104 protein-coding genes, 1 pseudogene, 5 riboswitches and 1 other annotated feature (2 of these 111 only partly in view) are annotated in these 115,343 nt (G+C 54.8%); of the genes and pseudogenes, 90 read left to right on the forward strand and 15 right to left on the reverse strand.

Going from position 1 to position 115,343, the window contains the following annotated elements; genetic code table 11:
* The 10 genes from NNL35_RS14300 to argS all read left to right on the forward strand — a co-directional run.
* A protein-coding gene (locus tag NNL35_RS14300) for a CehA/McbA family metallohydrolase (RefSeq protein WP_006676358.1) crosses the window boundary here: on the forward strand, window positions 1-450 show its 3' end. It extends 450 nt beyond the left edge of the window; 450 of the gene's 900 nt are visible here — the last part of the coding sequence; its start codon lies off the left edge, out of view; it ends in the stop codon at window positions 448-450.
* A 43-nt stretch (window positions 451-493) separates the two neighbouring features.
* Window positions 494-1,501 carry a LacI family DNA-binding transcriptional regulator gene (locus NNL35_RS14305; protein WP_006676359.1) on the forward strand — a complete coding sequence of 336 codons (1,008 nt, stop codon included), beginning with the start codon at window positions 494-496 and terminating at the stop codon, window positions 1,499-1,501.
* A gap of 80 nt (window positions 1,502-1,581) precedes the next feature.
* Window positions 1,582-2,514, forward strand: coding sequence for a carbohydrate kinase family protein (locus NNL35_RS14310; RefSeq protein ID WP_006676360.1), 933 nt, complete (start codon window positions 1,582-1,584; stop codon window positions 2,512-2,514).
* A gap of 24 nt (window positions 2,515-2,538) precedes the next feature.
* Window positions 2,539-3,909: a family 4 glycosyl hydrolase gene (locus NNL35_RS14315; protein ID WP_006676361.1), complete on the forward strand. Its 1,371-nt coding sequence runs from the start codon at window positions 2,539-2,541 to the stop codon at window positions 3,907-3,909.
* Entirely contained in the window at window positions 3,906-6,758 is a 2,853-nt protein-coding gene (locus tag NNL35_RS14320) for an alpha-mannosidase (RefSeq protein WP_006676362.1), read from the forward strand. The genes NNL35_RS14315 and NNL35_RS14320 overlap by 4 nt, the downstream gene beginning before the upstream one ends.
* Window positions 6,759-6,762: 4 nt before the next feature.
* A complete protein-coding gene (locus tag NNL35_RS14325) occupies window positions 6,763-7,665 on the forward strand; it encodes a metallophosphoesterase family protein (protein WP_006676363.1) in 903 nt (300 codons plus the stop codon).
* Window positions 7,662-9,092, forward strand: coding sequence for a leucyl aminopeptidase family protein (locus NNL35_RS14330; protein ID WP_006676364.1), 1,431 nt, complete (start codon window positions 7,662-7,664; stop codon window positions 9,090-9,092). The genes NNL35_RS14325 and NNL35_RS14330 overlap by 4 nt, the downstream gene beginning before the upstream one ends.
* Window positions 9,093-9,209: 117 nt before the next feature.
* The gene (locus NNL35_RS14335) at window positions 9,210-9,872 is read left to right on the forward strand and encodes an HAD family hydrolase (protein ID WP_006676365.1); all 663 of its coding nucleotides are present in this window, start codon (window positions 9,210-9,212) and stop codon (window positions 9,870-9,872) included.
* Window positions 9,873-9,887: 15 nt separating this feature from the next.
* Entirely contained in the window at window positions 9,888-10,613 is a 726-nt protein-coding gene (locus tag NNL35_RS14340; RefSeq protein WP_006676366.1) for a glycerophosphodiester phosphodiesterase, read from the forward strand.
* A gap of 93 nt (window positions 10,614-10,706) precedes the next feature.
* Window positions 10,707-10,962: a binding site (T-box leader), on the forward strand.
* 50 nt (window positions 10,963-11,012) lie between these two features.
* A complete protein-coding gene (gene argS / locus NNL35_RS14345) occupies window positions 11,013-12,725 on the forward strand; it encodes an arginine--tRNA ligase (RefSeq protein WP_006676367.1) in 1,713 nt (570 codons plus the stop codon).
* 71 nt (window positions 12,726-12,796) lie between these two features.
* On the opposite strand, the gene NNL35_RS14350 is transcribed toward argS, so the two are convergent.
* Window positions 12,797-13,129: a hypothetical protein gene (locus NNL35_RS14350; protein ID WP_006676368.1), complete on the reverse strand. Its 333-nt coding sequence runs from the start codon at window positions 13,127-13,129 to the stop codon at window positions 12,797-12,799.
* Window positions 13,130-13,349: 220 nt separating this feature from the next.
* Here NNL35_RS14350 and NNL35_RS14355 point away from each other — a divergent pair, with 220 nt between their 5' ends.
* From NNL35_RS14355 to NNL35_RS14465, 23 genes are all read left to right on the forward strand, one after another.
* On the forward strand, window positions 13,350-14,345 hold the full coding sequence (locus NNL35_RS14355; protein ID WP_006676369.1) for a Gfo/Idh/MocA family protein: 996 nt from the start codon (window positions 13,350-13,352) through the stop codon (window positions 14,343-14,345).
* A 22-nt stretch (window positions 14,346-14,367) separates the two neighbouring features.
* Window positions 14,368-15,300: an aldo/keto reductase gene (locus NNL35_RS14360; protein WP_006676370.1), complete on the forward strand. Its 933-nt coding sequence runs from the start codon at window positions 14,368-14,370 to the stop codon at window positions 15,298-15,300.
* A 257-nt stretch (window positions 15,301-15,557) separates the two neighbouring features.
* Complete coding sequence (locus NNL35_RS14365; protein WP_006676371.1) at window positions 15,558-16,136, forward strand: TetR/AcrR family transcriptional regulator; 579 nt, start codon at window positions 15,558-15,560, stop codon at window positions 16,134-16,136.
* A gap of 60 nt (window positions 16,137-16,196) precedes the next feature.
* A complete protein-coding gene (locus NNL35_RS14370; protein WP_006676372.1) occupies window positions 16,197-16,538 on the forward strand; it encodes a DMT family transporter in 342 nt (113 codons plus the stop codon).
* Complete coding sequence (locus NNL35_RS14375; RefSeq protein ID WP_006676373.1) at window positions 16,539-16,853, forward strand: DMT family transporter; 315 nt, start codon at window positions 16,539-16,541, stop codon at window positions 16,851-16,853.
* Window positions 16,854-17,737: 884 nt separating this feature from the next.
* Window positions 17,738-18,484, forward strand: a complete 747-nt coding sequence (locus NNL35_RS14380) for a hypothetical protein (protein WP_006676374.1) — start codon at window positions 17,738-17,740, stop codon at window positions 18,482-18,484.
* 416 nt (window positions 18,485-18,900) lie between these two features.
* On the forward strand, window positions 18,901-19,353 hold the full coding sequence (locus tag NNL35_RS14385) for a hypothetical protein (protein WP_006676375.1): 453 nt from the start codon (window positions 18,901-18,903) through the stop codon (window positions 19,351-19,353).
* 111 nt (window positions 19,354-19,464) lie between these two features.
* Window positions 19,465-19,992 (forward strand): sigma-70 family RNA polymerase sigma factor, encoded by a 528-nt coding sequence (locus NNL35_RS14390; protein ID WP_006676376.1) that lies wholly within the window; start codon window positions 19,465-19,467, stop codon window positions 19,990-19,992.
* A complete protein-coding gene (locus NNL35_RS14395; protein WP_006676377.1) occupies window positions 19,992-22,550 on the forward strand; it encodes a DUF4179 domain-containing protein in 2,559 nt (852 codons plus the stop codon). Before NNL35_RS14390 ends, NNL35_RS14395 begins: the two co-directional genes overlap by 1 nt.
* Before the next feature lie 186 nt (window positions 22,551-22,736).
* A complete protein-coding gene (locus NNL35_RS14400; protein ID WP_006676378.1) occupies window positions 22,737-22,904 on the forward strand; it encodes a hypothetical protein in 168 nt (55 codons plus the stop codon).
* 272 nt (window positions 22,905-23,176) lie between these two features.
* Window positions 23,177-24,217, forward strand: coding sequence for a permease (locus NNL35_RS14405; RefSeq protein WP_006676379.1), 1,041 nt, complete (start codon window positions 23,177-23,179; stop codon window positions 24,215-24,217).
* Window positions 24,218-24,282: 65 nt separating this feature from the next.
* Window positions 24,283-25,341, forward strand: coding sequence for a TIGR03943 family putative permease subunit (locus NNL35_RS14410; RefSeq protein ID WP_006676380.1), 1,059 nt, complete (start codon window positions 24,283-24,285; stop codon window positions 25,339-25,341).
* Between the two features lie 105 nt (window positions 25,342-25,446).
* Window positions 25,447-25,779 (forward strand): rhodanese-like domain-containing protein, encoded by a 333-nt coding sequence (locus tag NNL35_RS14415; RefSeq protein ID WP_006676381.1) that lies wholly within the window; start codon window positions 25,447-25,449, stop codon window positions 25,777-25,779.
* 55 nt (window positions 25,780-25,834) lie between these two features.
* The gene (locus NNL35_RS14420) at window positions 25,835-27,514 is read left to right on the forward strand and encodes a CoA-disulfide reductase (RefSeq protein ID WP_006676382.1); all 1,680 of its coding nucleotides are present in this window, start codon (window positions 25,835-25,837) and stop codon (window positions 27,512-27,514) included.
* A 149-nt stretch (window positions 27,515-27,663) separates the two neighbouring features.
* A complete protein-coding gene (locus NNL35_RS14425; protein WP_006676383.1) occupies window positions 27,664-28,572 on the forward strand; it encodes an SMP-30/gluconolactonase/LRE family protein in 909 nt (302 codons plus the stop codon).
* Between the two features lie 352 nt (window positions 28,573-28,924).
* Window positions 28,925-29,854 carry a dihydrodipicolinate synthase family protein gene (locus tag NNL35_RS14430; RefSeq protein ID WP_254553507.1) on the forward strand — a complete coding sequence of 310 codons (930 nt, stop codon included), beginning with the start codon at window positions 28,925-28,927 and terminating at the stop codon, window positions 29,852-29,854.
* Window positions 29,855-30,160: 306 nt separating this feature from the next.
* Window positions 30,161-31,378 carry a sensor histidine kinase gene (locus tag NNL35_RS14435; RefSeq protein WP_254553508.1) on the forward strand — a complete coding sequence of 406 codons (1,218 nt, stop codon included), beginning with the start codon at window positions 30,161-30,163 and terminating at the stop codon, window positions 31,376-31,378.
* A 99-nt stretch (window positions 31,379-31,477) separates the two neighbouring features.
* Complete coding sequence (locus NNL35_RS14440; protein WP_006676386.1) at window positions 31,478-32,563, forward strand: mechanosensitive ion channel family protein; 1,086 nt, start codon at window positions 31,478-31,480, stop codon at window positions 32,561-32,563.
* Between the two features lie 135 nt (window positions 32,564-32,698).
* Window positions 32,699-33,223, forward strand: coding sequence for a GrpB family protein (locus NNL35_RS14445; protein ID WP_254553509.1), 525 nt, complete (start codon window positions 32,699-32,701; stop codon window positions 33,221-33,223).
* Window positions 33,224-33,501: 278 nt separating this feature from the next.
* Window positions 33,502-33,654, forward strand: coding sequence for a hypothetical protein (locus NNL35_RS14450; RefSeq protein ID WP_254553510.1), 153 nt, complete (start codon window positions 33,502-33,504; stop codon window positions 33,652-33,654).
* A 40-nt stretch (window positions 33,655-33,694) separates the two neighbouring features.
* Complete coding sequence (locus tag NNL35_RS14455) at window positions 33,695-34,831, forward strand: response regulator (protein WP_006676388.1); 1,137 nt, start codon at window positions 33,695-33,697, stop codon at window positions 34,829-34,831.
* Between the two features lie 188 nt (window positions 34,832-35,019).
* A complete protein-coding gene (locus NNL35_RS14460; protein WP_254553511.1) occupies window positions 35,020-35,676 on the forward strand; it encodes a GGDEF domain-containing protein in 657 nt (218 codons plus the stop codon).
* Window positions 35,677-35,689: 13 nt separating this feature from the next.
* Window positions 35,690-38,803 carry a hybrid sensor histidine kinase/response regulator gene (locus NNL35_RS14465; RefSeq protein WP_254553512.1) on the forward strand — a complete coding sequence of 1,038 codons (3,114 nt, stop codon included), beginning with the start codon at window positions 35,690-35,692 and terminating at the stop codon, window positions 38,801-38,803.
* Between the two features lie 54 nt (window positions 38,804-38,857).
* Here NNL35_RS14465 and NNL35_RS14470 read toward each other — a convergent pair whose 3' ends face one another.
* A complete protein-coding gene (locus tag NNL35_RS14470; protein ID WP_254553513.1) occupies window positions 38,858-39,025 on the reverse strand; it encodes a hypothetical protein in 168 nt (55 codons plus the stop codon).
* A 383-nt stretch (window positions 39,026-39,408) separates the two neighbouring features.
* On the opposite strand from NNL35_RS14470, the gene NNL35_RS14475 reads away from it, so the two are divergent.
* Window positions 39,409-42,228, forward strand: a complete 2,820-nt coding sequence (locus NNL35_RS14475; protein WP_254553514.1) for an endo-beta-N-acetylglucosaminidase — start codon at window positions 39,409-39,411, stop codon at window positions 42,226-42,228.
* 678 nt (window positions 42,229-42,906) lie between these two features.
* Here the strand turns inward: NNL35_RS14475 and NNL35_RS14480 are convergent.
* Window positions 42,907-43,824 carry a transposase gene (locus tag NNL35_RS14480; RefSeq protein WP_254553515.1) on the reverse strand — a complete coding sequence of 306 codons (918 nt, stop codon included), beginning with the start codon at window positions 43,822-43,824 and terminating at the stop codon, window positions 42,907-42,909.
* Between the two features lie 1,331 nt (window positions 43,825-45,155).
* Here NNL35_RS14480 and NNL35_RS14485 point away from each other — a divergent pair.
* From NNL35_RS14485 to NNL35_RS14615, 27 genes and pseudogenes are all read left to right on the forward strand, one after another.
* Window positions 45,156-45,458: an urease subunit gamma gene (locus NNL35_RS14485; RefSeq protein ID WP_006679602.1), complete on the forward strand. Its 303-nt coding sequence runs from the start codon at window positions 45,156-45,158 to the stop codon at window positions 45,456-45,458.
* A 106-nt stretch (window positions 45,459-45,564) separates the two neighbouring features.
* Window positions 45,565-45,951 carry an urease subunit beta gene (locus tag NNL35_RS14490; RefSeq protein WP_006679603.1) on the forward strand — a complete coding sequence of 129 codons (387 nt, stop codon included), beginning with the start codon at window positions 45,565-45,567 and terminating at the stop codon, window positions 45,949-45,951.
* Window positions 45,948-47,663 (forward strand): urease subunit alpha, encoded by a 1,716-nt coding sequence (gene ureC / locus NNL35_RS14495; protein ID WP_006679604.1) that lies wholly within the window; start codon window positions 45,948-45,950, stop codon window positions 47,661-47,663. Before NNL35_RS14490 ends, ureC begins: the two co-directional genes overlap by 4 nt.
* 26 nt (window positions 47,664-47,689) lie before the next feature.
* Entirely contained in the window at window positions 47,690-48,142 is a 453-nt protein-coding gene (gene ureE, locus NNL35_RS14500) for an urease accessory protein UreE (protein WP_006679605.1), read from the forward strand.
* On the forward strand, window positions 48,123-48,821 hold the full coding sequence (locus tag NNL35_RS14505; RefSeq protein ID WP_006679606.1) for an urease accessory protein UreF: 699 nt from the start codon (window positions 48,123-48,125) through the stop codon (window positions 48,819-48,821). Before ureE ends, NNL35_RS14505 begins: the two co-directional genes overlap by 20 nt.
* Window positions 48,822-48,867: 46 nt before the next feature.
* Window positions 48,868-49,479: an urease accessory protein UreG gene (ureG, locus tag NNL35_RS14510; protein WP_006679607.1), complete on the forward strand. Its 612-nt coding sequence runs from the start codon at window positions 48,868-48,870 to the stop codon at window positions 49,477-49,479.
* Window position 49,480: 1 nt separating this feature from the next.
* Window positions 49,481-50,305, forward strand: a complete 825-nt coding sequence (locus NNL35_RS14515) for an urease accessory protein UreD (RefSeq protein WP_006679608.1) — start codon at window positions 49,481-49,483, stop codon at window positions 50,303-50,305.
* A gap of 127 nt (window positions 50,306-50,432) precedes the next feature.
* Window positions 50,433-50,696, forward strand: a complete 264-nt coding sequence (locus NNL35_RS14520; protein WP_133380768.1) for a hypothetical protein — start codon at window positions 50,433-50,435, stop codon at window positions 50,694-50,696.
* A 318-nt stretch (window positions 50,697-51,014) separates the two neighbouring features.
* Window positions 51,015-51,734, forward strand: a complete 720-nt coding sequence (locus NNL35_RS14525; protein WP_040734271.1) for an SDR family NAD(P)-dependent oxidoreductase — start codon at window positions 51,015-51,017, stop codon at window positions 51,732-51,734.
* 63 nt (window positions 51,735-51,797) lie between these two features.
* Window positions 51,798-52,094, forward strand: coding sequence for an antibiotic biosynthesis monooxygenase family protein (locus tag NNL35_RS14530; protein WP_006679610.1), 297 nt, complete (start codon window positions 51,798-51,800; stop codon window positions 52,092-52,094).
* Between the two features lie 469 nt (window positions 52,095-52,563).
* The gene (locus tag NNL35_RS14535) at window positions 52,564-53,961 is read left to right on the forward strand and encodes a family 8 glycosyl hydrolase (protein WP_040734273.1); all 1,398 of its coding nucleotides are present in this window, start codon (window positions 52,564-52,566) and stop codon (window positions 53,959-53,961) included.
* 242 nt (window positions 53,962-54,203) lie between these two features.
* Window positions 54,204-55,898, forward strand: a complete 1,695-nt coding sequence (locus NNL35_RS14540) for a M3 family oligoendopeptidase (protein ID WP_006679612.1) — start codon at window positions 54,204-54,206, stop codon at window positions 55,896-55,898.
* A 178-nt stretch (window positions 55,899-56,076) separates the two neighbouring features.
* A complete protein-coding gene (tsaA, locus tag NNL35_RS14545; protein ID WP_006679613.1) occupies window positions 56,077-56,526 on the forward strand; it encodes a tRNA (N6-threonylcarbamoyladenosine(37)-N6)-methyltransferase TrmO in 450 nt (149 codons plus the stop codon).
* A 41-nt stretch (window positions 56,527-56,567) separates the two neighbouring features.
* Window positions 56,568-57,371 carry a lipid II flippase Amj family protein gene (locus tag NNL35_RS14550; RefSeq protein ID WP_006679614.1) on the forward strand — a complete coding sequence of 268 codons (804 nt, stop codon included), beginning with the start codon at window positions 56,568-56,570 and terminating at the stop codon, window positions 57,369-57,371.
* A 137-nt stretch (window positions 57,372-57,508) separates the two neighbouring features.
* The gene (locus NNL35_RS14555; RefSeq protein ID WP_254553516.1) at window positions 57,509-58,435 is read left to right on the forward strand and encodes a ChbG/HpnK family deacetylase; all 927 of its coding nucleotides are present in this window, start codon (window positions 57,509-57,511) and stop codon (window positions 58,433-58,435) included.
* Between the two features lie 107 nt (window positions 58,436-58,542).
* On the forward strand, window positions 58,543-58,803 hold the full coding sequence (locus NNL35_RS14560; RefSeq protein WP_254553517.1) for a hypothetical protein: 261 nt from the start codon (window positions 58,543-58,545) through the stop codon (window positions 58,801-58,803).
* Window positions 58,804-59,274 (forward strand): DUF6199 family natural product biosynthesis protein, encoded by a 471-nt coding sequence (locus tag NNL35_RS14565; RefSeq protein ID WP_254553518.1) that lies wholly within the window; start codon window positions 58,804-58,806, stop codon window positions 59,272-59,274. It abuts the gene before it with no gap.
* A gap of 64 nt (window positions 59,275-59,338) precedes the next feature.
* Window positions 59,339-60,208, forward strand: coding sequence for an NAD-dependent epimerase/dehydratase family protein (locus NNL35_RS14570; protein WP_254553519.1), 870 nt, complete (start codon window positions 59,339-59,341; stop codon window positions 60,206-60,208).
* Between the two features lie 25 nt (window positions 60,209-60,233).
* Window positions 60,234-60,662: a GNAT family N-acetyltransferase gene (locus NNL35_RS14575; protein ID WP_254553520.1), complete on the forward strand. Its 429-nt coding sequence runs from the start codon at window positions 60,234-60,236 to the stop codon at window positions 60,660-60,662.
* Between the two features lie 437 nt (window positions 60,663-61,099).
* A complete protein-coding gene (locus NNL35_RS14580; protein ID WP_254553989.1) occupies window positions 61,100-62,014 on the forward strand; it encodes a hypothetical protein in 915 nt (304 codons plus the stop codon).
* A 135-nt stretch (window positions 62,015-62,149) separates the two neighbouring features.
* Window positions 62,150-63,172 (forward strand): GNAT family N-acetyltransferase, encoded by a 1,023-nt coding sequence (locus NNL35_RS14585; RefSeq protein ID WP_254553521.1) that lies wholly within the window; start codon window positions 62,150-62,152, stop codon window positions 63,170-63,172.
* A gap of 130 nt (window positions 63,173-63,302) precedes the next feature.
* Window positions 63,303-64,115 carry an inositol monophosphatase family protein gene (locus NNL35_RS14590; RefSeq protein ID WP_254553522.1) on the forward strand — a complete coding sequence of 271 codons (813 nt, stop codon included), beginning with the start codon at window positions 63,303-63,305 and terminating at the stop codon, window positions 64,113-64,115.
* 66 nt (window positions 64,116-64,181) lie between these two features.
* Window positions 64,182-64,951: pseudogene (locus NNL35_RS14595) on the forward strand (class I SAM-dependent methyltransferase).
* 23 nt (window positions 64,952-64,974) lie between these two features.
* Entirely contained in the window at window positions 64,975-65,514 is a 540-nt protein-coding gene (locus NNL35_RS14600) for a hypothetical protein (RefSeq protein WP_254553990.1), read from the forward strand.
* A 19-nt stretch (window positions 65,515-65,533) separates the two neighbouring features.
* Window positions 65,534-65,956: a metallothiol transferase FosB gene (fosB, locus tag NNL35_RS14605; RefSeq protein ID WP_254553524.1), complete on the forward strand. Its 423-nt coding sequence runs from the start codon at window positions 65,534-65,536 to the stop codon at window positions 65,954-65,956.
* Between the two features lie 6 nt (window positions 65,957-65,962).
* On the forward strand, window positions 65,963-66,400 hold the full coding sequence (locus tag NNL35_RS14610; protein WP_254553525.1) for a hypothetical protein: 438 nt from the start codon (window positions 65,963-65,965) through the stop codon (window positions 66,398-66,400).
* 46 nt (window positions 66,401-66,446) lie between these two features.
* A complete protein-coding gene (locus NNL35_RS14615) occupies window positions 66,447-67,085 on the forward strand; it encodes a histidine phosphatase family protein (protein ID WP_254553526.1) in 639 nt (212 codons plus the stop codon).
* A gap of 32 nt (window positions 67,086-67,117) precedes the next feature.
* On the opposite strand, the gene NNL35_RS14620 is transcribed toward NNL35_RS14615, so the two are convergent.
* Window positions 67,118-67,393 carry a hypothetical protein gene (locus NNL35_RS14620; protein WP_254553527.1) on the reverse strand — a complete coding sequence of 92 codons (276 nt, stop codon included), beginning with the start codon at window positions 67,391-67,393 and terminating at the stop codon, window positions 67,118-67,120.
* A 291-nt stretch (window positions 67,394-67,684) separates the two neighbouring features.
* A riboswitch (cyclic di-AMP (ydaO/yuaA leader) is annotated at window positions 67,685-67,816 on the forward strand.
* Between the two features lie 5 nt (window positions 67,817-67,821).
* On the opposite strand from NNL35_RS14620, the gene NNL35_RS14625 reads away from it, so the two are divergent.
* The 10 genes from NNL35_RS14625 (at window position 67,822) to NNL35_RS14670 (ending at window position 79,962) form a co-directional block, all read left to right on the forward strand.
* The gene (locus NNL35_RS14625) at window positions 67,822-68,580 is read left to right on the forward strand and encodes a CAP domain-containing protein (protein WP_254553528.1); all 759 of its coding nucleotides are present in this window, start codon (window positions 67,822-67,824) and stop codon (window positions 68,578-68,580) included.
* A 156-nt stretch (window positions 68,581-68,736) separates the two neighbouring features.
* Window positions 68,737-69,654, forward strand: a complete 918-nt coding sequence (locus NNL35_RS14630; RefSeq protein WP_254553529.1) for a BsuPI-related putative proteinase inhibitor — start codon at window positions 68,737-68,739, stop codon at window positions 69,652-69,654.
* A 203-nt stretch (window positions 69,655-69,857) separates the two neighbouring features.
* A complete protein-coding gene (locus tag NNL35_RS14635) occupies window positions 69,858-70,901 on the forward strand; it encodes an FUSC family protein (RefSeq protein ID WP_006679629.1) in 1,044 nt (347 codons plus the stop codon).
* A 241-nt stretch (window positions 70,902-71,142) separates the two neighbouring features.
* Window positions 71,143-72,363: an MFS transporter gene (locus NNL35_RS14640; RefSeq protein ID WP_254553530.1), complete on the forward strand. Its 1,221-nt coding sequence runs from the start codon at window positions 71,143-71,145 to the stop codon at window positions 72,361-72,363.
* An 88-nt stretch (window positions 72,364-72,451) separates the two neighbouring features.
* Window positions 72,452-73,354 (forward strand): TetR/AcrR family transcriptional regulator, encoded by a 903-nt coding sequence (locus NNL35_RS14645; RefSeq protein WP_254553531.1) that lies wholly within the window; start codon window positions 72,452-72,454, stop codon window positions 73,352-73,354.
* Window positions 73,355-73,403: 49 nt separating this feature from the next.
* Window positions 73,404-74,288, forward strand: a complete 885-nt coding sequence (locus NNL35_RS14650; RefSeq protein ID WP_254553532.1) for an alpha/beta fold hydrolase — start codon at window positions 73,404-73,406, stop codon at window positions 74,286-74,288.
* Between the two features lie 176 nt (window positions 74,289-74,464).
* The gene (locus NNL35_RS14655; RefSeq protein ID WP_254553533.1) at window positions 74,465-75,052 is read left to right on the forward strand and encodes a histidine phosphatase family protein; all 588 of its coding nucleotides are present in this window, start codon (window positions 74,465-74,467) and stop codon (window positions 75,050-75,052) included.
* Between the two features lie 75 nt (window positions 75,053-75,127).
* A complete protein-coding gene (locus NNL35_RS14660) occupies window positions 75,128-75,550 on the forward strand; it encodes a 3-hydroxyacyl-ACP dehydratase FabZ family protein (protein WP_254553534.1) in 423 nt (140 codons plus the stop codon).
* 297 nt (window positions 75,551-75,847) lie between these two features.
* Window positions 75,848-77,620: an ABC transporter substrate-binding protein gene (locus NNL35_RS14665; protein WP_254553535.1), complete on the forward strand. Its 1,773-nt coding sequence runs from the start codon at window positions 75,848-75,850 to the stop codon at window positions 77,618-77,620.
* A gap of 1,889 nt (window positions 77,621-79,509) precedes the next feature.
* A complete protein-coding gene (locus tag NNL35_RS14670; protein ID WP_254553536.1) occupies window positions 79,510-79,962 on the forward strand; it encodes a group II intron maturase-specific domain-containing protein in 453 nt (150 codons plus the stop codon).
* Between the two features lie 226 nt (window positions 79,963-80,188).
* Here the strand turns inward: NNL35_RS14670 and NNL35_RS14675 are convergent, their stop codons facing one another.
* The gene (locus NNL35_RS14675; protein WP_254553537.1) at window positions 80,189-80,665 is read right to left on the reverse strand and encodes a hypothetical protein; all 477 of its coding nucleotides are present in this window, start codon (window positions 80,663-80,665) and stop codon (window positions 80,189-80,191) included.
* A 554-nt stretch (window positions 80,666-81,219) separates the two neighbouring features.
* On the opposite strand from NNL35_RS14675, the gene NNL35_RS14680 reads away from it, so the two are divergent.
* The 6 genes from NNL35_RS14680 (at window position 81,220) to NNL35_RS14705 (ending at window position 88,036) form a co-directional block, all read left to right on the forward strand.
* Window positions 81,220-81,543: a hypothetical protein gene (locus NNL35_RS14680; RefSeq protein WP_254553538.1), complete on the forward strand. Its 324-nt coding sequence runs from the start codon at window positions 81,220-81,222 to the stop codon at window positions 81,541-81,543.
* A 906-nt stretch (window positions 81,544-82,449) separates the two neighbouring features.
* Window positions 82,450-84,225, forward strand: coding sequence for an ABC transporter substrate-binding protein (locus NNL35_RS14685; RefSeq protein ID WP_254553539.1), 1,776 nt, complete (start codon window positions 82,450-82,452; stop codon window positions 84,223-84,225).
* Window positions 84,226-84,353: 128 nt separating this feature from the next.
* On the forward strand, window positions 84,354-84,872 hold the full coding sequence (locus tag NNL35_RS14690) for a GNAT family N-acetyltransferase (RefSeq protein WP_254553540.1): 519 nt from the start codon (window positions 84,354-84,356) through the stop codon (window positions 84,870-84,872).
* A 13-nt stretch (window positions 84,873-84,885) separates the two neighbouring features.
* A complete protein-coding gene (gene arcC, locus NNL35_RS14695) occupies window positions 84,886-85,848 on the forward strand; it encodes a carbamate kinase (protein ID WP_276540152.1) in 963 nt (320 codons plus the stop codon).
* Window positions 85,849-85,914: 66 nt separating this feature from the next.
* A complete protein-coding gene (locus NNL35_RS14700) occupies window positions 85,915-86,076 on the forward strand; it encodes a hypothetical protein (protein ID WP_006677881.1) in 162 nt (53 codons plus the stop codon).
* Between the two features lie 340 nt (window positions 86,077-86,416).
* Window positions 86,417-88,036 carry a PASTA domain-containing protein gene (locus NNL35_RS14705; RefSeq protein ID WP_254553542.1) on the forward strand — a complete coding sequence of 540 codons (1,620 nt, stop codon included), beginning with the start codon at window positions 86,417-86,419 and terminating at the stop codon, window positions 88,034-88,036.
* A gap of 122 nt (window positions 88,037-88,158) precedes the next feature.
* Here the strand turns inward: NNL35_RS14705 and gcvPB are convergent, their stop codons facing one another.
* The 3 genes from gcvPB to gcvT are packed head-to-tail and all read right to left on the reverse strand — an operon-like array spanning window position 88,159 to window position 92,092.
* Window positions 88,159-89,616, reverse strand: coding sequence for an aminomethyl-transferring glycine dehydrogenase subunit GcvPB (gcvPB, locus tag NNL35_RS14710; protein WP_254553543.1), 1,458 nt, complete (start codon window positions 89,614-89,616; stop codon window positions 88,159-88,161).
* The gene (gene gcvPA, locus NNL35_RS14715; protein ID WP_254553544.1) at window positions 89,613-90,971 is read right to left on the reverse strand and encodes an aminomethyl-transferring glycine dehydrogenase subunit GcvPA; all 1,359 of its coding nucleotides are present in this window, start codon (window positions 90,969-90,971) and stop codon (window positions 89,613-89,615) included. The genes gcvPB and gcvPA overlap by 4 nt, the downstream gene beginning before the upstream one ends.
* Window positions 90,968-92,092, reverse strand: coding sequence for a glycine cleavage system aminomethyltransferase GcvT (gcvT, locus tag NNL35_RS14720; RefSeq protein WP_254553545.1), 1,125 nt, complete (start codon window positions 92,090-92,092; stop codon window positions 90,968-90,970). Before gcvT ends, gcvPA begins: the two co-directional genes overlap by 4 nt.
* Before the next feature lie 89 nt (window positions 92,093-92,181).
* A riboswitch (glycine riboswitch) is annotated at window positions 92,182-92,292 on the reverse strand.
* A 3-nt stretch (window positions 92,293-92,295) separates the two neighbouring features.
* Window positions 92,296-92,391, reverse strand: a riboswitch (glycine riboswitch).
* 159 nt (window positions 92,392-92,550) lie between these two features.
* Window positions 92,551-92,658, forward strand: a riboswitch (glycine riboswitch).
* A gap of 4 nt (window positions 92,659-92,662) precedes the next feature.
* Window positions 92,663-92,746, forward strand: a riboswitch (glycine riboswitch).
* Window positions 92,747-92,827: 81 nt separating this feature from the next.
* Here gcvT and gcvH point away from each other — a divergent pair.
* Entirely contained in the window at window positions 92,828-93,217 is a 390-nt protein-coding gene (gene gcvH, locus NNL35_RS14725; protein ID WP_040732094.1) for a glycine cleavage system protein GcvH, read from the forward strand.
* Between the two features lie 138 nt (window positions 93,218-93,355).
* The gene (locus NNL35_RS14730; RefSeq protein WP_254553546.1) at window positions 93,356-93,526 is read left to right on the forward strand and encodes a hypothetical protein; all 171 of its coding nucleotides are present in this window, start codon (window positions 93,356-93,358) and stop codon (window positions 93,524-93,526) included.
* Between the two features lie 52 nt (window positions 93,527-93,578).
* On the opposite strand, the gene NNL35_RS14735 is transcribed toward NNL35_RS14730, so the two are convergent.
* Window positions 93,579-94,403 carry a DUF2935 domain-containing protein gene (locus NNL35_RS14735; RefSeq protein ID WP_111154414.1) on the reverse strand — a complete coding sequence of 275 codons (825 nt, stop codon included), beginning with the start codon at window positions 94,401-94,403 and terminating at the stop codon, window positions 93,579-93,581.
* A gap of 160 nt (window positions 94,404-94,563) precedes the next feature.
* Window positions 94,564-99,111, reverse strand: a complete 4,548-nt coding sequence (locus tag NNL35_RS30390; protein ID WP_276540134.1) for a S8 family serine peptidase — start codon at window positions 99,109-99,111, stop codon at window positions 94,564-94,566.
* 533 nt (window positions 99,112-99,644) lie between these two features.
* Here NNL35_RS30390 and NNL35_RS14755 point away from each other — a divergent pair.
* Window positions 99,645-100,463, forward strand: coding sequence for an MBL fold metallo-hydrolase (locus NNL35_RS14755; RefSeq protein ID WP_254553547.1), 819 nt, complete (start codon window positions 99,645-99,647; stop codon window positions 100,461-100,463).
* A 73-nt stretch (window positions 100,464-100,536) separates the two neighbouring features.
* Here NNL35_RS14755 and NNL35_RS14760 read toward each other — a convergent pair whose 3' ends face one another.
* Window positions 100,537-101,508, reverse strand: a complete 972-nt coding sequence (locus NNL35_RS14760; protein WP_254553548.1) for an aldo/keto reductase — start codon at window positions 101,506-101,508, stop codon at window positions 100,537-100,539.
* A 212-nt stretch (window positions 101,509-101,720) separates the two neighbouring features.
* Between NNL35_RS14760 and NNL35_RS14765 the strand changes: the two genes are divergently transcribed.
* Window positions 101,721-102,572: an SDR family oxidoreductase gene (locus NNL35_RS14765; RefSeq protein WP_254553549.1), complete on the forward strand. Its 852-nt coding sequence runs from the start codon at window positions 101,721-101,723 to the stop codon at window positions 102,570-102,572.
* 2 nt (window positions 102,573-102,574) lie between these two features.
* Here NNL35_RS14765 and ytaF read toward each other — a convergent pair whose 3' ends face one another.
* Window positions 102,575-103,207 (reverse strand): sporulation membrane protein YtaF, encoded by a 633-nt coding sequence (gene ytaF / locus NNL35_RS14770; RefSeq protein WP_254553550.1) that lies wholly within the window; start codon window positions 103,205-103,207, stop codon window positions 102,575-102,577.
* Window positions 103,208-103,367: 160 nt separating this feature from the next.
* Between ytaF and NNL35_RS14775 the strand changes: the two genes are divergently transcribed.
* On the forward strand, window positions 103,368-104,081 hold the full coding sequence (locus tag NNL35_RS14775) for a DUF1232 domain-containing protein (RefSeq protein ID WP_254553551.1): 714 nt from the start codon (window positions 103,368-103,370) through the stop codon (window positions 104,079-104,081).
* Window positions 104,082-104,169: 88 nt separating this feature from the next.
* On the opposite strand, the gene NNL35_RS14780 is transcribed toward NNL35_RS14775, so the two are convergent.
* Genes NNL35_RS14780 through NNL35_RS14790 form a run of 3 tightly spaced genes read right to left on the reverse strand, consistent with a single transcriptional unit; the run spans window position 104,170 to window position 106,539 of the window.
* Window positions 104,170-105,579: a nucleoside recognition domain-containing protein gene (locus NNL35_RS14780; RefSeq protein WP_254553552.1), complete on the reverse strand. Its 1,410-nt coding sequence runs from the start codon at window positions 105,577-105,579 to the stop codon at window positions 104,170-104,172.
* Window positions 105,557-106,288, reverse strand: a complete 732-nt coding sequence (locus NNL35_RS14785) for a FeoB small GTPase domain-containing protein (protein ID WP_254553553.1) — start codon at window positions 106,286-106,288, stop codon at window positions 105,557-105,559. The genes NNL35_RS14780 and NNL35_RS14785 overlap by 23 nt, the downstream gene beginning before the upstream one ends.
* The gene (locus NNL35_RS14790; RefSeq protein ID WP_254553554.1) at window positions 106,285-106,539 is read right to left on the reverse strand and encodes a FeoA family protein; all 255 of its coding nucleotides are present in this window, start codon (window positions 106,537-106,539) and stop codon (window positions 106,285-106,287) included. Before NNL35_RS14790 ends, NNL35_RS14785 begins: the two co-directional genes overlap by 4 nt.
* Window positions 106,540-106,929: 390 nt before the next feature.
* Between NNL35_RS14790 and NNL35_RS14795 the strand changes: the two genes are divergently transcribed.
* The 8 genes from NNL35_RS14795 to pepF form a co-directional block, all read left to right on the forward strand.
* Window positions 106,930-107,730 carry a GNAT family N-acetyltransferase gene (locus tag NNL35_RS14795; RefSeq protein ID WP_254553555.1) on the forward strand — a complete coding sequence of 267 codons (801 nt, stop codon included), beginning with the start codon at window positions 106,930-106,932 and terminating at the stop codon, window positions 107,728-107,730.
* Between the two features lie 185 nt (window positions 107,731-107,915).
* A complete protein-coding gene (locus NNL35_RS14800; RefSeq protein WP_254553556.1) occupies window positions 107,916-108,617 on the forward strand; it encodes a DsbA family protein in 702 nt (233 codons plus the stop codon).
* Window positions 108,618-108,841: 224 nt separating this feature from the next.
* The gene (locus NNL35_RS14805) at window positions 108,842-109,975 is read left to right on the forward strand and encodes an FtsW/RodA/SpoVE family cell cycle protein (protein WP_111154424.1); all 1,134 of its coding nucleotides are present in this window, start codon (window positions 108,842-108,844) and stop codon (window positions 109,973-109,975) included.
* A gap of 388 nt (window positions 109,976-110,363) precedes the next feature.
* Window positions 110,364-111,596, forward strand: a complete 1,233-nt coding sequence (locus tag NNL35_RS14810; protein ID WP_254553557.1) for a GTP-binding protein — start codon at window positions 110,364-110,366, stop codon at window positions 111,594-111,596.
* Window positions 111,597-111,928: 332 nt separating this feature from the next.
* The gene (locus tag NNL35_RS14815) at window positions 111,929-113,173 is read left to right on the forward strand and encodes a glycosyltransferase family 4 protein (protein WP_254553558.1); all 1,245 of its coding nucleotides are present in this window, start codon (window positions 111,929-111,931) and stop codon (window positions 113,171-113,173) included.
* A gap of 35 nt (window positions 113,174-113,208) precedes the next feature.
* Window positions 113,209-113,787 (forward strand): hypothetical protein, encoded by a 579-nt coding sequence (locus NNL35_RS30395; RefSeq protein ID WP_276540135.1) that lies wholly within the window; start codon window positions 113,209-113,211, stop codon window positions 113,785-113,787.
* Window positions 113,788-113,805: 18 nt separating this feature from the next.
* Window positions 113,806-114,507, forward strand: coding sequence for a PIG-L deacetylase family protein (locus NNL35_RS14825; protein ID WP_254553559.1), 702 nt, complete (start codon window positions 113,806-113,808; stop codon window positions 114,505-114,507).
* Between the two features lie 167 nt (window positions 114,508-114,674).
* A protein-coding gene (gene pepF / locus NNL35_RS14830; RefSeq protein WP_254553560.1) for an oligoendopeptidase F crosses the window boundary here: on the forward strand, window positions 114,675-115,343 show its 5' portion. Its footprint extends 1,131 nt past the window's final position; 669 of the gene's 1,800 nt are visible here — the first part of the coding sequence; its start codon is at window positions 114,675-114,677; the stop codon falls past the right edge of the window.

Below are 115,343 nucleotides of genomic sequence, written 5' to 3' on the forward strand. Positions count from 1 at the left end.
CCGGAGTATGACGTGGCCTTCGACAAGTGGGATCAGCTGCTGACGGCGGGCCGCACCGTATGGGGCTTCGGCAATGATGACTTCCATGTGTACGGTCAGGAGAAGCGCGCCTGGAATATGGTGCTCGCGGAGCGGAATACGAACGATAGCATTTTGGAAGCCGTCAAGGCGGGCAGCTTCTATGTATCTACCGGGTTCGATTTCGCCGGGATCCATGCCGAGGACGGTCTGATTACCGTTGATCTGCCTGCGAACGAGAGATTGAATCGAATATATAAATATGTTACGCTGATTGGAAAAGAAGGCCAAGTATTACATGAAGAAACAGGCCGCCTGAACCGCGTCCAGTACCAATGCAGCGGGGAAGAAGGCTATGTTCGAATCGCGGCATATCTCGAAGGAGGCTATGGAGCGTTCTCCCAACCTTTATTCGTAGAACAACATGCCTAGCAGGAACAATATATATCGTATGGGGTAAAGGAATCGGTGGACTATGGCAGTGCGAATTAAAGACGTGGCCCGGAAAGCGGGCGTATCGGTTACGACCGTATCGCGAGTGTTGAACAATGAGAAGTATGTAACGGATGAATTGAAGCAAAAAGTGCTGGCAGCCATTGAGGAGCTCGATTACAGTCCGAATCATATCGCCAGAAGCCTGGTGCGCCAGAAGACGAACTTAATCGGGGTGATCGTGCCCGATCTCGCGTCCAGCTTCTACTCGACCATTTTGAGCAGCGTGGAGGAAGAGGCGAGCGAGAACGGCTACAATCTGCTTGTCTGCAATATTATCGAAGATATCGACAAGGAATTGAAATACTTAAACGTGTTTCAGGAGATGCGGGTCGAAGGCATCATTATTATGCATGAGAAGATCAATAACGAAATCAAGCAATTTTTAGATAAATCGAATATTCCTGTCATCTTTTCGAGCGTGAAGCCGGTGAACCGGAAGTTCCATTCCGTAATTATCGACGATTACGAGGCTGCCTATGAAGCGACGGAATATTTAATCTCGCTCGGCCACACACGGATTGGGTTCATCGGGGGTGACATGAGGGATATTACGTCCGGTCAAAATCGATACGCCGCGTACCGCAATGCGTTATCCACCTATGAGATTCCGATTGTATATGAATATATCAAATTCGGCGATTACAAGCTTCAGAGCGGATATGCCTTGATGGAGGAGCTGCTGCAATGCGATCCGATGCCGACGGCGGTGTTCGCCGTCAGCGATGACATGGCGCTGGGCGCGATGAACTGCATCAGTGACCACCAGCTGAAGGTGCCGGAGCATATCTCGATTATCGGGTTCGACGGAAGCCCGTTCACGGAGATCATTCGTCCGCGGCTCACTTCGATGGAGCAGCCGATCCAGCGGATGGGCACGGAATCGGTCAAGGCTTTGCTCCGCCTGATCGCGGAACCGTCCAGTCTGAATCAGGATATCATTTTACCGCATGAGCTTGTCATCCGGGACAGCACCCGAAAGATAAAATAATTTTTTTTATTCCGTTCTGGTAACGATACCATATCCAACATGACAACATTCGAAGAGAGGCAGAGATGAGGGGAAGGCTATTGAAAAAATATGACGCAGTCGTCATTGGAGACGCGAATATCGATCTGGTCGTGGTCGGCTGTCACGAGCTGCCGGCTCCAGGAGAGGAAGTATTCGCCGATCAAATGCAGGTCCATGTAGGCGGAGGAGCAGCGCTGTTCACCTTGTCCCTGGCGAAGCTGGGATTGAAGCTGGCCTTCAATGGCGTATTGGGAAAAGACGGCGACGGGCGGTATATTTTGAACGAGTTCCAGAAGCATGGCGTGGATACGCAATATATCCAACTGAGCGAACGGAATCACACCGGCATATCGATTGCGTTGAATTCGGACAAAGACCGCTCGTTCATTACGTATATGGGGACGAACCAAGAACTTGATCTGCGGCAGCTTGATCTGAGAAGCGTCGAGCTGGCAAGGCATGTGCATTTGACCGGATACCGCGGACGCAGCAATCATGACGATTATATGCAGATGGCAGCCAAGCTGAAAGCGATGGGCGTGACGTTGTCCTGCGATGTCGGCTGGGACGATACGGGCGAGTGGTATGAAGGCATCTATGAATTGATGAAGACGGTGGACATCTTTTTCATGAACGAAGCGGAAGCGATGCACTATACCCGCTGTGCTCGCGAAGCGGACAGCATCGCGAAGCTAAGGCAGCATTCCTCGCATTTTGTCATCAAGATGAGCTCCAAAGGAGCGATCGCCTGCATTGACGGCCAGGTGACGCGCCGCGCGGGCTTTCAGGTGAATTCCGTGGACACGACCGGTGCCGGCGACGCTTTCAATGCCGGTTATATGTTCGGTTATTTGGCGGGCAAGCCGGTGAAGGACTGCTTGCTGTACGGCAATGCGTGCGGCGCTTGCTCCGTTACGAATTATGGAGGAAGCACAGGCATTACGAATATCGATACGCTGGAGCAATTCATCGCGGCCGCATCGGCCGGGTAATCCATAGGGCGGGAGGATTTATCTATGAAACTAGCATTAATAGGAGGAGGCGGCGTCCGGGCCGTCTTGTTCACGAAAAGTCTCACCTTAAAGGCACAGCAGACCGGGATTACGCAGCTGGTGCTCCATGACACCGACGAGGAGCAGCTGGCGATTATCGGCAAGCTGTGCCGCATCGTCATCGAGCAGAGCGGCATCGAGCTTCGGCTCGACACGACGATGGATGCCCGCGCGGCGCTGCAAGGAGCGGATTATATCGTCACGACGATCCGCGTCGGGAAGGAGCAATCGCGGTACATCGATGAGAAGATTGCGCTCGATCGCGGACTGCTCGGGCAGGAGACGACCGGACCGGCCGGCTTCTCCATGGCGCTGCGAACGATTCCGGTATTGCGGGATTATTGCGAATTAGCGAAGGAGGTTGCGCCGAACGCGTGGATCTTCAACTTCTCGAATCCTTCCGGTCTGGTGACGCAAGCGTTGAGAAGCTATGGCTATGACCGCGTCGTCGGGATATGCGATACGCCGAGCCATACGAAGCTGCGCATTGCGGAGGCGCTGGGCCTCGATGAACGGAACCTGCGCACCGAAGTGTTCGGCCTGAATCATCTGTCCTGGATCAGCAAGCTGATGGTTGAGGGCAAGGATCTGCTGCCCGAATTGAAGAACGATTCGGCCTTCGGAAACTCGGTCGAGGAATTGAAAATGTTCGATCCCGATTTGCTGCGGGAGCTGCCTTATTTGCCGAATGAGTATTTATATTATTACTACCATCGCGAAAAATCGCTCGCGAACATTCAGCAGGCAGCGATGACGCGCGGACAAATGATTGCGCTGAACAATCAGGCGATGCTGGACGAGCTGAAGCGGATGGATATCGACAGCAATCCGGAGCTGGCCATTCAAACGTATCTGTACTACACGCAAAAGCGGGAAGCGTCCTATATGGCGGCGGAAACGAATTCCGAGGTGAAGGAGATGCTGCCGATGGAGGAGTTGACGCTTCCCGAGACGCTCGGCTATGCGGGCGTCATGCTTGATTTCGTGGAATCGCTGCAGACCGGATGTGAGAACAATATCGTGCTGTCGGTACCGAACGAGGGGGCAATCGCCGGCTTCGCGGATGACGATGTTGTCGAGGTGTCGTGCACGATTGACAAGGACGGGGCTCATCCGGTCCGGATCGGCGCCGTTCCCGAAGATATGCATCTGTTGATGAAATCGGTGAAGCTGTTCGAACGGCTGACGGTGGAGGCGGTCGCGAAGAAATCGCGAAGTCTGGCCGTGAAAGCGCTATCGGTTCACCCGCTGGTGAATTCCTATTCTCTGGCGAAGGAGCTTGTAGACGATTACTTGGAAGCTTATCGCGATACGTTAGGAGAATGGAACCAATGAATACGAACGAACTTCATGGCAAGCTGACGGCATTGAAGGAGAGAACTCCCTCGGGTTACTGGGGACAACGAATCGTATCGCAACTGGAGTATATGAACCGCGTCTCCCTCGTTCAGGATCGCCAGTGGGACTCGGCCCTGCTCCCTGTCGTTGAATGGCTCCATGCCCGCCTCGATGACGAGGGCGTCATCGCGGAGCGGACCGCGCGCGAGGCGGAGAGCATGCTGGCCGCCTGCGGGCCGGCTGCCAAGAGCTATACGCTGCATTGCGCCGCCCATGCGCATCTCGACATGAACTTCCTGTGGGGCTGGGCGGAGACGGTATCCGCGACGCTGAACACGTTCCGCACGATGCTCGATCTGCTGGAAGAGTATCCGGACTACATCTTCTCTCATTCGCAGGCGGCCGCTTATCAGATCGTGGAGCAATACGATCCCGAGATGCTGGAGGAGATTAAGGCCCGGGTCAAGGAGGGGCGGTGGGAGGTCACCGCTTCCACCTGGGTCGAAGCGGACAAGAACATGCCGAACGGCGAGAGTATGGCCAGACAACTGCTGTATGCCAAAACGTATCTGTCCGGCCTGTTCGGTCTCGATCCGGACAGCCTGCAGATCGATTTCGAGCCGGACACGTTCGGGCACAGCATCCATGTTCCGGAAGCGCTGCATCATGCCGGCGTGAAGTATTACTATTATTGCCGGGGCCACAACGATAACGGCCACCCGCTGTTCCGGTGGGAGTCTCCCTCGGGCCGGTCCGTCATCGCCTACAAAGAGCCGCATTGGTATGATTCCCGCATCGAGCCGGAGATGGCGCTCACGGTGCCGGAGTTCTGCGCGAAGACGAAGATGACGACGATGCTGAAGGTGTACGGCGTCGGCGATCATGGCGGCGGACCGACGCGCCGCGACATCGAACGGATATTGGATATGCAGACCTGGCCGATTTTCCCGAAGATCGAGTTTGGAACATACCGCGACTTTTTTGCTTTGACGGAGCTGGTAGCGGACAGCTTGCCGGTCATTCGCGATGAGCTGAATTTTATATTTACCGGGTGCTATAGCTCGGAATCGAGAATCAAGCTGGCGAACCGGGTGTCGGAACGGCTGCTCGGCGAAGCGGAACTGTTCGGCAGCATCGCTTCTTTATATGCACGGGCCCGCTATTTCGGAGAGGAACTCGGGGAGGCCTGGAAGCAAGCCTGCTTCAATCAATTTCATGATATTTTGCCGGGCTCATGTGTGGTGGAGACGAGAGAACATGCGATGGCTTCGTTCCAGGAGATTATGGCGACGGCCGGGAGCAAGAAAAGCTACGCTATCCGCAAGCTTGCCGAGCTCATCGATACGTCGGCGCATATTGTCGCCGATGAAGATGTGCGCGAGAGCATGTCCGAAGGAGCCGGTCCCGGGGTTGGCGTCCATTTGTTCCGGATGGGGGCGAGCGAGCGCGGCCGCGGAAAGACGCGCATCTTCCATCTGTTCAATTCCTCCGTCCGCGATCGCGAAGAGCTGACGGACATTGTGATCTGGGATTGGAACGGCCATGTGGACAGCATTCAGTTCCATGACAGCGAAGGGCGGAGCGTTCCGTTTCAATATATTGACAGAGGCTTCATCGAGCATTGGGGCCATTACTTTTTGCGGGTGCTGCTGAAGGTGAACGTACCCGCCATCGGCTACAGCACGTACGTCATGACCGAGAAGGACGGCGATATGAAGCGGTTGTCCGCCAATGATTTTTATTTGGCCGGGCAGAATCTGCCGCCGAATGAGAAGTACGAATTCGTGCTGGAGAACGAACATATTGCCGTCCGGTTCGATCCGCGGCAATTCACGATCGCTTCGCTGATCGACAAGCGCACGAACCGCGAATATGCCGATCCAGCGGAACCGGCGGGAGTGTTCCGCTTCGTGGAGGAGGATACGTTCAACGGGGGCGGGAATGCCTGGCTCGTCGGCAGATACCGCCATGTGGAGCCGCTGGTGAAGTGGACGCTGGACAGTTGCGAGCTTGGCGACCATTTGCTTCGCCAGTCGATTACATTCCGGACGAGCTTCCGGGATTCGACGCTGAAGGCCACCGTGTCGCTGGATCGCGGCAGCCAGGCCTTGGTGTATAACGTCGAATGCGACTGGCATGAGATCGGAAGCAAGGATGGCTTTACGCCCCAACTGAACTTCTATCTGCCGGTGCAATATGACTGCAGGTCTTATCAATATGACGTTCCCTTCGGCACGCTGGAGAGAGAGGGCATCGATTTGGACGTGCCGGCCAACAGCTTCGCCGCGGCCGTTCCGGCGGACAGCGGCATCGATCGCGCGGTCATGCTGCTCGCCGATGCGAAGCATGGCTTCCGGAGCGGCAGCCGCTCGCTGGCGGTCACCCTGCTGCGCGGCTCCTACAGCCCGGATCCGTACCCGGAGATCGGCAAGCATCAGTTCCGGTTCGCCGTCGGGCTGACCGATTATCACGATACGCAGCAGATGCTGGAGCAGTCGTATCATTTTCAGCATCCGCTCGAAGCCGTATCCGTCCGCGCCCGCAAGGGGACGCTGCCGCAGACGGGCAGCTTCGTCACGCTGGAGCGGGGACAGGTGGCGCTGTCTGCGATTAAGATGGCGGAGGGTACCACGGCGAACCGTTGGATCGTGCGCCTGTATGAGACGGACGGCGAACGGACGAGCGTCACGCTTGCGTTCGGGCAGCCGGTGAGAAAAGCTTATTTTGTATCGATCGTCGAGCAGCCGAGCGATGGACCGGACATTGCCGTCCACGGCAGCAAAATTACATTCGATGTCGGCGCAGCCGCGATGGCGACCGTATGCGTTGAATTCGAGGGGAGATAAGGGCATGGCGAACCATTTATCATTTCAGGAAGACGGCACGTTCAAAATATTGCAATTCACCGACGTTCATATCGGCGATGGCACGGATGGAGCGGAGCAAGATCGGCAGTCCATCGTCTTGATGGAGCGGCTAATCGAGCAGGAGCAGCCCGATCTTATCGTGTACACGGGAGATCTGTGCTGGAGCCACGGCGTGGACGATCCGAGAAAAGGCCTGCGCCTAGCTATTTCACCCGCCGTGCGCTCCGGCCTTCCATGGGCTGCCGTGTTCGGCAATCATGACGCGGAAGGAAGCGTAACCCGCGAGCAGTTAATGGACGTGATGCGGGAGAGCGCCACATGCCTGGCCGAGCCGGGACCGGCCGAACTAAGCGGGGTCGGCAATTACGCGCTGCCTGTTCACGGTTCAACCGGGGGTAAGGAGGCGGCGATGCTGTATTTTCTCGATTCCGGCGGCGAAGCGCCGGAGCATATCGGCGGGTATGAATGGATTCACAGCGATCAGGTGGAATGGTACGCGCAGGTATCGAGAGAGACGACGAAGCGCAGCGGAGCGCCGCTGCCATCCTTGGCCTTCTTCCATATTCCGCTGCCGGAATATGACGAGGTGTGGCGCGCCGGGAATATCAGCGGCAATAAATTTGAACGGGTATGCGCGCCCAAATTAAACTCCGGCCTGTTCGCGAAAATGGTGGAGATGGGCGATGTGATGGCTGCATTTGTGGGACATGATCACGATAACGATTATGTCGGAGAACTTCATGGCATCTCGCTCTGCTTTGGCCGCACGACGGGCTATAACTGCTACGGCCGCTTGCAGCGGGGCGCGCGGGTCATTGAATTGACGGAAGGCAAGCGCGACTTCCGTACCTGGCTCCGGCTAGACGATGGCACGGTGCAGTCATGAAGTTCACTATAGGCAGCACAGAAGCGGCGCAAGTCATTATCTATCCTATTTTCCTGGAAACGGCGGCCGCGCCCTTTCAATCGCTTCCGCTCCATCATCATATGGGCGAGCGCGGGGCCGTCACCTGGTATTACGACAAGGAGGATGAGCAGCACCTGCTGCTCGCCGGGCTCGGAAGCCGGCAGTCGTTCGAACCGGAGCGTCTGCGCGAGGCTGCCGGGACTGCGGCGCGCGCCGCGGAACAGCACAAGCTGCGCACCGCCGCGGTATGCCTGGACGGGTGCGAGGGCATCGGCGGCATGCGGGAGGCAGTGGCCGCCTGGGTCGAAGGCTGGCTGCTGGGAACGTATGCCTTCGATAAGTATAAATCGCAGCAAGCGGTCCGCTATATGGAGACCGTCCGCTTCGATCTCGAGCCTCAGGCTGGCTGGGAGGAGGCGATTGCCCTTGGGGAGGCGCGCGCCGCGGGCATCGCGTTTGCGCGTGATATCGGCAATGAGCCGGCCAATCAGATGCGGCCGAAGACGCTCGCGGAGCGCGTGGCGGCACGGTTCGCCGCCAGCGGCGTGCAGGTGGCATGCTACGAAGGCGAGGAGCTGGCCGCGCGGCAGATGTGCGGGTTGATCGGCGTCGGTCAAGGAAGCCCCCATCCGCCCGTCCTGATCGAAATGCGCTATTGCACCGATCCGTCCAAGGAGCTTATTGCGCTGGTAGGGAAAGGAATAACCTTCGATACGGGCGGAATCAGCTTGAAGCGGGATCATGATATTAGCGATATGAGAATCGATATGGGCGGGGCGGCCGCCGTCATCGGCGCGATCGAGATTATCCGCCGCAGCGGAGTGCGGGCCAATGTGGCCGCGATCATCCCTGCCGCCGAAAATATGCCGGACGGCAACGCACTGCTGCCGGGAGACGTCTTGACGTATCCGAACGGCGTCTCGGTTCAGGTCGGCAATACCGATTCGGAAGGCCGGCTCGTGTTGGCCGACGCGTTGATACATGCGCATGCGATCGGAGCGAAGGAAGTGGTCGATATGGCGACGCTGACGTATTCCTGCCAGGGCGCGCTCGGCTCGAAGTATGCGGGGATCTGGGGAGACGAGCCGACCGTGTCGACGCTCCGGAGCCTGGGCCGGCTCACGGGGGAGAAGGTATGGGAGCTTCCCCTCGCGGAGGAATATGCGGGCTATTTGGCAAGCGATTATGCGGATATATGCAATATCAGTCGGGTTGGCGAGGCCGGAGCGATTACGGCGGCGTTGTTCCTGCGCCGCTTCGTGGATCCTTCCATGAGATGGGCGCATATTGATATGGCGGCGATGAAGGAGGCCGCGTCCACGGCCGGATATGTCGTTGCCGGCGCCACAGGCTACGGGGCCCGCTTGCTGGCCGAATTTGTGGCGGAGCGTTCGCGCTCGTCGTAAAGCTTGTTCACAGCAACGCACGTCATAGCACAAACACGTCACAGGGAAACACGTTCACAGCAAAGCTCGTTATACTAAAGCTCGTTCACGAGAAGGAGAGACAGGTGGGGAGAAGCGGTGATTAAAGCGATCTTGTTTGATTTTGACGGGCTCATCCTGGATACGGAAACAACCGAATTTATCGCTTTTCAAGAAATATGCAGACAGTATGATTATGAGATGCCCTTGGACGTATGGAGCCAATGGACGGGAGCGACCGATTCGGTGCAGCGCGCTTGTCGCCATCTGGAGCAGGCGATCGGTGCTCCGCTCGATCACGATGTTATTCGGTCCCGTCACGGGGAAGTCTTTCGCGGCATGATCGCTACGGCAGACTTATTGCCGGGCGTCGTCGAGAAGCTGGAGGAGGGCAAGCGGCGCGGGCTCCGGATCGGATTGGCGACCAGCGCCCATTATGATTGGGCCGTCGGCTATGTGAAGAAGTACGGGCTGCTGGATTATTTCGATTGTATTCGCACGAAGGAAGACGTGATCCGCTCCAAGCCGGATCCCCAAATCTATCGCGAGGCCCTGGCCGGGCTGAGCATCGAGCCGCAGGAGGCGATCACGTTCGAGGATTCGCTGTTCGGGCTGCAGGCCGCCAAAGCCGCGGGCGTCTATTGCGTTGTCGTGCCGAATGCGCTCACGCAAGCTTTTACGTTCGAGCAAGCCGATTTGCGGCTGCAGTCGCTCCTTGAGATGGATCTGGAGCAGATCATTGCCCGCGTGACTCGGCACTAAAAGGGAGGGGCATCCTTGACACGGAAATTTCCTATGGTTGGCGCGCATACCGGGGGAGGAGCGGCTCCGGACAATACGCTGGAGTCCTTCTGGGAAGGAGTGCAATCGGGCGCCGATATCGTCGAGATCGATCTGAGAGCGGCCGCGGACGGCACCGTCGTCCTGCTGCATGACGCTTCCCCGTTGCTAGGCCAGCATACGTATGAGCAGTTGAACCGGGCGGAGAATCGGATTCAATTAAGCCCTGTCTATGCGCATCGTTGTATCGTGAAGCTCGACGACATTCTCGACATCGCCAAGCAGCGCAGCATCAAGCTCAATCTGGATATCAAAAATGAGGAAACGGTGGCTCCGGCGATGGAATGCGTCCTCCGGCACGGCATGGAGAATCAGGTGTTCGTCACGGGGTGCAGCGCAGGGATTGCAGGAAAATATGACGGCATCCGCGTTGTATATAATACGCCGGATGAGTTAAGCGAAGCGGATATGGCCGATTACGGGGCTTTCGCACAGCGGGTATGCGACGAAGCGCTGCGATGCGGCGCCTACGGCTTGAACATGGATTACCGGACATGCCGCCGGGAGCTGGTTGAAGCGGCGCATGAGCGTCAATTGGCGGTCTGGGTGTATACGGTAAATGCGGCAGATGAATCGAAGCGATATATCGGCATGGGCGTCGATGCAATTACGACACGAGCGCCTCAGGCGCTGCTGGAATTGAAGCCGTCGGCCGGGCGATAACGGGACGGAATGGAACCTGTCCCGCCTATATGTGAACGGAAATGTTGATTTCTCGGCTTGCGCACGATATAATGAACGACATTAACCGCATATCAGAAGACGATGATCGGGAGAGTACCGAACGTGCAGCCGTCAGCAGAGAGCCGGAACAGGTGGAAGCCGGCACGGCAGCGTCAGGGAAGCGGACCCGGGAGTTGAAGGCCTGAACCGAAGCCGCCGCGCAATGTAGCGGAGAGGCGGGAAGTAGGGCATTCCGGCGCAGCCGTTATTCGGGAATAAGGGGAACCAGGCATCAGCATGCCCGGTTCAATGAGAGTGGTACCACGGATCCAATGCCTCCGTCTCTTTGCAGACGGGGGCTTTTTCTATTTTCATGAACATGTAATGGAGGTTGTTGTCATGTTAAAACACGATGCAGCCGAGCTGCTGCAACCATTCGTGCAGTTGCCGATGGAGGAGCTGCTGCGCAGTCTGGAGCTGCCGCCGAAGCCGGAGCTGGGCGACTATGCGTATCCTTGCTTCCCGCTGGCGAAGCAGCGGAGACAGGCCCCGCATCAGATTGCGGCCGAGATCGCGGCGCAGGTGAATGAGCAGGGCCGGGACGGCGTCCGCGCCGAAGCGGCTGGCGGATATGTCAATCTGTTCTTCGAGCCGGCCGTGCAGGGGCCGAGACTGCTCGAGCGCATGCTCCAGCCCGATTATGGACGCTTGCAGACGGGTGCCGGCAAGCGGGTCGTCATTGACATGTCGTCTCCGAATATCGCGAAGCCGTTCGGCATCGGGCATTTGCGCTCTACGGTCATCGGCAATGCGCTGGCCAATCTGTATAAGCAGGCCGGGTATGAGGTGGAGAAGGTGAATCATCTCGGCGATTGGGGCACTCAATTCGGCAAGCTGATCGCGGCTTACAAGCATTGGGGCGATGAAGAGGCGCTGCGCCGCCAGCCGATAGAAGAGAGTCTGAAGCTGTATGTGAAGTTCCATGAGGAAGCGGAGCGGCAGCCGGAGCTGGAGGACGAGGCGCGCGAATGGTTCCGCAAGCTGGAGCAGGGGGATGCGGAGACGCTGGCGTTATGGTCGTATTTCGTCGATGTGAGCATGGAGGAATTCAACCGGGTGTATGGGCGGCTGGGCGTTGAGTTCGATCATGTGCTCGGCGAGAGCTTTTACAATGACAAGATGGGGGCGGTTGTGGAGCGACTGACGGAACTTGGGCTGCTGGAGGAGAGCGACGGCGCTATGGTCGTCCGTCTTGATGAGGAAGGCATGCCGCCTTGTCTTATTCTGAAATCGAACGGCACGACGATCTATCCGACACGCGATCTGGCCACGGCGATCTACCGGAAGGAAGCGATGGGCGCCGACAAGCTGCTGTATGTGGTCGGCGCGGAGCAGCAGCTTCATTTCCGCCAAGTGTACGCGGTGCTGCGTAAGATGGGGTATGCCTGGGCGGAGGATTGCGAGCATGTCGCCTTCGGCTTAATGACCTTCAACGGCAAGAAGATGTCGACGCGAAGAGGCAAGGTCGTCTTTCTGGATGAAGTGCTGAATGAGGCGGTCGGCAAGGCGCTGGCGATTGTCGAGGAGAAGAACCCGCAGTCTCCGGACAAGGAAAGCATCGCGGAGGCGATCGGGGTCGGAGCGATCGTGTTCGGCGATGTGAAGAACAGCCGAATGCTGAGTGTGGACTTCCAGCTCGACGAGGCGCTGCGCTTCGAAGGGGAGACGGCCCCATATATGCAGTACACGTACGCCCGCACGCTGCGACTGCTGGAGAAGGGGCAGGAGATGAACGAGACGGGAGTGCCGGCAGCTGCCGCCGCGCCGCTTCCGGGCCTGCATCTCTCCGGCCCGGAAGCATGGGCTTGCGTGAAGACGCTGTCCCAGTTCGAGGAGACGGTCGCCGCCGCCGTTCAACACAACGAGCCTTCGCTGTTCGTGCGCATGCTCCTGGAAGTGGCGAAGCAGTTCAACCGCTTCTATCACCATGAGCCGATTCTGGTGGATGATCCGGAAGCGAGAAGAGCGAAGCTGGCGCTGACCGCCGCTGTCTCCAGCGTCCTCCGTCAAGGGCTGCACATTATTGGAATTCAGACGCCTGCACGAATATAGCGTTCGGGACGCTGCAGATTACGGGCCGCTTCCTCACCGAGGAGCGGCCCGATACATGCGGGGAATCGGCATTAGTAGGCGCGATTCGTATAGGAGCCTGCCGCGTAGGACGGCTGAACATAGCTAAGGTTGCTGACGCTTTGCATCGATTGCTCCATTTGCTGGCAGAGCTGGGTCACTTGCTGCATTTGCTGCATTGCCGTCTGATGGCCTTGCAGCGCCGTCTGGATAACTTGAACCGCTTGGCGCTCGCGCTGAGCCAGCTCTTCCAGGCGGGAAGCGTTTTGCTGCTCCTGCTGCATCAGCTGCTGGTACATTTGCGATGCTTGCTGTGTTTGGCGCATCATTTGGGCAATGATTTGCTCGCACTGATTGATTTGCGATGAGATGGATGCATTGTACATCGTGTTGGCCTCCTAAAGTGTTGTTGATAGTTGCATACTTGGTTAGTGTTACGCATGCATGAGAAATTATGCATAAATCGATTTTTTTATCGTTTCAAATTGTTACATGCTGATGAAAACGCTTTTATAGATTTTGGGCAGAGCACCCCCTATAATAGCTTCAAGCTGATTTAGTCATCATGATTTCATAACAATGCATATGGATGGAGGTATGGCAATCATGACCGACACACTGCGTTGGGGCGTACTCGGGTGCGCCAGTATTGCGATGCGCGCCGTCATCCCCGGCATCCAAGCTTCCGAGACGGGGGAAGTGGCGGCGATCGCAAGCCGCGATCTGCTCAAAGCGGAGGAGACGGCCCGGAAGCTCCACATTCCGCAGGCGTACGGCAGTTACGAGGAACTGCTGGCCAATCCGGATATCGACGCTATCTATATACCGCTTCCGAATCATCTTCATATGGAGTGGACGATTCGGGCGGCGGAGGCGGGCAAGCATGTGCTATGCGAGAAGCCGATTGCGTTGACGGCCGACGAAGCGAAGCGGATGGCCACAGCTTGCCGCGAGGCAAATGTGGTGCTGGCGGAAGCGTTCATGTACCGCCATCATCCCCGCTATGCCCGCATCCGCGGCATTATCGCGGCGGGGGAGATAGGCGAGGTGCGAGGCATTCACGGCGCGTTCACCTTCAATAATGCAGGCGATGCCGGTAATGTGCGGTACAAGAAGGAATGGGGCGGCGGATCGATCTATGATGTCGGCTGTTATCCGATCAGCGCCGCCCGGTATATGCTCGGCACGGAACCGGTCGCTGCTACGGTGCAGGCGTTCTTCTCCCCGGAGCACGGGGATGTGGATATGATGGCCTCCGGGCTGCTGGAGTTCCCGAACGGGGTGGGACTGACGTTCGATTGCGCCATGTGGGCAGCCTCCCGCAATACGCTGGAGATTCTCGGATCCGACGGGCGGATTGTGCTGCCCTCGGCCTTCGTCGGCAATCCTGCGTTCACCGTATACGGCATGAACGGAACGCGGGAGGAAACGCCTCCGGAGCTGAATACATATGCGCTCCAGGCCGACAATCTGGCGCGAGCCGTCTGGGGCGAGGAGAAGCAGCTGTTCGAGCCGGAGGATGCCGTGCTCAATATGAAGGCGATCGACGCCTGCCTGGCCTCCGCCCGGGAGCGGCGGCGAGTCGCCATTCATGACATGTGACCGACAGGGAGGAGCATACCGAATGAAGATGCTGGACATTCATGGGCTGGATCAGCCTATATCCCGCTTAATTATGGGATCGGACTTTTTTACGCCGGAGACATATGAGCATGTGGCCCAGGTTCTCGATGACTTCACGGGGCTGGGCGGCAATACGATCGACACGGCCTATATTTATTGCGGAGGCAAGAGCGAGCGGGCGATCGGCATATGGCTGGAAGAAAGGCGGAATCGGAAGGACATCCGGATTTGGACGAAGGGGGCCCATCCGAACCAGGAGGGCAAGCAGGTGAACCGGCAGGCGATTCGCGACCAGCTGGATGAGAGCCTGGAACGGCTGCGGACCGATTATGTCGATCTGTATGCGCTGCATCGCGATGACCCGGACGTGGAGGTGGCCGTCATTCTCGACATCTTGAATGAGCTGGTGGAGGAAGGCAAGATACAGGCTTTGGGGGGCTCGAATTGGACCTGGCAGCGGCTGCAGGAGGCGAACCGGTATGCGGAATCCAATGGGCTGCGCGGATTCTCGTTCAGCAGCCCGAACTTGAGCCTGGCGAAGGCGAAGGAACCGTATTGGCCGGACTGCATCAGCGCAGATGCGGAGACCATCGGCTGGCACCGCCAGACGGGGCTGGCGCTGCTGTCCTGGTCCTCCCAGGCACGCGGCTTTTTCACAGGCCGCTACAAGAGAGAGGAGTGCTTGGATCCGGATCTGGTGCGCGTCTTCTATAATGACGCGAACTGGGAACGTTACGATCGGGCCAGCAAGCTCGCCGCGAGCAAAGGAGTCGAGACGATTCAGATTGCCCTGGCCTACGTCCTGCATCAGCCGTTCCCGACGGGAGCCATTATCGGCGCCCGCAACCGCAAGGAGCTGGAGTCCTGCTTTGGGGCCGCACGGCTGTCGCTAACCGAACAGGAAATCGCATGGCTTGATTTACAGCCGGCCTAAATTCACGCTTCCACGAATCACCCGCTGTCCCGTCAGGGAGGGCGGGTGATTTGGCGTCTAGAGGCGGCATTAGGGAAGCGTCCTACAAATCCCGGCGCCGCTGGAGCTACTTGACTAGATGCCAGAGCGCGGAGACGGCGAGCATGATGCGGACGGCCATTCCGGAGAAGATGACTTGCGTAAAGCCTTGACAAGGATTCGCGAATGTGAAAGAATCTAACTAACGTTAGTTAGGTAAAAGAATGGGGGAATGACGCATGACGGCCAATCGTATTTTGGAAGCAGCCTTGGAGCACTTCGCCGCGAGCGGATACGAAGGAGCTGCTCTGTCCGATATCGCCCGCCAGGTCGGGATTCGAACGCCATCGATCTACGCGCATTTCAAGAACAAGGATGATCTGTTCCTGAGTGTCATCGACAAGGCCGTAGCGGATCATTTGGAACGGCTCGCCGCTTATTTCGCTCAGCAGGGGGAGCAGAAGGCCATTCAGGATCAACTGTATGGACTGATTATCGATTACGAGGACCGGTATCAGAGCGACAGCAATGTGAAGTTCCTGCTGCGCATGATGTTCTTCCCGCCGCCGCCTCTGCTGGAGCCAGTCATGGAGCGGGTGAATGGCTATCTGGACGAGATGGAACGAATGCTGGCCGGAGTGTGCGAACAGGGAATGGCGAACGGGCAGCTGGCCAAGCTTGAGTTGAACACCGTCACTGCCGCCTTCATGTGCTTGCTGGACGGGGTGCTGGTGGAGATGCTGCTGGGCGGCCCGGTGCGCTTCAAGAAGAGGCTGAATGCGTCGTGGACGATGTTCCGCCGCAGCATCGCCCCGTAATCGGGTGGGGATAGATAAGCCATACTACGTAGAGAGCCGGGCAACAGGAGAGGTGAGACTATGAATATTCATTGGGTCAAAGTATTTATCGCTGCATTTTTTGAAGTGTTTTGGGTCATTGGCTTGAAGCATGCCAGCAATGTATGGGAATGGATAGGCACGATTATCGCTATCATCATCAGCTTCTACGTCATGATCATGGCGGGGAAGAAGCTGCCGGTCGGCACCGTATATGCGGTGTTCGTCGGTCTGGGTACCGCCGGAACGGTATTCTCCGACATCGTCTTCTTCGGCGAACCGTTCAGCGTCCCGAAGGTTCTCCTTATTCTCTTGCTCCTGGGCGGAGTCATCGGCCTGAAAATGGTTACGAAGGAGAAGGGCAAGGAAGGAGCTGACGCATAAATGGCATGGATCTCGCTGCTGCTGGCAGGGATATGCGAAATGGTTGGGGTCACGATGATTAACAAATTCCATGTGGAAAAAACATGGCAATCCGTAGTGTATATGATGATCGCATTCGGAGCGAGCTTCGCCTTTTTGGCTTATGCGATGGAGACGCTGCCGATGGGGACTGCTTATGCCATCTGGACCGGTATCGGCGCATCGGGCGGCGCAATTGTGGGCATGTTGGCTTACGGCGAATCGAAGGACTGGAAGCGGTTAGTCTTTATTTGCATGGTCCTGGGAGCCGCCATCGGATTGAAGCTTGTATCGTGATGTGTAATATGATGTTGTTGATTTAGCGCTAGCATGCGTTGTGGGAATCCCGGTCGAATATGGCCGGGATTTTTTTGTTGGAACGAGGGCGGTTGTTCCATGTCTTTTGTCAACTCTCCCTATGACTCAGAAGCATGAATTACATCATTTTAGTCGGGCAAGGTCTGACAGGGAAGCATCGTACATTTTTAGTTTGTCGATTGAGTGGGGGGATGTTTTGGCTCCCTTATGTCCATTCTCCCCTTGACTCAGCAACATGCATAATAAGCGGAGATCAAGACTCAATTAGACGGTGCAATGTTTTTTCCATTAAGCAGCATACTTAGCCTTCCATGCATGACGGCAACCAACTGCGTTACCTTGTAGGATCAGGATAGTTTGCTGATGAAAGGGGATAGCGGTGCAATGGGCTAGCTGATGGAATGGGATAGCGAAGCAAAGGGCTCGCTGATGGAGTGGGATAGCGAAGCAAAGGGCTTGCTGATGGAATGGGATAGTGAGCAAAGGGCTTGCTGATGGAATGGGATAGCGAAGCAAGAGGCCAACTGATGGAGTGGGATAGCGAAGCAAAGGGCTTGCTGATGGAGTGGGAAAGTGAAGCAAAGGGCTAGCTGATGGAATGGGATAGTGAAGCAAAGGGCTTGCTGATGGAGTGGGATAGTGAAGAAAAGGGCTTGCTGATGGAACGGGATTGCGATGCAATGGCTTCCCTGATAGAAAGGAATAGCGGCAAAAAGGGGAGGGAACGAGAACATACCATGAACATATTGTGAACATATTGAGAAAGTAACGAGTAACGAGAAGAAAAATTTGGTCGTGAGCAAACTTTTTCCTTGTCTTATGAATCTATTAAGTAGGTACATAAATGAGGAGGAAATCATACTATGGCATCCTATCAAAAAATGAGTGCCGTGCTGGCCGTATTATGCATGCTGGTCATGGTATCGCCGGCGGGCCAATATGCCGACCTGGTTACGCCTGCCGCGGCAGAGCAGAGGGACGGGGATGTTCAGATAAAGCTGGAGCAATTGGACAAGGAGATCTTGAGAAAGCTGGACAGCGTCTATCAGGAATTGTCAGGTTCTCCGAATACGAGAATGTCGTGGGAGAGTGTTAGCGAAGGGCCAAATGGACTGTACTTGCTAACGGATAAGGAAGGCAATCAGGCACAGGTGAAGCAGGAGACCGGGGAAGTATCCATGGCGGTCCTGTATTTGAAGGCGGAGCAAGTCGGCGAGGCATTAAGGTCGGCCGCTGCCAAGGCTGTGAAGGAGATCGAGCCGGCATGGAACGGCGCATTCGCTCAAGTGCAGCGTACCTATCACAAAGACCGCGAAGTATTCACCACCTTGAGCGGGGATTCCTTATCGGTAACTCTTGATGGCGGCAATGTATCAGGGATTAACTTCACTTGCACATACGCGAATATGCCTCAGGCGGTGAAAGAGGGAGCAGAGCGTCTGCTGCAAGTACTGGGTAACAAGTCCTTTTCTATACAGAAAGCGGTGATGTACTCTTCGCAAAATAAGCTGGAGTGGAGACTCGAGGCAAAGAATAATAGCAACAAAAAAAGTATTCTTATCCTGCTCAATGCCGTAACCGGCGAAGTGGACGGATATCATCAGTTCTAAAGTCCGTCGAATGCGCTGGCTGCCCCGTACTAACCGGACAAGGGGAACCGGCACACGAGGTCACGTTCAGGAAAAAAGGATGGCAACGGCTTCATCAATTCAATGAAAAAGAAGAATTCTATTAGCTCCGTATGGATACATAAGAAAAACAGGGTACGCATGCATTTGCTTTCCGGCAGGTGCGTGCTTTTTTATGAGAAAAAATTGAATAAATAAAAAACTATTCCAGTACCGCTCGTGTCTAAGAAATGAAATCACAGCATTACTGGAGGGGTTCAACATGAACACGTACAAAAAAATTATTGCGGCTCTAGCCGTATCCGGCATGATGCTTACCGCACTCGGACCTGTAGGGGCAATGGCAGGGGCCACCGCGTCTGCCGGCTGAGTTGCCCTTTCAGGAGTTGAGTGCTACGATGCAGAAACAGGCAATGGATGCGCTGCGAAATATCGACCCGGCCAAAACGTTCACGTTGGGCAAGGTGCAGCGCAGCGTATCGTTTTTCGGGACCGAGGATGATGGCATTATCTATACTTATGTCAACGGCGAGGATGCCAATGTCCAGTTTGCCAACGATAAGCAGACGTATGCCAGCGTCGATTATGACCCGGGGGCCGTCGATGTGAACCTGCGTCAGGCCGCTGCACGCGCAGTCAAGGATTTCTGCGGACGAGCGTTCCAGGCGAAGCAAATATCGCATACGCAAGGAGAAGGCCGGGATGTTTGGAGATTCGAGAGCGAAGCCACAAGCAAAGGCTCGATATCGGTAACGTTCGGTGGGTTTCCTTCTATTGAAGTCGAGCTGAATAAGAGCAAACAGGTGACGATGTTCCGCATCACGCCAGCCAAAGGCAGCAAGATGGACTAGCGCCAAAGCCGCCGTTCATCATGATATGATGCGAACCGATTACAATTTTTTCGCTTCAAAACTATTTGTGGCCTCCGCGCATCTAAGTGATGACCTGAAGGAGGAGGAATTATGGATCAGAAGATGCTGATTATCCGTGCGCAGCAAGGCGATACGAACAGCTTCGCGCTCGCGGTGCAGCAAATTCAAGACCGATCATTTCGCATCGCATACAGTTATTTGCATGATGAGGGCGCCAGTATGGACGCGGTGTGCGATGCCGTAGAGAAGGCGCTTATTAATATCAAAAAATTGAGAGACCCGGATAAATTCAATACATGGTTCACCCGAATCGTGATCAATCAATGCAAAATACATCTGCGGAAAACGAAGTCACTCATCTATACCGAGGATGAAGAGATGATGGGCTTCGCGGCGAGTCCGCTCACGGATGAAATGCTGGATCTGCATGCGATGTTGGACAAGCAGCCGCCATTGATTCGCATGCTTATCCAGATGAAATACGTGCAAGGATATACGCTGGAAGAAATCGCAGAGATGACAGATATGCCGCTCGGCACCGTAAAGACGAAAATCTACAATACGATCAAGTTATTCAAGCAGCAAATGGTTCCTGAAATAAAGGAGGCAGGATGTTAATGGAGTACAGGGACGAGGTGATTGAAAAGATGTTGGAAAACTTGACGGAAGTTCCTGTACCTGCTGAATTGTCACGACGCATTACGGAGCGCATCGACAAGACGGTGCGCCGCCGGGCAAGAACGAAGGTAATGCGCCGCAGTATAGGAGCGGTCGCTGCCGGCGTCCTGCTGTTCTCCGGCTCCATCATGCTATTGCCGTCCTTCGCCGCTTATGCGAAGCAGATTCCGGGGTTGGAGGCGGCCGTGCGATGGCTGGAAGGCGCCGGTGACTTTATCGGCATTCGCAATGCCAAGGAGCATGGATATATTCCGGCTCCGTCCTACCGCACGATGTGGGGGGAGCGCGAGGTGAGCGTCGACAACTTGTACTTGGAAGACGATCGGCTGTTCGTCACGATCACGATCAAGGGAGCGGACATTGCGGAAGCGAAGCGCAGCGGCCGGTTGGGGAACCAGTTGGAGGACTATGTAGCGACACTGCCGGACCTGGACAAAGAGCATTTCTGGGACGACAGCACCAGTACGACGACGTATCCGGTCGATAAGACGGAAGAGATGAGCAAGCGGGGACAGCAGTCGGATGATGTAGTCACGTGGACGTATGACAAGCCGCTCTCCCCGGAGTTCGTGCAACAGTTAAAGCAGAGCAGCCAACAATTGACCGTTCGGCTGACAAAGGTACGGCGGAACGAAGAGTACAAGGTCATCGATTCCGAATCGGAGGACATTCAGGTTCCGTTAGGCATCGAAAATATAAAGCCGACCCGCGTCGTTAATCTGGAGCAAGCGGGAACGGTTGACGGTCCGACAGTTCAGCAATTCCTTCTCAAGGATATGACGATCTCGCCGACACGAATGATACTGGATGTGAGAACCCGGATTGCGGGCGGCGGCAAGGCGAACCTGCATCCAGGCGAAGACTGGGACAACGTGGTCAGGGAGAATCTGATTCTGCGGGACGAGACGGGCAAAGTATACCCGATTCGTCAATCCGGCAATCTGCGGGAGATGGTGAACGGCGTCAGCCGCAGCAGATGGGAGTTCGTACCTTCCGTCTACTTCGAGAACAAGCCGAAGCAGATGACGCTTGAATTGCAAAGATTCTATGTCACCGACGCCAAGGCAACAAGCGCGTTCCGCGTCCGTCCGGATGAGAAGTTCCCTAAGAAGGTTCAATATGAAGGCAAGGATATTACGATATTGGGCGCCGAATATGACGGCAAAGGGGTGCTTCATCTGAAGGTGCAGCCGGACGAGGCGGGGAACAATCCTTGGCGCAGCGCTTTCCTAACTTACGAGCCTTATTATTTGAAGCTTCAGGACACAGACCTCAATGAAACCTGGAAGCAGAACGGGTTGAACCTGAACACGCCGGATGCGAGCGCGATTCCGCTGACGGGATCCCAATTGGCGGACCAATACGAAGACGTGCCTGGCAGGACGTTCAGCCCGGAATTGGGTATCATTTTCGACAATGTGAACAGATGGGAGCAAAGTCCGGAGAAGCCGAAGGAGTACGATATTGCCATCATGGCGCCGGAGCTGGACGAGTATGAAATCTCGATTCGACGGTATAACGCTCCGGTGGAGATGAATCAGAAGATTGAGTTCACCATCCCTCCGCTCGCGGAAGAGCATGAACGGGTAGGGAGCTTGACGGAACCGAAATATAGCAAGACGGTGAACGACTTGGATGGTTCGATATGGGAACGGGCGAAGCAGTCTATCCGGGAAGCGGCCGGACGCGACATCGAGTTGTATGGAGTCGAGGAATATAAGGGAACCGCCTTTCATGACGTTATCGTATACAGCAAAGACCACAAGAGCCGCGTCGCGCTTGATGTGGCCAACGGAACATCAGATATAAGCCTGTTGATGTCTTATGCCGAGCTTCCTGCTGACATCAAGCGCATCGTGGAGTCGGACACGGGATTGAGCGGTCAACAGCTTGCCGATCTCGTCACAGAGGTTGCGCGTGAGCGGGGAAGGCATGAGCGAGAGGTTCATACCTCGATAACAGGTCCGGATTTCAGAGTCGAGATGGTTGGCAGCCGCATTACGAGCATGGGGTATGAGATTCCGATAGATCAAGCGGATCCGAAGGCGCTTGAAGCGGCGAAGGAAGCGGCGCTGGTCACGTTAGGCAAGCCTGTGCCGATCGTTCAGGCGAGCCGATCCTATGCTGCGGATATGCGCGACGGCAGTTCAAGCGATGTGTACCGACTCAAGGATGAGCAGCAGGACTTCCTTGTCGAGATCGGTTATACGTCCGGACGGATTCTCTCTGTATATGCATCCGGGCTATTAGAGACGGGGACGAACGAGACCGAGGACATGTTCAGCCAATTTAGCGACAAGCAAGTATTCGATGCCGCCGCGCCGGATGTGAAGAAGCTGTTCGGCATCGATTTGGCCGGTTATAAGGTACAGCGGACCACGGGGACGAACTATTATACGTTCACGAAGGAAGGCAGCCCGGCCATCGAAGGAGAAATGAACCGCCATTTCAAGTTCTATCGCTTCGATATAACACGCAACAACGGAACGATACAATAAAGATAAGAAAAGGTTAGAATGGCTGGCCTGTAAGCAAGTTGCTTATAGGTCAGCTTTTTCGCTGCATACACCTATTTCGGGATCTCACCGCGTACATAATATAGAAGAAGTACGGATTTCAGCATCGGAAGGTTGAAGGAGTCGAACGCCTGCAGCAAGGTGCAATGGCGACAGGAGGGATGCTTGATGATTGGCTTTTTGATCTGGGTGCTGAGCTGGGTGTGCTTGTTCTGGATATGGGGAGAAGCGACGGAACGCAAGGGGAAGCAGGTCGGCTGCCTGTGGGCGATCGTCATCTTTTTGCTGGGTCCGATCGGCATCATTGTATATCTTATTCTTCGCAATCTTGACTAGCAGACGGACGATGTGAATGAGCACATCGGGAAGAGCTGTCTCCTGCCAATCGATGAGGCGCCGGGGATGGTTCTTTTTATTTGTTCGCGATGGGCTCCGGTAATGTTCTGCTGAAAAAAGGCCGATTCGCGCTTGACGGAGCGGTGGGAGAGTGATATGCTTTGTTTCGATTAATCGTAATAATTACTAATAATACGGAATAGTATAGGACAAGCTCTCCATTCGGCCTTCGTCGTCCCGGAGAGAAGCGGGAAAAGAGGAGGTAACTATTGATGAACGTCCTGTTCCGTTATGGCACATACGCGGTGACTGTTGTCTGCGCTGCGGTGCTGTATCTTGTGTTCACGAATCAGCGCCTGGCTGATGTATCTGTTCCGGTCGACCCGGATGTCCTGCGCAGCGTGACGACGATCGGCATCAGTCTGGTCATCGAGGCGCTGCCTTTCCTCATGCTTGGCGTCGCGGTTTCGGCCATTTTGCATGAATTTGTGCCGGAAGGGTTCATTCCGCGCTGGATTCCGCGCCATCCGCTGGCCGGAGTCGTGGCAGCCTCTCTAATCGGAGTGCTCCTGCCTCTGTGCGAATGCGGGATGGTGCCTGTCGTACGGCGGCTCATTCAGAAAGGAATGCCCGTCTACGTCGGGGTAACGTACATACTGGCTTCGCCGATCATCAACCCGATCGTGTTCGCCTCGACGTCGATGGCTTTCCGCAGCCAGCCTGAGATGGCTTATTACCGGATGGGGCTGGCGTTCGCCATCACGGTCATCATTGGTCTCGTGCTGTACGTGACCGTGAAGCGCAATCCGCTCAAGGAAGCGCCGGGAGACCATGCGGGAGGCTGGCGGCACGGGGATCATGAACCGCATCATGCCGGACATCAGTATCCGGCGAAGGCCTCGCTGCGAACCAAGCTGCAAGCGAGTGTCTACCATATGGGGGACGAGTTCCTGGATATGGGCAAATATTTGTTGATGGGCGCGTTCATTACAGCATTCATTCAGAGCGGCATCGGGCGGGATTGGCTGGCATCTGCCGTGCCGGAGGGAGTCGGCTCCCATCTGTTCATGATGGGCTTCGCGTATCTTATCTCGCTCTGCTCGACATCGGATGCGTTCATCGCCGCTTCGTTCAGTTCCATGTTGGCTGCGGGACCGCTGCTGACCTTCCTTGTCTTCGGACCGATGCTGGATCTGAAGACATCGCTGATGCTGGCCGGCGTATTCCGCATCCGGTTCGTCGCCGGACTCAGCCTCCTGATCGCGGTCACGGTGTTGGCCTGCTCGCTTCTATGGCAGGCTCTGTTCATGTAATATCCCGCCGGCTTCATCATGCCCAGCCGGATCCTATATTTCATCGCGATTAGGAGTGATTTCGCATGTCCATACAGAAGCGCCCATGGCGGCAGGCGCTGGTCTATTTGCTGCAGTCGGTTACGATGTTCGCCTGGTCCTTATTCATCTTGTCTCTGTTCTGGCAGGAGAAGGTGCAGTATTATATCGCCCCTCGCATGGAGATCTGGGTGCAGTGGGGAACCGCCGCCCTCTATGTGTTGGCCGCCTTCCAGCTCTACCGGGCATTGATTTTGTTTTTCTCGCCGGAGGACGGAGACGGGCATGCGGACTGCGGCTGTGCTCATCACCCGGGCGGGTTCCGCATCGGAAGGCAGGCGGGATGGTGCCTCGTATTTGTGCTCCCGTTGGCGGCGGCTGTGCTGCTCCCGGTCTCCTCGCTTGGCAGTGCGATGGCGGAGAAGAAGGGCGTGCAATATTCCATCGCCCAGGAGCGGACGGGCGGCCCGGAGCGGGATCCGATGCCGGGCACGGAGGGGCGGTCCTCTGGGACGCGGGCGGACGGAACGTCAGCATCAGAGCTTCCGCTCGTGATGGTGGATTCGCCCGGCGCGCTGCGGCAGGAAGCAGGGGAACCGGAGGCTACGGATGAGGCAGCGGAGCAGGAGGAAGAGAAGCTGTGGGATGGCCGATTCCCTTATGACCGTTACACGCTGATCTATGCGAAGCATGCGGCCAAGCTTGTCCAAGAGAAGGAGATCGAGATCCCGGAGAAGCTGTTCATCGAGACGATTACGACGCTCGATCTATATAAGGAACAGTTCCAAGGCAAGACGGTTACGCTGCGGGGCTTCGTGCACCGGGGCGAGGGGATGGGGCGGAACCGGTTCGCCGTCGTGCGCTTCGCGCTGGAATGCTGCGCGGCCGATGCGTTCCCGTACGGCATCATGACCGAAGTGCCCGATGCGGCACGGTTCGCCGATGACAGCTGGATTGAAGTGACCGGCACCTTGTCGAAGCTGAAGCTGGATGAGGATACGGAAGTGATGAAGCTGGAAGCGGACAACGCGGGCATTCGGCTCATCGAAGCGCCGCAGGATCCTTATGTGTATATGAATCCGGATTTTTATTTCGACAAAAAATAAAGCGGAGGCCGGCGGGGGACAGGCTGGGCTTCCGCATTGACGCAGCGAAGGAATGGTGGTAATATACCCATAGGGGTATATAGGAACAACAAAGGAGGGGTAGCGATGTTCGGATGGCTTTTCAAGTCCCGGGCGAACAAGTCTTCTTCGATTACGGCGCAGCAGCTGGAAGCGCTGCTGCCGCTGCAGGATGCGGTCATCGTGGATGTGCGCGAGCCTTCGGAGTATGCCCAAGGCCATATTCCGTCCGCGCTGAACCGGCCTCTGTCCCGGCTGGCGGCCAAGGTGAGCGGCATTCCGCAGGGGAAGAAGCTGTACGTCATCTGCCAGAGCGGGGTGCGAAGCGCTCGAGCCGCAGGACTGCTGCGGCGGCATGGTTATGCGGATGTCGTCAATGTGCGCGGCGGCATGAGCCGATGGACGGGACCGCGGAAATAATCTCTTTTTTTACATTATTGTATACCCTGAGGGGTATTAAGGGAGTGGATGGACAATGAAACAGCGCAAAATTGTGATTGTCGGCGGAGTTGCGGGCGGCGCGACGGCGGCTGCCCGGCTGCGTCGTCTGGACGAGCACGCGGAGATCATTATGTTCGAGCGGGGGGAGCATATTTCGTACGCGAACTGCGGGCTTCCCTATTATATTGGAGGCGTGATTCCGAAGCGGCAGTCTCTGCTTGTGCAGACCGTGCAGGGCATGTCGAAGCGGTTCCGGCTCGATATTCGGACAGAGCAGGAAGTGACAGCTATCGATCGGGAGCGCCATATTGTCTCCGTTCGGAATGGCAAGACGGGGGAGCTGTACGAGGAGTCGTATGACACGTTGATTCTGTCTCCGGGGGCGAAGCCTATCGTGCCGCCGATCGAAGGGTTGAACGAGGCGAAGCAGATGTTCACGCTGCGAAGCATCCCCGACACGGACCGCATTAAGCGGCATGTCGACGAGACGTCGCCACAGCGGGCCGTCATTGTCGGCGGCGGCTTCATCGGCCTGGAGATGGCGGACAATCTGGCCCATCGCGGCATCGCGGTGACCGTCGTGGAAATGGCCGATCAAGTCATGGCTCCGCTCGACCCGGAAATGGCGGCGATCGTGCATCACCATCTGCAAGAAAAAGGAATTGAGCTTATATTGGGAGACGGGGTCAGCGCGTTCCAGGACGAGGGGCGTTCCATCGTTCTGTCCAGCGGGCGTGTGCTGCCGACAGATATGACCATTCTGTCCATCGGTGTCCGGCCAGAGAATGAGCTTGCCCGTTCGGCGGGGCTGGCGCTCGGCGAGAGAGGCGGCATTCTCGTCGATGAATATTTGCGCACGGAGGATCCCGATATTTGGGCCATCGGCGACGCCATTGAAGTGAAGGATTACATTCACGGCACGCCGGCCATGGTGCCGCTCGCCTGGCCGGCGAACCGTCAGGGCAGACTGGTCGCGGACAACATCTACGGGAAGGGCCAGCCATACCGGGGCACGCTCGGGACAGCGGTGGCGAAGGTGTTCGATCTGACGGTTGCGGTGACGGGCAGCAATGCGAAGACGCTCCAGAAGCTGGGCGTCCCGTACGAATCCGTCCATATTCATCCCGCTTCTCATGCCGGGTACTACCCTGGCGGGTCGCCTATCTCGCTCAAGCTGATCTTCCATCCGGAGACCGGCGCCATTTACGGAGTTCAGGGCGTCGGCAAGCAGGGCGTGGACAAGCGGATCGACGTAGTGGCCACCGCCATCAAGGGCAATCTGACCGTGCATGATCTGCCCGATCTTGAATTGGCCTATGCGCCTCCCTATTCGTCGGCGAAGGATCCGGTCAATATGCTCGGATATGTCGCCTCCCATGTCGTCGACGGCGAAGTCAAGGTTGTCCACTACGACCAGATCGACCGGATGGTGCGTGAAGGCGCCTGCCTCATTGACGTGCGCGAATCCGCCGAGCGGGACGCGGGCTATATCGAAGGCTCGATCCATATTCCGCTTGGCGATCTGCGCAGCCGGCTGGACGAGCTGCCACGGGATCGGCCGATTGTCGTCAGCTGCCAGGTCGGTCTGCGCGGCTATCTGGCGACCCGCATCCTGGACCAGCACGGCTTCGACAGCATGAATCTGAGCGGAGGGTATAAGACCTACGCCGCTTACTACGGCAGCCGCAATCCGGCAACCGCCTGCGCGAAGTAAGCGGCGAGGCCCGATCTTCATACAATCGCAGTTATAGGACAGGGACGTGATGGGCTGATCACGTCCCTGCTGGCGTTGGGGGAAAAACCGGGACGAACACGTCAATCTGTGGTAGGATGTGGAAAAGGGGAGATGGAGGAACGCATACGATGAAAGCGGAGCTGTTATATGACGCCAGAGCGGCGCTCGGAGAAGGGCCGGTATGGGATGAGCGCACGCAGCGCCTGTACTGGGTTGATATTACGGGAAGGGCGATCCACTATGCGGAACCTGAATCCGGGAAGCGGGAGACGCTCGCCATGCCCAGCTATGCCGGTGCCGTCGCCTTGACGGAATCGGGACATCGCCTGCTGTGCGTGCTGCAGGACGGCTTCTATTTCGTTCACCCAGATACGAAGGAAGTCGACCGCATCGGCGACCCGGTTCTTCATTCGGGACAGATGCGGTTCAATGACGCGAAATGTGATCCGGCAGGCCGTCTGCTGGCGGGAACGCTAAGCCTGATCGAAGGAAAGCTGAGCCTGTCCAAGGGAGAAGGGGAAGCTTCCCTGTACCGGTTGGACCCGGATGGCAAGGTCGTCACCCTGCTGGAAGGCATCACGCTGTCGAACGGGATGGGCTGGAGTCCGGACGGCAGAACGATGTATTATATCGATACCCCGACGATGCGGGTGGACGCGTTCGACTATGATGTGGCTCGGGGCGAGCTCGGGAACCGCCGTCCCGTCATCCGCATCTCCGATGGAGAAGGGTTTCCCGACGGGATGACCGTCGACGCCGAGGGGATGGTATGGGTGGCACATTGGGGCGGCGCCCGCATTACGCGCTGGAATCCGGAGACGGGAGCGCAGCTCGCAGCCGTGCCGATTCCTGCGGCGCATACGACCTCGCTCTGCTTCGGCGGCCCATCGTACCGCGAGCTGTATGTCACGACAGCGCGCACCGGGATGAGGGAGGAGCAGCTCGACCAGCAGCCCTATGCAGGCGGCGTATTCCGCGTCAAGCCCGAAGCGGCTGGTCTGCCCCCGAGCCGCTTCGATGATCGGCTGCTGCCGTGAATCGCGGAGCGAGCCCCGATGCCGGCGAAGGAGTTGGGGCTCGCTCGCACGGTCGGGCGAGAAGCTCCTCCGGGCACCGCGGCGCGGCGAATGTCATCAGATGTCCATAATGTAGCATGGCATCGGTCCAGGCACTATGCTAGAGTTACAATAAAAGGGATAGTGTCGGCCACCGCCGCGCAGGGCTCCCTGATCGAGTGAGCTCATGTTGGCGGCGCGATGCGGAAGCGGGAAGGGGAATTTTTTTCGGTGAAATTTGTTACCGATAACTCTTACCCTGGATAGCTTTTCATCCCGCCGCCTCGTCCCGGCCAGCTACGCAGATCTACAGCAGATGAAGGAGCGATTACGCATGAAGCAGCGCAGTGCATTGCAGGGAATTATTCCGCCGGTCATTACGGTACTCGATGAACACGGTCAACTCGATACCGCAGGCATGGGGCGGATGATTGATTATTTGACGGAAGCCGGCGTTCATGGCTTGTTTTTTCTCGGCTCAGCGGGTGAATTCTTTCACATGTCGGCTGAGCAGCGTAAGCAGGTCGCTGAATACGCGATCCGGCATACGAACGGACGCCTTCCGGTTCTCATCGGAACCGGTTCGAGCCGCACGGACGAAGCGATCGAGCTCAGCCGCCACGCCGAGTCGGCCGGTGCGGATGCGGTCGTTGTCCTCAATCCGTACGCCGCGAAGCTAAGCGACGAGCAGCTGTACCGTCATTATGCCGACATCGCCGAATCGGTGTCGCTGCCGATATACATTTACAATTATCCGGGTCTGACCGGGCAAGAGGTGAAGCCGTCCATCGTGGCTGCATTGGCCGCGGCGTATCCCAGCATTGCCGGAGTCAAGCAGACGGTGCAGCAGATCGAGCCGATTTTGGAGGTGATCCGCGATGTGAAGGGGCAGCGGCCGGAGTTCGCGGTGTTCGCCGGCTACGATCATCTTCTGCTGGAGACGCTGATCGCGGGAGGCGACGGCGCGGTTCCGGCGAGCGCGAACTTCGCGCCGCATCTGACATGCGGGCTGTACGAGGCCTACCGGCGCAGCGATCTGGCGGCCATCGCCGGTATTCAGCGCAAGCTGTTCCGAATTGTGACGGAGGTATATCCGTTAGACTCCCCGTTCTTCCATACGATCAAGGAAGCGGTTCGCGCCTCCGGTGTCGATATTCCGACTCATGTCATGCCTCCGGCCCGGCCGCTATCTCCGGAACTGCGCCGGGAATTGCTGCAGCTGCTGGAGCGCCATGAGCTGCAGCGCATCCTTCAAGGAAGCTGAACGAGCAGCGGCTTCCCGGCGGATAGGGTTCGGCCTGACAGCGAGCGGGTTCCGTGCTGCGGCCATGATTCTGGCCGAAGTGCGGCAAGCCCTTGTCCTCTCCCGTTGGAGCAGGACAGGGGCTTTGTTTCGTTCGGGGAAAGAAGGCGTTCTTTGAATCTATCACAATTGTTAAGCTCTTCTTCATCTTTTCTTCATGAAATGTTAGCAGGCTGTTCATCAGCGGCAGCTATACTGGTAATCAAATTCCAGCTGCTGAAGGGGATTGGTGTTGTTCGGACGAGCGATGGAGAAAGGGAGGAGCGTATGAATCGAAGTGTACGAAGTCGGATATGGGATCGTCAGCCTCGGGAAGCTCGGGAAGCCGGCCGCTTGACAGAGGGACGAAGGGGAGCCCATCCAGACGCGACCCGCTTCCTGTGGAAGCTGCTGTTTATTGTTGGAATTTGCTTATGCGGCGCATTTGCGCTCACCATGTGTGGATTGATTGCCTTGCGATTCATTATGCATGCGGTCGATATTCCGCCGCTGTGGAAGCTGTATCGTCTAATGTCTTCGATTATGGACCTGGAAGGAATGGCGCTGCTGGCGACGGGGGTGCTGTTCATCGCCGGCCTTTTGTGGCTGCTCGGCGCCGAAGCGGTCTATTACGGACAGATCAAGGACAGCCTCGTCCGTCTCGCCGATGGAGAAGAAGCGATGCCGCTTCCCGCCAAGCGCTCGGCGGCGGAGCTGGACGAAGCGGCGGATGCCGTCAACCGGCTGTCGCAGCAGATGTCTGCAGCCAGGGAGAATGAGCAGGCAGCGGCCGAGCGGATGAACGCGCTGATGACCGCACTGTCGCATGATGTGCGCACGCCGCTGACTTCGATTCTGGGCTATTTGCAGCTGATCGCGGAAGACGGCTACCGGGATGAAGTAGAGCTGCGCCATTATATTCAAATTGCGCGCGACAAGGCGCTGCGCTTGAGCCATGCCGTCGATCGGCGGTTCGAACTATCCAGATTGCCGCAGGTTCCCGAACGGGAAGGGTGGCATCCCGTCGATGTGCGCCGCCTGCTGATGCAGCTGGCGGAAGAGTACCGCTCCCGCGGGGAGCAGCCGGGGATCGCGATCGCGCTGGACTGCGCAGATCCGGACGGGCAGCCGAAGATGATATACGGGAACGGAGCCCGGCTCATGGAAGCGTTCGATATGCTGATTGCCGAAGCGGCGCGGACGGGCCGGCCTTCCGGGCCGATCCGAATCGGACTGTTCTGCGCGGAGGAGACGGCCGTCGTGCACATTCGGAACGACGGCGTTCCCGATCCGAATACGTCGCGCCGGGAGGACGGCGTGTTCCGTCCGGCTGACCGACCGTATGCGCCACATGCGCAGAATGAACGGCTTGGCGGCCGATGGGCGGACGCCCGGGGCGTTGTGGCATCGCATGGCGGAACGGTTGCCGTATTCGGCCATTATCCGCGCGCCGCCTATGAGGTCCGTCTTCCTTTGTTGCGCACCGGGGATGCCGCCGAGGCTTGACCGGGCCGCGCCGGGCCGTGCCGGCGGCCTGCCTTTTCCCGTCCAAGAGGTCAATGTTATAATGGAACCCAACTTAAGATAATGAGGTGAATCACCCAATTGCTTAATGAATGGATTCCTGCGATGTTCGAGACGACGGATTGGAGCCGGTGGCTGAGCGCCGCCGGAGTATTGCTATTGTTTTTGCTGTTCCGCAAGCTGTTCACGAACTATCTGTTCGCCCTACTGATGCGCGGCTTGTCGCGCTCGAAGGGGGCCACGCATTTTTTGACTGCGTTCGAGAAGCCGATGCAATGTTTTTTCGTCCTCATCGGTATCTATCTGGCCTGCAAAATGGTCCTTCCTCCAGGCGGAGCCTTGCTGCTCGCCATCGATAAAATATACCGGAACGCCTTCATCGTCCTCATCGCTTGGGGACTCTACCATATGGCGGCCCGCTCTTCCAGTATGTTCACCGGGCTGTCAACGCGGCTCGGACTCGATGAATCGAGCATGCTGATTCCTTTCTTGTCCAAGGTGCTCCGCTTCCTCGTGGTCGTCATTGCGATAACGATGATCGCCTCGGAGTGGGGCTACAGCATTAACGGTGTCGTCGCGGGTCTTGGCCTGGGCAGTCTGGCGATCGCGTTGGCCGCTCAGGACACGCTCAGCAATTTTCTGGGCGGCATCGTCATTATTACGGAGAAGCCCTTCTCCAAGGGAGATTGGATTATGACGCCGAGCGTGGAAGGGACGGTCGAAGATATTACGTTCCGCAGCTCGAAAATCCGCACCTTCGCCCATTCGCTCGTCACGGTGCCGAATGCGACGCTGGCGGGCCAGGCGATTACGAATTGGAGCCGGATGGGCAAGCGGCGGGTCACGTTCACCCTGAACGTCGCGCTCGACTCGGATCGCGAGCGGCTTCAGGCGGCCATTGCCAAAATGGACGCGCGCCTGCGGGAGAACGAGGCGGTCGATCCGGACGTCATTATGGTCCGGTTCAGCGAGTTCAACGAGAGCAGTCTGGGCATCTTTTTCTATTACTTCACCAAGACGACGGTATGGGCCGAATATTTGAAGCATAAGGAGCAGATCAATCTGATGATTATGGAGGTACTCGAGGAAGAGGGAATCTCGCTCGCGCTGCCGAGCCAGCGGGTTTATGTGGAAGCGGCCCCTTCGCCGCAGCGTTTTCCGCTGTAAGGCTGTTAGGTCCGGCCATTTGCTCAGCATGGAGATGCCGGAGTACGTCAATGAGAGAATGCTTCGGTTCCTGAAAGCTTGAGAGGATGCAGGGACATAGCGAATCGCAATCATGGATGGAAAAGGGGGACAACGATGGAAACGGTCGTCATCGCGGACTATGACCCGGAATGGGTACGCGAATATGAGCAGGAGAAGCAGGCTATCGAGGAGGCGCTCGCGGATATCGTCGCCGCGGTCGAGCATATCGGCAGCACCTCGGTTCCTGGACTGGGTGCCAAGCCGATCATTGATATTATGGCAGGCGTTCATCGACTAGAGGCCTTGACCGAGGCACATATTGATCGCCTGGCCGCGATCGGCTACGAGTATGTGCCGAAGCCGGATTGGCCGGAACGCCGATTTTTCCGGCGCGGCCGCTGGCGGGCCGGTACGCATCATTTGCATATTTACCCGCATAGGGATCCCCATTGGGAAGCACAGCTGCTGTTCCGCGATTATGTAAGAGCCCACCCCGATATCCGGGAGCAATATAGGCAATTGAAGCTTGAACTGGCCAGCCTGTATCCGCATGATCGCGTCGAGTATACGCGGCGGAAGGCGCCGTTCATCGAGCGCGTGCTGCGCCTGGCGCGCGAGGAAGACCGAAGCCCGTCCTGATCCGGACGGGCTTCGCCCATGTGCGGCCGTCCCTGCTTGGCTCGCGGGTATAGCTGGGACTGTCGACCCGGGATAACGGAATGAGCCGGCGCTCTCTGATATCATCCCCTCGATCGCGTTGGAGGCAGCTCTCCAAGGCGTTTTTTATGATTATCCCTTTTGTTCAGTTATTGTTTAGTATATTTGACTAAGATGAAAGCGTTCGTGCCTTTCGAATTAGGTCTCAGGTCTGAAGCAAAAGGCGCAGGCTGTTTCTTTTTCTCCCCCGTCGCTTTATAGTGAAGATGACCGTATGGTCTAGTGGCGAGATCTATGGAGGAGCAGCAGGCTGCGTAATCCGCTTCGGCATCGTCGATGCGGGAGGCAGGAAGGGACGAGCCCGGCCGTTCCGCCACGGGGACATGCATGATTCCGGCGTGTCCGATGGATGAGGGGAGGCCGCTGCGGTCAAGATTGCAAGGGGGAAGGAATATGAAAGCGATCCTTGTCGATGATGAAATGCTAGCGCTGCGACGTATGGAAAAGCTATTGAAGGAGCAGGATGGAAAGGAAGTGCCTATTGAAATTGTCGGTTCATTCCAGAATCCGCATCTGGCCTTGGAAGTGGCGGAACGGGAGACGTTTCATCTTGTCTTCCTGGATATCGAGATGCCGGAAATGGACGGGATGGAACTGGCCGAACGTCTGTTGCGCATTCAACCCCACCTTCATATTGTATTTGTGACGGCATATAACGAATATGCGGTTGAGGCATTCGAGCTGAATGCGTTAGACTATTTATTGAAGCCGGTGCAGCGGACCCGTATCGAGAAGACGCTGAAGCGGCTGGCCAAGCCGGCGCAAGCCAACGATGAAGGGAAGCACAGCCAGCTTGAGGGGATGCTGTGCACATTGTCCTATCTGCATTATATTACTCCCCAACAGGAGCTGAAGACCTTTCACTGGCGTACGGTCAAAGCACAGGAGCTATTTGCCTATCTGCTTCACCATCGGGAGCAGACGCTGCGCAAAGATACGATTCTCGATTTGCTGTGGCCGAATTACCGCATTGAAAAGTCATCAGCCCATTTACATACGACGATTTACCAAATCAGGCAGGTCATTAAGCAGAGGGCGTTACGAATCCACATCAAATATATGGATGAGGGGTACCGGCTCGAATTGGGCGGCATGAAGCTGGACAAGGAGGAATGGGAGAAGGCGATGCGTCTCGCCCCGCAGGTGTCTCCCGAGACGATCCAGGAGCATCAGAAGCTGCTGAATGCCTATCGGGGCGATTATTTGGCGGAGCATCAATATTTGTGGGCGGAAGGCGAACAGGAGAGGCTTCGGTTAATCTGGTTCAATCATGCGAAGCAGGTGGCCGAATGCTTGATGCGGATGAACGCATACACGGAAGCGATGCCCTTATACAAGCAGATCCAGGAGAAGTATCCGTATACCGAGGACAGTTATTTCGGACTGATGAAAATTCATGCGCAGTTGGGCAACTACGGGGAAGTCATCAAGCAATTTCAACTGCTGAGCCACAATTTAAAAGGAGAATTAGGCATTGAACCCAGCAGGGAAGTATTTGCTTGGTACATGGAATGGAAAAACAGCATTTAATCGCGCCGACCGTCGTGGATTCTGCTTCCGCGGCGGTTATTTTTCTTGGGAAGACGATTCAGTATTTGTTCAGTAGGCCATCATAGAATAGTCGATGTTTATGAGAAAAAGTCGAAATTTTAGGTAAAAAATCCAAATCATTGTGGGAGTGAAAACCAATCAACATGAAATATACGGGCAGAATAATAATGACTGCCATGACGCTGTGCGGATGGGTCGCACTCATCGCATACCTCATGTCGGCAAAAATGATGAATCCGATGTTGGCCGTGCTCACCATTATGATGCTTGGCGTATCCTGGCGATGCGGCAAACAGTATGATGTCGTGAAGTATGAATCGGAAATCGACCCTTTGACATTGGCGTATAACCGCAGAAGTGCCGATGTAATATTTCAGAGGCTGGCTGGCAAGCACCGCAAAAATGGACAAAAAACCGCCGTCTTTTTCTTCGACGTGGATCGGTTCAAGGAAATTAATGATACGTATGGCCACAATGCGGGAGATCGGGTGCTGCGGCTCATTTCGACCGTGCTGCTGAATACATCCGGCAGCGAGACCGCGCTCGTCCGATGGGGAGGCGATGAATTTCTGTTCATGGTGCCCTGCTCCGACCGGCGCGAGCTGCGCAGCATCCGCAGCCGCATAATGAACAAGCTGGCCTTGACCGCAGAGCAGGGCTCGGTTCCTTTTGCGGTATCTTATGGCTATGCGGTATATCCAGAGGAGGGAACATTATTAAGCGATATTGTGGAGATGGCGGACCGACATATGATGCGAATCAAACGAAGCAAGCTCCGCTGCGGCTCTCAGGATACCGCCAAAATGCAGCTTTCACTACAGTAGGGAGATTGGGCAAATGGCAAAACGATATGTTGTTCGACTCGTCTTTGCATTCGTGACCATTCTGTATGTTGTGTTGGCCGGCGGTTTCTTCCGGGAATGCGGGGCATTTCCGAAGCCGGTGCAGGGGGTGCTTGATCTTCGCGGCAGCGGATGGGAACAAGAAGGCCTCATCAAATTGAAGGGGGAATGGGAATTTTATCCGGACCGGATATTCTCGAACGCTTCACAGATCGCGGCGCTCGGTGCCAAGCCCGTCTTCATCCAAGTGCCGGGCCCCTGGAGAATCGACAGCGCATGGACGGGACCCCGGCCATTCTCTACATACGGCACGTACCGATTGCGAATTATGCTTGACAACAGCGCGGAACAGATATTTTCTTTTTATGTGAAATCCATTATGAGTTCCCACAGCATGATCGTCAATGGCCTGCGCATTGGCAGCAGCGGGCTCTCCCCGGACGATTTCCATTCAAATACGCCATACAACACCTCCTATGTTGCCTATGCGCATACGAATAGCAATGTTATCGATCTGATGATCCAGATCGACAGGTCAGACTCCGTCTGGCACGGGGCCATCACCAGGCCGATATCGTTTGGACTGCCGGAGCAAGTGAACTTGGAACGGAACCTCGAGCTCATGCTGGAAATGGGTATTCTGCTGACCTTATTGTTGGGCGCTTTTCATACGATACTTATTTATCTGTTCCGATTGCCGCAGCCCGGGTGGCAATATTTTGTTCTTTTTTGCATGTCGGCGATATTGTTCGTTCTCATTTTCGGAGAAAGATGGGGAGCGATGCTGTTCCCGATGCTGTCCTTCTATTGGCGCTACAAGCTGATGACATTGGCGTCGATCGGCATGAATCTGTTTCTGCTGCTTTATACGTCGCGAAGGCGGCGATGCTATGTTCATCCGCAGATAGCCCGATTCGCGGCATACGTCTCTATGCTGGGAATCGTCGCCATTTTTTTGGTGAAGTATACGCGCTGCATCTTTGCCGTATCTGCTGTAACGCATGGAATATTTCTAGCCTTATATCTTTATCTATTCTATAGGCTGGTGCGCCGTTCGCTGGTTGCCGGGAAGATGTATCCCTTCCTTCTCACTATCACATTCGTGGCGGGAGGATTTGCGGTATACGGTAGAGTATTTGGCGTACATGAGTCGCTTCGGTTGTGGTATTTGAACTTTATCATCTTTATTTGTGCGCTCGTCTTCCTCCAGGCAAGACAGCATTACGTTGCCTATCGAAGAGAGAGGGAATTGGCCGAAGCATTGTCGAACCATAGGCGCTCGAATGAAGAATTTATGGCAGCGACTGCCAAGGAATTGAAGACACCGCTGCTTGCGATTACGAATTTGGCGCAATCTCTGCTGGAAGGCAACCGCGGCAACCTGTCGGTCAAGCAAGAGGAAGATTTGCATATCGTTGTATTTGTCGCGAAGCATATGACCAGATTGGTTAGCGATCTGCAGGATTGGTCAGAATTGAAGGAAGGAAGGATGCTCATCCATGTGAAAGAACTTGATCTGAGGAGAACCGTCACCGCTGTGATAGAGATTACCCGCTATATTACGATGCCTCGAGACATTGTAATATGCAACAAGCTGGATGACAATCTGCCGCCGGTGCTGGCTGATGAGCAGCGATTGATGCAGATTATGTCCCAGCTGCTGCACAATGCGGTCAAGAACACGAGGAAGGGCACAGTGACGGTGTCGGCCCTGGCATTGGAGGAAGCAGTGGAGGTTCGTATCTCGGATTCGGGAGGCGGAATGACGCAGGAGGAGATGCAAGGCATCTTCGATGCGTATGAGCAGGATGTGCCGCATCGTTCTTCTTTTTTTGACAGAAGGCTCGGTCTGAATGTCACGAAGAGGCTGGTGGAGCTTCATGGCGGAACCATTGGCGTGACTTCAGCCATAGGCCGCGGCTCAACGTTCTATTTCCGTCTGCCAATCGCTGAACAACAGCAGGGGGATGAGGGGGAACTTATGAGGAAGGAGGATGGCAAGGCGGCGTTTCCCGTGCGGATGCCGCTGGAATATCAGGAGCAGTTCGGCTGGGAGATTGCGGAAGAGATCGTGTTCGATGCGCCTTCTCCTTCTTTCACGGTTGACGAGATTGGCGAGGCCTGCATTCTTATCGTCGACGATGATCCAATTCATCAGAAGGTATTGGAAAATCTGCTCTCCCCTGATCGATTCCGGCTTACCACGGTCTCCAGCGGGGAAGAGGCGTTATTCCAGATTCGGCACGTCCGGAACTGGGATCTGGTGTTGCTTAATCTGATGATGTCCGGCATGTCGGGCTTGGAAGTATGCCGGCGCATACGGGAGATGCATTCTTTGTTCGAGTTGCCGGTACTGATGTTAACGGGAAGGGGACGGACTGATGATGCGCTCGCCGCCTACTCGGCGGGAGCGAATGACTTTGTGGCGAAGCCGATCGACTCCGCCGAGCTGCGGGCCCGCGTGCGGACGCTGCTGCTGATGAAGCATTCGGCGAATGAGCGCTTCCGTATGGAGATGGCTTTTTTGCAGGCACAAATCAAGCCCCATTTTATTTTCAACACGTTGAACTCGCTTGTCTCGCTCAGTGAAGACGATCCGGAGCAGATGCGCGAGCTGCTTGTGGAATTCAGCAATTATTTGCGGCAGAGCTTCCGCTTCGATAATGTGGAGCCGTTGGTACCGCTTGAACGAGAGCTTCAACTGGTACGTTCCTATTTATACATAGAAAAAATCAGGTTCGGCGACCGGCTGCAATTTACGATTGATCTGCCTGAATCGCATCGGTTGCGCATCCCGCCGCTATCTATCCAGCCGATCGTGGAGAACGCCGTTCACCATGGAATTATGAAACGGATGGGCGGCGGCACGATCCATATTCGTGTCTATATGGAAGACAAACATTATTGCATCGAGGTCTGCGATGATGGGGTCGGCATCTCGGTCGAGCGGCAGGAGCAACTGCTGGCGAAGAGCGCGACCGGCGGAATCGGGCTCAAAAATATTGATTACCGATTGCGGCAGCTGTTCGGCACGGGCATATCGGTCCGCAGCGCCCCGATGGAGGGGACATGCGTCAAATTTTGTGTTCCGTGTGAGACAGACAACTAAGCCGGGGGCTGACGACAAGGTCTTAATGACCTTAAGGCAGCCCCCAAGCTGTTTTTATCGATGCAATTGAACGATTCGCTCAAGGTCAGGAGTGACAGGGATATCATCATTTTTCTTTTTTTGTGCGGCCCGTCTCATTTGATGATAATGGCGCTTGCACAAATTTTTCGCATAGTGACGTTCCTTGCAGCCTTCTTCACTGCACAATCGTTGTGTTGCCATTCTAGGTCTGCCCATGAGTACCTCCCCTTTTGACTATGTATTTATACCTAATTGTAGATGTTAAGAATGAACAATTTCTGAACCAAATAAGCCAAAAGATACTGGAAAACATAAAAAAAGGATTTAATTGAATAAAAATTTAATATTTATTTGATATCGTTAACTATAATAATAAGATTTTGTGTTGTCCTTTTACAAGGAGTAAATAAAAAGTTGTGGTTCCAAGGTCTCTGGAAACGGGTGTTCCCAATAATTGCCTACGGTATTGGGCAGGAAGGTTCGATTCGAGGTTCCCCCTGCGCGTAATTTCTGATAGGATAGTTCGTGGAAGCCTTTCCACAATAAATAATTAGAGGCGATGGATGAAAGAGAGGTGCAGTGCGATGAGTGCAGATTATTCATCACGCAGCAGCAACGACAAGCAGCATGTACTGGAAGATTGGTCAGCGGCCCAGGAGACTCCGAGAGGGCCGGGGCAGCCATACCTCCACGGCTACAATGCCAAAGAATTGAAAGCGTGGTCACCGGACACGGATCCGTATGCCCGCTTTTTCCGCTCACGGGTGCCGCTCGTGAAGCGGATAGCACCGTTCGCCCCGACTCAAGCGCATCCTGCGCTGACGTATCAGGCGAAGGTGATGAACTTGTCCGCCGATTACGATAAGGAGGAATGGTTCGGAGCCTACCGCTATAACGACAGCTTCAGCAGGAACGTTCTGAAGTTCTGGCAGTACCAAGATATTTACGCGGCATGGCATGGACTGCCGGTATATGGTTCACCGGAGGAAGAGCGGCAATACGGCGTTGTGAATCTTCCGAATCCGGCGTATACCGACGCCGCGCACCGGAACGGAGTCATCAGCCTGGGCGGCTGGTTCTGGCCGCGCGACACTGATTTCGGCGAGCTGGTCGAGGAGACGGAAGACGGACGCTTCCCGGTCGCCGACAAAATGATCGAAATGGCGGAGTATTTCGGGTTCGACGGCTACTTCGTCAACCAGGAGGCGAGCATCAGTGAAGAGCATGCCGCCCAGTTGATGAAGATGCTGAAGTATATGCGCGAGAGCGGACTGTACTTCAGCTGGTACGATAGTCTGGCGCCGAATGGCGAACTGCAGTATATCAATTTCTTCAATGAGATGAATGCGCCATGGGTTTTGGACCAGCGGGACGGCCGCCAGTCGAACGACAGCATATTCATTAACTATGCGTACACGCCGGAGCGGTTGGAGAAAAGCAATGCTTATGCCAAGGAGATTGGACTTGACCCGTACGAAGCGCTCTATGCCGGGGTGGAAAATGATAAGTTCCGCTTCGAGCGCGGCAATGAGCTGAAATCAATTTTCCGAGATGACGAGGCCCGCACTCCGCGCACGAGCGTGGCGCTGTTCGGCACCGATATGGTGTGGCACCGCGGACCGAATCCGTCAGATCCGAAGATGCAGCAATATATTGAGCATCGCGAGCGCATTTACTGGTCCGGCGCCAAAGGCAATCCTGCACAAAGCGGACGCGGCATCGGCTCGGAGGGAGAGAGCTGGGACGGGCTGGCGCATTTTATACCGGAGCGCTCAGTCATCGGTTCGTATCCGTTTGTCACGCGCTTCAACAACGGGCACGGGCTCGCCTTCTTCTTGAACGGAGAGGTGGCCAGCCGCAAAGGCTGGAACAACGTAAGCGCTCAAGAACTGCTTCCGACTTGGCAATGGTGGGTTGCTTCCGAAGGGAATCCGCTTGCCGTAGATTATGATTACAGCACAGCCTGGAACGGCGGCTCGTCCATCAAAGCGGAAGGACTGCTGGATCCGGGAAGCAGCACAGACATTCGTCTGTTCAAGACGGATTTGCCGACAGACACAGACGTGTTGTTATCGCTAACCTGCAAGCTTGACTGGTCGTACGCCGGGAATCAGCCGCAGGATAATGAGCCGGACTCCGCTCTGGTACAGCTGCAAATGCTGCTATACTACCAGGACCAGCCGGAGACGCCGGAAGTGCTGTCTTTCGATGCAGTGCCAGGCACAGACTGGACGACGCTTGCGAAGCGGCTTGCGGGTGGAACGAAGCGCCGGATCGCCGCTTTCGGAGTCCGTATTTTATCCCAAGCGGAGAAGAGCATCGCGGTCAAGGTGAACTTGGGTGAATTGAAGCTGATCGAGGAAGCGGCACGGATGCCTGTGCTGGCTGCCCCAACCGGCTTCCAAGTAGAACATGCATACTTCCGTGAGGAGCAAGCCTCCCTCATACTGTCATGGAAATTTGCCGATGATAGTGTTATCGATAACTTATGGTATTACGATTTGTACCGTGTGAAGGACGGGAAGCGGGAAGCGATAGGCAGAATCTTCGATGACGTGTTCTACGTCAAATCCGTAGAGCGGCTCGGAGAGCACGAGCTTACCTTGGAAGCGGTGGCTGTGAACAAGGAAGGAGTTGCTGGACAGCCGGCTGTCGCGGTATGGTCGTGGGGAGACGGCGAAGCCGTCGATGGTCCGGCTGGGCCATACCCGGCAGAGAGCCTGCAGCCGCAATTCAATACGGAAGAGGATATTGTGCTCGAGCCAGGCTGGAGCCGGTATTTGAATATCCGCGTCGAGCCGGCGTGGGCGGATAATCTGTCACTGATATGGACCTCCAGCAATGAACGCGCCGTGACCGTTAATGAGCGTGGCCAGATTACGGCCGTGGTACCTGGCGAGGCGGTTATCACTGCGGCTACGGGTAACCTGGGTGACCAAGAGGGCCCATCGCTGCAGATGAAAGTGAGTGTCGTAGCGCCAGAAGCGGCTCCGGAAGGCGGCATCACGCTGGAAGCGGAGCAATACAACCGCTCGAACGGACTCTTCGTTCCAGGCACATATGTACATGTGCGCGACTTGCATTTTGCCAACTGGATGGCGTTCGATAATGTCGACTTCGGCGCAGATGGCGTGAGCCGCATTACCGTACGCGCTGCCGTATTGACGGAAGAGACACGGATGCTCATTCATATCGGCAATGCGGAAGGCCCGCTGGTTGCGGATATAGAGCTGCCGTTGAAGGACGGCAAGCTGGCGCCTTTTTATCATAACTATTCGGTGGAATTGGCACAGCCGCTTACCGGACGTCAGACGCTGTATGTCACCTTCCAAAACCCGAGTATTCGCCGCTGGCAAGTTCGGGATACGGGGATTGCGGACATCGATTGGATCCACTTTTCATAATAAGCGTATAGGCTGCCGGCCCTGGACATGAATCCGGGGTTGGCGGCTTTTTTATGTAGAGGCAGAGCCTCACACCTATGTAGAGGAAGAGACTAGCACCTATGTAGAGGGAGAGCCTCGCACCTATGTAGAGGAAGAGCCTCACACCTATGTAGAGGGAGAGCCTCGCACCTGAGGGGAATTTGTCGAAGAGGGGAGCTTCCATTTCAAGTCCTTTTGGCCACTCTCCCATCGACTCAGTTTATGGCTGTGTGGCATGCTAACCTGTGTAGTCACAACATTATCTGACACGCCATACCTTCCATACCAGCATACCAAGTAAATCGTTTTTCCACCGGTGTACGCAAAAGCTCCTAATTCATAGCAAGCTCAACTGACTCCAAGTAAGATCACAAAAAAGCTCGTCTTAGCCTGCAGGATTACAAAAATAATACAAGCCCGTATGATTCGATGGGATATCGCAAATAAAGCAAGCTCACCTGACTCTAAATAATATCGCAAAATAAAGTAAACTCATATAAATAAGCAGGATCACAAAATAAAACAAGCTCGATTGTCTCCATAGAAAATCGTAAAATCGAACAAGCTCACGTTAACGATAAAAGCGAATATGCAGCAGGCTCGTAAGTCTATAGCTCACGAAATACAGCAGTTCATAAGACGAACAAAATCGTCAAATTAAGCGGCCTTCCGGTTGTTAGAACGACCGCGAAGAGAATGAATGGAGGCGCCAGGAAGGAGTGGCCGGATCGCTATCGACATGCACAGGTGAAGAAGCCGCTGCATAGTGCAGGCGTGCTCAGCGAGTGCATTATATCGAAAGCTAAATTCGTCCAAATAAGCCTGCAAATATTTTGACCCAATACCATGAAATGTATCGTTCATCCAGCGCCAGGCTTGGCGGAAAGTCTGATATAAGCGGCTGTTCCGGCGTACTTGGATATGGAATCGGTTGATGTAGGTTTCATCTGGATTTTCCGCATGCCATGCTGCAAAATGGTCGCAGCCGATTGGCAGCAAAAGTTTTTTGCTACAATGTTTTGGATCCACTTTCTTCATTTTTAATCTCCCAGTATGGGAAGAAGAACCGGTCACCGATTCCGCGATAATCAATGGACATTCTTTCGGATGAAGCTGGATGGGGGACGGGATGGAACGTCCGTAGAACGCCACAATGCCCTGAACAACGCCGGGAAGGGGGTGATTAGCGTCGCTATGACTTATTGCAGCTCTGATCTTATGCAGGATTAACCAAGCTGTCTTGTAGGTGACTTGAATGATCGATCGCAGTTGGACTGCGTTAATTCCTGCATCTGAACGAGAGACGAGCCACAGCGCGGTAAGCCACTTCCGAAGGGAAGTACGGCTGCCCTCCATGATGGTTCCCGTTGTTATGGAGGCCTGATATCCGCAGGCCCTGCATTGATGAAGAGGGAGGCGGCGGGTTTTGATGAGATAGGCATGGCCATGCCCGCAGCGTGGGCAGACAAAGCCCTGAGGCCATTTCAATTGGGTCAGAAAGGCAGCACAGGCCGATTCCGTAGGAAATTGGCGCTCCAATTGCTCGACACTCCCGATAGACTCCCAATTGCACATCAAGACAACCTCCTTTTCTTTCTGAAATCAGGAACGGACAGGAACGAATGTTCCTTATGATTTAATTATACAGAACACTAGTTCTCGTGTCTAGGGTAAATCGGTAATTCAAGGAAAATTTCGTTTTATCCAAATCGTTCGCTATCCTTGGTGACCGCATAACTTCACTATCCCCTTACGACAGGAAAGCAGGTTTAATTCACAGAAAATTATTAAGAAATTATAGCTTCTTAGATAAAGGGGATAGCTGATGCAACGGGATAGTGAAGATAAGGGCACCAAGATGATGGGTAAGGGCGCAATTGGAGCTGAGACAACGGGATAACGGTATAAAGAGAGGATTAAGATGATGATCAACACAGCAGTATTGAACTGAATTGATGGGATAGTGAAGATAAGGGCACCAAGATGATGGGTAAGGGCGCAATTGGAGCTGAGACAACGGGATAACGGTATAAAGAGAGGATTAAGATGATGATCAACACAGCAGTAATGAACTGAATTGATGGGATAGCGAAGATAAGGGCACCAAGATGATGGGTAACGGAGCAATTGGAGCTGAAACGACGGGATAACGGTAAAAAGACGTTATGATGATGATCAACACAGCTGGCTAGACCTGAATTGATGGGATATGGATGAGGCGGAGGCCGTTCGTAGAGCAAAACGGAAGGAACCTGGAGGCTTTGAGGAACGAGTTTTTTAGAAGGAGTCGAGTAATAGGGCTTAGACCCTCACGTTGGAATAGGCGTTTTATTAGTTTCATTTCGTGGGAAATTTTCTCTGTGATAGGAATTGATTTACTTGAAAAGTTTGCTTAAATGGCTGAAAAAACGCAATCGAGCATGAAAGCGGAGGAAAAGCTCCGTTTTAACGACGGAAGACAGCGTATTTTGTTCGTTTTGTCGATTTGCAACGCTTTAATTTCATTTCGCTTTTTAATAGAATGAAGGTAGCGATCGACAAAGATCGTTAGGTCCTCACTTTATTCGACGAATGAGTTGTCCCTCCTTAATCTAATGCTCATTCATCATTGTCAGATCTTCTCTTCACGGCTTGAAGCCGATTCTTTTAGTCAATGGCCTGCAACTCGATAACCTCATTGCAGCCAACCCTTTTTATTATATCATTGAATCATTTTTAACAACGGCAGCTTCGACTGCCTTACTTTGCCGTTCAGACATGTAAGGAGACGACTGAAGCTGGTCAGCAGCAGTGTATTTCGATGGAAAAAGATGAAACTGTATGGACAGATTTCATGAAAATGAAGAGTCCATTTCTTTTTCGAGCACATTTTCATCAGGATGGAAAACGGAACGGGAGGAGCATATATGAGATTGACACCTCGGGAACAGGAAAAGCTGATGATCGTGGTCGCAGCGGATCTGGCCCGCAGACGCAAAGATCGCGGCTTGAAGTTGAATTATCCGGAGGCCATCGCTTTGATTACATATGAAATTATCGAAGGCGCGCGGGATGGAAAAACCGTCGCACAGTTAATGAGTGAGGGCGCAACCATCCTTACGCGGGAAGATGTGATGGATGGGGTAGCGGACATGATTCCTGATATTCAGGTCGAAGCGACGTTCCCTGACGGAACGAAGCTGGTCACGGTGCATGAGCCGATACGTTAAGTCTGGCATGGACCGCTGCGGCAGGTCCTGCATAGGCCGATGCGGTGGTCCGGCATGGGGAGAAAACGCCGCTTGTATCCTGTTCACGTTGAAGGAGGAGTAACGCTTGATACCAGGTGAGTTTATTTTACGGGGCGATGAAATCGTTTGCAATGAGGGGCGCAGCACGATTACCGTCTCGGTGCTGAATCTCGGGGATCGGCCGATTCAAGTCGGATCGCATTTTCATTTCTATGAAGCGAACAGTGCGCTTCAATTCGAACGGGAACTGGCCTACGGCATGCATCTCAATATTCCGTCGGGCGCAGCCGTCCGCTTCGAGCCAGGGGACCGGAAGGATGTCGAGCTTGTGCCATTTACGGGAACACGCCATGTATACGGATTGAACAACAAGACGGATGGATCGCTGGATGAGCGGGTCGTGTTGAGTACGATTGGCAAGAATCTCGAGCAGCGGGCGTCCGAGACAAAGAAGAAGGAGACATTATCATGAGTTTTCGCATGAGCAGACGCCAGTATGCGGACATGTACGGCCCGACGGTCGGCGATGCGGTCCGCTTGGCGGATACGGATTTGTTCATCGAGATCGAGAAGGACTTCACTCGATACGGGGATGAAGCGAAGTTCGGCGGCGGCAAGTCGATCCGCGACGGCATGGGCCAGCATCCGCTGATTACCCGCGATGAGGGCGCGATGGATCTGGTGATCACGAATGCGATTATCGTCGATTATACCGGCATCTATAAAGCCGATATCGGGATCCGCGACGGGAAAATCGCGGGCATCGGGAAGAGCGGCAATCCCCTCGTTATAGATGGGGTCGATCTGATTATCGGGGCGTGCACGGAAATTCTCGCCGCAGAGGGACTGATTGTGACGGCGGGGGGCATCGACACGCATGTTCATTTTATTAATCCGGCGCAGGTTGAGCATGCATTGGCCTCCGGCTTGACGACCTTGATCGGAGGCGGCACCGGCCCGGCGGAGGGCTCGAAGGCGACGACCTGCACCCCGGGGCAATGGAACATGCACCGGATGCTGGAAGCCTCCGAAGGGCTGCCTATCAATGTCGGCTTCCTGGGCAAGGGAAGCGGCGCAACCGAGGAGCCGATGGCCGAACAGATTCGTGCCGGAGCTATCGGCTTGAAGGTGCACGAGGATTGGGGAGCTACGGCGTCCGCCATCGATTATGCGCTGCGGGTCGCTGATAAATATGATGTTCAGGTTGCGCTCCACTCCGATACGCTTAACGAGGGCGGGTTCGTGGAAGATACGATTGCCGCCATCCGCGGCCGAATCATTCACACGTATCATACCGAGGGCGCCGGCGGGGGTCATGCGCCGGACATGATCAAAATGGCCGGCCTCGCCAATGTGCTGCCGAGCTCGACCAATCCGACCCGCCCGTTCACGGTCAATACGGTGGACGAGCATCTGGATATGCTGATGGTCTGCCACCATCTCGATCCGAGCGTACCGGAGGATGTGGCCTTTGCCGACTCCCGGATTCGCGCCGAGACGATTGCGGCGGAAGATATTTTGCATGATATGGGCGTATTCAGCATGGTCAGCTCCGATTCGCAGGCGATGGGCCGCGTCGGGGAAGTCGTCACGCGGACGTGGCAGACGGCGGACAAGATGAAGAAGCAGCGCGGCAAGCTGGCAGAGGATGCCGGCAAGGTAGGGGACAACTACCGGGTGAGACGGTATGTGGCGAAATATACGATTAACCCGGCACTGACGCATGGCATCGCCGATTACGTCGGCTCAATTGAAGTCGGGAAAATGGCTGACCTGGTGATGTGGAATCCGGCCTTTTTCGGGGTAAAGCCGGATCTTGTGTTGAAGAACGGCTTCGTAGTCATGAGCTTGATGGGGGACGCCAACGCATCGATTCCGACGCCGCAGCCGTACAATTACCGCCCGATGTATGCCGCGGTAGGCAAGGCGGTTGGCCGCAGTGCGGTTACTTTTATGTCCCAGGCAGCCCTTGACGAGGATGTGCCCGGGAAGCTGGGCCTGAACAAGCTTGTCTTGCCGGTGCGCGGCATTCGCCGCATCACGAAGCGGGACATGGCCTTGAACGGAGAGACGCCGGACATTTTCGTCGATCCGCAGACCTATGAGGTGCGGGTGAATGGAGAGCTGCTGACTTGCGAGCCGGTGGATGTCGTGCCGATGGCGCAGCGGTATTTCCTGTTCTGATTCCATAATGATGATGAGGTGACTCTATGATTATCGAACAAATCGCCGGACGTTTGGCTGAATTGAGCCCCGAGGAGCGGGGAGGCCGTCATATGGAAAAAGTATTTATGGCGAGCGAAGACATGTTGAAGACGATTCAGCGGGTGACGACGGATCACGGCAACGAGATTGGCATCCGGCTTGCGCAGCGGACCGAGCTCAAGGACGGCGACATTCTGTATATGGATGACAAAAATATGATCGTGATCGAAGTGATGCCGGATGATGTGCTTGTCATTCAGCCGCGATCGATCCGGGAGATGGGCGAGATCGCCCATAAGCTGGGGAACCGCCATTTGCCGGCGCAGTTCGAGGGAGACGCGATGGTCGTCCAGTACGATTATCTGGTGGAGGATCAGCTGACCCAGGACGGAATTCCCTTTGCCCGCGAGAACAAGAAAATGAAGCAAGCGTTTCGCCATGTCGGACATAAGCACTAGCTCGCTGCTCACGCTGCTGCAGTGGTGCGATTCGAACTTCCCGTCGGGCGCGTTCAATCATTCGTTCGGCCTCGAGACGTATATGCAGGCCGGCCAGGTGACAGGCAAGGCGTCGTTCAAGCTCTGGCTGGAGGCGTATGTGCTCGAGCAGTTGGTGTACAACGATCTGCTTGCTTGCCGCCTTGCCTATGAAGCGCTGGAGGCGAACGCGCTAGAGGAGATCTGGCGCCTGGATCGGCTGATGACGATCCAGTGCATTCCGCGAGAGACGCGGGAAGGCATGCGCCGCATCGGAGAGAGAATGGTGAAGCTGGCAACCGAGCTGTACGACTCGCCAGCCCTGGCGCAATACAGCAAGCGGCTGAACGCAAAGGAATCGTTCGGGCATCCGGCGATAGCATTTGCCATGATGGCATTCCACGTCGGCGTCGAGAAGGGAACCGCCGTGCTGTCCTGTCTGTACTCGTCCGTATCCGGAATGGTCCAGAACGGGGTGCGGGCGATTCCGCTTGGCCAGACGGACGGGCAGAAGCTGCTCCGCGAGCTGCAGCCGCTGCTCGAGGAGGCCGCGCATCAGGTGCAGATGCTGACGATCGACGACCTGGGCGTCATCGCGCCCGGTCTGGAGTGTTCCCAGATGAGGCATGAGCAGCTTCATATTCGGCTGTTCATGTCCTGATGGGTGCCGGGCAGCTGAACAAATTGACCTAAGGAAGTGATGCAAGATGAGTCTTATCAAAATCGGCGTAGGCGGCCCTGTCGGTGCAGGCAAAACGATGCTGGTCGAAAAGATCACCCGCAGAATGCACGGAAAATGCAGCATGGCCGTCATCACGAATGATATTTATACGAAGGAAGACGCGAAGATTCTGATGCGCACCGGCGTTCTGCCGGAGGACCGCATTATCGGGGTGGAGACGGGCGGCTGCCCGCATACCGCGATTCGGGAGGATGCATCGATGAATTTCGCGGCGATCGATGAACTGTTGTCCCGCCATCCGGACCTGGAGATCATCTTCGTGGAGAGCGGCGGCGATAATCTGGCCGCGACGTTCAGCCCCGAGCTCGTCGACTTCTCCATCTATATTATTGACGTGGCCCAAGGGGAGAAGATTCCGCGCAAAGGCGGACAAGGCATGATTAAATCCGATTTGTTCATTATTAACAAGACGGACCTGGCTCCTTATGTCGGCGCGGATCTGAAGGTGATGGAGGCGGACACGCTGACGTTCCGCGGCAATAAGCCGTATTTTTTCACGAATCTGAAGGATGAGCAGGGGCTCGATGAAGTCGTCGCCTGGATTGAAAAACATGCCCTGCTGTCCGGCTTGGAGTAAGATGGCGTCCTGGACAGGCCAGCTGGAGCTGAAGATTGAACATCGGGGCGACCGTTCTGCCGCTTCCCGCCAATATCACCAGGGGGCCTACAAAATCGCCCGCCCCATCTACCCAGATCGAAGCGGGCAGGTGCATTATTACGTCATGAACCCGGGCGGCGGATACGTCGGCGGCGACCGGTACCGGATGGAACTGGAGCTCGGGGAAGGAGCGTCCTCATTGATGACGACGCAGTCTTCCACCAAAATCTATCGCACGCCGAAGGAGCCGGTGTTCCAATTGACGCGCATCGCGCTGGAGGCAGGCAGCTATCTGGAGTGGCTGCCCGATTCGGTCATTGCCTACCGGGACTCCCGGTATCGACAGCAGACCGATATCCGGATGCACAGCAGCGCGGCACTAATTCTAGGAGAAATCGTAACCCCGGGCTGGTCCCCGGACGGAGAGCATTTCTCGTACGATGAGATTACGTTGAAGACGATGATTGAGATGGACGGGGTGCCCGTACTGTTCGATCATCTGAGGCTTCGTCCCGGCGAGCAGCCGATTCACGGACTTGGCCGAATGGATGGGCATACCCATATCGGATCTCTGTACGTCGTCGGTCCGCTTGCGACCCGCGCGTTCATCGAGGAGCTGGCGGAGAAGCTCGATCTGAACCGGATGGAAGGCTGTATCGGGCTGTCGGAGCTCATTATTCCCGGCTTCGGCGTCCGCATGCTGGGCAATTCGACACAGGCTATCGAGACGCTGTTCGGACGAATCGCCAATGCGGTGCGGGAGAGCTGGTTCGGTTGGGGGCCGATTTCTCTGCGCAAATATTGATTCCTATTCCAGGCTGTTCCATGTACAATGTACAGAGGAGCAGCCTTCTTCGTGTCGAGATAACCCGTCGGGTCAGGTGATTCTCTTCACATGGAAAGGATACATAGAGAAAGGTGGTACTGCTTCCATGAAGCCATTGATCTGTACATCATGCCAGAAACCGTTGAATGCGTCGCAATGGAGCAGCGACGGAAAATATAAGTCTTGTCCGAGCTGCAGCACGCGCAACGGAACGGAACACGTATTTTTCCCATATCCCGACAGCTTCGGCACGACGCCAAAACGGGCTACGGCCGCCCACCCCGAGGGGCCGCAGAGCCACTGCACAAGCTGCCGCGGCACCGGGTCTTCCGCGGGCGAGCCGATTCTGTGCAGCGCCGTTGAGCGCTAGGGTGGTTCAAGCCCGCCGGGCGAGTGACCGGCACTGCTGCCGCCGCCATCGGCGTTGCTCCTTTTGGCCTTCTGCAACTGGATTCCTGCTCCGGTCCGCATGCAGAAGGCCGTCCAGGCGGGGGAGTTCTCTGTTCCGCGCCCCCATGCAATCTCCTCATCTCCCCGTCCTTTCCGCCAGCAAAAATTGTGGGTATCCATTTTCTATTCAAGTGTATGATTTGGTGTGCCTCCTCCCTTGAATTGGGGTCTTAAGGAGGAGGAAAATGAAATGATAAATTGGGACATACTTGAAAATACAATAAAAGGAGACCGGAAATTGAGAAATTATATTATTTTCGGAGCAAGCAAAGGACTTGGAGATGCGTTCGTTAAGGGAGTACCTGAACGCGGGGACCAAGTATGGATTGTATCTCGAAGCAGGCCGGACAGCATGGATTTGGTTGACGGCGTTCAAAGACACTGGATTTCAGCGGACTTATCACAGCCGGATGCGAGCAGGATTGTGGCAGAGGCATTGCGGGGCGAGACGATAGATATACTTATATATAATGTTGGCATATGGGAAAAAGAAGGCTTCGAGGATCACTATAGCTTCGATCGGGATGAGCCGGCTGATATCGCCAATATTATTCAAGTCAATATAACCTCGACGATCATATGCATTCAAGCGCTGCTGCCGCATCTTAGACGGTCGCAAGCCGGCAAAATTATTGTTATCGGGTCGACTGCCGGCCTGGATCATACCAATAATCCTCAGGTATCCTTTGTCGCCTCCAAATTCGGCTTGCGCGGCATAACCCATGCCTTGCGGGAACATGTTCGTAAAGACGGCATTGCCGTCACATGCATCAATCCGGGGGAGCTTGCCACGGAAATCCCCTATGAAGAAGGCGTCGAAAAGGCGATTGCCGAATACGATGGCACACGGATTCCGGTCCAAGACATCGTTGCTTTAGTAAAGTGTATCGTAAGTCTGTCCAAAGTGGCTTGCATCAAAGAAATTCACGTTCCCGCCATGACTGATTTGAACGCTTGACATCATAGGCGTGGCGTGCACCGGATCAGCGGCGCATATGAACAATAAGGAAGGGGGAAGACGATGATTGTGCATATGACGACGTTCTATGTCAAGCCGGGAACGGCGAACGACTTCGAGAGCAGCTTTCGCGAGGCGTCGGCGATTTTGTCGGAGCGGCCGGGATATCTGAAGCACGAGCTTCATAAATGTGTGGAGGTTGAGGATAAGTACATTATGATCGTCCAGTGGAATTCGTTCAAGGATCATATGCCTGGCTTTACGGCATCGGAATCCTACCTCGAGTGGAGCATTCTCCTGCAGCCCTTTTTTGAGCGTCCTCCCGTCTCGGAGCATTATGTCGGTATTAGAGTGAAATGAGTCGGCCGGACGACGGATGCGACATAAGATCGTGCGCTGCGGAGACTATGGATGCCACTGCGGCGATGATTAACGGCAGGCTTGTTCCCGGCTGAGCGACGGGGAGAGGCCTGTTTGTTATTCAAAGGCGATTCCGGCGTTGACAACTGGAGCGGCATCGGTTATATTCGAATTGTTTAATCGCTTTAACTTTGTAGGATGAGCCATCTTTTTATGGAGGAAGGGAGTTGATGCGGAGAAGGCATAGGATGTTGCGAAGATGAACGGTCATCAGGCAGTGGTCTTCATTTAACTTTGTAATCGCTTTCTTCGAGCTTGGAAATGTTCCGTGAGGCGAGCAAGCCGAACACGCGTTGGAGGAGAGCTTCTGTACATAATAGATTGCATCAATTACGAGGTTACGGATATGTATTCGCCTTGCTCCCGCATGGAATCGCAAGTCAATTCGATATGGAATGAGGGGAAGAGCATGCAGACGAGATTAAGGAGGCCAGGCAGCGCGTTGAAACGGACGATGGCGCTGCTTGTGGCCTGTTGTATGATGCTGCCGGTCCAATTATGGGGGACGGCGGCTGCCGGCGCAAAGTCGGAGGTTCAGAAGGCAGGCGGACCGCAGCGGCCGTTCCCGCAGCATGCCGCTTATGCGAGCGGCACGATTAAGCCGAACCATGTATCGCAGGCGGCGATGGATAAGGAAGTGGGGCTGCTGTATGACGAATGGAAGAAGAAGTACCTCAAGCAAAATAAATACGCGGCCGATCAATATTATGTCTGGTATAACGACGGCGGATGGAACGGAGAGGCGATCACCGTCTCCGAAGCGCACGGGTATGGCATGATGATTACCGCTTTGATGGCGGGGCATGACCCTGATGCGAAGAAGCTGTTCGACGGCATGTATCGTTACTTCCGCGCCCATCCGAGCGAGATCAATAAGGACCTGATGGCATGGCAGCAGTCCGATACGAATGGCGCGATTATCGATTCGAACGGAGCGAATTCCGCGACTGACGGGGATATGGATATTGCGTATGCGCTGCTGCTGGCCGACAAGCAATGGGGCAGTAATGGGGCGATCAATTATTTGGCCGAGGGGAAAAAGATCATCAACGCGATCATGAAGAGCGAGGTGCATCCGACGGAATATCATCTGCAGTTGGGTGATTGGGTGCAGGCCTACGACAGCGATCCGGATTATAAGCGGGCGACCCGGCCATCGGACTTCATGCTGCAGCATATGAAGGAGTTCCAGGCGGCGACAGGGGATGCGCGCTGGGGCAAGGTCGTTGACAATACGTACGGCATTATTCAACAAGTATACAAGAACTTCAGCCCGAAGACGGGGCTGCTGCCGGACTTCCTGTACAAGGACGAGACAGACGGGCAGTTCAAGCCGGTCAGCTATCGGAAGTGGAATACCGATGACGGCTATTTCCTCGAATCCGAGCTGGACGGAGAGTATAATTACAACTCCTGCCGGACGCCATGGCGCATCGCCACCGATTATATGGTGACGGGGGATAAGCGGGCTACGGCCCAGCTCTCCGCGCTGAATGCGTTCATTCGGAGCAACCATGATACGCCGGGGAGCATCTGGTCCGGCTACAAGCTGGACGGATCGGAGCGGCTGAGCGAATGGAACGGCGGTCTCGACTTCACGGCGCCATTCATGGTCAGTGCGATGATCGACGCTTCGAATCAGCAATGGCTGAATGATCTGTGGGATTATCACACCGATGCGGCCAACCCGACGGCCCAGGAATGGAAATATTATTACGGCAACACGATCCGCCTGCTGAGCATGATCGTCGTGTCCGGCAACTGGTGGTCCCCAAGCGCGACGGCAGCCGGGGCGGCAGCGTCCTGAACGAAGCCTGAAACGTAGCTGGCGCTCCGCAAGCCTGCAGAGCAAGCCATCGCAGAAGCCCAACCGGTTCGTTCTTCAGAGAATGGAGCGTCAGGTTGGGCTTGTTCCATGCGCCGACTGGGTCAAGGCGAAGGGCGGGTGGCGCGCCTGCAATAGTTTTCCTTCATTAGGCGTAGTAATTGGGACGGGTTGTTCAGTATAATGGAGGGGTAAGACTACCTTCTGAAAGGTTGTGTAATAGCATGACATTTAGCGAGTATCGTTACGAGCGACCCGATATCGCAGCGATCGGCAAGCAGTTCAAGGAGCATCTGCAGGCATTCAATGCGGCGGAGAGCTTTGAAGAACAGGATCGGGCCATGGAGGCCATCAACAAGCTGCGCAGCGTGTTCGATACCCAGAGTCAGCTCGTCTCCATCCGCCACTCCATCGACACGAATGATGAGTTCTACAAGGCGGAGCAGGATTATATGGACGAGATCACGCCGATGTTCCAGGAATACATAACAGATTACTACAAGGCATTGATCGGCTCGAAATTCCGGGCCGAGCTGGAACAGAAATGGGGCAGCCAATTGTTCCAATTGGCGGAGCTGTCGGTGAAGACGTTCCATCCGGACATCATTGAAGATCTGCAGCAGGAGAACAAGCTGGCGACAGAATATAACAAGCTGATCGCATCGGCCAAGATTCCATTCGAGGGCGAGGAGCGCACGCTGGCGCAGTTGATGCCGTTCGAGCAGTCGCCGGATCGGGACATGAGACGGCGCGCGTCCACAGCGCGTTATCAGTTCATGGCAGAGCATGAGGCGGAGTTCGACCGGATCTATGACGAGCTGGTCAAGGTGCGCACGAAGATGGCGAGAAAGCTGGGCTTCTCCAACTTCGTGGAGCTTGGTTATGCGCGGATGTGCCGCACCGATTATAACGCCGAGATGGTCGCTAACTTCCGCAAGCAGGTGCTGGATGAGATCGTGCCGATAGCGACCAAGCTGCGTGAGCGCCAACGCAACCGGATCGGCGTCGACACGCTTCACTTCTATGACGAAAGCCTCAGCTTCAAGACGGGGAATGCGACGCCGAAGGGCGATCCGGACTGGATTATCGCGAACGGCAAGAAGATGTATGCGGAATTGTCGCCGGAGATGAACGAATTCTTCACGTTCATGATTGACAACGGACTGATGGATCTGGTCAGCAAAAAGGGCAAGCAGAGCGGAGGCTACTGCACCTATTTGAGCGAATACGGGGCGCCGTTCATTTTCTCCAACTTCAATGGCACTTCGGGCGACATTGATGTGTTGACTCACGAAGCCGGGCATGCGTTCCAAGTCTATGAGAGCAGACATTTAAAAGTACCGGAATACCATTTCCCAACATTTGAAGCGGCCGAGATTCATTCCATGAGCATGGAGTTCTTCACATGGCCGTGGATGAACCTGTTCTTCGAAGAGGAGACGGAGAAGTATAAATTCGATCATTTGTCATCGGGACTGCTCTTCCTGCCGTACGGCGTATCGGTCGATGAGTTCCAGCATTTCGTCTACGCCAATCCGGACGCGACGCCGGCGGAGCGCAAGGCGGCTTGGCGCGATATTGAGCGCAAATATTTGCCTCACCGCAATTACGAAGGCATCGATTACTTGGAGCGCGGCGGATTCTGGCATAAGCAAGGTCATATTTTCCAGATGCCGTTCTACTATATTGATTACACGCTGGCCCAAATCTGCGCCTTCCAGTTCTGGAAGCGCATGAATGAAGATTACAAGGCGGCATGGGCCGATTATTTGAAGTTATGCCAAACTGGCGGCAGCCAGTCCTTCACTGAACTCGTCGCCGTAGCCGGCCTTATCTCACCGTTCGAGGACGGATGCGTGGCTTCGGTCATCGGCGTTATCGAGCAATGGCTGAACGAAGTGGATGATACGAAGCTGTAAGCCCGGGACAATGAAAGATCCGCGGGTACGGAAGACCACATGTGCGAAGGGCGCATGTGGTCTTTGCATGTTATAGGAGGGGAGCAGTTGGAACTGCCGCAATGGTGTCGATTTGAACAATGGTATATAATGTGATCGATTCTTAGTGCAGATAAGGCGATTGCAGGGAGGTCGTGAAATGAAGATCGAGCCGATAGGCACCGTTCATTCCGCTGTGAAGGAAGGGGTAGATGAGAACTGGGGGCAAGTTGTTTCCGAGATTCATCTGCTTCCGGAATATGCGGATGGGCTCATTGGACTGCGGGAATTTTCCCATATCCTTGTCGTATATTATATGGATCGATCCACCTTCGATGCCGCCGGCGATCTGGTCCGCAGACCGCAGGGCCGATCCAATATGCCGGACATCGGCATTTTTGCGCAGCGGGCGAAGCACCGGCCGAATCCGATTGGCATTACGTGCGCGAAGCTGGTTGACATTGAAGGAGCGGTCATCCGGGTGCAGGGGCTAGACGCGATAGACCATACGCCGGTGCTTGATGTGAAGCCGCATTTCCCGGTCTTTGACTCGCCCGCGAATCCGCAGGTGCCCGCCTGGGTGAATAAGCTGATGGCGAAATATTTTTGATGAGAGATGTATGTATTTATCCTTAATGTTCGTTCGGAGTGATGCCGTTGACGTATACGCTAGTGATTGTGTTTATACTTACTTTGATTATTCATGCGTCCGAGACGCTATCCTACTCTATCCGCTTCGCGGGCGTCCGGATCGGCAAGCTCGCGGTGGCGTTGTCCCTGACCGGTATCGTCGTGCTCGTGGCGCGCACGGCCAACCTGATTCAAGCGCCGTTCACCGCCAATTTCATTGATTACGCCAATCACCATCCGGAGTTCGATCCGCTGCCCTACCTGCGGTTCACGCTGGTGGCGGCTTCGGCCGGGACGCTGCTCGCGATCGCGGTGTTCCCGACCTTCGTACAGCTGTTCACGCGGATTATCGCTCGTCTGGAGGTGGCAGGCTCGATCCCCAAGCTGCTGGCCGGGGTTACGATCGGACAGTTGAAGCGGACGAAGAGCTACATCCGCAGACCGACCTGGTCTATGCTGGTCAGTCTCCGGTATAAGGGGATTCCGAAGCGGTTCATCCTGTTGAATATCGCGGTCACTGCGATCTATACGGTGGGCGTGCTCGCGTCGCTGTATGCCGCCTATCTCGTTCCGGAGTTCAGCACGACCGCTTCCCAATCATCGGGACTTATTAACGGGATGGCGACCATCTTGCTGACCATTTTCATCGATCCGCAGCTGGGACTGATTACGGATAAGGCGCTCCAGCATCCCGAAGAGCGCGGCCGGCTGGGCCGAATCTATGCCGTGCTGATGTTTTCACGCTTCTTCGGCACCTTGCTCGCCCAGCTGCTGCTGGTCCCGGCAGCCTATTGGATCGCTTCTATCGTCCGGCTCATCAGTTAAGATCGAGACAAGAGCTGCGTAATTTTTCCAAGGAAAAGTTTTATTGTAATGCAGGAAACGAAAGGCAGTCTCCTGCGTATGACATGATGACAGGCAACCCGCCGCGTCACTTCGCTAACAAAAGGGGATACATATACATGTTAAGCATTCTGGGATATTCATCCGAAGACCGGATTCTGATTATACAGGCAGACGACCTGGGCCGATCTGCCGAAGCGAACGAGGCTGCGTTCGAGCTGCTGGAGAGCGGAGCAGCGACTTCCGCCTCGCTGATCACCGTCGCCGAGCACAGTCTGGCTGCCGCAAAACGGGCCGCAGCCGGGCAAGCTGCATCGATTGGCATTCATTTGACACTGACGGGAGGCTACCGGCCGCGCTCGGCGCCGGATCGGGTTCCGACGCTGCTGGACCACGGCCGATTCCTGGATAGTGTGTCGCAGCTGGAGAAGCAGGCCGACCCGTACGAGGTTCGGCATGAACTGGCCAATCAGATCGAGTGGGCCTTGAAGCAAGGGCTTCAGCCGACCCATCTTGACAGTCACCAAGGCAGCGTGTTGGGGCTGTTCACCGGCAATGACTTCCTCGATGTCGTATTCGATCTGTGCGACACGTATAACCTGCCTTTTTTGCTGCCGCGCAACATTGTGCAGCAGTCCTTCCTGACTCAGGACCAACGGAGAAGGTTCGAATATATGATTCACGAGGCTGGGGAGCGGAACATTGCGCTGATCAATGATCTGCTGCCTGACGCTTACGGGCTGGAGGAGGCAGAGACCTATGAGAGCTACCGCGAGGGCATTGTGCGTGCCTTGGCGGAGCTGAGGCCGGGGATTACCCAATGGACGCTCCATCCGGAACGCCTCTCTGCTCCGGCCTCTCTCCGGAAGCATCAAGTGAAGCGGGAAATGGAATACCGTATCGCGGCCGACCCGGTCGTTCGGGAGGCGCTGGCCCGAGAAGGAATCACCTTGATGTCCTGGCAGCCGCTGCAGCAATGGCAGCACGAGCAGGCTGCGGCAGCGAGCAGACGATCCGGCCGCGGGAAAATACTGCGGTTCGGCTAAGGCCGCGGTGAGCCGGACACAGCAAACATAAAGGAGAGTCGCGGAATGCGGAACATCCGAAACATCGCTGCTGATGGAAGCGCAAGTTACATAAGGATGCTTGTCCGATGAAGGCGGGAACGGAGACGCAGGGAAGGCGGGGACGGTACGGGATGATCGCGATCCTGATCGCCGCTGGAATCGGTGTGTTCATCTGGGGGGCGCTCTATATTCATACCCCAGTATTCTATGTGAACGGCGACAAATATGCCAAGAAGAGCGAGGACGAGCATGGAATCCTCTATGAAACCCGCGGAGCAGGCCCGGCTATTGCCGTCAGCGGCCCGCCCGAGGCCAAATCGGTTCACGTCGGGGATAACCTCTATTAAGTGAGCGTAGAATCGGAATCCGACTCGTACCGCGGCTCGATCTACCGTATCGACTACCCGGACCAATCCCGTATCGTCGGCGCCTATTATCGCGGTTCGGGACTCTTTTACAGGCAGACGCATAACGGGTACGAGCCGCTATATCCCGATGTCGGGCCTTATGTCGGCGGCAAGTCGCTTGAGCCAGTGAACTGGGACAAGCTCAAGGCCGGCGTTATTATGAAAATGGCTTATGAGTCGAACCAGAGCACGCAAGGGAAACCTTTGTATTACTATCTCGTTTTTGTCGTCATCCTGATTGGCTTGGCCGGATTCTACTGTCCGGAAGCCGCATTCTATCTCGGTTATCCGATCTGGGTGGAGAATCCGAAGCCAAGCGATGATTATATTATTGCGGCCAAAGCAGGAGCTGTCCTCGCGGTCCTGTTCGGATTCTTTCTGATTCTCCGCGCTCTAGGCATATCTTCGTAGACCGTGTATGATAGGAAGGCATATTCCGGAATGGACCAAAATTATAGGGTAACGGAGGGATAAGGTGAAAATATTAGTGCTTGGCGGAACGAGATTTTTCGGCAAAAAGCTGGTGCACAAGCTGCTGGACAGCGGTGCCAAGGTGACGATTGCCACGCGCGGCGTGACACCGGATCCGTTCGGCGATCGGGTTATCCGCGTCCAGGCGGATCGCAAGGACCGCGACTCGCTGCGGGCAGCGGTCGGGGATCAGGTCTGGGATGTTGTCTACGACAATATCTGCTATACGCCGCGGGAAGCGCTGATGGCATGTGAGCTCTTCACAGGGAAAGTGAAGAATTATATTTTCACCTCGACGTTGTCGGTATACGGCTGCGCTTCCACCGGTCATCCGGAAGCGGATTTCGATCCGTATCGTTATCGGTATGAGACGGATCCGGAAGCCGAAGCGGACTATGGCGAAGGAAAGCGGCAGGCGGAGGCCGTCTTCTTCCAGCGCGCCGATTTCCCCGTGCATGCGGTCCGCTTTCCGATTGTGCTGGGGGAGGACGACTATACGCGGCGGCTTCATTTCCATGTGGACCGGATCCGTCAGGGGGAGCCGATTGGCATTCCGAACCGGGAGGCGAAGATGTCGTTCATCAGCTCGGATGAAGCGGCTTCGTTCCTGTACTGGCTGAAGGAGCAGACCGATGCGGGACCAATCAATGCTTGCTCCATCGGAGAACTGTCGCTCGATCGCATCCTCGCCATCGTGGAAGAGGCTGTCGGCAGAACGGCGATCGTTGAGCCGCCGTCGGATGGGAACCGTTCGCCATTCGGCGTTCCAGATCATTGGTTCATGGATAATCGCCGGGCGCGGGAAGCCGGATTCGAGTTCCCTGAAGTGACAGAGTGGTTCATTCCGCTCGTGCGCAAGCTGGCGCGGAATTGACTAGGTTAGCAGGAGGAATGTAAGAATGTTCATAAATGTGAAGTCACGGCTGCGGGAGGCGGTCATTCGCGATCTCATCGAGCTGTGTGTATTTCCCGACCCGGATAAGGTGGAAGCTGTATTGAAAACGTATGAGCAGAATCCCGGAGACGAGCTGTGGGGATATGAGAGCGAAGGCGAGGTTGTGGGCATCATCGGCTTCCGGAAGCATGGGAAGGAGATTGAGATTCTTCATATCGCCGTTCATCCGGAGCTGCGGGGCGCAGGGTTCGGCAGGGGCATGATCTTGGAGCTCATTCATCAGGAGCAGCCGGATGTGGTCAAGGCCGAGACCGATGAGGAAGCGGTCGATTTTTATCGGAATATCGGATTCGTGATTGAGAGCCGAGGCGAAGTCTACCCGGGTGTGGAACGGTTCACTTGCACATATGAGACTCATCCGGAAGAGCAATAGAAGCCTTGCTCCGGCACAGAAGAGAGACGCACAGTCATGTGCGCTCTCTTTATTTTTGTGGTCTGCGTCTGTTCTTCTCCTTGTCATCTCCCTGGTCGTCATTTTCTTCCTTCTCTTGCTTCTCCTCATGGAGTTCTACTGAAGACTGGCCGGTAATATAATCGAAAGGCGTAAGCCCATGACATCGGCCAAACTTGGAAAGCTCGCTTCTGATCTGAACAAAACAGGCTGGCGTCAATAGGGCAAAATATCCGTTGGTAGCACATTGTTCCCGTCTCGCGCTGTATCTCTGGCGGGATTTGCCTAGTTCTTAAGAACGGATATCGGCTCCTGCACTTGGAAAGAGGCCATCGATTGGATAAAATATCCTCTGTCTGAATATAAAAATGAAGGACAGGTGGATTATGTTCCCAAGGAGATCCTGGTTTTCCAAATTGATGCGGATTGCGTGCGGTCTGTTGTTGGCTGCAGCCGCTCTGCTTCCGGCCGCTTCCGCGCATGCGGCTGACGATCAATGGATTGCTCAAGTATGGAAGGAGTACACAGCCTACAACAAAAAAACGGTCGATGCTTACGAGAGTTATTTGAAGCAAACCGAGCGGGCGTATCAACAATTTTATGACGACAGCCATCGGAAATACGAAGAGATGATGGCACAGGTGCATGCAGACCAGAAGGAATGGCATGAGAAGCTGGAGGCCGATCTGAAGGAATTGCAGGAGCGTTATGGCGATGACAAAAATGTAAAGAGCAAGCTCCGGCAATACAGCAATGATATCAATCCGAATTTCTTGAACAGTCCGATGTGGAAATATGAGGTGGGCGGCAATCCGAATTATCTAAATAGCACGATGTGGAAGCTGAATAAAGCGCTGAATGAAAATTATTTGGAAAGCCTCATGTGGACTTATAGCAAAGCGATCAATCCGAACTATTTGAACAGCTCGATGTGGAAATACAATAAAACGGTGAACGAGAACTACTTGAACAGTCCGATGCAGAAGTTGAAGAAAGGCTCCAGCGAACATCATTTGGGCAGTCCGATCCAAAAATACAGCAAGGGCAAGCTGACGAAGACGCAGGCAAAGAAGCTGTATGCCGAACTGAAGAAAGAGCAAACCGCCAACGTGTCCAAAGGAATTGGGGCAAGCAAGAAGGCGATTGCCGAGCTGGCCGCCAGCACGGAAAAACAGATTGGCCATCTTCATAGCGAAACCGTTCAATTGCTGGAAAAACAGCGTGAAGAGTCTCTTCAGGCAATCTCGGATCTGCGCAAGGAAATCTGTGGAGAAGGTCTCCAGTGGGAGCCTTTATTTCCTGGGCCGGAGCCAAAAGAAAATACGGCGGCTTAGGCCGTTCGCTTTCACCAAGATGCCGTGCACAAGCGCGGCATTTTTTGCGTCTTCTCTTGCCATGCTGGCGTTGGCTCCAGACATTCCTTGACTTTCCACCCAGATTTGCGGAGTATGGAGGTAGACATAGTTGCGGTGTATATACCGCGGGCGCTGCTCCCGGTATTGACGGTTGACGATTACGATGACAAAGGAGATATGACTGACATGGTTGCATGGTCCCATCCGAACGGGTCCTTCCTGCTCAGAGTTGCGGGAGTGATGATTTATAACGGGAAGGTGCTGATGCAGCGCAACAAGTCGGGGGATGCATGGGTCCTCCCCGGAGGCAGAGCGGAGTGGAATGAGCCGACAGAAGAGGCCATCGTTCGGGAATTTGCCGAGGAATTGGGCATGCGCGTACGGCCGGTCAGGCTCGCAGGCTTGATCGAAAACTTCAATGCGTACCGGCAGGCGGGCTTGCATGAATTCGGCGTATATTATGAAGTCCATGCTTGCCCCGGGGAACACATCGATATTCCGGACGGCGAATTCATTGGCAAGGAAGCAGCGCCTGTCCTGACCTTCCGGTGGATTGATCTGGAACAGGTTCCTGATACGGTCATTTATCCGGCCAGCTTGAAGCAGCTGCTTCGATCGAACGGCGAGTTCCGCCATATCGTGAACGATGATCTGAAGGAATATGGCATCGCGGCTTCTGACACCGTAGAGATTGAAGCTGTGCAGGAGCTGGATCTTGAAGCGATTGGTCCAATGGTTCAGACGAGCGGGCAAGAAGGATATCGGCATATCGCGCGCCTGGCTAATGAATATCGGAGCGGGATCAATCAGTTCCGCAAGCGGGGAGAAGCCCTGTTTGTCGCCAAGGTGAACGGTAATCTGGCAGGGATATGCGGTCTCAACCAGCAGACTGGCGCTGAACGCCGAACGGGAAGAGTGCGCCGAATGTATGTGCTGCCTGCCTATCGGAGACAGGGTGTGGGCAAGCGGCTGGTAGAGTCAGTAATTGATTATGCCCGTGGGCATTACGATGATCTCATATTGTATACGGATAGCAAGCGGGCAGCGGATTTTTACACGGCGCTGGGCTTTGCGCCAACAACCGGGATGAAGCACTGCACTCATGCGCTGGATTTGTATAAACCCGAGTATGAGTAGAAAGATACCTATTGGTATAGAGCCAAGGATCTGCAAGTGTTGAGCCGACTCGTCCCATGATTTTCATAGAGTCCCTGTTCGATGTGCCAGTGGAGAATCGGGGGAATAACGACGTACAGTGAGGTGCGGAATGAACAGAACGATATTGCATGAGGCCAAAGAGGTGGCGGTGAACGCGGCGCAAGCGGCCGGGGCGATCATCAAACGGCGCTTCGACACGATGTACAAGGTGGATAAGAAAGGAGACGCCGGCGATGTCGTGACGGAAGCCGATTATGAAGCCGAACAGTCCATCGTGGAGGCAATCGAACGGAAATTCCCGGATCATCGCATCCTTAGCGAAGAGGCAGGCCAGCTGGGTCAGGATAGCGACTGGCTGTGGCTCGTTGATCCGCTGGACGGAACGAATAATTATGTGATCGGCCTCCCGGTATTTGCCGTCTCGATTACGCTGATGTACCGGGAAGAGCCGGTGCTTGGAGTCATCTACGAGCCGATGCCTGACCGGCTCTACGTCGCTGTCAAGGGAGAAGGGATGACGCTCAATGGCGAGCCTGTTCGCATGCGGAGGCATGAACGCGAGCTGCGGCGGGCGACGGCCGGCTGGATTCAGGGACACGCTGTGGGGCATGAACAGACGGCTGCCCAATTGAGGCAGAAGCTGGACCAGTCCTGCAAGCGGATGCTGAGGCTGTGGGCGCCGACGCTGGTATGGTGCATGCTTGCCAGAGGCATGATCGACGCCATCGTGCTCTATAATTCGGAAGGGGAGGATCTGTATTCCGGCGTATTGATGGTCCAGGAAGCGGGCGGTCAGGTGATGGACTTCCAGGGCCGGCCGTTCCGGACGATGTGCCGGGAGCCATACTTGATTGCCTGCTCTCCCGAAGCGGGCGAACAGTGGCTGGAGCTTGTTCGGCAAGGAATGCAGATTGAAGCGTGATGCAGAGTAGCGGCACTGAAGCGCCATGCCACCGCAGGTATGATTTAAATGTGAAGAGGTGAACTGATGACCATAATGGAGTGGGACTTATCCGAATATGAAGATCCGACATTATATGATCTCGAAAATCAGGGCAATCCTGAGCTGCCGATGCTTCTCGCATGGCCAAAAAACTGGAAATAGAGGGGAAGCCGGTACTGGATCTGGCCTGCGGAACGGGACGAACCGCCCTTCCGCTGGCGGAGGCCGGGTATTCCGTCATTGGAGTGGATCTGCATGCAGGCATGCTGGAGCAAGCCCGCTGCAAGACATCGGCCGGGACGGATATCCGCTGGGTTCAGCAGGATCTGACGCAGCTGCAGCTTGAGGAACGCTCGCCGCTGGCTTATATGACCGGGAATGGATTTCAGCATTTTCTGACCAATGAATTGCAGAACCTGCTGCTTCAATCTATCCGCAGCGCATTGACGCCAGACGGGATCCTGTTGTTCGACACCAGATTCCCGGCGGCCGAGGAGCTTCTTCAGCCGCCCGTAGAGGAATATTGGCGGACGATCGAGATCGGGCCGGAGCATCGTTGCGACGTATATACGATCGCAACGTATGATCCGGTTGCCCAAGTTCAGCATTACACGACGATCAGGCGCTTTCTCGAAGGGGAGGAGCTGCGCGAAGAACGCAAGACAACGATAGAGCTGCGTTATACGTATCCGCAGGAAATGGCCCGCACGCTGGAAGCGAACGGTTTTGAACTGCTTCATTTGTATGGTGGCTGGTCCGGCGCATCCCTTCATCCTTCCTCTCCTTCGATGGTGGCGGTGTGCCGCAGAGCATAAGGGAGGAGAATAGGTTGGTTCAGATGTTGGCGTTCCTGCTTGGCATCGGCCTCCTGTTTGTCACGGGAGCAGACGGCTTGCTCCATTGGTTGAGGACAGGGGATCCGCTGCGAATGCTCATGGTTGGCTTGGTCGGAGGCGGAGCGGCAGGGATGGTCAAGCTGCTCGCTTATGTAAGGGGCATATATCATCTCCAATTTGGCCTGCCCCTTGATACTGAGCAAGTGAAGTACAAGGTAACGAACTGGCCCGTATATCATGTCCGCTCCCCGCATTTTTCGATGGAAGGAGACTCTCGGCGCTCCTTGGTGATGCTGGACAGGGAATGGTATATCAGCATCCGGTTACTCACGAGTTACGTCTCGAGCCAGGATTACAGGTATACATTCCGCTTCCCGGGAAGGGATGATATTGTCTTGAGCAGTTCCGCGCAGTACTTGCCCGGAATCAGTATGTTCGATCTGGATGACACCGCCTTCGTTCGACTGTCCGCTCTCGATTACGCGCTCCGGTTCGATGAGAATGTCGTGTATATTGTCGAGCCAGCTTCGAAGCCGGCGTGAATTGGAAAGGAGGAAGCGGATGTCTTATATTAAAGGCTTGAATCATTTCTGTTTTTCCGTGTCGGATCTGGAAGCCTCGATCGCGTTCTATCGTGATATTTTGGAAGGCAAGCTGCTAGCCGTCGGGAGACGGCTGGCCTATTTCGATTGCCACGGCTTGTGGATCGCGCTCAATCAGGAGGATGTCGACCGCTCCCAACAACCGGTTACCTATACGCATATCGCGTTCAGCATCGATGAGGAGGATTATGAGACGGTCCGCCAGAAGCTGCTTGATTACGGAGTCACGGTACTTGCTGGCCGGGAACGGTCACAGGAGGACAAGCAGTCGATTTATTTTCTCGATCCCGATAATCACTGCTTCGAGTTCCATACGGGGACGCTCGGCGATCGGCTGCAATACTATCGCGCCAGCAAACCGCACATTCAGTTTTTTGATTAGCCCGCCATGATCCCTTACAACCGGCTTGGCGCCGATGAGCGGCAGGCGATGGCGCTGTTGTCCCGGCAATGCTATGCCAAGACCCACACGGTGAACCCGTTAGGCGAGATCGACGTGACTCGATGGGGTGAGCTCATCGAGTCGGATCTGATGGTGGAGGGCTCATTCGCCGTGATGAAGAATCACGAAGTCATCGCCTATGCGCTTATGCATCCGCGCGAGGCCGGGGCGGCCGAATTAGGATGGCGCGGAGTCTGCGCCGGGGAACGGGAGCACACGCGGCGATGGATCGCGGAATTGACGAAGCGGCAAGTTCGCTACGCACAGCAGCTTGGCTTGGAGCGGCTGTATGCCGAGATCGATACAACAGACGTATGGGCTCTGCCAATGCTTGATTTTTTCCCGTTCGAGCCCGTGCCTGCCTGGGTCACTTATCAGCGTTGAATAACTGCGAGAAACATGCTTAAACAAGGCAGAGAGGAGATGCGTTATGAAACCGACAACCATTTATCTCGTGCGCCACGGCCAGACGGAGTGGAACCTGGAGCAGCGGATGCAGGGGCATCAGGATTCTCCCTTGACCGAACTCGGTGTCCGCCAAGCGGTCTGGTTGGGGAAGGCGCTGCAGCATGAGACGATTGATGCGATATATGCCAGTTCCAGCGGAAGGGCGTACCGTACCGCAGAGCTGATTCGGATGGAACGGGATCTGCCGATTCAGGCCTGCGAGGATCTGAAGGAGATTCACCTTGGCGCATGGGAAGGACAGACGCAGGCGGCGGTGAAGGATCGGGATCCGGAGCAGTTCGAATTATTTTGGAAAAACCCGGGCCAATTCCGTGTCGAAGGCGGGGAGACGTTCCATGAGGTTCAAGAACGGGCTCTGGGGCGGCTCTTAAGCATCGTGCGCGACCATCCGGGCCAATCCGTCCTGATGGTGACTCATACGGTCGTCGTTAAGCTGCTGATGGCTTACGCCGAGAACCGCCCTCTCCATCTGCTGTGGGAGCTCCCCTACATTCATCCGGCATGTCTGTGCAAGCTGGAGTTCATTGATGGGAACCCCCGCATTGTACTGCATGGAGACACGTCCCATTACCAGGATGGCCATGAAGCGAAAGCTTGGTAGCCGGGTAGCGGCATGCATTCGACCAGGAAACCTTAGCGGTACACGAGGATGTACAGCAGCAGTGAAGTGAGCAGGCTCGGCGTGCCAAGCAGCCATAGCGTAGCGACGAAGCCTATGCCTTGACTGGCGCTGCGCTCTCGGTTGTACTCTGGTTGGCTAAGCCCGTCGGACATCATGCCGGCGAACCCGCACAGCCCGAGACCAATCCAACCCGTAATGTTGAACAATTGGTACAGATCATCTTCAATGAGGGCATACACTCCTACAGTGGCGACGATGAGCAGTCCCAAAGCAATTTGAATAATCATAGGCACCTCTATCCCAATTTAACAGAATTTGAAATCTACTATAATATAATTTGGGGATACTTGGAATAAGGGGATTAGGCAGGAATGATTTTTTGATATCAATGAAGAGGGGGGGAGAACACAGAAAATCGCGGAGCACCGGGGGATGTAATACGTCAAGGGCTTAGCCAAGGCGGCGGATGCCAACCTAGTTCAAGGTGTCAAAAAGGTTACAATAGGTAACAAAATCTTAATTTAGTGCCATATATTATAGCATGATCTCTCCTACTATTCGTGTTACGATGTGTACGAATTCGAATCAAGCCGAAGCTCGGAAGAGCGCGGGGGAACCAACTTTTGGGGTGAAGGCGCATATTTGCGTCAGGGGTGACCTCTTTGACCCGAACCCGACAGCTAACCTCGTAGGCTGCAAAGGGAGAGATGAATCTATGAAGAATACACTCAAAAAAGTCGCAGTAACCAGCGCCATCGCGCTAGCTCCAGTCTTGGCGGCCGGTTCCGCCTTCGCGGCGCCGCAGACAGATGCAGTCCAGGCGCAAAGCCCGAATTGCTATATGGTCAAAGTCAATGGCGTCAATGTGAAGGCCGTTATTCCGGATCCAGCGAAGACCACAGATTGGCAAGCTTGGTTGGATAACCTGGTGAAGGAATGGAATAATCAATCTAATAGTGACAGCAAGAAGCCGGTAGTGAAGCAGCCGACATCGCAAAATCCAGGCAGCGTCGTTAACAAGCCGGAATCCAAGCCGGCGCCTGCTCCAGCCGACACGAAGCCGGCCAAGCCAGCCCCAAGCACGGATAAGGGCACGGCAACGGAGAAGTCCGACTTCGCGAATCAAGTGGTGGATCTGGTCAACAAAGAACGGGCCAAAGCCGGCCTGAATCCGCTTAAGTCGGATGAGAAGCTGACGAAGGTAGCGATGATTAAGGCGCAAGATATGTATGACAACAACTATTTTGACCATCAATCGCCGACGCTTGGTTCGCCGTTCGATCTGATGAAGGCGCAAGGCGTTCAATACCGCACTGCTGGCGAGAACATCGCCAAAGGCCAGCGCTCGCCTGAAGAGGTTATGAACGCTTGGATGAACAGCGAAGGCCATCGCCAAAACATTTTGAATCCTAACTATACAGCGATTGGCGTCGCTTACTACAATGGTGAATGGGTTCAAGAGTTCACTGGCTAACAAGTAAATATCGTACAGCTTGCAGCGGCACCGGGAGTAGGTGCCGCTGTTTTGTCGCGCTCCGGTTGCCGCTGACTCCATTCGGGCATTCTATTTCTGATTACTGCAACTTCCGGTGCCTGCAGATCGTCAGGTAAAATATAGGAGGATGCGTTCATGCATTCATTCCGATATGAGAGAAGGGAGAAGATTGAGATGAAGCAGATAAGCAGGCTTGCCCTTGGATTGTTCATTGCCGGCATGATGGCCCTTCCGGCAGGGACACAGGCCGAACCCCGGACCATTGAGCCCGACAGCATAGAAGCAGCGAACAACGAGCTGAGCCGGGCTGATCTGGCGGTCTTGCTGGCCGAGCTCTTCGGTCTGGATACGAAGAAGACGAGCACGACATTCGCGGATGCGGCCGAACACTGGGCGACGGCCCAAGGGGCCATTCCCGCCGTCATCGAAGCCGGACTCATGAAGGGGACGGATGCCGAACATTTCCGGCCGGATCGAAGCGTAACCTATCAGGAGATTATCGCTGCGCTCGTACGGGGATACCAGCTTGACGAGATTGCCGCGCCAGCATTCGATCAGGCGCAGTCACCGTCTTACAAGAGCTCGGCCTGGGCGTCCCGCTATATTCACGCGGCCGTAGCCTTGTCGATCGTCAAAGACGATCTTGACTTCCGTAAGCCGATCTCCGAGCTAACGGCTAAGAAGCTGGCGGAGCAGTTCCAGGAGGCCGTCCGGATCTCGCCGCTGGAGACGAAGCTGGAAGTCGGCCGCACCAAGCAAGGAGAGGCGCTTCTGACGTTCATCGTAACCAACATATCGCATGAAGAGCTGGTTCTTCCGTTCAGCTCCTCGCAGCGCTATGACTTCAAGGTGACGGACTCGGCGGGCAAAGTGGTATATCAGGCCTCCAAGGACAAATTTTATTTAACCGTATTGGGAGAGGAGACGGTGCTCCCCGGGAAATCGCTGACATACCGCGAGTCTGTGAATCTGCAGCAGGGTCAAACCTATACGGTAGAGTTCTGGCTGGTAACCGAACATAAGGGGTACTTGAAGCAGCAGATCCAATTATAAACGCAAGAACGCGGATTGAGCCTTCTTTCCGGACATCCGGAATGAAGGCTTTTTGGCGTTGTCTAAGCGGAACGGTTGGAACTATATTGCCGCCTTCGGGACTTGCTTTTACAATAAGATCAGATAAAATAAAACCTTGTGCAGACAAGGCATATGATGGAGATCTGTCCATATGGATAGGATAGGAGGAAGGAGGGAGGGCCATGGCTTTTGGCGCCCGGGTGTTGAAGACGGGGATCGCCGTTACGCTCGCCTTATACATCAGTCAATATTTTCAATTCAAAACGCCGGTGATTGCCGCAGTGGCGGCCATCTTCGCCATGCAGCCGTCCATCTACCGGTCATGGCGTTATTTTCTCGATCAGCTGCAGACGAATACACTAGGGGCCGCAATTGCCCTGCTGGCCGGGATGGCGTTCTCGAACGAGCCGATTGCGGTCGGGATTGTGTGCATCGTGGTTATCATTATCTGTCTTAAGATGAAGATGGAGGAGACGGTAGGGCTCACGCTGGTCACCGTCATCTCCGTCATGGAAGCATCAGGGCAATGGGACTTCGCGCTGGGGCGGTTCGCGCTGACGCTGATTGGTATCGGTTCGGCATTTCTAATCAATATTTTGTTCTTCCCGCCGAATCCGCAGGCGCAATTTATCGGGCAGATTCAGAATGTATTCAGCCGGATGTCGCTTCTGCTGCGTACCGCCATCTCGGATGAGATGAAGGAGAGCGCGTTCCGCGTCGAGAAGCAGGGGCTGGAGGATTCCTTGAAATCGATCTCGGACAAGTACAAGCTGTTCGAGGAGGAGACGAAGAAGCTGAAGCGGGCCAAATATCGGCATACGCGCCGCATCGTCGTGTACAAGCAGCTGCTGAACACGCTGCGCAAAGGCATCGAGGTGCTGAACATCATCGAGGAGCATTATTTCCAGTCCGCCCGGACGAAGGAATCCGATCTGTTCTTCGATCGCCATCTGGAGCTGCTTATTAAGTGTCATGAGCATGTTCTGCTCAAGTTCGAGGACAAGGTCAAGCCCGACAGCGGCGAGATTGCCAATCTGGAGCGGGAGAACGACCGCTTCATGACCCAGGCGCTGCAGCACGGCGCGGATGGACCGGAAGGAGCGTTGCGGTTGTCTATCGTGGCTGCGTCCTTATATGAATACGGCCACCAGATCAGCCGGCTTGACCGCCTGGTCGGACATGTGGATAAAGAAGAAGATAAGGGTCTGCTGCAAAGCTTGCTGTAGTCCTGCCGTTTGAATCACTTTAACAAGAGCCGCGGTTGCGGTTCTTTTTTTATGGCGTCAGCGTCCGGGAAGCTTCTCAAGGAGCATTTTGACTTGAGTTGGCGGGCTGAGGTAGAATGATACCGACCCCATAGTCATATCAAGAACTAATTGGTACTACTCTTGGGGGCGGTGGCCTAACGTTAGTCCAGACTGCCAATCAACAGAAGGGCAGACGAGAGAACAGAGGAGGACGAGAGAGATGTCGGAAGCAAGGCGGAAGTACAACGGACCATTGGTCATCTTGATGATGAACATGTTCGTGACGATGGTAGGAATGGGGTTGATCATCCCGATTCTGCCTTCTTATTTGCAGGAATTCGGCGGCGGAGGGCAGGCAATGGGCTACCTGGTTGCCGCTTTTGGGCTGACCCAGTTCCTGTTCTCCCCCATTGCGGGGGAATGGTCGGATAAATACGGCCGCAAAATATTGATTGTAAGCGGGGTCGGAATCTTCGCTTTGTCGCAAATTGTGTTCGCTTTGGCGGATCAGATGTGGATGCTGTATCTGTCCCGCCTTCTAGGCGGCTTGGGTGCGGCATTGTTAACTTCGCCGATGATGGCGTATATTGCCGATATTACGACCGAGGATGAGCGGGCCAAGGGGATGGGACTGTTCGGCGCCTCCATGACGCTGGGGGTTGTCATCGGTCCGGGCATCGGGGGGTTGCTGGCGGAATACGGCATTCGCGTTCCCTTCTACTTCGCCGCCGGGTTAGCCGTAGCCGGAACGCTGCTCTCCCTGATCTTCCTGCCCGAGACACTGCCTCCGGACAAGCGGATCGCGATACAGCAGAGCAAGACTGGGCCGCGGTCGACTATGGTGCAGCAATTTCTGGCATCCTTTAAGGCGCCGTACTTTGTGCTCCTTGCGCTTGTTTTTACGATGTCATTCGGCCTGCAAAATTTCGAATCGATATTCGGATTGTACTTCGACGGCAAGCTCGGCTTCACGCCAAAGCAAATCTCGCTTATTATTACGTTCGGCGCATTGATTGGGGTTATCATGCAGGCGGTTCTGATCGAGCGGCTGCTGCGCCGCTTCGGCGAGAAGAAGGTGCTGCATGCTTGTTTCATTCTGGCCGGCGCATCGATGGTAGTGACGCTCTTTGTCCGTCAATTCGCCGCGATTTTTGCGGTGACGCTGCTGTTCTTTGCCGCTACCGCGATCATTCGGCCAGCGCTGAACACGCTGCTGTCCAAAATGGCGGGCAACGAACAAGGCTTTGTCGCCGGCATGAATACGGCGTATATGAGTCTGGGCAATATTATCGGGCCGTCGATTGCCGGAATTTTATATGACGTGAATACTAATATTCCATACGTGTTCGGAGCCGCGATTTTATTGCTCAGCACAATGATTCTTGCTAACTGGAAGCGAAGCGGAAAAGGGGAGGTTCCATCCTCGACGGCGTCCATGTGAGAGGGCTGATTGCAAGCGGGGGGCTTTTTCGATAAGATAAGTCATATTCGCATGCGCGGAACAGTAATTACAGGGGGCATCAATTGTCATGGAGGATCGTTCGGCAGATAAAAAGAAGCATATTTTGCAGTCAGCGATGAAGCTGTTTGCTACGCAAGGCTATGTGCAGACGACGATGCAGGAGATAGCTCAATATTGCAAAATGTCCAAGGGCAGCGTATATCAGCATTACGCTTCCAAAGAAGAACTTTTGTTAAGCATATTCAAATATTATTTCCGTCTGCTCTATGATCGGGTACAGATCATTAAACGGGATCCGTTATTGACACCCCGTGAACGGATGAAAAAGAAGATCGAAGTCCATATGGTGATGTTATCCGAATATCCCGAGTTCACCACGATGCAAATGCGGGAAAATGCCGGGTTCGCCAATAAAGAGATTCATCAATTTTTGCAGCAGGTCAGTCTTGATAACACCCGGAGCATCATGAATGATCTGACGGATATGTACGGGAACGCCATCTCGCCCTACAAGCTCGATCTGACCTTGCTGCTGAACGGAATCATTACCACCTACTTAAACGTGATCTTGCTGGAGGAGGTTACGGTGAAGCTGGACCGCCTCAGTGATTACGCGCTTGACCTGGTCGATCTGAACGCACAAAAGCTGCTGCAATCCCGGCCGGAACCGTTCATGAAGGAGGAGGATTGGCCGGCGCTTCTTCATGCGATCCGCCAGGAGCCGCAGAAAGCGATGCATCCGCTCGTCCTGGTCCAGAAAATGCGCGAAGAGTTGAGCCGGCAGAACCTCCCGCCCCAACGATACCAGGATGCCATTGATTCGCTTGCGGTACTGGAGAAGGAGCTAATGGAGATTCAGCCGCGGCGGGTCATCGTATTGGGGATGCTCGCCAATCTGAACCGGGTGGAGACGCTGCGCCCTGTCTGCGATCAACTGGAGACGGCCGTGCAGCACTTGAATCGGCTGTAAGTCCAAGAATAAACTTGGCTCTCACAGGGCACCCTGAGCCTAACAACATATGAAGAGAGAGGTGACCGGGGTGCCGATTGCCCGCTTGAACGGTGTCAGCCTGCACTATCATGTGCGAGGCAAAGGGGTGCCCATCATCTGGATCCATCCTCCATTATTGACATCGGAAAATTTCAATTACCAGATGGCCCAACTGTCCGACAGCTTCCGTCTGATAACGTTCGATATCCGGGGCCACGGATACAGCGGAACGTCCGATGAGCCGATCACGTACCGGCTCATCGTTGAGGATATGCTCGCCCTGATGGATAAGCTGGGCGTGAAGCAAGCGTATGTCGGCGGCTACTCTACCGGAGGATCGATCGCACTGCAGGCGCTCTTGTCCGCCCCGGAGAGGTTCCTCGGCGGCGTGCTGATCAGCGCGATGTCCGAAGCGAGCGATTGGTGGCTGCGCGGCCGCATTCGCGCGGCCGCAGCCTTGACCCGCTGGAAGGCCAAGTCGCTGATGTCGTGGGCAGTCACGTGGGGGAACGCCGACAGCCGCCTTACCTATAAGAATCTTCAGCGAGCGGCCAGGAGAGGAAATAATGCCAACTGGAGGCAATACTACCAGTACAGCTTGAACTACAATTGCACGGATCTGCTGCAGGAAATAAAGGCGCCGGTGCTGCTCATCTACGGGCAGAGCGACCGAAGCTTTCACAAATATGCGCTTATCCTGCATCATGGCCTGTCGAACAGCCAATTGTACTGGATCCCGAAGGCGAAGCATCAAATTCCGACCAAAAATGCATTGGAGATGAACTGGCTGATAGAGCAGTGGGTGAAGAACCGCTGCAAGACGCTGCCCGAGGAGCGGGAAGAAGCGTTGGCATGGTCGGGGCATTTGTATGATGCCGACAGGGATGCTCCGGAAGAACATATGCAGCATTGACGATCGTGATTTTGCGGAAAATACGAAAAAGGCCTCTTCGGAGGTCTTTTTTTGTGACCGGGCACTTTATTACATGATGAATAAAAGCGAAGAATAAGCAGGGAAATGGGGCTGCAGCAGCGAAATGTCTTATGTTATCGTGTAACATGGAATCACGTTAACAGGAGACGATGCCAATGAACAGGGAGAACGATCCGCGCGATACCGTTGTCATTTTTATCCGGCATGCGGAGTCGGAATACGCGGCAGGCCGTGAACAGGAACGGGGATTGACCGAGCAGGGGATGAAGGACGCTCGGCGTGTCAGCGAGATGCTTGCCATGGAGCCGATTGATCATGTCTATTCCAGTCCGTACGTCCGGGCGATCTTGACGGTTCAACCGCTGGCTGACGCGAGGGGACTGACGGTGCGCCCGGTTGATGAACTCCATGAACGGCGCATCGCAGGCGACGATCACCCGTTAACTGCGAGTCAATTCATCGCGGCGAAGCGAAGAGCGTTCGAAGATTTCACCTATGCGGAACCTGGAGGCGAATCAAGCGAAGCCGCCCAGTCCAGGGCCGTTCCTTCCTTGCTCGGATTGATACGCCGGCATGATGGGCAGCGGATTGCGATCGGAACGCATGGCGATATTATGACGCTGATGATGAACTATTTTGATTCCGGATACGGATACGATTTCTGGAAGGGGACGAGCATGCCTGATATATACCGCTGCACTTTCCGCGGCGAGAATCTTGTGGAAGTCGAACGGAAGTGGTAGTAAGTTGCAATTGGAGCTGCCGTCAATACAAGCAATGGGATTTTCATTTCAAACGATAGAAAGCAGGGGCAGGACATGATAGACAAGAAGCGCAATGCAATAACGGATCGGCTGCCGCACCGGTATCCGTTCCTGATGGTGGATTGCGTTACCGACATTCAAGAAGGGCAGTGGGCGAAGGGCACCAAAAAAGTCACCGGAACGGAATGGTATTTCGCCGCTGAAGGGTCGGAACGGACGATGCCGCATACGATGATCGTCGAAGCTTTGGCCCAGTTGGGCGCGTTGGCGGCGATGGGACAGGGCGGCAGACTGGGCTTTTTGTCATCCATCAAGGGGGCGGAGTTCTGCGGACATGCCTCACCGGGGGACTGCCTTGACATGGAGTATACGCTAATTAAGGCAAGGCGCGGCTTTGTTGTAGGCCGCGGTCAGGCCGCGGTAGAGGGTAAAGTCATTGTGAGCGTGGATGAGATTATGGTATATATATTTGAATAGTTATGCATCCCTCTCCGGATACCGGGGAGGTTTTTTCATTCCATGTCACAAATCGCTCTTTTGCTATGAGACAACAGGAGGTAACAAAAATTTTAAACTGGGGATTTACAAAACGTTCATCGGCAAGTATTATATCTTTAACTACCTGGCTTACGCAGAAACAACCAGAATCCTGCATAATTATTTGACCAAAGTTCGAAAAGTTTTCTATCGTTTTGCCGCTTGCCGGCAAACCATTAACTTCGTTACTGCTTAGTGTCAACATAATTATTTTATGAATGTAGGGGGAGTTGTATAGTGAAGAAAAGTTGGGTTATTTTTCTATGCTTGCTGTTGTCGCTAACGGTAGTGCTCTCGGCATGCAGCGGTGGCGATGCCGCGGAACCGTCCAAGGAACCGGCTCAAAAGGAGCAGGGCAATGAGCCGGAGAAGAAGGATGATGGAGAGAAGGCTTCCGAACCGGAGGAGTCTGAGTTCGTCAATGAAGGGATTGTAAAGGCTTCCGATCCGGGCAAGTCGCCGGCGACCGCCACGTCCCGGAAAGACACTCTCATCATCGGCATGCAGGCGCCAGCCGGAATCTTCCATCCGCTATACGCGGAGACAACCTATGATAATTACGTCGCCGACACGTTATTCAAATCACTGCTGGAAGTGCAGAAGGACGGGACGTATGCCCCGATGCTGGCGGAGAAGTATGAAGTTTCCCCAGATAATCTGACCCACACGTACAAGCTGAAGGAAGGCTTGAAATTCAGCGACGGCTCGCCGTTGACGACGGAAGACGTCGCCTTCACGATAACTGTCTTGCATGACAAGTCGTATGACGGCCCCACAGACATTATCAGAAGCGCCAAGATCAAGGGGGGCAAGGAGTATTTTGACGGCAAAGCAACCTCCGTTGAAGGCATCAAGATTATCGATCCTCTTACCATTGAATTCACCACGATTGAACCTAGCGCACTAGCACAGTCCAATATAGGCTCGGCTGGCATCATCTCTAAAGCCTATTACGGCAAAAATTACAAACAGGGCGATTTGAGCTATATGCACGAACTATTCACGAAGCCGCTTGGCACTGGGCCATACAAGCTGGAAAATTTCGTGGCCGGCCAAGAAGTAACGTTTGTCACCAATGAGAACTACTTCAAGGGCGCACCGAAAATTCCGAAGCTGATCTACAAGTTTACGAATGAAGAGACGAACGCCCAACTGCTGCAGACCGGGGAGACGGATATGGACTTCATCTCCGCGAATCTCGACAACTTCGAGCTGCTGCAATCGATGGGTTTCCTCGATATTACGCTCTTCCCGACCAATGGTTACGGCTTCATCGCCTTCAATCATAACCGGGCGAAGTTCCAGGATCAAAAGGTGCGGCAGGCCTTGACGTATGGTCTGGACCGCGAACAAATCGTGGATGCTGTATACCAAGGCTACGCCGAGGTCATCAACGTACCGCAATCGAAGCTGTCCTGGTCGTATACCGATGAAGTGAACAAGTACGAATTTAATCTCGAAAAGGCGAAGCAACTGCTCGATGAGGCGGGCTGGAAGGTCGGCACGAACGGCATTCGCGAAAAAGACGGGGAGAAATTCACGATCAACTTTGCGGCCACTTCGCCGAACGTCGTCAACGACGCCATTATTCCGGTGGCGCAAGCGAATTACAAAGAACTGGGCATCGAATTCGTTGCCGAGCAGATGGATTTCAACGCAGTTGTAGAGAAGCGGAAGAAAGGCGATTTCGATATGCTGTTCTTGGCCGTCGGGCTAACTCCAGATCCGCAAGTGGGTCAAAATTCTTTTCTTACTGACGGCTCGCAGAACGAAATCGGTTACTCTAACCCAAAAGTCGACGAGCTGTTCGAAAAGGGCGGCAAAACGCTGGATATTGAAGAGCGGAAAGCGATCTACAAGGAGCTGTATCAGGAGCTTAATGAAGACCTGCCATATATCTTTATGTACCAGCGCCGCGATATGTGGGGGAACAATGCCCGCTTCACGGGATTGGATATGAGCCCTTACCGCAACTTCTCTTATGGGGTAGATTCATTGTCGATTAATTAATCTATTGTGCCGAGCCCTCTCCGTTCTGATCGGAGAGGGTTTTTATTATAGGCTTCAGCCTGTTGAGTACGCGAAGCGTGCGAAACAAAAAACCACCTGCTATGCGGGTGGTGTAGTCAAGGCTTATAGCAAAAAATCACCTTGAACTCATTCGTTATAGTAGAGTTGTTCAAGCTACTATGTCTAACGAAAGGAGAAGGTGATTTTTGTGGCTCAAGCCAGAGACGGTATGGACATACCAAATGGCTGTGCAAATGCCATATCGTGTTCACTCCAAAGGAAAATCATGATATTATCCTGGATAAATTCAGGTGAAGGAATATAAAAATCCCTTCAAGGGATAGCTTGTAATAAAAGCGCCCCTTCAGGGGTAGGCAAAAGCCCCGGGATTATTCCGAGGCTTTTTTCTTACGGGTAGACACGAAGTTTAGCAAGGTTCGACGCTCCATAAAATGAGTAATTAGCCTCTTCTACGGCGTCTGCACTCTACCAATACTTTTTGACCTCGGTGAAGAATAACAGTGATTGCTCTACGATTACGGCTCATTCAAGCCACCTCCTTTCTTAATATTACAATATGAGAGAGTGATTTAAATGCTTGTACTAAAGCTGTAGGGAAACTAACATGAAAGTTATGTCCCAACAATTTGGTCGGAACTTTTCAGTGCTACAATTTCGGATATCTGGGAGAGCGTATAGTTTTCTTGTGAAAAAGAAAATTAAAGGTTGGTTAACGAATAACCCAGTCAACGCATTCATCACGGAAGGAAAAGGATGGATCAGGTTTCCAAAAAAGGGAGTTAGGGGAGAACTTCCTGTGAAACGTTGTCGTCAGGTTATACCGTTTACCCAGAATCCAGATTGAGGGAGGTTCATACACATGCCTAAATTGGTAACAAGCTTGGTTTCACACGAACGACGACGACAAGGATCACGACACAGGTCTCACAATTACCATCGAAAAGGGGCATGATCTCTTCGGGAAAAGCGATGTGATTATGGGTACTTTTGACGACCATAGCGACAACGCTCCGTATGGGCTGCACTTGCTTGGCCAAATTCGCAAGAGCCAATTAGAGGGTGCCACCACTACATTAGTATTCAACCAGATGGCAACGACACCTGGCGGTTCAACTACTTCTTGGAACTTGGATACAACGATGGTACTCGCCAGAAATGGGAGTGGTTCGGGGCTGTCCCAAAAGCCAAGGAACATGACTCAGGTAATCGTTTATGTATTTAGCCTAAGTGAATGAAAAGCCCCGGATTGCTCCGAGGCTTTTTCTTACTGGTATACACGGGGTGGAGCGTGGTTCGACGGGTGCTCCACAAATATGAGCAATTACCAAAAATGTCTTTCACAACAATGTCTTTTACGTTTTTTGCACTCGATCAACACTTTCTGCCCTTCTTTAAGAATAATCTTGATTGTTTTACGATGATGTCTCATTCAAGCCACCCCCTTTTCTAAAATACAATATGAGAAAGTACTTCAAATGATTGGACCAGTATCACGACCAGTTAATTTAGAGCATACCTATTATGGTTCCTTGCCTCCTTATCAGTGGGCCGTCTGTGTACGGCCTTTTTCTTGTTCTGCGTGCCCAGCAAAGCACGCATCATCTAGCCGGTGAGAGTCCGGTCGCGGGAGGAGCCAAGTCCCCGCGTAGCTAGGATGCCTGCGTACGGCGAAATCTGTGCGTAGAAGCGCATCGACGAAAGTACCGGTCGGAGACAGGGCGAGCAACAGGCCAGGCCGTAACATGAAGTGAATCCTGCCGCGTCGTAAAAAAGGCCTCGCAAGAGGGAAAAGAGGAAGCCGAGTCCCGCGAACATGGACGAAGGCCAAGGAAGCTGTTTAGAACTTGGCTTATAAACTAATACGTGCGATGATGGAGCGTCTGGAACTGACCCTGCACCCAGAGAAAACGCGGATAGTGGGGCTATGGACGGGGGAAGAAGGATTTGACTTCCTCGGCATGCACCACCGAAAGACGAAAGCGGAAACCGGACAAGGCCAAGTATATTGCACGACCCAGCAATGGCTCTGCAGGAAGGCAGAGAAGCACATACGGGAAGTGGTGAAGGAGCGGCTAGCACCGCCGAGAATGAGGCATGTCACATTCGAAGAACAGGTCAAGTGGTTGAATCCGAAAATCCAAGGCTGGAAGAACTACTACTCGACGCCATACAGCGCGAAGTGGATGTCCAAGTTGGACTGGTACATCCGTATACGACTGACAAAGTGGTATGCGAAGAAACGCCAACGTAATCGCTGGCGCAGTTCCGGACAAGAAGTGAAGTTGCTGTGTCAAATGCATGGATTAAAGACGTTATTGTGAGTTGCATGCGCATGAAGGACGAACATCGGAAAGCCGTATGAGGGAAAACCTCACGTACGGTTTGATGAGGAGGAGCTGGGCTCCGCCCAGCTTTTCACTCTAGTAAAAGACTTTAACTCCATGGGTTTATTTGGTATACTGGGGCCAAGCCGGTTCGCCGGTAAGCAAAAGAGCCGTGGGAGTCCTTCCTCAACAGCTCTTTTTTTGTGGTTATATTCAATTTTTTCTACAAAAATTTAGTTAATTCAAAAATGAACATATACTGGCATGGGGTGCCAAATGTTCTAGAATCCACTTTAATATACACAGTTGCTCCCGGAGGCAGGTAAAATCCTGATAGAGTTTGAGCGTTTCCTGGTCCATAGGATGGGTCAGAATAAAAAATAGTTGTTTCTTGGCCCGAAGGATATTGAATAATCATTCCAACTCGAAGATAACTGTTTCTATCTTTTGGCTGTATAGCTGCGAAAACTGACAAGTTTTCCCCGGTTGTATTTTTCCATTTGAACCAATCCTGGTCACTAGCAGAATCGATATACAGGTCAAATCTCTGATGCATGAACCCGCTTGAATCAGTTTCTGGGAACAGGGCAATTGCATTCTCCTTTGTATCTCCTATTCCGGTCATGGCAAAGGCGTTTTGGGTAAAAACCAAGACTAGAACAAAAGCAACGAATACTGAGAGCACGCTTTTTAATCTCATTTACCTTCCACCTTTCAAAAATATTGGGACGAACACCTATATATTACCAATAAACACATCTCATAGTATATAGTTCAAGTGGACTAATACTTTGTGGTGAAAAAATAACCTTAATTTTACTTTTTCGCAGTTGGATCGTGGTGTATACTGGAATCAAATCCGGAGGAACCGGTGAAAAGGAGCTCTGCTGGCATTGTGCTAGTGGGGCTCCTTTTTTATTTAGTTGCATGAAATGGGTGGTATTTATAATTACAACCAGAATATAGATGTTAATACAAGGAGGTGATGTCTATGTCAAAATTACTTAGGTTAACTGGAATTATTTTGAGTGCATCTATGATCTTCATCAGTTTGCCAAGTAACACTGAGGCAGCAAGGTGTGAGAACAAGAAAATCGAATATGTAGAAAGGTATTGTTTGGATGGAAGAACTCATACTAAAATAGGTTATTCGCAGAAGTGCTATGATGACAACGGCAAACCCACAGTTAAAATCTGGTCCGAAGAAAGAGTCTCATCTGGATGTGTTCGACGATAATCATAGGAGGTAGTGACGTGAATAAGTTGTTTAAAATCGGTTTGCTATCGATTAGTTTAATGACCGTGTTAGGTACATCTATTCATGCAGCACCAACAACAGTTACCCCCCAAACTACATACTCGATGGCTGCTCAGATTAAAAACATAACCTTGGCTGCTGGGACTAGTTATAAAGTGAATATAAATTATCACTATTTCACAAGCGAAAATCATAGAGTTGCTACAGTTACAATGGGATATATTGATGCCAGTAGGGTAGGGACTACTATTATCAGGTTCTATGATAAAAACGATAACGAAGTTGCGGCATACAGAGTTACTGTAATAAACCTCGTATAACCAGATGATAAATGAAATAAAAAAGAGCCGTTGAGGAAGGACTCTGACGGCTCTTTTGTAGGAATTTACATTGTAAAGTCTTATGAGAACTACAGGCCTTAGCTACTGTTAATTTGTAATTGTAAAATAGTATATGATCAGTCGATCAGGAGTTAAGCTAGCAATGATAGAACCTTGTCCTGGTTTGAGTGCAAGAAAATTACCTCCACATCTAAAAAGTAGCTGGAACTATCACCCCCGCCAGGTCTGAAACGATACATAAACTCCATATTAATAGTTTTTGGTTGTCGATTATCCGCAACTTCGCTTATAATGATTAGAAACATATTTCTGTTCAAGGTGATCGGAATGAAGGACTGGCGAGAGGAACTGCAACGGGAAGAGGTGCCGGCAGCCGCAAAGCCGAAAGATCCGGACATCTGTAAAACTGTATGGCCGGAATGAAGGGGAAATGGATTGACGGGGTATACACCTGCATTAGGTGCGGGCGCCCCGTGTACGACGCATTCGGAAAAAGATGAGCCCCGGCATTATGCCAGGGCTTTTTTACGTGTTATGCAGAATGGGGGCAGCGGGGACGAAATGGTGACAGACTCAACGTCTGGGCTCAGAATAGACTCCATTGAAACTCCAAACCAAAAAGAAAAAAGCCTTGACTGACATGGCTTTTCAGAATAGACTCCACCAGATTCTATATCGATTTCAATCCTAGGGATTTACAAAACGTTGATAGGCAAGTATTATATTCTGTAACTACCTGGCTTATACACAATCAACGAGATTCCTGCATAATTATTTGACCAAAGTTCGAAAATTTGTTTGGTTTGCCGCCTGCCGGCAAACCATGAACTTCGTTACCGCTTAGTGTCAACATAATTATTACATGAATGTAGGGGGAGTTGTGCAGTGAAGAAAAGTTGGGTTATTTTTCTATGCTTGCTGATGTCACTTTCACTGGTGCTGTCGGCATGCGGCGGTGGCGGCGATGCCGCGGAGCCGTCCAAGGAACCGACTCAAGAACAGCAGGGCAATGAGCCGGAGAAGAAGGAGGCTGGAGAACAGGCTTCCGACACGGAAGAAGCCGAGTTCATCAACGAAGGGATTGTAAAGGCTTCCGATCCAAGCAAATCGCCGGCTAACGCCACGGCCCGGACAGACACGCTGATTATCGGCATGCAGGCTCCGGCTGGAATTTTCCATCCGCTTTACGCGGAAACGGTTTATGATAATTACGTGACGAAAACGTTATTCAGGGCGATGCTGGAAGTGCAGAAGGACGGGACGTATGCGCCATTGCTGGCGGAGAAGTACGAAGTTTCCCCGGATAATTTGACCCACACGTACAAGCTGAAGGAAGGCCTGAAGTTCAGCGACGGTTCGCCGCTGACGGCGGAAGACGTCGCCTTCACGATTACCGCTTTGCATGATAAGTCGTATGATGGCCCTATGGATATCATACGAGACGCCAAAATCAAAGGCGGCAAGGAATACTTTGACGGCAAAGCAACCTCCATTGAAGGCATCAAGGTTATCGATCCTCTCACCATTGAATTTACAACGATTGAACCAAGCTCCCTGGCGCAATCCTCTATCGGTGCGACAGGCATTCTCTCCAAAGCCTATTACGGCAAAGATTACAAGCAGGGCAATTTGAGTTATATGAACGATCTGTTCACGAAGCCGCTCGGCAACGGACCATACAAGCTGGATAAGTTCCAGGCCGGCCAGGATGTGTCCTTTGTCGCGAATGAGAACTACTTCAAAGGCGCGCCAAAGATTCCGAAGCTGATCTACAAGTTTACGACGGACGAGACGAACGCCCAACTGCTGCAGACCGGGGAGACGGATATGGACTTCATCTCCGCCAACCTTGACAACTTCGAGCTGCTCCAATCGATGGGCTTCCTCGATATATCCCTGTTCCCGACCAATGGTTACGGCTACATCGCCTTCAACCATAACCGGGCGAAGTTCCAGGATGTGAAGGTGCGGCAGGCATTGGCGTACGGCCTGGACCGCGAGCAAATCGTGGAAGCCGTATACCAGGGCTATGCCGAGGTCATCAATGTGCCGCAATCGAAGCTGTCCTGGGCCTATACCGATGAGGTGAGCAAGTACGAGTTCAACCTGGAAAAAGCGAAGCAACTGCTTGAAGAAGCGGGCTGGAAGGTTGGCGCGGATGGTATACGTGAGAAAGGCGGCGAGAAATTCACGATCAACTTTACCGCTACATCGCCGAATGTGGTGAATGACGCGATTATTCCGGTAGCGCAAGCGAACTACAAGGAATTGGGCATCGAATTCGTTGCCGAACAAATGGACTTCAACGCCGTCGTTGAGAAGCGGAAGAAGGGCGATTTTGATATGTTGTTCATGGCTTGGCGCCTTGATCCGGATCCGCAAGGAGCACAAAATATCTTCGTTACCGGAGGATCCTGGAACGAAATCGGCTACTCCAACAAAAAAGTCGACGAGCTGCTCGAAAAAGGCGGAAAAACGCTTGATATCGAGGAACGCAAAGCGATCTACAAAGAGCTGTATCAAGAAATCAATGAGGATTTGCCATACATCTTTATGTACCAGCGCCGCGATATGTGGGGCAACAATGCCCGCTTTACAGGGCTCGATATGAGTCCTTACCGCGACTTCTCTTATGGCGTAGATGCATTGATGATTAATTAATCCATGCTTGCCGAACCCTCTCCCGTCAGAACGGGGGAGGGTTTTTTGTGACAGAAAATGGTCTTGATAATATTTGCCATCTATCCTATGATTCTATGATAGCCTGCTGCTGGAAGAAGGGGGACGCTATGAAGCTGAGAAGAATTCGGGCGGAAGAAGAAACCGTGCTGCGCCAATTGATGCAGTATTATTTTTATGATTTTTCCGCATATAATGATGCGGATGTGCTTCCGGATGGACGTTATGGAGAGTACCCGAATCTGGAACGGTATTGGGAACCAGACTCGGGGCATCATCCATATTTCATCGAGGCGAATAATGGATTGGCCGGATTCGCCCTCGTCACCGTGCAGGATAACAAGGGCACGCCACGCCATGTGATGAGCGAGTTTTTTGTGATGAGGAAGTACCGCAGCCAAGGAATCGGAAGCGCAGCGGCTTGTTCCTTATTCGATGCTTATCCGGGTAGTTGGATCGTGACACAGATCAAAAGGAATGCTCCAGCCCAATCGTTCTGGCGAAAGGTTATCGCTGACTATACGGGCAGTCAATACACGGAGCATGAAGAACCGAATAAAATAGTGCAATCGTTTACAGCGTCACATCCATCGATCGCGGAAGGAGCGGATTCGTCTGACTGTACATAGACCGACAGAGAAGATTACCATTCTTGCCGCATTGGGCGGGAATGCCATCCTGCAGCCGAAGCAGGAGGCCACCTACGAGAACCAACTGGCGAACGTTCAGCGCAGCTGCAGCGTCTTGGCCCGATTGGTGGCGCAAGGACACCGGCTCGTCATTACGCATGGCAATGGGCCGCAGGTCGGCAATCTGCTGCTCCAGCAGGAAGAGGCGCAGGCGGAGGTGCCGCCGCTGCCTCTCGATGTATGCACGGCCCAAAGCCAGGGCTTCATCGGCTTCATGATTCAACAATTATTGCGCAATGAACTGGCCAGCGGCGGGAACGGCCACTCGGTCGTCAGCTTGATTACGAGAGTAGAGGTGGCGGCGGACGATCCGGCCTTCGGCAATCCGAGCAAGCCGATCGGCGGCTTCTATACGGAGGAGGAAGCGAAGCAGCTCATGACCGGCAAAGGCTGGCAGTTGAAGCCGGATGCGAACCGGGGCTGGCGGCGTGTCGTTCCGTCTCCGCGGCCGCAAGCGATTGTGGAAGCAGACGTCGTAAGGCAGCTGCTCGAATTGAACCAGATTGTCATTGCCTGCGGCGGGGGAGGGATTCCGGTTGTCCGGCAGGAAGACGGCAGCTATACAGGCATTGAGGCCGTAATCGACAAAGATTTCAGCAGCTGCAGGCTCGCTCGCGAGATTCAAGCCGATGTGCTGCTTATTCTGACTGACGTCGAGCACGTCTATGCCGACTATGGCCGCCCGGATCAGCGGCCCCTGACGAGCCTGAGTCCATCTTCTGCGGCTGAATACATTGAAGCGGGGCACTTCAGCCAGGGCAGTATGCGCCCGAAGGTGGAGGCTGCAGCGTCCTTCGCCGCCCAGGGAGGAACCGCGATTATTTGTTCGCTTAACCAGGCGGATCTCGCGCTGGCCGGTCTGGCAGGCACGCGGATCGTTCCGGAGACCGCCGAAGCGCCGAGTTATCATCGATAGGGCACATAGATACCGGGCTTGACAGGAACAATAAGGGAGAGGCTACGGTGAAAGGAATGTCCATTGATGACGAAGAAGCAGAAGAAGCAATCCGGGCCGAGCTTCGCGCCCGGCATGGAGCTGGATAATTTGAAAGAAAAAGCGACTCCGGAAGAAATTGAACGCGGCGACTCGACTTCCGTTACCAATCTCATTCTGGATCGGACCGGCGACGACAACGAAGGTTAACGAGCCGGAGTCTTGAGCCGTCCTGCGCTGCCGAAGAGCATGCCGGGCGGCTCTTATTTATAATAGAAGAAAGCCGAAGCCGTGATTAGAAAATGGGCACGGAGAAGTAAAGCAATACAATGGAAAATAATGATAACCGGGTTCGATAACGGACTTCTTTGGAACTATGCTATACTGAAAACCGTAATAGTATATTGTGTCTGACTAGATTTGCTTGGGGGCGCAACCGAACGGCAGATTTGGCCGTCTAATGTAGGGGAGCTTTGCAAAACGGCGGCCGATGCCTCATAATGACACAAGGGGGCACAACGCCTCTTACCATGGAAAAAGGAGTTACTGTATGAGCACTTACATAGCAGAACGTTATCAGCTGAATTCCGTCATCTTTCACTTGGGCGGCGGCATTCTTTATGAAGCCGTCGATATGTCTTTGCAGCGCGACGTATTTATTTATGTTGTCGAGAATACGGATTCGGGCCGCGCAGAGGAATACCGCGCCGCATTCGGGAATGTATCGCATTTTTCCAATAACCGATTTTTCCATATGCTGAATGCGGGCATGTCCGGACAGGACTTCTACGTTGTGTTTATGGCGTACAGCGGCATGCCGTTGGTGAAGTATGCGCAGCGGCACGCCTTGAGCTCGGATAAGGTGCTGTCCATGATTTACGAGCTGGGCACCAGCATTCAGGAAGCGCTGGAGGAAGGGGTCAGCCGATTCCCGGTCACGATTGATAATGTGTGGGTGACGGCGGATAATCAACTGATTATTATGAACTACTGGACCCAGGCGGAGGAAGGGGAGCACGGCACAACCGCCTTGTACCGGCTGCTGTATCAGCTGTGCACGCTTCATCCGCATGTCCCTTCGCAGTTCGATGTTGTCGAGACTCGCTTGTATGGCGCGTTGAAGGACTTGAATTCAGCTCAAAGAGATTTGGTTCTGAAGCTGATGAGGAAGGTCCACGCGGGAGATGCGTCTCTATTCACCTTCATGGTCGGACTGCGGGAGATTATGGAGCAGCCGGATGTGCCGATGCAGGCAAGCCGCGACGTGGCGACGCCCGTATTCACGGCCGCTCCTCCGCTTGAGGAATTGCCGTCCCGGCGTCCTCTCGCCGATTCCGAACCGGATGATGTGGAAGCGGATGAGGACCTGGTCGAAGATGAGGATGATGATGAATACGAACGCAAGGAGGCCGCTTCCTTCAACGGAAGCAAGATGCTGCTTATCGTTGCCTGTGTGTGTGTCTTTTTCGCTGTCTTGGGCGGAGCCGTCATCTGGGCTAATTCGCTCTCCAAAGACAATGAGCCGGTCGCGGTGACCGAACCGGGGCAGGAAGGCGGTTCCGACGCAGCGGCGGAACTGCCGGACGGCAGCGGCGACAATGCCGATAATGGCGCTGTCGTTCCGGATGGCGGCGATAACGGTTCTGTTGCCGATCCGGATACGTCCGTCAGCTCGAACGGAGAATCCTCGAGTTCGAACGGAGGCTCTTCAAGCTCGAATACGGACAGCGGCAGCAGCGCCGGCCAAGGATCGCAGCAGCCGGATACGAATGCGGGGATGCCAACGCAGCCGGATACCCAGCAGCCGGGCACAACAGATTCTGGAACGACACCAACCGATCCCGGAACGACAGATCCAGGGACGACGACGCCGGGAACAGGGATGCCAGACACGGGAACGCCGACGGATCCGGCGAATCCGGGGACGGAGATACCTCCTGCTGAAGCGGGACAGACAGGCGAAGGAGAAGTGCAGGTTCCGAGCTTGATTGGTCTGACGCTGGAAGAGGCGGAAGAGCAAGTGAAGGCTGCGGGGCTTCGCTGGTCGTATTTCAAGGAGAACAGCGAGGAGCAGCCGGCTGGCCAGATCTTCAAGCAGGAGCCGGAAGCAGGCGCAGCGATTAAGAAGGGCGAACGAGTGACCTTCTACATTAGCCGGGAACAGCAATAAGCTGCGGAAAAGAGGGAGAACTGCCTATCGATGAGGCAGTTCTCCTTTGCTGTCTCTATAAGAACAGAAGCCCTCGCCCCGGGCGCGCCATTCAAGCGCAGGGGCAAAGGGCTTCTTCTTCGTTAATTGCAAGCGCAATTCAAGACCGGCTTGCGGGCGGCCAGCGTCTCGTCCAGTCTTCTCACATCTGTGTGATGCGGCGCGTTGAGCAGCAGATCCGGCTGTTCTTCCGCTTCCTTCGCAATCTGAATCATCGTATCGATGAAGGTGTCGAGCGTCTCCTTGCTCTCGGTCTCCGTCGGCTCGATCATCATGCATTCCTCGACATTGAGCGGGAAGTAGATGGTCGGCGGATGGAATCCGAAATCGAGCAGCCGCTTGGCGACGTCCAGCGTGCGCACCCCATATTGCTTCAAGCCGCTACCGGAGATGACGAATTCATGCTTGCATACGCCCGGATACGGCACTTCGAAATAAGGTGCCAGACGGTGCATCATGTAGTTCGCGTTCAGCACCGCGCATTCGGATACGCGGCGAAGTCCGTCCGGCCCGTATGTGCGCATATAGGTGTACGCGCGGACGAGAATGCCGAAGTTGCCAAGGTATGCTTTGACCCTTCCAATCGAGGTTGGCCGTTCTTCTTCGAATCCGAAGCTGCCATCCTCCTTCTTCACGATGAGCGGCTTCGGCAAGTATGGCGCCAGGATGCTCTTGACGCCGACCGGGCCGGCCCCGGGACCGCCGCCGCCATGCGGCGTGCTCATCGTCTTGTGCAGATTCAAATGCACAACATCGAAGCCCATATCTCCCGGGCGGGTGATGCCCATGATGGCGTTGGAATTCGCGCCGTCGTAGTACAACAGGCCGCCGGCTTCGTGGACAATATCGGCAATCTCGAGGATGTGCTCCTCGAACAAGCCGAGCGTGCTCGGATTGGTCAGCATGAGTGCCGCTGTGTCCGGACCGACCGCCGCCCGCAGCGCCTCAAGATCGACAAGCCCCCGTTCATCCGAAGGGATCGTAATCGTATCGAGACCGGCGGCCGTCGCGCTCGCCGGGTTCGTCCCATGAGACGAGTCCGGAACGATAACCTTGGTGCGGATCTCGCCCTTGCTCTCATGGTAAGCCCGGATCATCATCAGGCCCGTCCATTCCCCGTGGGCGCCTGCCGCAGGCTGGAGCGTCACCTCGTCCATCCCCGTGAGGGCGGCAAGATCCTGCTGGAGTGTATACAGCATTTCCAGCGCGCCTTGAATGCTATCAGCCGGCTGATACGGGTGAATCTTCGCGAAGCCCGCCAAGCGGGCGACATCTTCGTTAATCTTCGGATTGTACTTCATCGTACAGGAGCCGAGCGGGTAGAAGCCGTTGTCGATGCCGAAGTTGCGGCGCGACAACTCAGTGTAATGGCGGATGACATCCACTTCATACACTTCCGGCAATTCCGCCGGCTGCTGGCGGAGCATCGCCGCCGGTATCATTTCTTCGATATCCCGCTGCGGAACATCGCATTCAGGCAATGAATAAGCGGTCCGTCCCGGCTTGCTCAGCTCGAAGATCAGCTTTTTCTCCGGTTTCATACAGCACCCTCCAATCGTGCGGCAAATTGGTCGATTTCCGCCTTGGTCCGGCGTTCCGTCACCGCGACAAGCATATGGCCCGCCAGCTCCGGATAGTAACGGGACACATCCAGGCCGCCGATGAACCCTTCCTTCATCAGGGCGGCGTTCAAGGCGGTCGGGCAGACGCCTTCCGGCAGCTTGACCAGGAATTCATTGAAGAACGGCGAGGTGAACGGCAGGGACATTGCCTTCGATTGCGCGATCCGATCGGCAGCGTAATGCGCCTTTTGGATGTTCAGATTCGCGACCTCGCGGATGCCGGATTTGCCCATGACGGACAAATAGACGGAAGCGCTCAAGGCTAGCAGCGCCTGGTTCGAGCAAATGTTGGACGTCGCCTTCTCGCGGCGGATATGCTGCTCGCGGGCTTGCAGCGTCAGCACGAAGCCCCGCTTGCCGTCGCGATCCTTGGTCTGACCGACAATCCGGCCAGGGATGCGGCGCATCAGCGGCTCGGATACGGCGAAGTATCCGCATGTCGGACCGCCCAGCGACGAGGCGATGCCGAACGGCTGGGCATCTCCGACGACGACGTCGGCGCCCAGCTGTCCCGGGCTCTCCAGCAGGCCGAGCGACAGCGGATTAGTGCTCATAATAAGCAGTCCTTTGCGCCCGTGAATCAGCGGTTCGATGGCCTGCACGTCCTCGATGCAGCCGAAGAAGTTAGGCGACTGGACGATAACCGCAGCCGTGTCGTCCGTCATGAGCGCCTCCAGCTTCTCCAGATCGGTCACTCCGTTCGCATCGGGCGCCTCTACAATCTCCAGACCGAGCCCGCGCGCGCTCGTATGCAGGATCTGCCGCGCTTCCGGATGAACGGTGCGCGAGACGACGATCCGCTTGCGCTTCGTAACGGCGCTTGCCAGCACCCCGGCTTCCGCGAGCGCGGTCGCCCCGTCATACATGCTCGCATTGGCTACCTTCATGCCCGTCAGCTCGCATATATAGGATTGGAACTCGAATATGGCCTGCAGCTCTCCCTGGCTGATCTCCGGCTGATATGGCGTATAGGCGGTATAGAACTCGGAACGCGAGATAACGTGATTGATGACGACCGGAATGTGATGGTCATAGATGCCGGCGCCAAGAAAGCTTGCATACTGATCGAGGCTGGCGTTGCGGCCGGCCAGATCCTGCATATGGCGCAGCAGGGCCGCTTCGTCCAGCGCTTCGGATATCGGAAGCCTGCCCTTGTAACGGACCGCTTCCGGAATGTCGCGGAACAGCTCATCAATCGATGCCGCGCCGATCACCGCGAGCATGTCCCGCTCGTCCTGCTCGGTCATCGGGATATAGCGATGTGTCTTGGTCATGAAGGCGAACCTCCCTTGGTTGTTGTAGGGCGTTGATAGAATGGGGTTGCGACGACGCGGGCCTTGAGCCGCTTGCCGCGAATCTCGACTTCCAGTTCCGTATCCAATTCGGCATATGGCGATTCAATGAGCGCCAGGCCGAGATTGCGCTTCAAGGTAGGGGATTGCGTACCGGACGTCACTTCGCCGATAAGCTTATCGCCTGCATAGACGGGATAATGGGTCCGCGGGATGCCGCGATCGATCAATTCGATGCCGGCCAATCGGCGGGGAACGCCTTCTTCCTTCTGCTTGGCGAGCGCATCCCTGCCGATGAACTCCCCTTTATTCAGCTTCACGCACCAGCCAAGCCCAGCCTCCAGCGGCGTAATCTGCTCGGACAGCTCCTGGCCGTACAGCGGCAGCTTCGCTTCGAAGCGAAGCGTATCTCTGGCCCCCAGGCCTACCGGAACGAGCCCGAACGGTTCACCGATTCGCAGCAGCTCCGTCCATAGATGGGGCGCATCGTCAGCCGAGATATAGAGCTCGAACCCATCCTCGCCCGTGTAGCCTGTACGCGAGACGAGAGCCTTAACGCCGCACACCTGGACATCGGAGAAGCAATGAAACGCTTTCAAACCGCTGACAGGCGCTTCGGTTGCCTGCGTCAAAATGGACAGTGCCTGCGGTCCTTGCAGCGCCAGCAGGGAGGTGCGGGAAGACGCGTTGTCGATATGCACGCCGTCCTCTGCATGGTCATGCAGCCATTGGACAACCTTGTCCGTATTGGACGCGTTAACGACCAGCATATAGTGATCTTCGGCAAGACGATAGACCAGGAGATCGTCGACGACACCTCCATGCGGATAACAGAGCAGGGAGTACTGTGCCTTGCCGTCCTCCAGCTTGGACAGGTCATTCGTCGTCATCTTCTGCAAAAAGGAGAATGCGGCAGGACCGCTCACGAATAGCTCCCCCATGTGCGACACATCGAACAGGCCGGCCTGCTGCCGTACGGCTTCATGCTCCCGCTGGATGCCGCTGAATTGCACCGGGAGCTCCCAGCCGCCGAAATCGATGCAGCGGACGGAAGGGTGGTCGGCATACTTCGGAAATAGGGGCGTGCGTTGTAACGTGGACATGACATCACCTCGATATGGATAATGAATGGGACTCAAAAAAAGGACAGGCGAAAAAAGGCAGCTCCGCTTCCAGCGGATGCCTTCTTACGCTCTGTCCTGTGTACCTGAGAGTTACCTCATGATCTTCCGGCTTCCGTCTGCTGAAGCCGGCCCATAAGTTTCCCCTTGGGTGACCCGCTAGAAGCGGATGCTCTCCAGAGGCGCGTCCGGTAAACGTCCTTTTGCCTGAGAGATTCACCCGTGGCGGGCTTACTCCTTCGGCGTTACTGTCTCGCAGTAATCTCTCCCTTTACCATCATTCGCAATGTGCAATTGTCATACCTCCATTATTACTCGAACCTTCCTGACATTGTCAATCCATTTCTGCGAACTTCTGCGAAAATGATTCTCATATTGACATGGCGGGGAAGCTGAACTACGCTATAGATGTAATTTTGAATAGTATCACATACCGCGAATGAAGATGAACGGGAGAGACCGGGCGCCAAGTCCCGGCACCGAAGGAGCAAGCCGCCGAAACTGCCGTTCGGCGAGGAATCTCTCAGGTAGAAGCACCGTCGTCCGACGCACCTCTGGAGAGAGCGTACAGCCGCCCAAGGGGAATACCGGCCTGCCGTGGGCAGCCGGGCAAACTCTCAGGCACCCGGGACAGAGAAGAGGCGAATGAGTCTTTGATCTGTCTTTTTTGCTGTGCCGGCTAATTGCGATAATAATGAGAGAGGAATGAGCGTGAACATGAGCGAAGTGAAAGAGAATCTGTTGTACAGCGAGGAGCATGAATGGGTCGTCGTCGTCGAAGGGCGGACCGTGCGCATCGGGATTACCGATCACGCGCAAGCGGAATTGGGAGATATCGTATTCATCGAGTTCCCCGAGATTGGAACCGCTTTATCGGCGGGCGACAGCATGGGATCGATCGAGTCGGTCAAGACGGTATCGGAGCTGTACTGCCCGGTCTCTGGAACGGTGACGAAGGTCAATACCGATCTGGAGGACACTCCCGAGAAGGTGAACAGCGAACCGTATGAAGGCGGCTGGATTGCCGAGGTGGAGCTGGACGGCGATCCGGAGGAAGCGATGAAGCAGTTGCTCACCGCGGAGGGCTACCGGAAGCATATCGAGTAGGGGAATGGCCTGCAGCCCCGGCCGCAAGCCGATGCGGACGCATGAACATGAGAATAACGGAACATCTATGAATAAAGCGGCGCTCCTTCCCGCATACTAACTGTGTACATGAGTATATGCGAAATGGAGAGTTGCCGAATGAACAACCAAGAACATAACCGCGACCAAGCGACGAAAGCGGAAGTGCAGACGACGAAGCTGAACAGAATGCCGGATATCGAAGGACGAGAAGCCGAGTTCGGAGCGGATCTGGAAGGCGCTCAGCAGGGTCAAGCCGCGCGCGATGCAGATACGAAGCTGTCCGAATAATGCGCGTCTCCTGCACCGCAAGCCCCCCAGTTCCGGGAACTGGGGGGCTTCTTCAGCCTTGAACCCGCGGCGTGGTTGGATCGCATCCCGGGGAAGGAACGGCGCCGGCCTGGGCCAATTTGATCAGGTAGTAGCATTCCTCCCGCGCCATATGATCCGGCATCAACGGACTGATAATATCGAGCGTCTCCGCGTTTAACTCCATTTCCTCCAGCTCCAGCAAAAATTTCGTGAACAACTTAATCTCCAGGTTCACATCGCGATGGAACCGCTCCAGTGCCGGGAAGCGGCGAAGCTGGGTCCGCAAGTAGCCGACCATTTCGACCGCTTTTTTGTAATAATCATCGAAATGCTTCTCGAATTGGCGGCTCTTCTCGATCAGCCGCCTCTCCACTGCATCCAGATTGGATGCGATCGCCGAAGCATGGCCGGAAGCGTCCGACAGCCACACCAGATCATAATGAAGCGCATCGAACAACGGCACCGGCTTGCCGGCCCGAACGGCATCGAGAATATAGACATACTCCTGCAGCTCATTGAGCATATGGTTGAAAAAGGTCGGCGGAAGAAGCACGGTAACCTGGCCGAGCAGCAATCGGCGCAGCAGGTCAAGCTTGAAATTCTTCAATTCCATCGTTGCGGCATGCGCATCGGCAGCGATGGCAAGGGCTTGGGATTCGGAGGAGGCCTGGCGGGCTTGATTCAGGAGCTCATCGAACCGCCGGATGAACTGATCCGCCTGACGAATGTCCTTCGCTTCCCGGGGCGACAAGGCGTCCAAAATGAAGCGGGAATGATCTCCCAGTATTTGCAGCCAGAAGCGGTGCTCGAACAAGAGCGAACCAGCCGGAGCGGCCTGGGCCTGTTGATGATGCATATGCACTCTCCTTTGCAGATGGTGGAGGCAGAATTGGTTCTATTATCATCGTATGTCTAACGGATTGTCTCGCATGCCAATTCTCGACTATCCAGCCCAAGAAGCAACAACCGCTGTCCCTCAGGGACAGCGGTTGTGTCATGACCTCGTCTGGCCGATATTACGATTCCGATTGCAGATCAAGCAGCACGAGGGCGAGCACCGTGGCTGCCTGGGCACGGGTTGATGTTCCTTCAGGAGAGAACTTGTTGCCGCCCGTGCCTTTAATATAGCCGCGGCTTACCGCAACCGCGACGGCGGCGCGGGCATCCGCACCGATCTTCGCTTGGTCGGCGAAGCCGAGCGCCGGAGCGTTATCGGTCTTCAACTGCAGTGCCTGCACCAGCATGACGACCATGTTCTCGCGCGTCAGCGGGTCACGCGCTCCCGGCTCGGCAATACGGTCGTTCCACGTTTTGCCGGAACCGGTTAGACGATCGAGCAGCGAGGCGAATTCCGCTTGAGTGACCAAATCGTTCGGCTTGAACATATTCAAGCTGCCCTTGCCTTCGATCAACTGGTGAGCGGCTGCGACCTCTACCTTATCTTTGGACCAATGCGTGCGAATATCGTCGAACGTCTTGGACAATTCCTGCGCCGTATAGGATCCGAGCGACGCCGTAGTGAAGCGAACGCCTTCCTTATCCCAGCGAACGCCAGGCGCGTAGTACGTCCACGCCTCCTTCGCATCCTTGCCGTAGACGCCTACCTTGCGGGCATCCTTGACGGTGGAGGCGCTCCATTTTAGACCGATACGGATCGGCTTGGTGACCGTGTCCTTCTCGCCTTGGACGGTCAGTCCCGGAGCGACCTGTCTCAGTGCGGACGCTTGCTCTCCTTCCGTCAGCGGCGCCAGCACCAGGCGTACGGTCAGATCTCCATTTTTCCCGATAAAGTCAACGAGCGACTCGGCAGGAATGAGCACTTCAAAATCCTTCCCGGACAGCAGCAACGCTTTGCCCGAGGCAGTAAGCTTCTCCGCCAGCACGCGGGTGATCCGGATATCCGACAAATTGACATCGTTCCAAGCGATATCCGAAATATCCAGCTTCACTTCAGTCGCTTCCTTGTCGTTCAACTGCGAGCTAATCTCAGTCGAAGATACAAGCAGCAATCCCTGCTTCTTGCCGTCCTTCTCGGTTACCGTGAAGGTGCCCGATTTCAAGGCCTTCCCAGACGGCTGCGACGGAGTGGAGGAGTAGGAACTGCTGGAAGACGAGCCGCCTGAGCTTGGGCCAGGTTCAGGCTTTGGTTCAGGTTTTGGTTCAGGATCTGGCGGCTTTGGTGAATTGACAACAACGGTTCCCGGTGCAAATCCAGCTACACGAATCGGTTCGCGGTTGCCATCCGTCATTGCAACATCTGCCAGTTTAAAGGTATACGTACCCGGGTTGCTTGCCGTGAACACGACCGTGCCTAACGTCCCATCACCTTGATAAGCCCCATCTGTCAGACTGACATGGATATCCAACTTCTTCTTGCCATCCTCCAAGTCGGTCGTTTTCTCTTCGAAGATGAGATCTGCATCCGGATACCAATCAAGTTGATATGTTGCCAACGTTACGCTCGGTTCCACGCGGACCTTGGTCAGGCTGGCATCATAGATTAGGCTGAACGAAGCGGAATATACCGATTCGGTGACGGAGAACGACGCATCAACTTGGAACTCCTCGCCGGTCGATACTTCATTCTTGCTCGTCGTTACGTTGACGCGGACTGCGCCGGCATCCGGATCGAAGTCATACTCCAGGATATCGCGGACGGCGAAATTATCCAAAGCATCAACCGTTATAATGACGATTTCGTTAGCGCCTCTTTGAAGGGGCACTTCGAGTTGGAATCGTTTGTTTTTATCAATTGTCGCATATTGCATATTGGTAAAATCTTCATTGACTACGGCAATAACCTCAACAAGCTGGCTCGGTTCATAAGATGGGAGCAAGTGTAGCAGCTGATCATCTACGGTTCCGGTGATCAGCCCTTTGTAGCTTGCCACATCATCAACACGGACTTCGCGGCTGTCCAAGGTGATTTCAGGCGCTTCGGTGTCGATAACAAAGAGTTGCCCTTCTTGTGCCGGTTCCTTGCTTCCCTTATGGGCCAGGTAATAGATTCCGTCTTCAGGAACCTCCCATTGGCCGCCGTTGCTGACCTTGGCTTCCCAGCTTTCAAGCACTGCGTTACCTGTTTTTAATGGTCCATGATCAATGACGGTATCTCCAACTGCTTTTCCCGATAAATCATAGATAGAAAGCGAAAATTTTTCTTTTTTGTTTACTTGCAAGTCAATATTCGCTTTGCTGTACTGGCTTTCGGTGCCCGGTGCAAGGATGTTCGGAGTTATCTCTAGGACATTCGCCGGAGCCACTTGGAATTCGTCTCCGATATACACGCTAACAGGAAGCCTGATTTCGTGGCCGCCGTCCCCTTTCAAATTGACATGGCCTTCATAATTCCCGGAGACGCTTGCCGGGATTTGCAAAGTCACGTCGAACGTCTGCCCAGGGCTTACTGTTGCCTTACTCGACGTTAAGGTTCCGCCCTCAGCAGGCCAATCGATGGAGACTAAATATTGCTGACTCGCATTAGAGATGCCCTTCAGCAGTACCGTTTTCTTAAACGTATTATCCGGAGAAACTGCTCCGAATGAGAGGCTGCCCGTTTCATATTCGAACAGTGCGCCCGGATTGTCTTTTACCGCGACGTTAGCGGTCTCTTGTACCAGAGCGATCGCTGGAGCTTTTACACTTCGTTCAAGATCGACCCGGCCTGCACCTTGCTCGGTTAGTTTATATACGTTCTTGTCGCGATCCTTCAGATCTACGGCATTATTCATCATCAATGCTTTGATGTCATCCGGGCTTAGATTGAGGCCGTTCTTATTGGAATACTCCACCAGCAATGCGGCAGCTCCCGCGATATGCGGCGAGGCCATGCTCGTGCCTTGCGAGCTTCCGTACCCGTTCTCGTAATTGCCGTCCCAGGCCGGCACGGATGATGTGATGCCGACTCCCGGCGCGGCAATGTCCGGCTTAATCGTATAGTCCGGCAGCGCAGGACCGCGGGCGCTGAAGGAGCCGAGCATATCTTGCTCCTCGACATCGCTGCGGACAACCTTCTTCACCGAGCCGGACGTAGTATAATTTTTCAAGATGAGACCGTCGGCTTGCGAAATGGTATAAGTAGGAACGAATTCATCGACATCCCCTTCGCCAAGAGTCGCGGCCAGATCACCAGCTTCGTTGTTGAAAATGATGAGCGCTGCGGCTCCCGCCTTTTTGGCGTTTCTCGACTTGTCGCCGAAGCTGATCTCGCCACGGGAGACGACCACGAGCTTCCCTTTTACGGCTTTGTTCTTAAAATCATCTGGTTTTCCGAATCCGGCAAAGACCGCTTCAAGCGGTTTATCTGTGTCCAGTACGGGAGAAGAAGTAGCGAGCTGCGAGAAAAACTTCTTATCCATACCCTCAACCTCAAATACCGGGGTCAGGACCGGAGGGTAAGAGGCTGCAACGGAAATGGCCGCATGGGCTCCTCCCGGACTTCCCAGCGTGAGCGGCTTCGGCCCGGCATTGCCCGCAGCGACAGCCACGACGACACCGGCCTTGGTTGCATTGTCCAGCGCCACGGAATGCGCGGTATATTGGAAGTTGTAATCGGCGCCGAGCGACAGATTGATAACATCTACCTGATCTTCATAGACGGCGCGCTCAATGCCGCGTACTATGTTTTCCGAAGATCCCCTGCCATATGGCCCGAGAACGCGATACGCATACAGATCTGCCTCTGGAGCGACGCCGCGTACTTTGCCGCTGTCGCCGGGATTATCATAGTTTCCTCTGCCGACAATCGTTCCAGCTACATGCGTGCCATGGGTCGTATGATACTCTTTTCCATCAATAATAGGCTGCGAATCATCTGGTCTCGTTTCCATTGGATCATCGTTATTATTGACAAAGTTATACCCGCCCTTAAAGGCATCTTTCAAACTTGGATGGTTGTAATCAACGCCGGTGTCAAGCACGCCGACCTTGATGCCTTTCCCTTTTAAACCTATATCCCACAAATGCTTCGCTCCAATATGGGGCGCGCTTTTATGCATATAGGTGCTGTCGCCATGAGCGCTCGGCTCGTTCGGAATCGCCTGGATGTCTACGTTCGGGAAGACGGCCTTCACGCCCGGAATCGTCAACAAATCATCGACTTTGTTGGCCGGGATACTGATCGAAAATCCATTAAATACATTGTTGAACTCGTAACGGATTGAGGCTTCCAGTTGGTTAAGTGCGGTGCGGAATTGCTGATGCTCTTGCCGGATATCGCTTTCCACATCGTTGGCGAACAAGGAGTATGTATTCGCGGCCTGAGCTTCTGCTACTTTCAACGGTTCATTTTGTAGTTCTACGATAACGGTAATAATGTCGCTGCTGTCAGAAGGCGGTACAAAGTTTTGCGGTGTGATGTCAGATAAGTTCAGTTCGGAGATGCGAGGGAGTTGCAGCTTGGTTCTGAGCTGATCCTTGACTTGGCTCTGGAGTTGTTGCTTCGTCTCGGATGCGGACCAGTCCATTTTTTCAGTTGCGCCCGATACTCCCGGAAAGACCATGCCGGCAAGCAGCAAGGCGCTAAGGACCAAAGACATGAGTTTGCGGAATGAATGCAGTCTCAAACGTAAGCCTCCTTTGCTATTTTACTGTCCGGTTGAACCTTGTTGAAGGAAAAATACAGCCTCAGCCTCCTTTCTTGCGGTCGGTATTCAAAAAACGGTGATTGTCTATGATGTCGATCACATAAATCAAGTTTACATATATTTCATATTAAGGGTAAGGGTACTATTAACTATATTCCAATTCTGTTCTCTGGCGGAAAATGTTGAAAGATTACTAATTATGTAAAATCAATAGATTGTGCCAAAAGAGAGAGTAGGTCGTTAGACCTATTTCAGGAATGCAATAGAAGGAGAGGGGAGAAAAAAATAAAGGGCTTGTCCCAATTCTAAAGCGTTTTCTAAAACGAACGCCGATAAATAAGCTTCACAAAAGAAGCGCCCGGGCAACAGGATGGCTTTGGCGATCCGCTTAGAAAGGACCCGGAGGTTCGTATACGGCCTCCATCAGAAAAATATGCGGATTAGGTATGGCTTGGCAGGACAGGATATAAAAAACCTGTTAAATGGTCATTCGCTGCAAGGAGTGAATTCGAATGGACAAACCGAATATGCTGTCTTCCGGGACCACGTCCGTAATCGCTGCACGGCCAGACATCATATGCCTGCGCACTGTTATGGTCAATGTCGTGTTCATCGGAGCGCCAGGAAGCCGCGATTATGTAGTGATCGACGCCGGATTAGCCACGTTCGGCGATACTATTCGCGAGACGGCGGAAGCGCATTTTGACGGTCCGCCTGCGGCCATTCTGCTAACCCATGGCCACTTCGATCATGTAGGCGCGATACGCGATCTGTTGGACATCTGGGATATTCCCGTATACGCGCACTCGCAAGAGCTTCCCTACCTGACGGGGCAAGCGGATTATCCTCCGCCAGATCCGACGGTCGGCGGGGGCTTGATGTCTCTGCTCTCTCCGTTCTATCCGAACGAAGCGATCCGACTCGGAAGCCGGGTCCGCCCGCTGCCCGATGATAGCCGCGTGCCGCATCTGCCGGATTGGCGGGTGATTCCTACGCCGGGGCATACTCCCGGGCACGTATCCTTTTACCGGGAATCGGATCGGTCGTTGATTGCGGGGGATGCGTTCATCACTGTCAAGCAGGAATCGGCTCTCCATGTGCTAGGGCAAGCCAAAGAAATCCATGGTCCGCCGGCTTACTTCACTCCCGATTGGGATGAGGCGTGGCGCTCGGTGAAGCGGCTGGAGAAGCTTCAGCCGCAGCTGGCCGTGACCGGGCACGGCTTGCCTATGGAAGGGGAGGAGCTGACGGTCCAATTGCAGCGCCTGGCCCGGGAGTTCGACCAGCTGGCTATCCCGGCACAAGGGCGCTATGTTCCGTCGCGTGAATAGAACCGGCGCACAAAAGAAAAAGGGCGATTCTGCTAGCCATATCGCGGCTGCCGGATCGCCCTTCTTATGTCTATTACGGCAGCGCTCTGCCTCTGGAGCTGACGTACAGGGTGTACCACTCTTCCCGTGTCAGGGTGAGGTTCGCCGCTTCGCCGCATGCCCGGATTCGCTCCGGATTGGCCGTGCCGATAACCGGCTGGATTCCGGCCGGATGGCGCATCAGCCAGGCGAGAATGATCGCTTCCCGCGTCGTGCCCTTCTCGTTGGCCATTGCCTGCACGAGCTCGGCCGTCTCGCGGATCGAAACCGGCTGATCAGAGAGATCCCGGCCCGAGAAGACGCCTTGCGCAAGCGGGCCCCAAGCTTGAATTTGAATATTTTCCAGACGGCAGTACTCCAGCGTGCCTTCCGGGAATATATCTTCCTTGGCGGCATTTTGGTTCACGTGAACGCCTTGATCGAGCCAGCCGATTTTGGCCAGACTCATCTCCAACTGATTGACGATGAACGGTTCCTTGCTGTATGTCTGTAGCAGCCGAATCTGGCCTGCGCTCATGTTCGAGACGCCGAAGGCCCGCACTTTCCCCGCAGACTTCAATGCCGACATCGCTTCCGCGACCTCTTCCGGCTCCATCAATGGATCGGGACGGTGGAAGAGCAGAATGTCGAGATATTCGACACCCAGCCGCTTCAAGCTTCCGTCGACGCTGCGCAAAATATGCTCCTTCGAAAAATCATAGCGTCCCGGAATGCCATTATCAGCGAAGCGAATGCCGCACTTGGATTGCAGCACGATGCGCTCTCTCCATTCCGGCCGTTCCTTCAGCACTTGGCCGAATACCTGCTCCGCCTTGCCTCTCGTATAAATGTCGGCGTGGTCGAACATATTGATGCCCGCCTCCAGGGCGGCTTCGACCGCAGCGTGCGCCGCTGCGAGATGCTGTTCCGTTATTGGCTCGTCATTCCAGCCTCCTCCCAGACCCATGCATCCGAGCACTAGCCGGCTGGCCGCGAGTCCGCGTTGTTGAATGGGGATCTTATTCATGTTGAATCACTCCAGTGGATGTAGAATGAGAAGCTTATCTCGTCCAGTGTACTACAGGCGCATGCGCATATCCAGATACGAAGGGGTCGGAAGCAGAGATCGGCTCTTCGCTCGACGGTCCGCGAGCCCTGTCCGGAAGGATAATAGAAGCACGCAGCCGAATATACCAGTACGCATGGAAAGAAGCCGCCAGCACAAAAGGAGGGAACGAGATGAAGGAACGGGTGATGCTCGTAACCGGAGCGAACTCGGGTATGGGATTGGCAACCAGCGTGGCGTTAGCCAAGCAGGGAATCTATGTTATCATGCTGTGCCGGAATGAAGCGAGGGGCAGGCGGGCGCTGGAGGAAGCGGTTCGCCGCAGCGGATCGAATCGCATCGGGCTCATGCTCTGCGATCTGGGATCATTGCGCAGTATTCGCGCATGCGCGGCAGCGGTCCTGTCCAACTATACGGCGCTGGATGGACTGATTAACAACGCAGGGGTAGTCTCGGTTCGCCGACAGACGACAAGCGACGGCTTCGAGCTGAATATCGGGGTCAACCATCTCGGGCATTTTCTGTTGACGAATCTTCTGCTGGAAGCCCTGCAGCGGGCGCCGCAGGGACGGATTATCAATGTGTCGTCCGGCGCCCACAAGATAGGGCGCATTCATTTCGATGACCTGCATCTGACGAAGGGCTATAATGCAGTCACGGCCTATTCGCAATCGAAGCTGGCCAACATATTGTTCACATCCGCGCTTGCCAGCCGGCTGCAGGGGACGAAGGTGACGGCCAACAGCCTTCATCCCGGGGCCGTCGCCACCAATATCGGTGTCGATCGCGGCACAGGATTCGGCAAGCGCATTATGGCCATGCTGCGCCCGTTCTTCCTCACGCCGGAGGAGGGGGCGGCCACCGCCATTTACTTGGCGACCAGCCCGGACGTTGCCGCGGTGTCGGGCGCTTATTTCTACCGGCAGCGTCAGATGCCGGCGTCTCGCCGCTCGCAGGATGCGCAGCTGGCGGAACGGCTGTGGGCCGTCAGTGCGGCGGAAGTGGGATGCAATATCGCGGAGTAGCGCTAGAAGAGTGCGTTGACGGCAATCAGCAGCAGAATGACACCGCTGATCAGCGTGCTGAATTGACCGAGGCTGAAGGAGCCGATACGGATATTTGCAGCCTTCCTTCCAATCGATACGCCCCACCATACCGTGATATAGCTCCCAACGGCCGCGGTAATGCAGATGGCCAGCGGAGACAGGCCGAGCAGCCCGGCGCTCAAGCCATTCGTCAGCGCATTGGCGGAGAGCGCCACGCCGAGAATGACGGCTTCCCCGTAGCCGATGGTGCCGGACTGGTCGGCGTCCGCGATCTCGGGATGCCGGAGCATGTCGGTCAGCTTATTCCGCGACGGGGTCGAGCCGGCTGCCGCCGACACTGCGGCTGGCTGGCTCTTGTGGCGCGGCACCGTGATGCGAATCCCGATGATGAACAATACGAACGCCCCAAGGAGCACCGGCAGAATGCCAGGCAAGATTGCGCTAATCCACTGCCCGAACTGAATCCCGCCCCAACTGAACAAAAAGCAAATGACGGCAATGATTGCATTGGAGATCCAAGGGATTCGCATCCCGCGGATTCCATAAGATATCCCTACCCCGAGATTATCCAGACTCGACGATGCGGCAAACCCTAATATAAACAGCCAATTCACGGAAAACACTCCTTCGGCCTGCAGTGCAGGAATTGATTCCGTACAGATTACGGATTTATTGAGGAATTGTGCGTGTCCTCTACATATATTGTTGAGAGATCATCAATGGCGTTGTGCCTTCATGGCATCAATGTTCTCGCCATAGAGAGGAGGGGATAGGATGAATCAGACGGATAACGTACCGCAATTCGGCCATCAGTTGAAATTATTGCTCAAGGAGCGCTCCCTATCGATGCGCAAATTAAGCGAGCAGACGGGAATTGATACGGCGACCATCTCCCGGATGGCCAACGGGAAGCAGGCGGTCAAGCCGGAATATATTCACCGCATCGCGTCTGTTCTCGCCATTCCGGCCGAGCGTCTGTACCGGGCGGCAGGCTATTCCGTCGGTTCCGAGCGGGACGGGAGGACGGATATGCATGCCTCCGTCGATGCGATTCAGCAAGTGCTCGGGCATTCGAAGCTATATGAGCCGGAGTTCAGCACCGAACGGGTGCGGCAGGAATTGATGAAATGCGAGCGCTACGCCCGCACCGAGGAAGGCAAGCGGCTGATTCATCAAGATTTCGAGGAAAAAGTAAGCAAGGTGAGCGGAGAAGGCCCGTTCATTGAGCAGCTGCGCGACATGTATGCTTGCTTTTGCGATCCGGCGGTATCGGAGGAAGAAAAAGCGGTGCTCGGCAGCGCACTGCTTTATTTCATCCTGTCTGTCGACATTATCCCGGATTATGTATTTCCAATCGGGTACCTTGATGATGCGATTGCGGTCAATATGGCGCTTGAACGGCTGCGCGGCATGGCCGGCACATCGCAAGCGCAGAGAAATGCCAGTGGACGCGATCCGGCCGCCGAGGCACCGGATGACGCCGATTAGGCCGGCGGGGAGAAGCGATATGCCCCGCACACGAAGGCAGCACGAGCCGTATGCACCAGCTCGTGCTGCCAACAGGCATGTTCTCTTGTTATACCCAGCCGAACGCTCTTGCCAATTGAGCCGTTGTAAAGGTGACGGCAATCGCGATGGCGAGGGGGATGAGAGCGGACAGTACGGTCCATTTCACGCTCTTCGTCTCTTTGTAAATATTGAACAGCGTCGTGCCGCATGGATAATGGAGCAGGGAGAACAGCATCATATTGAGCGCTGTCAGCCAGGTCCAGCCATGGTTCAGGAAGATGTCCTTAATGTTGTCCATGCCGTCCGCATCGACCAACGCGCCGGTAGACAAGTATCCCATCAGCAGAATCGGAAGCACGATCTCATTCGCGGGCAGGCCGAGAATGAAGGCCATCAGGATGAAGCCGTCCAGTCCGATCGCATGGGCGAACGGCTCGAAAAAACTGGCCATATGATTGAGCACGCTGTCCCCGCCGACAAAAATATTGCCCAGGATCCAGGTGATGATTCCAGCAGGCGCGGCCACGATGATGGCACGCGTCAGCACATTGAGCGACTTGTCCCGCGATGCGAGCAGAACCGTCTTCGCGAACTGCGGCTTGCGGTACGGAGGAAGCTCCAGCGTATAGTGGGTCGGCACCCCGCGCAGGGCGGTCTTGGACAATACCCATGATACAGTAAACGTAACGGCGATACCGATCATGACCATGCCCATGACGACCGAGGCCGTAACAAGCGTCTGCATGCCGGAACCGAGTCCTGCTGACACCATGAAGAGAGAGGACAGCAGAATCAGGGTTGGCCAGCGTCCGTTGCAGGGCACGAAGTTGTTCGTCAAGATGGCAAGCATCCGCTCACGCGGCGATTCGATAATGCGGGTAGACAAAATAGCTGCGGCGTTGCAGCCGAAGCCCATCGACATCGTCAGCGCCTGCTTGCCATGCCCGCCCGACTTCTTGAACAGGCGGTCCATGTTGAAGGCGACGCGCGGCAAGTAGCCGAAGTTCTCCAGCAGGGCGAAGACCGGGAAAAAGATCGCCATCGGCGGCAGCATGACGCTGACGACCCAGGCGGTGCCGCGGAAGAAACCGAGGATGAGTACGCCATGCAGCCACGCCGGCGCATGGATTACCTCGAATCCGGCGGTCAAATAGCCTTCGATCGTATTGAACAAGTCAAAGAGCAGGGCGGAAGGCACGTTCGCTCCCGCAATCGTGATCCAGAAGACCGCGCCCAGTATCGCCAGCATAATCGGGAATCCCCAAATCGGAGAGGTGACGATTTTGTCAAGCCGGTACGTGCTCTCCAGCTTCTTCTTATCTTCGTAGCGGACCGCTTCGCGGCAAATGCTGTGAGTCGTCTTATAAATATCCCCGACGATATCGTCCCGGACCTCTCTGCCGTTCGTCAGGTTCTTGGCCATCGTCAAGAGCGAATCGAGTGAGTCGGGGGAATTAGTGGCAAGCGGTGTAGCCATATGGTACCGTCTCCTTCACTGTCATCGTCTGGTCTTCCTTCATCCGTTTCTTCATCGTCTGAAGCAGATTCTCATCATTATCCAGCAGCCGCAATGCGAGCCATCGGGCCGGATAACGGTCGCCAAGATGCTCACGTATCGCCGGCTCCAGTTCGGCAAACTTCCGTTCAATATGATCGCTGTATTGAATCTGCAGCGGCTGGGGCACGAGCTTGCCCGAGGCGACCTGCTCGATCTTGTCGAGCAACTGGGGAATGCCAATCCGGCTGCGTGCCGAGATGGCGACTACAGGCACACCCAGCTTGCGGGAGATCGCATCGACATCGATGCGGACGCCCAGACGCTTCGCTTCGTCGATCAGGTTGATGCAGAGGACAACACGGTTCGTCATCTCCATGACCTGCATGGCGAGATTCAAATTCCGCTCCAGCGAGGTCGCGTCCAGCACGACGACCGTCACGTCCGGGTTGTCAAATATAATATAGTCCCGGGCGACTTCCTCATCCGCCGAATTGGAGTAGAGGGAATAGGTGCCCGGAAGATCAATGATGCGGAACGGTGTGCCCTGATGCTCGAATTCTCCTTCCGCCATCATGACGGTCTTGCCTGCCCAGTTCCCGGTATGCTGGCGCATCCCTGTCAACGTATTGAACAAAGTGCTCTTGCCTGTGTTCGGGTTACCGGCGAGGGCAATTCGATATCCGCTCATTCATCCTCACCTCCCATAATCTCCCCGTGTATGCGCGTGCTCTCTTCTCTGCGAAGTGCGATGGTCGTATTGTTCACGCGGAACGCGACTGGATCCCCGAGGGGGCTGCGCTGCAGCACCTCGACCGTATTGCCCGGCACGAACCCGAGATCGAGAAGCCGCCGGCGCAGCACTCCTTCCACTTCGATGCGGGAGAGACGCAGGCGGCTGCCCGTATCCGCTTCTGCCAAACTTCTCTCTGTAGTTGACATCTATGATGTTCCTCCTCCCAATGTCCGAACCTCACGAGTAGAGCGGCAACCGCATTTTCTCCGGTTCCCCCGCTCTTGTTATTATTAGTATAGGACAAAAGTATTGTGTTGCCAACAATTATTTTCATTAGGGCAACTTTTTTAGGAGAGGGGAATTATTGTATATGTATATGCTTGCGCAGCCCATTGGTTCGGGGGGAATCGACGCTTTTTTCTCCCTTCAGGATGGGCCAACGGAAGGCAGAGCCCAGGAAAGCCCGAGCCGTGGCAAGCGGAGAGCGGACCTGGCTTCCCGTTGACATTGACGCAGGGGCAAGTACTATACTAGGAATGCCTGCCCAAGGCAGTATGACGGAATCGGCAGCGTGAAAAAAAGGGGAGGGGATCGCCTTGCTGCGAAGACTGACAGAAACAGAATTGGATGCCTTGCTGGGGCATGTCAGCAAAGATGAACATTTTTTGTACTATACCTATCTGACCTCGCGGCGTTCCCGTTCGATCCACTACGGGCATTTTTCGCCGGAAGGCGAGATGTTGGGCGTATTGGCCTATCTGCGCGGAATGCCGTTCCATGCGTTCTCGGTGTTGCCGCTCAGCGATAGGTTCGCCATAGAGCCGCTAGTGAAGCGGATCCAGTCGGATGCAATGCTCCCGTCAGGAGCGGAAGGCAGCTTCATTTTGAGCGAAGAAGTGAGGCGGCGATTGGAGCCCCAATTACATTCGGTTATCCATTACCGGCCGCTCATGACGATGATGCATCCGGATCCGGGCTCGCTGCCCCCGGCAGACGGACAGGTCGTTCCGCTGAAGCCGGAGCACAAGGAGAGAATTGTGAAGCGGATGCGGGAATTTCAATCGATTGCCTTCACGGAGGAAGAGCTCCAATATCCATGCGTCGGCATCTTCGAAGACAATGAACTGGTGGCGGTCGGCGGGTACCATGTGTACAGTGCGGAGGCGGCGGAATTGGGGAACATCGGCACGATCGCCTCGCGGCGGGGACGGGGATATGGCGCGAAAATAACAGCGGAACTGGTCCGGACGGCTGCCCGGCTGACCTCTTACGTTCTGCTGGAAGTGTTCAATGATAACGAGCCTGCCATCCGTCTTTATCGCTCCCTTGGCTTCGAACAGGTGAATCAGCTCTATATGACGAGCTTCCGCTTGCCTGTCTTGGCCGGACGTGCTTGACGGACCGGGGATGAATCATCCGGCATGGCGGCAGCGGCCGGTACTGCAGACGATATGATCTAATGCACTGAGGACGGACAGACAATGGGATATACTGGCGTCGGTTCGGCTAGGCTTGCCCCGGCCGTGACCGGTGATTCTTTCCGATGAAAAGGAGATGAGGCCCATTGCAGAACAAATCTTCCATGAGTAAGGGAGTCTTGGTGGCCGGCGCCGTGGTGCTTGTGCTGCTGCTCATATGGCTGGCGGCAAGCCTTGCCGGGACGTCCGGCCGCGAGGAAGGACAGCCTTCCGCATTGTCCGCTTCCCCAGCGGTTCCGGAAGAGGAGCTGAACTATGATCGCCAGCCCGCGATGGGAGATCGGAACGCTCCGATCCGCATCGTCGAATTCGGCGATTACAAATGCCCGGCCTGCAAGCGCTGGACCGAGCTCGTGCTGTCGCAGCTGCATGAGGAATTTATCGCAGACGGCACCGCCGCCTTCTACTATATCCATTATCCATTTCTGGCTCCGGATTCGGAGCTGGCAGCCGTCGCGGGGGAGATCCTGTTCCATATGGACGAATCCGCGTTCTGGACATTCCACCAGCGGATCAATGAGCTTCAGGGCGAGAAGGACGAGGCTTGGGCGAACGAATCCTTCCTTACCCGTCTGGTAGAGCGGGACATTCCGTCTGTCGATGCCGAACAGTTCCGAGCCGAGCTGAAGGAGCTGAAGCATCTCGATACGGTAAAGGCCGATATGGAGATTGCCCGCAAGTTCAAGATTGGCGGCACGCCGACGATATTGGTGAACGGGCAAGAGGTCGAGGACATTTCTTACGAGGGGATGCGGGAAGCGATCATGTCGGAGTTAAGCCGGCAACAAGCTCAGGCAGCCAAATAGAGACGCGGGACACAGCGGGTTTGCCTGGAGGCGGCCCGTTTTTTACACCGAAATAACGAAATTATCCGGCGCAGCCGGCAGTCTGCGCTCGCGGTTGACAACGGCAGGGGGATGGGGTAGTATTCACGTGAGTCAAGATCTTCCTGTTCCCGCCCTTCGGCAAGCTGAAGGGTTTGTTTGTCATGCAGGGCAGACGATTCAATACTTAGAAGAGGTACAACCTAATGCTGCGAAAATGGAAGCGGCTCGATCCGCTGCTGCTCTGGCTGGTGCTGTGCTTCATGGCGATTAGCACCATCGTCGTCTATAGCGCAACGGTGAATACGAAATATGAAGGTATGCACATGGACAACATCAAGCTCTACGTTGTTCTGTTCATCCCGCTGCTTGTTACCGCCTGGTTCGATTACCGCATCGTCGTCCGTTATTTATCCGTCATCCTTTACGTTATCGGCATCGGCTTGCTTCTGTTGGTCATGTTCAAAGGGGTTAACATCAACGGCTCTACGCGCTGGATCGCGATCGGAAGCCAGCAATTTCAGCCCTCCGAGTTCATGAAGCTGTTCATTATTTTGCTGCTGGCCCGCTTGCTGGGACGAAGGGATGGCGAGACGCTGAGACTGTTCCAGGATATCGTGCCGTTAGGCCTTGTTGTGGCGGTTCCGATGTACTTGATTTACAAGCAGCCGGACCTGGGGACGACAATCGTATTTGTATCTATTTTTGTCGCCATGCTGTGGATGGCGAATGCGCGACTGTCCCATATGATCGTCGGCCTGTCAACAGCTTCCGCCGCCGTCGGAACGATTCTGGTGCTGTATTATCACAATCGCGACTTGTTGATTAAGCTGATCAAGCCGCATCAGTTTTCCCGTATCGAGGCATTCCTGGATCCTGCGAGCAACCCGGATGGAGGATGGCATGTCATGAATTCGATCCGGGCGATCGGGTCGGGGAATTTTTCGGGAGACGGATTTCTGAAAGGCTTTTTCGTGCATAACGGTTATATTCCGTACAGCTATTCGGATTCGATCTTTGTCGTCATCGGAGAGGAGTTCGGGTTTCTCGGCTCCGCCTGCCTGATCCTGCTGTTTTTTGCGCTTATTTATCGTATGGTGCTCATTGCAGGTACATGCAAAGATCTGGAAGGCGCCTATCTCATTATCGGCATTATTGCGATGTTCACCTTGCAAATATTCGAAAACATCGCGATGCATATCGGGCTGATGCCGCTTACGGGCTTATCGCTGCCGTTCATCAGCTACGGCGGAAGCTCGCTGCTCACCAATATGATATCGATTGGGCTCGTGATGAGCGTCAAAATCCACCAGGAAGAACCGAACATGCTGGAGCTGTGATCGCTCTGAACGGAAGAAAAAGCTGCCGCAAGGCAGTTTTTTTGATGATTAAATAGACATAGGGAAGCCGAGCAATCAGCCCCCGGCATCGTATACAGAACAATTTCAATGACCAGCTGCTATGTGTCTCACACAAAGCAAGTATCCCGCCTGCAGAAATGGCTGGGCGGTTGAACGTAACTGAGCCGATGGGAGGACGATCAAAAGAGCGCCGAAAGGCTCATCTAGCAGTCAGGAAAGCAAACGCGAGAGCGTATAAGGAAGCTCGGCTCGAATAGATATCAAGATCTTCGCCGCGAGGCTTGTGCTTCGGGACGCTTGACAGCAGAGGGATGACGCCTATATTATTAAATCGTAAAAATTACGATTAACGGAGGGTATGATACGTATGGCAGATCAGACGAAAGCACCGGGTACAAATCCGGGCGGACAAGTTCCCGTAACGGTATTGAGCGGCTTCCTCGGCGCCGGGAAGACGACGGTATTGAATCATGTGCTTAACAACCGCCAAGGACTCAGGGTGGCGGTAATTGTCAACGATATGAGCGAGATCAATATTGACGCCGATCTGGTAAGGTCGGGCTCCAACCTGTCGCGGACCGAGGAGAAGCTGGTGGAGTTGTCGAACGGATGCATTTGCTGCACGCTGCGCGAAGATCTGCTGAGGGAGGTTGAGCGGCTGGCGAAGGAAGGACGATACGAATATATTCTGATCGAGTCGACAGGAATCTCCGAGCCCTTGCCCGTAGCGCAGACGCTTACGTATGCGGACGAAGCGCTGGGCATCGATCTTCCCTCTCTCGTTCGGCTGGATTGCCTGGTCACGGTCGTCGACGCGAGCCGGTTCTGGCATGATTTCGCCTCCGGTGAATCGCTGCTCGATCGGAAGCAGCAGGCGGGCGAGGAGGACAATCGGAGCGTGGTCGATCTCCTTATCGATCAGATTGAATGCAGCAACGTGCTGCTGTTGAACAAGTGCGACTCGGTGGAGGAAGAGGAGCTGAAGAAGCTCGAAGGCGTGCTGCGGGAGCTGCAGCCGGGGGCGCGCATCATTCGCACCGTGAACGGTCAGGTCGATCCGAAGCAAATTCTGAACACCGGGCTGTTCGACTTCGAGAGCGCCAGTCACACCGCTGCCTGGATTGAGGAGCGCGAACTCGAAGCCCATACCCCGGAGACCGAGGAGTACGGCATCTCTTCCTTCGTATACCGGCGTCAGCATCCATTCCATCCGGAACGGCTCTACCGGTTCATGAATGACTGGCCGGAAGAGATCATCCGGGCCAAGGGCATGCTCTGGCTGGCCCCGGCATCGGATATCGCCGTAAGCCTGAGCCAGGCAGGACATTCCATCCAGATCGGGCCGGCCGGCTATTGGCTCGCTGCCGCGACACCGGAAGAGAGGGAGATGATCCTGGAGGAGGAGCCCGACATGCGGCTGCGCTGGCATGCGCGATGGGGAGACCGAATGAACGAGCTAGTGCTGATCGGCATTGCTCCGGATCGTTCCCGGATTGAGCGCGGGCTGGACGAATGTCTGCTGACTGCCGCCGAGATGAAGCAGGATTGGTCGGCACTCGTCAATCCGCTGGCCTGGGTTACCGAAGGGCTCGACGCGTAAAGCGGGCGCCGGGGCTATCGAGCGTCTGCCGCGAAAGCGGGATACGCCAATTCGTACTCGCTTCGACCGCGGCCGTATACGAAAATATGCCGCAGGGGCGCACGACGGAGCAATCTTCGATCTGCCCGTTTCGAATTACGGGTTGTCCGCTGCGGATACCTATAATCGCCTATTTCACCTGCTCTATGGGATTCCATTTTTGACTACGTGGAAGGAAGATGGACGTCTGACCCGTTCCCGGCTCACGCTCCAAAATCAGGGTACCTGTACCTCTCAACAGATGCCGTTCCGTCATAGTATAAATGGACATTACACCAAAGGGATGGAGAGCGATGAAGATCCTGATCGCGAGCTTCCGGGGGATTCCACATGTAGACGGACTAAACACCTACGTCGAACATTTGAAGACGGGATTGGAACGTCAAGGACATCAGGCCGATTTTCTATGTCCAACCCCGGACGAGAGCGGATTCGGCATTTACCCCCACAACAGGGTATTGGAAAAAGAGAAGTTTCTCCCTTTTATCTCCTCGCAGTCCAACCGATACTTCGACAACCATCTGCCCGGGTTGGATCCGTGGATTCGGCAATGTGAAGTGGAGCGGTACGGGTTTGAACTGGCTGCTCTGCTTCTGGATATAAGCGAGTATGACATCATTCATGCGCAGGATATCGTATCCGCCTATGCCCTATCGCGCATCAAGCCGCCGGGAATGCCTCTCGTGACGACGATTCACGGCTGCCTCGCCCTGGAATCGTTCCGCAACCTGAAGGTGATGGGGCTGGATGCGCCCGAGCGGGGCCCTGCGCTTTGGGCTTATTCAGCTCTAATGGAACGGCTGGGCGCATCCTGTGCGCGACGAACGATCATGCCTACCCGCTGGCTGCAAGACCTGATGATCCGGGAGTTCGGGGTACATCCGGACCAGTTGATCGTCTCGCCAAACGGAATGGACGTCGAAGCCTTCATCCGCCAGATGGCAGCGCCTACCGACTGGGAACCGCCTCAAGGGAAAAAGGTAATCATCTGTCCGGCGAGGCTCCATGCCGTCAAGGGACATGTCTTTTTGCTGCAAGCTCTGCATTCGTTGAAGGCGATTCGCCAGGATTGGGTCTGCTGGCTGGTGGGAGACGGAGAGGCCGAAACGGAGCTGCGGGACATGACGGCGGCGCTGGGCCTGTCAGAGCAAGTCTTCTTCCTTGGCAGACGTCAGGATGCTGCCGCCCTGATGAGGCAGGCGGATCTGTTCGTCCTTCCCAGCCTTCAGGATAACCACCCCGTCTCGGTCATGGAGGCGCAGATTGCCGGCAAGCTGGTCATCGTATCCAATGCGGGCGGAATTCCGGAGATGGTCCAGCACGGCGTAACCGGCCTCGTATCCGAGGCGGGACGCAGCGAACAGCTTCTGCATCATCTGCGACTGGGGCTTGATAATGACTCCTTCCGGCAGCAAGTGGGCGCGCAGGCGCAGGCATGGGGCAGGGCGCATTGGTCCCTGGAGGCGATGACCGGGCGGATCCTCGATATATATCACAGCGCTGCCGGAATGGATGAAGAGGCCCGCCATTTCCGGTAACATGCTCAGATTAATGGATGGAGGTGCCGCATACTATGGCGAAGCTGACAAGTACTATCGGGCGCAAGAGAGCAGAAGAGGCCCGGCCGAGGATGGAGGCGGGGAAGAAAAGGATGGTGATGCGTGAAGGCGCCAGACGAAGGCTGCGCCGCCAGTCCCGGAGCACGCCAGGCAAGCGCGGCTTGCGGCTGGCCCTCGGGGAGCGGCTGCAGCAGAGAGTGCATCCGCTTCAGCCATCGCGCAGCGGGGGGCTCACCCCGGATTCCGCGCCTCAGGAGGAAGCCTTGAATGCACCGCTGACTCCACCCGCTGAAGAAGCGCCATCACCGCCGCCGGCTGCCGAAGCGGCACATGGCGTCCCGGCCCCTGATGCAGAAGCGATTACGCCGCCGCCGCCAGAACCTGTCCAGGCCGCCGAGCCGCAACCGGCGGATGACATGTTGTGGAGTCAACTGCTGAGCAGGGTGCCGGCGGACTACTCGCTGCCCGACGAAGTCATCGCAGAAGCGCTGCAGCATGCATTGGCCGCTAACATATCCCGCAGGGGAGCCTGGCCAAGGTTGTGGCGCCGCATCCAGCTCCGTTATAATGTTACGTATTCGCATATAACTTGAACAGGAGCTGAAACTGCGTTGACACATACCGTCGGATTGATTTATGCGCATCCGGACGACGAGACGTTCGGATGCGCTTGCCTGATCCGCTCCCTGGCGGATCAGGGCGTCTCTGCTGCCCTGCTGACGGCCACGAGCGGAGAGGCGGGGAAGCCCGGCCGGCTTGGCCCGATGACCCGGGACGAGCTGGCTGCGCGGCGGGAGCGGGAGCTGGCTGCGGCCGGCGCGATTATGGGCTTGGCGGACATTGAGCTCCTGCGTTATCCGGACGGACAATTGTCTTCCGTCCCGCGCAGCGAGCTTGTCGCGAAGATTGCCGCGTTCCTCAACCGGCATCGCATTGCGGTCGTCATCACTTTTCCCGAGGATGGAATCAGCGGGCATCCGGATCATATCGCCATCCATCATGCCGTCAACGAGGCGGTATGGAGCGGGATCTGCCCGCATGTGCAGAAGCTGTACTACAATATGCCGCTTACGGGCCACGAGGCGGAGGCGGGTTCGGTTATCAGCCTGGATGCCGCGCCGTATTGGGAGATGAAGGCGGCGGCGCTGCGTGCCCACAAATCTCAAATCTTGTCGGTCGAGCGTGTTTTCGGCGACTTGCAGGCACTGCCGGCGAATGAACGGATGCGCGGGGAGTCGTTCGTCCTCGTATGGAAGCGGGGAGTGCATCATCCGGCCGTCCGGGAGCAATCGCTGCTGGATGACGTAACATGAAGAAAGCGGGCTTTGGAACGGAGTACGACAATGCGCGCTCCTCGGAAACTGCCGGGGAGTGTTTTTCTTTTTCAAAGGATCGGCTCTATTTGTGTCCGTTTTGTGATAACATCGTATTCAGGATAGAGTGGATATTCTATTTTATGGCAAAAAGGAGAGTTGATCGCATGCAAGCTAGACCGAAACGTTCTGAAGTGCCGAACGAGAAGACATGGAATTTGAGCGATCTGTTTTCAACTCAGGAAGCATGGAAGGAAGAATTGATGCAGATTCAAAAGGATGTGGCCGAGGTCGCCCGGTATGAAGGAAAGCTGGGCGAGAGCGCAGCCTCGCTGCTCGCCTGTCTCGAGGCGCGGGACGCGCTCGTTGTACGAATGTCACGGGCAAATACATATGCGCATCTGCAGCAGTCCGGGGACGGCACGGATCCGGTCAACCAGGCGAACTCCAGCATCGCGGGCGATATGCTCTCGCAAGTCAATTCGCAGCTGTCCTTTATTTCGTCCGAGATTTTGGCGCTGCCGGACGGCACGGTGGAGCGATTCCTCGAGGAAGAGCCGAAGCTGGCCATCTACCGCAAAGGGCTGACCGATTTGCTCGAGACGAAGCCGCATCGCCTGTCCGCGGAGACCGAAGCCGCTTTCGCTTCGTTGGGCGAGCTGTTCGGCGCACCGTACCGCATTTATCTGCGCAGCAAGCTGTCGGATATGTCATTCGCTGACGTGGAGGCAGGGGACGGAACGAAGTGGCCGGTCTCGTTCGCCCTCTATGAAGGCAAATATGAAATGTCCGCCGACCATACGCTGCGCCGCGCTGCATACGCCTCCTTCTCGGAG

Source organism: Paenibacillus dendritiformis (assembly GCF_945605565.1).
In the GTDB taxonomy this organism is placed as follows: Bacteria; Bacillota; Bacilli; order Paenibacillales; family Paenibacillaceae; genus Paenibacillus_B; species Paenibacillus_B dendritiformis_A.

What these genes read in the sequence shown, in the direction of transcription:
- NNL35_RS14625 (WP_254553528.1), top strand. Translation starts at nt 67,822, where the DNA reads ATGAAGAATACACTCAAAAAAGTCGCAGTAACCAGCGCCATCGCGCTA.
- NNL35_RS14405 (WP_006676379.1), top strand. Translation starts at nt 23,177, where the DNA reads ATGAACGTCCTGTTCCGTTATGGCACATACGCGGTGACTGTTGTCTGC.
- NNL35_RS14305 (WP_006676359.1), top strand. Translation starts at nt 494, where the DNA reads ATGGCAGTGCGAATTAAAGACGTGGCCCGGAAAGCGGGCGTATCGGTT.
- NNL35_RS14390 (WP_006676376.1), top strand. Translation starts at nt 19,465, where the DNA reads ATGGATCAGAAGATGCTGATTATCCGTGCGCAGCAAGGCGATACGAAC.
- NNL35_RS14480 (WP_254553515.1), bottom strand. Translation starts at nt 43,824, where the DNA reads ATGTGCAATTGGGAGTCTATCGGGAGTGTCGAGCAATTGGAGCGCCAA.
- NNL35_RS14555 (WP_254553516.1), top strand. Translation starts at nt 57,509, where the DNA reads ATGTTAAGCATTCTGGGATATTCATCCGAAGACCGGATTCTGATTATA.
- NNL35_RS14580 (WP_254553989.1), top strand. Translation starts at nt 61,100, where the DNA reads ATGCGGATTGCGTGCGGTCTGTTGTTGGCTGCAGCCGCTCTGCTTCCG.
- NNL35_RS14575 (WP_254553520.1), top strand. Translation starts at nt 60,234, where the DNA reads ATGTTCATAAATGTGAAGTCACGGCTGCGGGAGGCGGTCATTCGCGAT.
- NNL35_RS14600 (WP_254553990.1), top strand. Translation starts at nt 64,975, where the DNA reads ATGTTGGCGTTCCTGCTTGGCATCGGCCTCCTGTTTGTCACGGGAGCA.
- NNL35_RS14465 (WP_254553512.1), top strand. Translation starts at nt 35,690, where the DNA reads ATGGCAAAACGATATGTTGTTCGACTCGTCTTTGCATTCGTGACCATT.
- NNL35_RS14415 (WP_006676381.1), top strand. Translation starts at nt 25,447, where the DNA reads ATGTTCGGATGGCTTTTCAAGTCCCGGGCGAACAAGTCTTCTTCGATT.
- NNL35_RS14785 (WP_254553553.1), bottom strand. Translation starts at nt 106,288, where the DNA reads ATGAGCGGATATCGAATTGCCCTCGCCGGTAACCCGAACACAGGCAAG.
- NNL35_RS14800 (WP_254553556.1), top strand. Translation starts at nt 107,916, where the DNA reads ATGAGTAAGGGAGTCTTGGTGGCCGGCGCCGTGGTGCTTGTGCTGCTG.
- NNL35_RS14315 (WP_006676361.1), top strand. Translation starts at nt 2,539, where the DNA reads ATGAAACTAGCATTAATAGGAGGAGGCGGCGTCCGGGCCGTCTTGTTC.
- NNL35_RS14730 (WP_254553546.1), top strand. Translation starts at nt 93,356, where the DNA reads ATGAACAACCAAGAACATAACCGCGACCAAGCGACGAAAGCGGAAGTG.
- NNL35_RS14630 (WP_254553529.1), top strand. Translation starts at nt 68,737, where the DNA reads ATGCATTCATTCCGATATGAGAGAAGGGAGAAGATTGAGATGAAGCAG.
- NNL35_RS14460 (WP_254553511.1), top strand. Translation starts at nt 35,020, where the DNA reads ATGACTGCCATGACGCTGTGCGGATGGGTCGCACTCATCGCATACCTC.
- NNL35_RS14780 (WP_254553552.1), bottom strand. Translation starts at nt 105,579, where the DNA reads ATGGCTACACCGCTTGCCACTAATTCCCCCGACTCACTCGATTCGCTC.
- NNL35_RS14350 (WP_006676368.1), bottom strand. Translation starts at nt 13,129, where the DNA reads ATGTACAATGCATCCATCTCATCGCAAATCAATCAGTGCGAGCAAATC.
- NNL35_RS14470 (WP_254553513.1), bottom strand. Translation starts at nt 39,025, where the DNA reads ATGGCAACACAACGATTGTGCAGTGAAGAAGGCTGCAAGGAACGTCAC.
- NNL35_RS14325 (WP_006676363.1), top strand. Translation starts at nt 6,763, where the DNA reads ATGGCGAACCATTTATCATTTCAGGAAGACGGCACGTTCAAAATATTG.
- ureG (WP_006679607.1), top strand. Translation starts at nt 48,868, where the DNA reads ATGAGTCTTATCAAAATCGGCGTAGGCGGCCCTGTCGGTGCAGGCAAA.
- NNL35_RS14485 (WP_006679602.1), top strand. Translation starts at nt 45,156, where the DNA reads ATGAGATTGACACCTCGGGAACAGGAAAAGCTGATGATCGTGGTCGCA.
- NNL35_RS14645 (WP_254553531.1), top strand. Translation starts at nt 72,452, where the DNA reads ATGGAGGATCGTTCGGCAGATAAAAAGAAGCATATTTTGCAGTCAGCG.
- NNL35_RS14530 (WP_006679610.1), top strand. Translation starts at nt 51,798, where the DNA reads ATGATTGTGCATATGACGACGTTCTATGTCAAGCCGGGAACGGCGAAC.
- NNL35_RS14455 (WP_006676388.1), top strand. Translation starts at nt 33,695, where the DNA reads ATGAAAGCGATCCTTGTCGATGATGAAATGCTAGCGCTGCGACGTATG.
- NNL35_RS14330 (WP_006676364.1), top strand. Translation starts at nt 7,662, where the DNA reads ATGAAGTTCACTATAGGCAGCACAGAAGCGGCGCAAGTCATTATCTAT.
- NNL35_RS14430 (WP_254553507.1), top strand. Translation starts at nt 28,925, where the DNA reads ATGAAGCAGCGCAGTGCATTGCAGGGAATTATTCCGCCGGTCATTACG.
- NNL35_RS14515 (WP_006679608.1), top strand. Translation starts at nt 49,481, where the DNA reads ATGGCGTCCTGGACAGGCCAGCTGGAGCTGAAGATTGAACATCGGGGC.
- argS (WP_006676367.1), top strand. Translation starts at nt 11,013, where the DNA reads ATGTTAAAACACGATGCAGCCGAGCTGCTGCAACCATTCGTGCAGTTG.
- NNL35_RS14355 (WP_006676369.1), top strand. Translation starts at nt 13,350, where the DNA reads ATGACCGACACACTGCGTTGGGGCGTACTCGGGTGCGCCAGTATTGCG.
- NNL35_RS30395 (WP_276540135.1), top strand. Translation starts at nt 113,209, where the DNA reads ATGGCGAAGCTGACAAGTACTATCGGGCGCAAGAGAGCAGAAGAGGCC.
- NNL35_RS14375 (WP_006676373.1), top strand. Translation starts at nt 16,539, where the DNA reads ATGGCATGGATCTCGCTGCTGCTGGCAGGGATATGCGAAATGGTTGGG.
- NNL35_RS14320 (WP_006676362.1), top strand. Translation starts at nt 3,906, where the DNA reads ATGAATACGAACGAACTTCATGGCAAGCTGACGGCATTGAAGGAGAGA.
- NNL35_RS14520 (WP_133380768.1), top strand. Translation starts at nt 50,433, where the DNA reads ATGAAGCCATTGATCTGTACATCATGCCAGAAACCGTTGAATGCGTCG.
- ureC (WP_006679604.1), top strand. Translation starts at nt 45,948, where the DNA reads ATGAGTTTTCGCATGAGCAGACGCCAGTATGCGGACATGTACGGCCCG.
- gcvT (WP_254553545.1), bottom strand. Translation starts at nt 92,092, where the DNA reads ATGTCCACGTTACAACGCACGCCCCTATTTCCGAAGTATGCCGACCAC.
- NNL35_RS14700 (WP_006677881.1), top strand. Translation starts at nt 85,915, where the DNA reads ATGACGAAGAAGCAGAAGAAGCAATCCGGGCCGAGCTTCGCGCCCGGC.
- NNL35_RS14590 (WP_254553522.1), top strand. Translation starts at nt 63,303, where the DNA reads ATGAACAGAACGATATTGCATGAGGCCAAAGAGGTGGCGGTGAACGCG.
- NNL35_RS14735 (WP_111154414.1), bottom strand. Translation starts at nt 94,403, where the DNA reads ATGCATCATCAACAGGCCCAGGCCGCTCCGGCTGGTTCGCTCTTGTTC.
- NNL35_RS14410 (WP_006676380.1), top strand. Translation starts at nt 24,283, where the DNA reads ATGTCCATACAGAAGCGCCCATGGCGGCAGGCGCTGGTCTATTTGCTG.
- NNL35_RS14435 (WP_254553508.1), top strand. Translation starts at nt 30,161, where the DNA reads ATGAATCGAAGTGTACGAAGTCGGATATGGGATCGTCAGCCTCGGGAA.
- NNL35_RS14505 (WP_006679606.1), top strand. Translation starts at nt 48,123, where the DNA reads ATGTCGGACATAAGCACTAGCTCGCTGCTCACGCTGCTGCAGTGGTGC.
- NNL35_RS14670 (WP_254553536.1), top strand. Translation starts at nt 79,510, where the DNA reads ATGATGGAGCGTCTGGAACTGACCCTGCACCCAGAGAAAACGCGGATA.
- NNL35_RS14775 (WP_254553551.1), top strand. Translation starts at nt 103,368, where the DNA reads ATGAATCAGACGGATAACGTACCGCAATTCGGCCATCAGTTGAAATTA.
- tsaA (WP_006679613.1), top strand. Translation starts at nt 56,077, where the DNA reads ATGAAGATCGAGCCGATAGGCACCGTTCATTCCGCTGTGAAGGAAGGG.
- NNL35_RS14420 (WP_006676382.1), top strand. Translation starts at nt 25,835, where the DNA reads ATGAAACAGCGCAAAATTGTGATTGTCGGCGGAGTTGCGGGCGGCGCG.
- NNL35_RS14620 (WP_254553527.1), bottom strand. Translation starts at nt 67,393, where the DNA reads ATGATTATTCAAATTGCTTTGGGACTGCTCATCGTCGCCACTGTAGGA.
- gcvH (WP_040732094.1), top strand. Translation starts at nt 92,828, where the DNA reads ATGAGCGAAGTGAAAGAGAATCTGTTGTACAGCGAGGAGCATGAATGG.
- NNL35_RS14660 (WP_254553534.1), top strand. Translation starts at nt 75,128, where the DNA reads ATGATAGACAAGAAGCGCAATGCAATAACGGATCGGCTGCCGCACCGG.
- NNL35_RS14635 (WP_006679629.1), top strand. Translation starts at nt 69,858, where the DNA reads ATGGCTTTTGGCGCCCGGGTGTTGAAGACGGGGATCGCCGTTACGCTC.
- NNL35_RS14560 (WP_254553517.1), top strand. Translation starts at nt 58,543, where the DNA reads ATGAAGGCGGGAACGGAGACGCAGGGAAGGCGGGGACGGTACGGGATG.
- ureE (WP_006679605.1), top strand. Translation starts at nt 47,690, where the DNA reads ATGATTATCGAACAAATCGCCGGACGTTTGGCTGAATTGAGCCCCGAG.
- NNL35_RS14385 (WP_006676375.1), top strand. Translation starts at nt 18,901, where the DNA reads ATGCAGAAACAGGCAATGGATGCGCTGCGAAATATCGACCCGGCCAAA.
- gcvPA (WP_254553544.1), bottom strand. Translation starts at nt 90,971, where the DNA reads ATGACCAAGACACATCGCTATATCCCGATGACCGAGCAGGACGAGCGG.
- NNL35_RS14535 (WP_040734273.1), top strand. Translation starts at nt 52,564, where the DNA reads ATGCAGACGAGATTAAGGAGGCCAGGCAGCGCGTTGAAACGGACGATG.
- NNL35_RS14360 (WP_006676370.1), top strand. Translation starts at nt 14,368, where the DNA reads ATGAAGATGCTGGACATTCATGGGCTGGATCAGCCTATATCCCGCTTA.
- NNL35_RS14395 (WP_006676377.1), top strand. Translation starts at nt 19,992, where the DNA reads ATGGAGTACAGGGACGAGGTGATTGAAAAGATGTTGGAAAACTTGACG.
- NNL35_RS14765 (WP_254553549.1), top strand. Translation starts at nt 101,721, where the DNA reads ATGAAGGAACGGGTGATGCTCGTAACCGGAGCGAACTCGGGTATGGGA.
- NNL35_RS14380 (WP_006676374.1), top strand. Translation starts at nt 17,738, where the DNA reads ATGGCATCCTATCAAAAAATGAGTGCCGTGCTGGCCGTATTATGCATG.
- NNL35_RS14760 (WP_254553548.1), bottom strand. Translation starts at nt 101,508, where the DNA reads ATGAATAAGATCCCCATTCAACAACGCGGACTCGCGGCCAGCCGGCTA.
- NNL35_RS14675 (WP_254553537.1), bottom strand. Translation starts at nt 80,665, where the DNA reads ATGAGATTAAAAAGCGTGCTCTCAGTATTCGTTGCTTTTGTTCTAGTC.
- NNL35_RS14550 (WP_006679614.1), top strand. Translation starts at nt 56,568, where the DNA reads ATGCCGTTGACGTATACGCTAGTGATTGTGTTTATACTTACTTTGATT.
- NNL35_RS14425 (WP_006676383.1), top strand. Translation starts at nt 27,664, where the DNA reads ATGAAAGCGGAGCTGTTATATGACGCCAGAGCGGCGCTCGGAGAAGGG.
- NNL35_RS14540 (WP_006679612.1), top strand. Translation starts at nt 54,204, where the DNA reads ATGACATTTAGCGAGTATCGTTACGAGCGACCCGATATCGCAGCGATC.
- NNL35_RS14655 (WP_254553533.1), top strand. Translation starts at nt 74,465, where the DNA reads ATGAACAGGGAGAACGATCCGCGCGATACCGTTGTCATTTTTATCCGG.
- NNL35_RS14705 (WP_254553542.1), top strand. Translation starts at nt 86,417, where the DNA reads ATGAGCACTTACATAGCAGAACGTTATCAGCTGAATTCCGTCATCTTT.
- NNL35_RS14650 (WP_254553532.1), top strand. Translation starts at nt 73,404, where the DNA reads ATGAAGAGAGAGGTGACCGGGGTGCCGATTGCCCGCTTGAACGGTGTC.
- NNL35_RS14445 (WP_254553509.1), top strand. Translation starts at nt 32,699, where the DNA reads ATGGAAACGGTCGTCATCGCGGACTATGACCCGGAATGGGTACGCGAA.
- gcvPB (WP_254553543.1), bottom strand. Translation starts at nt 89,616, where the DNA reads ATGAAACCGGAGAAAAAGCTGATCTTCGAGCTGAGCAAGCCGGGACGG.
- NNL35_RS14365 (WP_006676371.1), top strand. Translation starts at nt 15,558, where the DNA reads ATGACGGCCAATCGTATTTTGGAAGCAGCCTTGGAGCACTTCGCCGCG.
- NNL35_RS14400 (WP_006676378.1), top strand. Translation starts at nt 22,737, where the DNA reads ATGATTGGCTTTTTGATCTGGGTGCTGAGCTGGGTGTGCTTGTTCTGG.
- NNL35_RS14755 (WP_254553547.1), top strand. Translation starts at nt 99,645, where the DNA reads ATGGACAAACCGAATATGCTGTCTTCCGGGACCACGTCCGTAATCGCT.
- NNL35_RS14815 (WP_254553558.1), top strand. Translation starts at nt 111,929, where the DNA reads ATGAAGATCCTGATCGCGAGCTTCCGGGGGATTCCACATGTAGACGGA.
- NNL35_RS14615 (WP_254553526.1), top strand. Translation starts at nt 66,447, where the DNA reads ATGAAACCGACAACCATTTATCTCGTGCGCCACGGCCAGACGGAGTGG.
- NNL35_RS14640 (WP_254553530.1), top strand. Translation starts at nt 71,143, where the DNA reads ATGTCGGAAGCAAGGCGGAAGTACAACGGACCATTGGTCATCTTGATG.
- NNL35_RS14370 (WP_006676372.1), top strand. Translation starts at nt 16,197, where the DNA reads ATGAATATTCATTGGGTCAAAGTATTTATCGCTGCATTTTTTGAAGTG.
- NNL35_RS14690 (WP_254553540.1), top strand. Translation starts at nt 84,354, where the DNA reads ATGAAGCTGAGAAGAATTCGGGCGGAAGAAGAAACCGTGCTGCGCCAA.
- NNL35_RS14790 (WP_254553554.1), bottom strand. Translation starts at nt 106,539, where the DNA reads ATGTCAACTACAGAGAGAAGTTTGGCAGAAGCGGATACGGGCAGCCGC.
- NNL35_RS14475 (WP_254553514.1), top strand. Translation starts at nt 39,409, where the DNA reads ATGAGTGCAGATTATTCATCACGCAGCAGCAACGACAAGCAGCATGTA.
- NNL35_RS14810 (WP_254553557.1), top strand. Translation starts at nt 110,364, where the DNA reads ATGGCAGATCAGACGAAAGCACCGGGTACAAATCCGGGCGGACAAGTT.
- NNL35_RS14610 (WP_254553525.1), top strand. Translation starts at nt 65,963, where the DNA reads ATGATCCCTTACAACCGGCTTGGCGCCGATGAGCGGCAGGCGATGGCG.
- NNL35_RS14805 (WP_111154424.1), top strand. Translation starts at nt 108,842, where the DNA reads ATGCTGCGAAAATGGAAGCGGCTCGATCCGCTGCTGCTCTGGCTGGTG.
- fosB (WP_254553524.1), top strand. Translation starts at nt 65,534, where the DNA reads ATGTCTTATATTAAAGGCTTGAATCATTTCTGTTTTTCCGTGTCGGAT.